Source organism: Prevotella sp. P6B1, assembly GCF_000702825.1.
Taxonomy (GTDB): Bacteria; Bacteroidota; Bacteroidia; order Bacteroidales; family Bacteroidaceae; genus Prevotella.
In genome coordinates this window covers 346,029-461,371 of record NZ_JNKF01000011.1, presented here as the reverse complement: position 1 = coordinate 461,371, position 115,343 = coordinate 346,029, and the positions used below count along the sequence as shown (strand labels likewise).

100 protein-coding genes, 1 tRNA gene and 1 pseudogene (2 of these 102 cut by a window edge) are annotated in these 115,343 nt (G+C 48.0%); 52 read left to right on the top strand and 50 right to left on the bottom strand.

Going from position 1 to position 115,343, the window contains the following annotated elements:
* A protein-coding gene (locus T495_RS0106075) for a carbohydrate-binding domain-containing protein (RefSeq protein ID WP_033147965.1) crosses the window boundary here: on the top strand, positions 1-1,025 show its 3' portion. It extends 913 nt beyond the left edge of the window; 1,025 of the gene's 1,938 nt are visible here — the last part of the coding sequence; its start codon lies off the left edge, out of view; the stop codon is at positions 1,023-1,025.
* Positions 1,026-1,310: 285 nt separating this feature from the next.
* On the opposite strand, the gene T495_RS0106065 is transcribed toward T495_RS0106075, so the two are convergent.
* Complete coding sequence (locus T495_RS0106065; protein WP_033147963.1) at positions 1,311-2,177, bottom strand: radical SAM mobile pair protein B; 867 nt, start codon at positions 2,175-2,177, stop codon at positions 1,311-1,313.
* Positions 2,178-2,331: 154 nt separating this feature from the next.
* Positions 2,332-3,099: an MBL fold metallo-hydrolase gene (locus T495_RS0106060; protein ID WP_024990707.1), complete on the bottom strand. Its 768-nt coding sequence runs from the start codon at positions 3,097-3,099 to the stop codon at positions 2,332-2,334.
* 142 nt (positions 3,100-3,241) lie between these two features.
* Here T495_RS0106060 and T495_RS0106055 point away from each other — a divergent pair, with 142 nt between their 5' ends.
* The 4 genes from T495_RS0106055 (at position 3,242) to T495_RS0106040 (ending at position 7,794) form a co-directional block, all read left to right on the top strand.
* Positions 3,242-4,135, top strand: coding sequence for an AraC family transcriptional regulator (locus T495_RS0106055; RefSeq protein WP_024990708.1), 894 nt, complete (start codon positions 3,242-3,244; stop codon positions 4,133-4,135).
* A gap of 360 nt (positions 4,136-4,495) precedes the next feature.
* Entirely contained in the window at positions 4,496-4,714 is a 219-nt protein-coding gene (locus T495_RS0106050; RefSeq protein ID WP_033147962.1) for a DUF3791 domain-containing protein, read from the top strand.
* Positions 4,715-4,993: 279 nt separating this feature from the next.
* Complete coding sequence (locus tag T495_RS0106045) at positions 4,994-5,311, top strand: heavy metal-binding domain-containing protein (RefSeq protein ID WP_028904296.1); 318 nt, start codon at positions 4,994-4,996, stop codon at positions 5,309-5,311.
* A gap of 92 nt (positions 5,312-5,403) precedes the next feature.
* Positions 5,404-7,794: a DUF3943 domain-containing protein gene (locus T495_RS0106040; RefSeq protein WP_033147961.1), complete on the top strand. Its 2,391-nt coding sequence runs from the start codon at positions 5,404-5,406 to the stop codon at positions 7,792-7,794.
* Between the two features lie 15 nt (positions 7,795-7,809).
* Here T495_RS0106040 and T495_RS0106035 read toward each other — a convergent pair whose 3' ends face one another.
* The 3 genes from T495_RS0106035 to T495_RS0106025 form a co-directional block, all read right to left on the bottom strand.
* Positions 7,810-8,784: a Gfo/Idh/MocA family protein gene (locus tag T495_RS0106035; RefSeq protein ID WP_033148102.1), complete on the bottom strand. Its 975-nt coding sequence runs from the start codon at positions 8,782-8,784 to the stop codon at positions 7,810-7,812.
* A gap of 164 nt (positions 8,785-8,948) precedes the next feature.
* Complete coding sequence (locus T495_RS15840) at positions 8,949-9,053, bottom strand: smalltalk protein (RefSeq protein WP_155950143.1); 105 nt, start codon at positions 9,051-9,053, stop codon at positions 8,949-8,951.
* A gap of 66 nt (positions 9,054-9,119) precedes the next feature.
* Positions 9,120-9,686 (bottom strand): DNA-binding protein, encoded by a 567-nt coding sequence (locus T495_RS0106025; RefSeq protein WP_033147959.1) that lies wholly within the window; start codon positions 9,684-9,686, stop codon positions 9,120-9,122.
* Between the two features lie 614 nt (positions 9,687-10,300).
* Here T495_RS0106025 and T495_RS0106020 point away from each other — a divergent pair.
* From T495_RS0106020 to T495_RS16345, 16 genes and pseudogenes are all read left to right on the top strand, one after another.
* Positions 10,301-11,830, top strand: a complete 1,530-nt coding sequence (locus tag T495_RS0106020; protein ID WP_033147958.1) for a type I restriction-modification system subunit M — start codon at positions 10,301-10,303, stop codon at positions 11,828-11,830.
* 36 nt (positions 11,831-11,866) lie between these two features.
* Positions 11,867-13,039 carry a PDDEXK nuclease domain-containing protein gene (locus T495_RS0106015; protein WP_051651877.1) on the top strand — a complete coding sequence of 391 codons (1,173 nt, stop codon included), beginning with the start codon at positions 11,867-11,869 and terminating at the stop codon, positions 13,037-13,039.
* Between the two features lie 15 nt (positions 13,040-13,054).
* The gene (locus T495_RS0106010; RefSeq protein WP_033147957.1) at positions 13,055-14,212 is read left to right on the top strand and encodes a restriction endonuclease subunit S; all 1,158 of its coding nucleotides are present in this window, start codon (positions 13,055-13,057) and stop codon (positions 14,210-14,212) included.
* A gap of 19 nt (positions 14,213-14,231) precedes the next feature.
* On the top strand, positions 14,232-16,211 hold the full coding sequence (locus T495_RS0106005; RefSeq protein WP_051651876.1) for a DEAD/DEAH box helicase family protein: 1,980 nt from the start codon (positions 14,232-14,234) through the stop codon (positions 16,209-16,211).
* 160 nt (positions 16,212-16,371) lie between these two features.
* Entirely contained in the window at positions 16,372-17,607 is a 1,236-nt protein-coding gene (locus T495_RS0106000; RefSeq protein WP_033147956.1) for a site-specific integrase, read from the top strand.
* Complete coding sequence (locus T495_RS0105995; protein WP_033147955.1) at positions 17,600-18,604, top strand: tyrosine-type recombinase/integrase; 1,005 nt, start codon at positions 17,600-17,602, stop codon at positions 18,602-18,604. Before T495_RS0106000 ends, T495_RS0105995 begins: the two co-directional genes overlap by 8 nt.
* Entirely contained in the window at positions 18,588-19,622 is a 1,035-nt protein-coding gene (locus tag T495_RS0105990) for a site-specific integrase (protein ID WP_033147954.1), read from the top strand. Before T495_RS0105995 ends, T495_RS0105990 begins: the two co-directional genes overlap by 17 nt.
* Positions 19,623-19,696: 74 nt before the next feature.
* The gene (locus T495_RS0105985) at positions 19,697-21,127 is read left to right on the top strand and encodes a type I restriction endonuclease subunit R (RefSeq protein ID WP_033147953.1); all 1,431 of its coding nucleotides are present in this window, start codon (positions 19,697-19,699) and stop codon (positions 21,125-21,127) included.
* A gap of 302 nt (positions 21,128-21,429) precedes the next feature.
* Positions 21,430-22,359, top strand: a complete 930-nt coding sequence (locus tag T495_RS15120) for a LexA family transcriptional regulator (protein ID WP_081832031.1) — start codon at positions 21,430-21,432, stop codon at positions 22,357-22,359.
* A gap of 263 nt (positions 22,360-22,622) precedes the next feature.
* Positions 22,623-23,342 (top strand): Rha family transcriptional regulator, encoded by a 720-nt coding sequence (locus T495_RS0105975; protein WP_081832030.1) that lies wholly within the window; start codon positions 22,623-22,625, stop codon positions 23,340-23,342.
* A 199-nt stretch (positions 23,343-23,541) separates the two neighbouring features.
* The gene (locus tag T495_RS0105970; RefSeq protein ID WP_231480229.1) at positions 23,542-23,808 is read left to right on the top strand and encodes a DUF3127 domain-containing protein; all 267 of its coding nucleotides are present in this window, start codon (positions 23,542-23,544) and stop codon (positions 23,806-23,808) included.
* Between the two features lie 4 nt (positions 23,809-23,812).
* Entirely contained in the window at positions 23,813-24,184 is a 372-nt protein-coding gene (locus T495_RS0105965; RefSeq protein ID WP_028903759.1) for a hypothetical protein, read from the top strand.
* The gene (locus tag T495_RS15115) at positions 24,181-26,493 is read left to right on the top strand and encodes a hypothetical protein (RefSeq protein WP_051651874.1); all 2,313 of its coding nucleotides are present in this window, start codon (positions 24,181-24,183) and stop codon (positions 26,491-26,493) included. The genes T495_RS0105965 and T495_RS15115 overlap by 4 nt, the downstream gene beginning before the upstream one ends.
* Positions 26,494-26,551: 58 nt before the next feature.
* Complete coding sequence (locus tag T495_RS15110) at positions 26,552-27,028, top strand: D-Ala-D-Ala carboxypeptidase family metallohydrolase (RefSeq protein WP_081832029.1); 477 nt, start codon at positions 26,552-26,554, stop codon at positions 27,026-27,028.
* Positions 27,029-27,135: 107 nt separating this feature from the next.
* Positions 27,136-28,239 (top strand): cation diffusion facilitator family transporter, encoded by a 1,104-nt coding sequence (locus T495_RS0105950; protein ID WP_028903758.1) that lies wholly within the window; start codon positions 27,136-27,138, stop codon positions 28,237-28,239.
* Positions 28,220-28,306: pseudogene (locus T495_RS16345) on the top strand (hypothetical protein); the annotation flags it as partial. The gene T495_RS0105950 and the pseudogene T495_RS16345, both read left to right, overlap by 20 nt.
* On the opposite strand, the gene T495_RS0105945 reads toward T495_RS16345, so the two are convergent.
* Positions 28,282-29,772: a glycoside hydrolase family 140 protein gene (locus tag T495_RS0105945; RefSeq protein ID WP_081773337.1), complete on the bottom strand. Its 1,491-nt coding sequence runs from the start codon at positions 29,770-29,772 to the stop codon at positions 28,282-28,284. The pseudogene T495_RS16345 and the gene T495_RS0105945 overlap by 25 nt on opposite strands.
* A gap of 227 nt (positions 29,773-29,999) precedes the next feature.
* Between T495_RS0105945 and T495_RS0105940 the strand changes: the two genes are divergently transcribed.
* The gene (locus T495_RS0105940; RefSeq protein ID WP_033147950.1) at positions 30,000-31,208 is read left to right on the top strand and encodes a hypothetical protein; all 1,209 of its coding nucleotides are present in this window, start codon (positions 30,000-30,002) and stop codon (positions 31,206-31,208) included.
* Between the two features lie 43 nt (positions 31,209-31,251).
* Here T495_RS0105940 and T495_RS0105935 read toward each other — a convergent pair whose 3' ends face one another.
* Together T495_RS0105935 and T495_RS0105930 are read right to left on the bottom strand one after the other, a co-directional pair.
* Positions 31,252-32,358: a radical SAM protein gene (locus T495_RS0105935; protein WP_033147949.1), complete on the bottom strand. Its 1,107-nt coding sequence runs from the start codon at positions 32,356-32,358 to the stop codon at positions 31,252-31,254.
* A gap of 24 nt (positions 32,359-32,382) precedes the next feature.
* Complete coding sequence (locus T495_RS0105930; protein ID WP_033147948.1) at positions 32,383-33,129, bottom strand: peptidylprolyl isomerase; 747 nt, start codon at positions 33,127-33,129, stop codon at positions 32,383-32,385.
* A gap of 150 nt (positions 33,130-33,279) precedes the next feature.
* On the opposite strand from T495_RS0105930, the gene T495_RS0105925 reads away from it, so the two are divergent.
* A complete protein-coding gene (locus T495_RS0105925; RefSeq protein ID WP_033148095.1) occupies positions 33,280-36,498 on the top strand; it encodes a S41 family peptidase in 3,219 nt (1,072 codons plus the stop codon).
* Here the strand turns inward: T495_RS0105925 and cobT are convergent.
* Genes cobT through T495_RS0105910 form a run of 3 tightly spaced genes read right to left on the bottom strand, consistent with a single transcriptional unit; the run spans position 36,495 to position 38,816 of the window.
* Entirely contained in the window at positions 36,495-37,541 is a 1,047-nt protein-coding gene (gene cobT, locus T495_RS0105920; RefSeq protein WP_033147947.1) for a nicotinate-nucleotide--dimethylbenzimidazole phosphoribosyltransferase, read from the bottom strand. The two genes, T495_RS0105925 and cobT, sit on opposite strands and share 4 nt — an antisense overlap.
* Position 37,542: 1 nt before the next feature.
* Complete coding sequence (locus T495_RS0105915) at positions 37,543-38,040, bottom strand: bifunctional adenosylcobinamide kinase/adenosylcobinamide-phosphate guanylyltransferase (protein ID WP_033147946.1); 498 nt, start codon at positions 38,038-38,040, stop codon at positions 37,543-37,545.
* The gene (locus T495_RS0105910) at positions 38,037-38,816 is read right to left on the bottom strand and encodes an adenosylcobinamide-GDP ribazoletransferase (protein ID WP_033147945.1); all 780 of its coding nucleotides are present in this window, start codon (positions 38,814-38,816) and stop codon (positions 38,037-38,039) included. The genes T495_RS0105915 and T495_RS0105910 overlap by 4 nt, the downstream gene beginning before the upstream one ends.
* Before the next feature lie 72 nt (positions 38,817-38,888).
* On the opposite strand from T495_RS0105910, the gene cbiB reads away from it, so the two are divergent.
* Positions 38,889-39,824, top strand: coding sequence for an adenosylcobinamide-phosphate synthase CbiB (gene cbiB, locus T495_RS0105905; RefSeq protein WP_033148094.1), 936 nt, complete (start codon positions 38,889-38,891; stop codon positions 39,822-39,824).
* On the opposite strand, the gene T495_RS0105900 is transcribed toward cbiB, so the two are convergent.
* Positions 39,793-42,261 (bottom strand): glycoside hydrolase family 2 TIM barrel-domain containing protein, encoded by a 2,469-nt coding sequence (locus T495_RS0105900; RefSeq protein ID WP_033147944.1) that lies wholly within the window; start codon positions 42,259-42,261, stop codon positions 39,793-39,795. The two genes, cbiB and T495_RS0105900, sit on opposite strands and share 32 nt — an antisense overlap.
* 127 nt (positions 42,262-42,388) lie before the next feature.
* Between T495_RS0105900 and ilvD the strand changes: the two genes are divergently transcribed.
* From ilvD to T495_RS0105865, 7 genes are read left to right on the top strand one after another with little or no spacing between them, the layout of a single operon-like run.
* Positions 42,389-44,191 carry a dihydroxy-acid dehydratase gene (gene ilvD, locus T495_RS0105895; protein WP_033147943.1) on the top strand — a complete coding sequence of 601 codons (1,803 nt, stop codon included), beginning with the start codon at positions 42,389-42,391 and terminating at the stop codon, positions 44,189-44,191.
* 35 nt (positions 44,192-44,226) lie between these two features.
* Positions 44,227-45,933 carry a biosynthetic-type acetolactate synthase large subunit gene (ilvB, locus tag T495_RS0105890; protein WP_369793233.1) on the top strand — a complete coding sequence of 569 codons (1,707 nt, stop codon included), beginning with the start codon at positions 44,227-44,229 and terminating at the stop codon, positions 45,931-45,933.
* 26 nt (positions 45,934-45,959) lie between these two features.
* Positions 45,960-46,502 (top strand): acetolactate synthase small subunit, encoded by a 543-nt coding sequence (ilvN, locus tag T495_RS0105885; RefSeq protein ID WP_028903746.1) that lies wholly within the window; start codon positions 45,960-45,962, stop codon positions 46,500-46,502.
* A complete protein-coding gene (locus T495_RS0105880) occupies positions 46,495-47,235 on the top strand; it encodes an acyl-[acyl-carrier-protein] thioesterase (RefSeq protein ID WP_033147941.1) in 741 nt (246 codons plus the stop codon). Before ilvN ends, T495_RS0105880 begins: the two co-directional genes overlap by 8 nt.
* A gap of 2 nt (positions 47,236-47,237) precedes the next feature.
* Positions 47,238-47,642 carry a PaaI family thioesterase gene (locus tag T495_RS0105875; protein ID WP_033147940.1) on the top strand — a complete coding sequence of 135 codons (405 nt, stop codon included), beginning with the start codon at positions 47,238-47,240 and terminating at the stop codon, positions 47,640-47,642.
* Between the two features lie 3 nt (positions 47,643-47,645).
* The gene (locus T495_RS0105870; RefSeq protein ID WP_033147939.1) at positions 47,646-48,245 is read left to right on the top strand and encodes a YqiA/YcfP family alpha/beta fold hydrolase; all 600 of its coding nucleotides are present in this window, start codon (positions 47,646-47,648) and stop codon (positions 48,243-48,245) included.
* Positions 48,242-48,934: a hypothetical protein gene (locus T495_RS0105865; RefSeq protein WP_033147938.1), complete on the top strand. Its 693-nt coding sequence runs from the start codon at positions 48,242-48,244 to the stop codon at positions 48,932-48,934. Before T495_RS0105870 ends, T495_RS0105865 begins: the two co-directional genes overlap by 4 nt.
* A 315-nt stretch (positions 48,935-49,249) precedes the next feature.
* Here the strand turns inward: T495_RS0105865 and T495_RS0105860 are convergent, their stop codons facing one another.
* From T495_RS0105860 to T495_RS0105820, 9 genes are all read right to left on the bottom strand, one after another.
* Positions 49,250-49,771 (bottom strand): HNH endonuclease, encoded by a 522-nt coding sequence (locus tag T495_RS0105860; protein WP_051651872.1) that lies wholly within the window; start codon positions 49,769-49,771, stop codon positions 49,250-49,252.
* 192 nt (positions 49,772-49,963) lie between these two features.
* Positions 49,964-51,808, bottom strand: coding sequence for a DEAD/DEAH box helicase family protein (locus T495_RS0105855; RefSeq protein WP_033148092.1), 1,845 nt, complete (start codon positions 51,806-51,808; stop codon positions 49,964-49,966).
* Between the two features lie 362 nt (positions 51,809-52,170).
* The gene (locus tag T495_RS15105; RefSeq protein WP_051651871.1) at positions 52,171-52,638 is read right to left on the bottom strand and encodes an HAD domain-containing protein; all 468 of its coding nucleotides are present in this window, start codon (positions 52,636-52,638) and stop codon (positions 52,171-52,173) included.
* A 6-nt stretch (positions 52,639-52,644) separates the two neighbouring features.
* Positions 52,645-53,127, bottom strand: a complete 483-nt coding sequence (locus T495_RS0105845) for a hypothetical protein (protein ID WP_033147937.1) — start codon at positions 53,125-53,127, stop codon at positions 52,645-52,647.
* Positions 53,128-53,521: 394 nt separating this feature from the next.
* Positions 53,522-54,145 carry a hypothetical protein gene (locus T495_RS0105840; RefSeq protein ID WP_033147936.1) on the bottom strand — a complete coding sequence of 208 codons (624 nt, stop codon included), beginning with the start codon at positions 54,143-54,145 and terminating at the stop codon, positions 53,522-53,524.
* A gap of 22 nt (positions 54,146-54,167) precedes the next feature.
* Entirely contained in the window at positions 54,168-54,779 is a 612-nt protein-coding gene (locus T495_RS0105835) for a hypothetical protein (protein WP_033147935.1), read from the bottom strand.
* Positions 54,780-54,787: 8 nt separating this feature from the next.
* Positions 54,788-55,327: a hypothetical protein gene (locus T495_RS0105830; protein WP_033147934.1), complete on the bottom strand. Its 540-nt coding sequence runs from the start codon at positions 55,325-55,327 to the stop codon at positions 54,788-54,790.
* Between the two features lie 433 nt (positions 55,328-55,760).
* Positions 55,761-56,120, bottom strand: coding sequence for a hypothetical protein (locus tag T495_RS0105825; RefSeq protein WP_033147933.1), 360 nt, complete (start codon positions 56,118-56,120; stop codon positions 55,761-55,763).
* Between the two features lie 59 nt (positions 56,121-56,179).
* Positions 56,180-57,118, bottom strand: coding sequence for a DUF3871 family protein (locus tag T495_RS0105820; RefSeq protein ID WP_231495062.1), 939 nt, complete (start codon positions 57,116-57,118; stop codon positions 56,180-56,182).
* Between the two features lie 609 nt (positions 57,119-57,727).
* Here T495_RS0105820 and T495_RS16275 point away from each other — a divergent pair.
* Both T495_RS16275 and T495_RS0105815 read left to right on the top strand, forming a co-directional pair.
* On the top strand, positions 57,728-57,856 hold the full coding sequence (locus tag T495_RS16275; RefSeq protein ID WP_255347591.1) for a hypothetical protein: 129 nt from the start codon (positions 57,728-57,730) through the stop codon (positions 57,854-57,856).
* A 55-nt stretch (positions 57,857-57,911) separates the two neighbouring features.
* On the top strand, positions 57,912-58,463 hold the full coding sequence (locus T495_RS0105815; protein WP_033147931.1) for a hypothetical protein: 552 nt from the start codon (positions 57,912-57,914) through the stop codon (positions 58,461-58,463).
* 47 nt (positions 58,464-58,510) lie between these two features.
* Here T495_RS0105815 and T495_RS0105810 read toward each other — a convergent pair whose 3' ends face one another.
* From T495_RS0105810 to T495_RS0105775, 8 genes are all read right to left on the bottom strand, one after another.
* Positions 58,511-59,779: a phage integrase SAM-like domain-containing protein gene (locus T495_RS0105810; protein ID WP_033148090.1), complete on the bottom strand. Its 1,269-nt coding sequence runs from the start codon at positions 59,777-59,779 to the stop codon at positions 58,511-58,513.
* Positions 59,780-59,977: 198 nt separating this feature from the next.
* Positions 59,978-60,051: transfer RNA gene (locus T495_RS0105805), tRNA-Arg, on the bottom strand.
* Between the two features lie 81 nt (positions 60,052-60,132).
* On the bottom strand, positions 60,133-60,945 hold the full coding sequence (locus T495_RS0105800) for a hypothetical protein (RefSeq protein ID WP_033147930.1): 813 nt from the start codon (positions 60,943-60,945) through the stop codon (positions 60,133-60,135).
* Positions 60,869-62,878 carry a YgiQ family radical SAM protein gene (locus T495_RS0105795; protein ID WP_033147929.1) on the bottom strand — a complete coding sequence of 670 codons (2,010 nt, stop codon included), beginning with the start codon at positions 62,876-62,878 and terminating at the stop codon, positions 60,869-60,871. Before T495_RS0105795 ends, T495_RS0105800 begins: the two co-directional genes overlap by 77 nt.
* Positions 62,879-62,902: 24 nt before the next feature.
* Entirely contained in the window at positions 62,903-63,247 is a 345-nt protein-coding gene (locus T495_RS0105790) for a hypothetical protein (RefSeq protein WP_033147928.1), read from the bottom strand.
* 19 nt (positions 63,248-63,266) lie between these two features.
* Complete coding sequence (locus tag T495_RS0105785; RefSeq protein WP_033147927.1) at positions 63,267-66,206, bottom strand: xanthan lyase; 2,940 nt, start codon at positions 66,204-66,206, stop codon at positions 63,267-63,269.
* Positions 66,206-66,763, bottom strand: coding sequence for a 1-acyl-sn-glycerol-3-phosphate acyltransferase (locus tag T495_RS0105780; RefSeq protein ID WP_033147926.1), 558 nt, complete (start codon positions 66,761-66,763; stop codon positions 66,206-66,208). The genes T495_RS0105785 and T495_RS0105780 overlap by 1 nt, the downstream gene beginning before the upstream one ends.
* 9 nt (positions 66,764-66,772) lie before the next feature.
* A complete protein-coding gene (locus T495_RS0105775) occupies positions 66,773-67,039 on the bottom strand; it encodes a hypothetical protein (protein WP_028903738.1) in 267 nt (88 codons plus the stop codon).
* Positions 67,040-67,241: 202 nt separating this feature from the next.
* On the opposite strand from T495_RS0105775, the gene T495_RS0105770 reads away from it, so the two are divergent.
* Positions 67,242-68,879 carry a diphosphate--fructose-6-phosphate 1-phosphotransferase gene (locus tag T495_RS0105770; protein WP_028903737.1) on the top strand — a complete coding sequence of 546 codons (1,638 nt, stop codon included), beginning with the start codon at positions 67,242-67,244 and terminating at the stop codon, positions 68,877-68,879.
* A 4-nt stretch (positions 68,880-68,883) separates the two neighbouring features.
* Positions 68,884-69,780 carry a glycoside hydrolase family 25 protein gene (locus T495_RS0105765; protein WP_028903736.1) on the top strand — a complete coding sequence of 299 codons (897 nt, stop codon included), beginning with the start codon at positions 68,884-68,886 and terminating at the stop codon, positions 69,778-69,780.
* Between the two features lie 4 nt (positions 69,781-69,784).
* Here the strand turns inward: T495_RS0105765 and T495_RS0105760 are convergent, their stop codons facing one another.
* Positions 69,785-71,041, bottom strand: a complete 1,257-nt coding sequence (locus T495_RS0105760; RefSeq protein WP_033147925.1) for a clostripain-related cysteine peptidase — start codon at positions 71,039-71,041, stop codon at positions 69,785-69,787.
* Positions 71,042-71,139: 98 nt separating this feature from the next.
* On the opposite strand from T495_RS0105760, the gene T495_RS0105755 reads away from it, so the two are divergent.
* Positions 71,140-72,033 (top strand): glycoside hydrolase family 25 protein, encoded by an 894-nt coding sequence (locus tag T495_RS0105755; protein WP_231495059.1) that lies wholly within the window; start codon positions 71,140-71,142, stop codon positions 72,031-72,033.
* Here the strand turns inward: T495_RS0105755 and T495_RS0105750 are convergent.
* From T495_RS0105750 to T495_RS0105735, 4 genes are read right to left on the bottom strand one after another with little or no spacing between them, the layout of a single operon-like run.
* On the bottom strand, positions 71,998-72,807 hold the full coding sequence (locus tag T495_RS0105750; RefSeq protein WP_033147924.1) for a hypothetical protein: 810 nt from the start codon (positions 72,805-72,807) through the stop codon (positions 71,998-72,000). The two genes, T495_RS0105755 and T495_RS0105750, sit on opposite strands and share 36 nt — an antisense overlap.
* Entirely contained in the window at positions 72,804-74,078 is a 1,275-nt protein-coding gene (locus T495_RS0105745) for a Na+/H+ antiporter NhaC family protein (protein WP_033147923.1), read from the bottom strand. Before T495_RS0105745 ends, T495_RS0105750 begins: the two co-directional genes overlap by 4 nt.
* A gap of 7 nt (positions 74,079-74,085) precedes the next feature.
* Positions 74,086-75,579: a UxaA family hydrolase gene (locus T495_RS0105740; protein ID WP_033147922.1), complete on the bottom strand. Its 1,494-nt coding sequence runs from the start codon at positions 75,577-75,579 to the stop codon at positions 74,086-74,088.
* A gap of 32 nt (positions 75,580-75,611) precedes the next feature.
* Complete coding sequence (locus tag T495_RS0105735; protein WP_028903730.1) at positions 75,612-76,679, bottom strand: LacI family DNA-binding transcriptional regulator; 1,068 nt, start codon at positions 76,677-76,679, stop codon at positions 75,612-75,614.
* A gap of 201 nt (positions 76,680-76,880) precedes the next feature.
* Here T495_RS0105735 and T495_RS0105730 point away from each other — a divergent pair, with 201 nt between their 5' ends.
* The 6 genes from T495_RS0105730 to T495_RS0105710 all read left to right on the top strand — a co-directional run bounded on the left by T495_RS0105730 (position 76,881) and on the right by T495_RS0105710 (position 83,277).
* Complete coding sequence (locus tag T495_RS0105730) at positions 76,881-77,903, top strand: sugar kinase (RefSeq protein ID WP_028903729.1); 1,023 nt, start codon at positions 76,881-76,883, stop codon at positions 77,901-77,903.
* Between the two features lie 8 nt (positions 77,904-77,911).
* A complete protein-coding gene (locus T495_RS15835) occupies positions 77,912-78,049 on the top strand; it encodes a DUF4177 domain-containing protein (RefSeq protein WP_155267501.1) in 138 nt (45 codons plus the stop codon).
* Positions 78,050-78,054: 5 nt separating this feature from the next.
* The gene (locus T495_RS0105725) at positions 78,055-78,723 is read left to right on the top strand and encodes a bifunctional 4-hydroxy-2-oxoglutarate aldolase/2-dehydro-3-deoxy-phosphogluconate aldolase (RefSeq protein ID WP_033147921.1); all 669 of its coding nucleotides are present in this window, start codon (positions 78,055-78,057) and stop codon (positions 78,721-78,723) included.
* 66 nt (positions 78,724-78,789) lie between these two features.
* The gene (locus T495_RS0105720; protein WP_033147920.1) at positions 78,790-81,999 is read left to right on the top strand and encodes a DUF5112 domain-containing protein; all 3,210 of its coding nucleotides are present in this window, start codon (positions 78,790-78,792) and stop codon (positions 81,997-81,999) included.
* On the top strand, positions 81,981-82,700 hold the full coding sequence (locus tag T495_RS0105715) for a DUF5932 domain-containing protein (RefSeq protein WP_033147919.1): 720 nt from the start codon (positions 81,981-81,983) through the stop codon (positions 82,698-82,700). The genes T495_RS0105720 and T495_RS0105715 overlap by 19 nt, the downstream gene beginning before the upstream one ends.
* Entirely contained in the window at positions 82,690-83,277 is a 588-nt protein-coding gene (locus tag T495_RS0105710; RefSeq protein WP_033147918.1) for an AbgT family transporter, read from the top strand. The genes T495_RS0105715 and T495_RS0105710 overlap by 11 nt, the downstream gene beginning before the upstream one ends.
* Before the next feature lie 9 nt (positions 83,278-83,286).
* Here T495_RS0105710 and T495_RS0105705 read toward each other — a convergent pair whose 3' ends face one another.
* From T495_RS0105705 to T495_RS0105680, 6 genes are all read right to left on the bottom strand, one after another.
* Positions 83,287-84,357, bottom strand: coding sequence for a glycoside hydrolase family 43 protein (locus T495_RS0105705; RefSeq protein ID WP_028903724.1), 1,071 nt, complete (start codon positions 84,355-84,357; stop codon positions 83,287-83,289).
* A 112-nt stretch (positions 84,358-84,469) separates the two neighbouring features.
* Positions 84,470-86,884 carry a ferrous iron transport protein B gene (feoB, locus tag T495_RS0105700; protein ID WP_033147917.1) on the bottom strand — a complete coding sequence of 805 codons (2,415 nt, stop codon included), beginning with the start codon at positions 86,882-86,884 and terminating at the stop codon, positions 84,470-84,472.
* 97 nt (positions 86,885-86,981) lie between these two features.
* Positions 86,982-87,683, bottom strand: a complete 702-nt coding sequence (locus tag T495_RS0105695) for an ABC transporter ATP-binding protein (RefSeq protein WP_033147916.1) — start codon at positions 87,681-87,683, stop codon at positions 86,982-86,984.
* Between the two features lie 42 nt (positions 87,684-87,725).
* The gene (gene secA, locus T495_RS0105690) at positions 87,726-91,118 is read right to left on the bottom strand and encodes a preprotein translocase subunit SecA (protein WP_033147915.1); all 3,393 of its coding nucleotides are present in this window, start codon (positions 91,116-91,118) and stop codon (positions 87,726-87,728) included.
* Between the two features lie 95 nt (positions 91,119-91,213).
* Entirely contained in the window at positions 91,214-92,401 is a 1,188-nt protein-coding gene (locus T495_RS0105685; RefSeq protein ID WP_033147914.1) for a hypothetical protein, read from the bottom strand.
* Positions 92,398-93,453: a DUF4105 domain-containing protein gene (locus T495_RS0105680; RefSeq protein ID WP_155993468.1), complete on the bottom strand. Its 1,056-nt coding sequence runs from the start codon at positions 93,451-93,453 to the stop codon at positions 92,398-92,400. The genes T495_RS0105685 and T495_RS0105680 overlap by 4 nt, the downstream gene beginning before the upstream one ends.
* Positions 93,454-93,700: 247 nt before the next feature.
* Between T495_RS0105680 and T495_RS0105675 the strand changes: the two genes are divergently transcribed.
* The 4 genes from T495_RS0105675 to T495_RS0105660 all read left to right on the top strand — a co-directional run bounded on the left by T495_RS0105675 (position 93,701) and on the right by T495_RS0105660 (position 99,144).
* Positions 93,701-94,987 (top strand): hypothetical protein, encoded by a 1,287-nt coding sequence (locus tag T495_RS0105675; protein WP_033147912.1) that lies wholly within the window; start codon positions 93,701-93,703, stop codon positions 94,985-94,987.
* A 23-nt stretch (positions 94,988-95,010) separates the two neighbouring features.
* Positions 95,011-95,643, top strand: coding sequence for an LPS export ABC transporter periplasmic protein LptC (lptC, locus tag T495_RS0105670; protein ID WP_033147911.1), 633 nt, complete (start codon positions 95,011-95,013; stop codon positions 95,641-95,643).
* Positions 95,640-96,917: a hemolysin family protein gene (locus tag T495_RS0105665; RefSeq protein ID WP_028903716.1), complete on the top strand. Its 1,278-nt coding sequence runs from the start codon at positions 95,640-95,642 to the stop codon at positions 96,915-96,917. Before lptC ends, T495_RS0105665 begins: the two co-directional genes overlap by 4 nt.
* 91 nt (positions 96,918-97,008) lie before the next feature.
* Positions 97,009-99,144: a SurA N-terminal domain-containing protein gene (locus tag T495_RS0105660; protein WP_028903715.1), complete on the top strand. Its 2,136-nt coding sequence runs from the start codon at positions 97,009-97,011 to the stop codon at positions 99,142-99,144.
* Between the two features lie 85 nt (positions 99,145-99,229).
* Here the strand turns inward: T495_RS0105660 and T495_RS0105655 are convergent, their stop codons facing one another.
* Positions 99,230-99,898, bottom strand: coding sequence for a hypothetical protein (locus T495_RS0105655; RefSeq protein ID WP_028903714.1), 669 nt, complete (start codon positions 99,896-99,898; stop codon positions 99,230-99,232).
* 167 nt (positions 99,899-100,065) lie between these two features.
* Positions 100,066-101,127 carry a serine hydrolase gene (locus T495_RS0105650; protein ID WP_051651870.1) on the bottom strand — a complete coding sequence of 354 codons (1,062 nt, stop codon included), beginning with the start codon at positions 101,125-101,127 and terminating at the stop codon, positions 100,066-100,068.
* Positions 101,128-101,374: 247 nt separating this feature from the next.
* On the opposite strand from T495_RS0105650, the gene T495_RS0105645 reads away from it, so the two are divergent.
* Positions 101,375-101,719, top strand: a complete 345-nt coding sequence (locus T495_RS0105645; RefSeq protein ID WP_033147910.1) for a type II toxin-antitoxin system HicB family antitoxin — start codon at positions 101,375-101,377, stop codon at positions 101,717-101,719.
* Between the two features lie 331 nt (positions 101,720-102,050).
* Here the strand turns inward: T495_RS0105645 and T495_RS15100 are convergent, their stop codons facing one another.
* Together T495_RS15100 and T495_RS15095 are read right to left on the bottom strand one after the other, a co-directional pair.
* Positions 102,051-103,091, bottom strand: coding sequence for a DUF6371 domain-containing protein (locus T495_RS15100; RefSeq protein WP_051523094.1), 1,041 nt, complete (start codon positions 103,089-103,091; stop codon positions 102,051-102,053).
* Complete coding sequence (locus T495_RS15095; protein ID WP_197018846.1) at positions 103,088-104,542, bottom strand: phage/plasmid primase, P4 family; 1,455 nt, start codon at positions 104,540-104,542, stop codon at positions 103,088-103,090. The genes T495_RS15100 and T495_RS15095 overlap by 4 nt, the downstream gene beginning before the upstream one ends.
* A gap of 273 nt (positions 104,543-104,815) precedes the next feature.
* Here T495_RS15095 and T495_RS0105630 point away from each other — a divergent pair, with 273 nt between their 5' ends.
* The 5 genes from T495_RS0105630 (at position 104,816) to T495_RS0105615 (ending at position 108,944) form a co-directional block, all read left to right on the top strand.
* A complete protein-coding gene (locus tag T495_RS0105630; protein ID WP_028903711.1) occupies positions 104,816-104,998 on the top strand; it encodes a hypothetical protein in 183 nt (60 codons plus the stop codon).
* A gap of 23 nt (positions 104,999-105,021) precedes the next feature.
* Positions 105,022-105,225: a hypothetical protein gene (locus T495_RS15830; protein ID WP_028903710.1), complete on the top strand. Its 204-nt coding sequence runs from the start codon at positions 105,022-105,024 to the stop codon at positions 105,223-105,225.
* Positions 105,226-105,228: 3 nt separating this feature from the next.
* Entirely contained in the window at positions 105,229-105,648 is a 420-nt protein-coding gene (locus tag T495_RS0105625) for a hypothetical protein (protein ID WP_028903709.1), read from the top strand.
* Positions 105,649-105,720: 72 nt separating this feature from the next.
* Positions 105,721-107,673 carry a HAMP domain-containing sensor histidine kinase gene (locus T495_RS15090; protein WP_197020348.1) on the top strand — a complete coding sequence of 651 codons (1,953 nt, stop codon included), beginning with the start codon at positions 105,721-105,723 and terminating at the stop codon, positions 107,671-107,673.
* Positions 107,670-108,944, top strand: a complete 1,275-nt coding sequence (locus T495_RS0105615; protein WP_033147909.1) for an NCS2 family permease — start codon at positions 107,670-107,672, stop codon at positions 108,942-108,944. The genes T495_RS15090 and T495_RS0105615 overlap by 4 nt, the downstream gene beginning before the upstream one ends.
* Positions 108,945-109,240: 296 nt before the next feature.
* Here the strand turns inward: T495_RS0105615 and galE are convergent, their stop codons facing one another.
* The 6 genes in view from galE to lon are tightly spaced (at most 44 nt apart) and all read right to left on the bottom strand, a layout consistent with a single transcriptional unit that may run on beyond the window.
* Positions 109,241-110,281, bottom strand: a complete 1,041-nt coding sequence (galE, locus tag T495_RS0105610) for a UDP-glucose 4-epimerase GalE (RefSeq protein WP_033147908.1) — start codon at positions 110,279-110,281, stop codon at positions 109,241-109,243.
* A gap of 11 nt (positions 110,282-110,292) precedes the next feature.
* The gene (gene ispE / locus T495_RS0105605) at positions 110,293-111,126 is read right to left on the bottom strand and encodes a 4-(cytidine 5'-diphospho)-2-C-methyl-D-erythritol kinase (RefSeq protein WP_028903705.1); all 834 of its coding nucleotides are present in this window, start codon (positions 111,124-111,126) and stop codon (positions 110,293-110,295) included.
* Positions 111,127-111,146: 20 nt separating this feature from the next.
* Positions 111,147-112,448, bottom strand: a complete 1,302-nt coding sequence (locus tag T495_RS0105600) for a DEAD/DEAH box helicase (RefSeq protein ID WP_033147907.1) — start codon at positions 112,446-112,448, stop codon at positions 111,147-111,149.
* Between the two features lie 44 nt (positions 112,449-112,492).
* Positions 112,493-113,665, bottom strand: a complete 1,173-nt coding sequence (locus T495_RS0105595) for an LptF/LptG family permease (RefSeq protein WP_033147906.1) — start codon at positions 113,663-113,665, stop codon at positions 112,493-112,495.
* Complete coding sequence (tgt, locus tag T495_RS0105590) at positions 113,662-114,804, bottom strand: tRNA guanosine(34) transglycosylase Tgt (RefSeq protein WP_028903702.1); 1,143 nt, start codon at positions 114,802-114,804, stop codon at positions 113,662-113,664. Before tgt ends, T495_RS0105595 begins: the two co-directional genes overlap by 4 nt.
* Positions 114,805-114,830: 26 nt before the next feature.
* A protein-coding gene (gene lon / locus T495_RS0105585) for an endopeptidase La (RefSeq protein WP_197020355.1) crosses the window boundary here: on the bottom strand, positions 114,831-115,343 show its 3' portion. The gene runs 1,911 nt beyond the window's last position; the window shows 513 of its 2,424 coding nt (coding positions 1,912-2,424); its start codon lies beyond the right edge, outside the window; its stop codon occupies positions 114,831-114,833.

Below are 115,343 nucleotides of genomic sequence, written 5' to 3'. Positions count from 1 at the left end.
CCTCGAAAGGTATCAAGGCTGATGGAAGCATGACCGTCAGTGATGGAACTTACACCATAAGCACCACAGGAAGTGCTGCGTGGGATAGCGACGATAGTGAGGTGAAGGCTTGTGCGGCGATGAGTGCCGATGGTAATATGACAATCAGCGGTGGCATACTGACGCTTACCAGTAGTGGCAGCGGTGGGAAGGCCATCAGTGTGAATGGTACGCTCACCATCAGTGGCGGCGAAACTTCGGCTATCACCACCGGACAGATAGCCTACTGTTCGAGCACCAGCAATACCACCATCCGCACTGCTACCAGCTCGAGCACCACCGAGAATCTGGCCGACGCGCTGAAGACATCACCGAAGGCTATCAAGGCCGACGGAGCGATGACTATCAGCGGCGGTACGACCTGTGCAAAGGCCAGCTACCACGAGGCAGTGGAGACAAAGAACACGCTCGACGTGACGGGCGGTGTAATCTATGCTTATTCATCAGACGATGCCATCAACTCGGCCAGCACGATGACGCTCTCGGGTGGCTATGTGGGGGCTTACTCTACCGGTAATGATGCCATCGACTCTAATGGAAACCTGTACATCAAGGGTGCTACGGTATTTGCCTATACCACCAAGAGCAGTCCCGAGGTGGCTATCGACGCTAACACCGAGGGCGGCTACAAACTCTATGTACAGAGCGGAACGCTATATGCCTATCCGTCGCTCGAAAGCGGATCATCGCTCACACAGTCGTGCTATACGGCATCGCTCAGCACCAGCAACTGGTATTCGTTCACCCAGAGCGGAATGGCCTTTGCCTTCAAGGTTCCTGCTGCAGGCACATGGATTGTATCGGGAGGCAGCTCGCTCTACAGTGTTTCGAAGAGTAATGGCACCACTATCTTTGATGGCTACGGAGCTACTGGCGCCACGGTAAGCAGTGGCTCGTCGGTCAGTCTCACGTCATACTCTGGCGGCGCTTCAGGCGGTGGTGGCGGTAACCAGCCTGGCGGTGGTGGTCCAGGCGGTTGGCATTGATTCTCACAGAAAATGAGAATAACCGTGCAATTAATGCGATTATGAGAGTGATGGAGTGCATAAACATACGTCCTGACCAGATAGGGACTGAGAAGAAGGAGAACTGCAAGTTTACAAACGTGCAGGTTCTGAATCTTCTGGTGCTGTTCCCGTTTTTTGTCGTCAGGAATGCATACCGATGGAGCGGGCATACGAGTTAGAGTAACGGCTTGTTAATGCTGCAAAATAAAACCGCATACGGCAGTATTGTACGTATGCGGCAATATAATTGAAATCGAAGTCATGCTATCGCGTCAGCCTGATTTCCTCGTGGTAGAAATAGTTGACCACGACGGGATGGCCATACTCTGAGCGACCATAGGGCAGGTCGTTGATGACGTAGGGCATCTGGTGCTCCTTCGTGTAGGCTTCCACCTGCAGGGCGAGCGTCTGCCAGTAGTCACGGCGCTTGCGCTTGTAGATGTCGTCGTAGAGCGGTAGCAGGTCGGGATGCTCTTCGCGGATGTACTGCATGATGGTGGGCTTGAACTGTCCGCGAAGGTTCAGGTTCTCCAGCCATACAAGGTCAGAATAATCCTTAACACGCTCGATGATGGCAAAGACATCGGTAATGCCTGGGAAGATGGGTGACACGAAGCAGACGGTGCGGATGCCCGACTCATAGACCTGCTTCATTGCAGCCAGTCGTCGCTCGATGCTGGGCGCATCGTCCATCGCTTCCTTGAACTGCTCGTCGAGGGTGTTTACAGACCACGATACCGTGACGCGCTTGAACGTTTTCAGCAGGTCGAGGTCACGCAACACGAGGTCGCTCTTCGTGGTGACGATAATCTCGCAGTCGGCACCCTGTAGCTGTTCCAGCAGTGCACGGGTACGCTTGTATTCAGCCTCCTGCTCGTTGTAGCCGTCTGTCACCGAACCGATGACGATGCGCTCGCCGTCGTACTTGTGCGGATTGGTTATGGCAGGCCAGTACTTCACGTCGAGGAAAGTCCCCCACGGCTCGGTATGACCTGTGAAGCGCTTCATAAAAGAGGCGTAACAGTACTTGCAGGCATGGGTACAGCCCACGTACGGATTGACGGAATAACCGCCCACAGGCAGCGATGACTTTGTCATCACCGACTGCACTTGTTTGTCATTTAAAATCATAACCCTGTTGTTTTAATACTTCCTTAAATTCCTGTGGCAACTCCTGTACCATATTTGCCTCCCCCATAATGGGAACGAGGTCTTCCTTCATGAAAACGGGAATGTTCAGCCGGTGTGCCTCAGGTCTTTGAAACAAACACTCATCGTCTCTCGTTTACTTGCTGACATTTACGCTCTCACCGTCCTCGGGAATGTGGACGCGCCCAGCCACTCCATGCTCCCTGGCAGCCTGAAGGAGTGCGGCACGGGTGACGTGATTGTGGTTCACGCCCTCCAGGTGGGTGGCCACGAAGGTGGCCTTCGGTGCGTAGTCCATCGTCTTCAGCACATCGGGAATGTGCATGATGACATGCCCTCCCACATGAAACTTGTTGCCGCCAGCATTGACTATCACCACATCGGGCTGCCAGCGGTCAAGGTTGCGACGCACACCACTATACCAGATGGTGTCGCCAGCCAGATAGGTCGTAGGCTCCGCAGGGTGCTGGAACACATAGCCGCAGGTGTGGCCGGCCTTCGGCAGCATCCACCAGTGGCCGTGATGGCTCTCAGCCTTCGACAGACGAACATCGCCCAGCTGCATCTCGCCCTCAATCACTTTCACCTGCTTGAACCCATGCGACACGACCACCTCACGGTCCAGCTCGTCCTGCACGACGATGAGCATTTCCTTCGGCAGCTGCTCATAAGCGGCATCGTCTATGTGGTCAGTGTGCAGATGGGTCAGCAACACGCAGTCCACATCCCTTAATAGTTCGTCCACCGTCATCGGCAGGTCGTGAATCGGGTTGCGCAATTCCTGATGGTGCGAGAACGGGAACGGAGGCATACAGCCCTTTTCGCCCAGCATGGGGTCTATCAGCATCACCTTACCGGCATACTCAATCTTAATCGTAGCGTTTCTAATCTGTTGAATCTTCATGTTCTTTTCTGTTTTTTTGATTTCTGGGTGCAAAGGTACGGCGAAATGTTAAAGATGTCTATACCAGAACAACATGTTGTTATGCCATTTTGATAAATCACGCTTTTTTCGTACCTTCGCAGCCGAAATCATATAAAGAGGTATGGCAAAAACAACATACAGGCTCGTAGAGGTGCCTTTCAGCAAGACGGAATGTGGTGTAGATTTCTTTATCAACACCGCCCATGGTAGTGAGCGGAGGGGCGTGCTGACGGAATACCCCGTGTTCAAGACCGATTTTTTCGAGATGTTCTTCTTCCGTAAGGCCAATGGCTATCTGTTGCTGGGCTACCAGAAGATAGAACTGCGCGATGGCATGGTGCTCATACTGAAGCCCCACCAGCAGCAGGAATGGCACATTGACGAAGATGCCCTCGACTACGATTTCCTTATCTTCCGCAACGACTTCATGCGTACGTTTATTGCCGACAAGTTCTTTGTCTATCGCCTGCAGTACTGCCAGCAGACCGACACGCCACCATACTTCATGGCAACAGCCGACGAACTGACGGAATACGAACGGCTGCTGAAGAAAATCCGCAGCGAACTGCGCCAGCCTGTAGCCGACAGCTACCATATCATCGTCAGCGTGCTCTACTATCTGCTGGCCGTCTTGAACCGACGCTATACCGAGACATATAGTCTGCCCTTTGAACTGCCGAAGAACCACTACGCTTTCCTGTTTGTGGAACTGATGGAGCAGCACATCCGCGACCTGCAGCGTGTGCAGGAATATGCCGACCTGATGCACGTCAGCCGGGTGACGCTTAACCAGAGCGTCATGGCGCAATATGGTGTTCCAGCCACCGTCCTGCTGAAGCAACGCCTGCTGGCCGAAATCAAGAACGGACTGTTGTTCAGCCACAAGACGGTCAGCGAGATTGCCTACGACTTCCACTTCTCAGAGCCTTCACATCTGATGCGGTTCTTCAAGAAAGCCACAGGCAAGACGTGTACACAATTCCAGCAAGAATACGAGAATGGAACGTTTGAATAACTGCCCACCACCGCAATGGTTGTAGGTCGGACAGGATATGTATAAATTAGTCGCTTGATGAATGAATATTCACTTGCGAAAGTTCAGTTAAATAAAAAAACGATGATTAGAAGGTAAGTTTAACGCAGAATATATGAAGTTTTTTGTTTAAATATTTGCGTAAGTTATAATATTGTTCTATATTTGCAGCAGAATTCGATAGTACTCACGCAAATATTTAATCATGAGTTATTAATAAAAACAGCGCAAAAAGCAAAAACATAACAGCGCAAAAAACCAAAATAAAATACCACAAAAATCCAAAATCGTTTGGATGTTTCGCTTATTTATCGTACATTTGCACACAAAAGACATCCATTTATGTTTAGTATCAAGGACATATCTGAGTACATCGTGCTGCTCATTGCAGCCTTCGCCAGTCACTATCATATGACCGACGTCGAGGCCTACCGCTATCTGAGCCGCTACGGAGCCATCAAGGTGGCTCACGACTTCTATGACGTGATGCATACCCAACCGATGGGTGACATGGTGCAGAGCATGGCTACGTACTGCCACAGGAAAGGAGGCCATCTATGATACAACTCTACCATGGTTCCACGGTCAATATCGAACACATCGACCTCCAGAAGTATTGTTATATTCTCCCATATATAATATAAATATAATGTACAATTGGAAAAAAAATTCGGGAGGCCGACGCTAATGATTCTATGACGGACTCCCGAAGTTTTGTTTGGCAATGGAAATATATGTATGTTTCTAAAGGCGCTTTTTGTTAGTTTAACGCAGAAAACGAACAATAATTGAAAATTAATGCTTATCTTTGTCGCTGTAAATTTTAAATAGAAAACGAATATGATACTTTCAACAACTCCAACAATCGAAGGTCACACTATCCGTGAGTACAAGGGTGTGGTGACAGGTGAGACAATCATCGGTGCAAACATGTTCAAGGATCTGTTTGCTGGTATCCGTGATATAGTAGGTGGTCGTGCCGGTAGCTACGAGAAGGTGCTGCGCCAGGCCAAGGACGAGGCTATGCAAGAGATGATGGAGCGTGCACATGCCTTAGGTGCCAACGCTATTGTAGGTATCGACCTGGATTACGAGACTATCGGTGCCAACGGCTCGATGCTGATGGTAGCCGCCAGCGGAACGGCTGTAGTCATCTGACATATCAGATATAGATAAAACGATGATTAGAAGAGCAGAAATAAAAGATATACCAGTAATCATTAAATCCCAAGGCAGAATTGCAATGCTTTATGAAACGATTTTTACTGAGTGGATTCATCCTGGTTCTAAGCACGCTGTTTTGCGTGGCCCAGCACCTGCATGGTATAACTATCGATGTGGGTAAGAACCATCAAGCCGATTCTACCCGTATCACTTATTTCAGTATCGGTTTGAGCAACCACACCGATTCACTGAAAGGCGTGCAACTGAATGCGATATCAAACTATGCGTATAATGCCAAAGGACTACAATTGACGGGGTTCTCAAACATTTCGTCATCGCCACTGAAGGGCATACAGTTAAGCGGCGTTACAAATATAGCGATGGGCGTGGATAAAGGCATGCAGCTATCGGGTATCCATAATATCTCGTCGGGCTATATGCGCGGTATGCAGTTGGGAGCATCAAACTATGCCGAGGAACTGGATGGTGTACAGATAGGGCTGCTGAATACTGCCCAGAAGCACACCAAAGGTTGGCAAGTGGGACTTGTCAACTATACAAAGGATACCGGCGGGCACAAGATAGGACTGGTAAATGTTAACCCGCAAACCACCATAGATTGGATGTTTTTTGGCGGTACCAGCTCGAAATTGAATGGTGCCATCAGATTTCGTAACAAAAGTACCTATAGTATATTAGGCGTAGGTACACACTATATGGGATTCGACGAGAAATTCTCGGGTGCCATCTTCTATCGTATCGGACAGTTCAAGCAGCTGTCGCCAAAACTGTCGCTCAGCGGCGATATAGGCTATTACCATATCGAAACATTTAAGAAACACAGTAACGACGGCCCCTCGCAATTGTTCTCGATACAGGCTCGCATCAATGCCGACTATCAGTTATCGCCCAGAACGGCACTTTTTGCCTCGGTGGGATATGGCGACACGCGCTATTACTATCACGAACTAAAATATCGCCATCGTATGCTGGCCGAAGCCGGACTAACCTTCCGTTATCCGCACAATGTACACCGCGAATCAGCGGTTAACAAGCGAACCGAAGACCGTACGCCTGCCGACTCAGTGATGGCAATAGGAGTGGGGAAGAAGCATCCCTGGTGGGCTCTGGGACAGGTGACAGGCGTGAATGCATTTGTACATCTGTTCGACCGTGTAATCACCAACCAGGACTTTGCGCAAACTACACTTCATACCTGGAGCCAGAACTTTAAGAACGGATTTGTGTGGGATAACGATGTGTTCTCAACCAATCTGTTTATGCATCCCTATCATGGCAATCTGTATTTCAATTCAGCCCGAGCCCAGGGGCTCAACTTCTGGGAGTCGGCTCCGTATGCGATGATTGGCTCACTGGAATGGGAGTTTTTAGGAGAGATTGAACCACCAGCGCTTAACGACTTGATAGCCACCACCTTTGGTGGTATCTGCATTGGCGAAATCACCAATCGTATCAGCAAGATTTTCTTAAATGATTCGAAACGTGGCTGGCCTCGATTCTGGCGTGAGTTAGGAGCTACCATCTTTAACCCTATGGGTGAATTGAAGCGATTTGCCACTGGTGATGCGTGGAAAGTGCGCAGCCGTAACTACAGATACCACGATTATAATCGTAATCCTATCGACGTGTCGATATCGTTGGGCGATCGTTATTTGGCCGACGATGGTGGTTTGTTCAAGGGCGAACACAATCCATACATCAATCTCTATCTGCAATATGGCGACCCAGTAAACGAGGGTGAGCACAATGCACCTTACGACTTTTTTGAGATGGAGTTTACAGGCGGAATCTCCAGCAATCAGCCCATACTCAATCAGATACATCTTCTGGGACGTTTGTGGAGCACACCGATGATAGAACGCAGGAACATCAAAGCCGAATTCGGTCTGTATCAGCATTTCGACTATTTCGACTCGAAACCTGTAAAAAACGGTTCCGACCTCACGCCTTATCGCATCAGCGAGGCAGCAGCCTTTGGTCCTGGTGCTATTATTCAGATGCCCGAGGTAGGCGCACTCTCACACCTTGAGCAACGAATCTTTGCCAATGTAATCTTATTGGGCGGAACCAAGAGCGACTACTACAATATCATCGACCGTGACTACAACATGGGTAGCGGCTTCAGCGTGAAGACAAAAACCCACATGGAGATGCGTAACTTCGGACGTTTTATTCTTAATGCCCATTACTATCGTATCTTCACCTGGAAGGGCTACGATCGTGATACGGATTTTGCTAACATGACACACGAAGATATGCTGCATCTTAATTCGCAAGGCGACAAAGGTAATGCGGCATTGCTTGTTATCAACCCGTTGACCGAATTCGACATTGCCCGCAACTGGAGTATTGTACTTTCCAGTTCATACTATGTTCGCAGAACACATTATAAATATGCTGATGATGTGAAAGCCAATACCTTCGAGATTCGCCTCGGTGCCACTGTACATCTGTAAGTTTGCCAAACAAATTCAAAATTCATCCATCGGATAGCTGACGCCCCATTTGCGGCGGAGGTCGTCCATCAGCTGCATGATGTAGAGCGTCTCGGCATGAGGCATCTCGCGAGGCTCTGTCAGTCCGTCGATAAGTGCCTGCCTACAAGCCAGGAACTGGTACTCATAGCCCGTTATCTGCTGTGGTACATGAATGGTCTCCACATACGTACGGTCGGGACCATTCAGGGTTATCGTCTGCGGATTGTTGATATTGTCGATAATGATATTTCCCTCTGTACCTGCGATGACGCCGATGTTGTCGCCCACACATTGTGCCGACGACTGGACGTTGGCAAGGATGCCGTCCTTCAGGATGATGGTGATGGCATTGGTCAGATCCATACCAGTGGCGCTCTTCACGCAATGCCCGTCGATGGTCTCAATATCGCTATCGCAGAACATACGTACGAAGTTCAGCGCATAGACACCGAGGTCGAGTAGGGCACCTCCGCAGAGGTCAGCGCGCATGATACGCTCCTTGTTACCCATCGAATAGCCAAGGGTGGCAGTTACCAGTCGCGGTTGCCCGATACGTCCGTCAGCGATAAGTCCTCTGACAATGCCCACGGCAGGTTGATAGCGCGTCCAGATGGCTTCGGCCAGGAACACATGCCGTTCGTGAGCCAGACTGATGATATCCTGCGCCTGCCTGGCGTTGGCCATAAACGCTTTCTCCACCAGACAGGGCTTACCAGCCAGGATAGCCTCGCGGGTCACGTCGTAATGGTGCGAGTGCGGCGTGCCGATATACACGAGGTCAACATCCTGGTCTGCGATAAGCTCGCTGTACGAGCCGTACGCCTTCCTGATGTTCCACTTGGCAGCAAAAGCCGCTGCCTTTTCCTGATTACGTGAACCCACGGCATAGGCCTCGCAACAGTCTAATCCGTTCAGGGTGATGGCCGCCTTCTCGGCAATCCAGCCCGTACCAATAATTCCCACTTTCATCATACGTCTTTGTATTGCTTAATGATTCATAATCTTGTGGCAAAAATAGTGAAAAGTCGGCATTTATTTGGTATTCCTGCCGCAGATTTAAGAAGATTTGTGAAAATACAAGAAACAAAAATATTTACCCTCAGGCTTCGTTTTTTGAAACCTGAGGGTGAATTTTACCAAGCGCCTACGCAGCTTGTAGCTCCCAGTGCAGTCAGGATGGCTGTTGCAATCGATGCAATCAGCTGCACGATAAACTTAATGCTTTCTTTCTTACTCATAACTTTGAACTTTGAACTTTTAGCTTTGAACTTTCTTTAAAGCGCTGGGGCTTTCGCCCCTAAGCGCTAATCTTCGGTGCTACCGTCGGGGTTAGGCTCACCGCCGCCGTTGCCGCCTGTGTTGCCGCCCTGGCCACCGTTGGTAGGCTCATTAGTGCCGCCGTTCTCGTTCTCTGGATTCTCGTTGTCCTCAACCGTACCAGGATCGGTGCTGGTCACGCGCTTCACCTCGTTGCCGTCGCGGTCGTAGCAGGTAATCTGGATGGTAGTGCCTGCCAGCGCCTGCTTCAGATCTACCGCTGGAGTGAAGATGATGCGGCGACTCGAAATCAGTCCGGTCTTTACCTCGTCCACCTTCTCCACGCTCTTGGCGCGCAAGCCGAATCGCATGGTTCCCAGACCTGGCAGCGCTACCGAGTGACCTTCAGTGGCCCACGCCTTGATTACCTCGCCGGCTGCATCCCAGCATACCTGCATCACACCCTTGCTCACGCCGCTGCGAAGGGCAGCTTCCTGGATCACCTTTTCCTGACTGAGTGAGGTGTACAACTCCGGCATCATGATGTAGCGATAAGTGCCCTCATACTTGCCAATCTTCTGCAACTTTTCCTGTGCTTTAACTTTAAGTGCCATAATTCTAATTTTGTTTTTGTGTTGTTGTTAAATTTTTTACCGTTTTACTTTTTTACTCTTTTATTGTCTCAACTTCGATGTTGGTTTGCGGCCACACGTGGGAGAATTTCTTAGTGCACGTGGGAGATTCTTTTTCCTCGCGCGGGAGCATCATCTCCATCTTCATCTTGACAATGCAAAGGTACGAAAATTTCGTTATATAATGAAATATTAATTGTTAATGAATTGTTAAAATTGGTAAGTCTACTCATATGAGCACAGAGCACAGAGCACAGTTTTCTCATGAGCACCCCAAAATATGCAAGTAATATTTTTACTATATATATAATATTTATATTATATATATAGTAATTATTATATAGAATAAAACTCACTAATCCATGTACCCTCTCGCAAATAAACTGTGCTCTGTGCTCTGTGCGCTTTTGTGATTATTTTCTCCCCACAAAATTTGACTGAATCAGGAAATTATGTTATATTTGCAATCAATTCTTATTTGACAAAAAGAAATTCTAATTACGAAAAATACTATGATTGCTGATAAAAAACAATGTTGAGTTTGTGTATTTCAGATATTTGTATTATCTTTGCAGGGTAATTAATAATTAGATAAGATGGCAAGTAACCAGAACCAGAATTCTTCGACTATAACCGGCGACGTAAAAAGCCGTATAGATAAAATTTGGGATACGCTATGGGCAGGTGGAATCACCGTGCCCGTCACTATCCTTGAACAACTTACATATCTGTTTTTTATTAAGTTGCTGGATGATAAGCAGCGACGTGAAGAGAGTAACGCTATCGAGTTTGGTTACGAACTCGAAGACCCCTTGTTTAAGAAGGGCCAGAAGTGGACTAATCCAGAAACCAATCAGGAGGTGCCTTACGAGGAACTGCGTTGGTCGGTATTCAAGAGCTTCTCGGCTCAGAATATGCTGCACCATGTGCGTAACAATGTGTTTGTGTTTATCAAGGGCATAGGCAAGGAGAGTGGTTCGGCCTATAGTCGCTATATGCAGGACGCAGTGTTTAGCATTCCTAAGGCTGATGTACTGCAGTCGGTGGTTGATGATATCGACTTGCTGGATATGGAAGATGCTGACACTATGGGCGATGTCTACGAGTATATGCTGGCGCGCATGTCGGAGAAAGGCCAGAACGGCCAGTTCCGTACGCCTCGCCATATCATCCGTATGATTATCACGATGGCTGAACCCAAGATTGATGATGTGATTTGCGACCCTGCTATGGGTAGTGCAGGATTCATTATGGAGGCTGCCCGCCAGATTTACGACCAGAATCGAGCTGTCATCCAGTCGGACGAAGATGTACGCAAGCGCTATTATTCTACCATGTTTAACGGTTTTGATACCGACCAGACTATGCTGCGTATCGGTGCGATGAACATGCTGCTGCATGGCATCCCTTCGCCCAATATCAAGTATCAGGACTCGCTGTCGGAGGATAATACCGATGAGAGCCGCTATACACTTTGTGTGGCTAATCCGCCATTCTCGGGCAAGGTGCTCAAAGGTACTATCAGCAAGAGTCTGCTCTCTATCGCCAATACCAACGCTACAGAGCTGTTGTTCCTGGCGCTGTTTGTACGCTCGCTGAAGTTGGGAGGCCGTTGCTTCTCAGTGGTTCCTGATGGTGTGCTGTTTGGTAACGACAATGCCCACATGGCCATACGTAAAGAGATTGTTGACAAGCAGTGCTTGCGTGCTGTAATCTCTATGCCTGCAGGCGTATTCCAACCTTATAGCGGCGTTTCTACAGCCATTCTGATATTCACCAAGACCGATGCAGGCGGTACGGATAAGGTGTGGTTCTACGAGATGCGTGGCGATGGCTTTACGCTGAACGCCAAGCGTACACCATGTAGCGACGACGATATTCCAGACCTGTTGCAGCGTTGGCAGAACCTGGAGGCTGAGACTTCTCGCACCCGCAAAGATCAGAGTTTCTTTGTGCCAGTAGACGAGATTCGCAAGAACGACTACGACCTGACCTTCAATAAATATAAGGAGGTGGTGCGCGAAAAGGTGGTCTATGATAATCCCAAGGATGTCTTTGCTCGCATTGAGGCTCTTGAGGCTCAGTTCGCTGCCAAGCAGCAGGAGTTTAAGGAGAAGTATTTGTAATTCTGAACGCAGTGCGTTCACAATTTAGAAAGAGCAATGAATAAGGAAATTCAAACATACGACGAAAAACTGCAACGAGCCATTGCAGTTATTAAAGAAGCCATTTTGCAAGGACAGTATGAGGCTTGCAAGGGTGTTAACCGCATCCAATTGGCTGTGTATTTTGGTATTGGAAAGTATATTTCTCAGCATACACGAAAAGGCGTTTGGGGTACAGGCGCCCTTGACATCATCAGCAATCAACTGCGTAGAGAATTGCCAGGATTAAGAGGATACTCGTCAACAGCTCTAAGAAATATGCGTAAGTTCTATGAGAATTGGGATATGCTTGATTCTAATTCAGCAAGTGCACTTGCTGAATTGCAAAACAAAGATAATCAGGCTGTTGTAATTTCAGCAAGCGCACTTGCTGAAATTGATATATACAACACTTTGCAGGTTCCATTGACAAAAGATTTCCCTATTGAGGATTTCTTTAGAGTGCCTTTTACTCATCATGTTAGAATAATAGAAGGAACAAAAGACATCAATGCACGATACTATTATATACATCGTACTGCAGAAGAGCATTTATCTGAAAAAGATGTTATTAAACTTGCGAAGAACGACGCCTATGGTCATCGTGAGCAAATGCCGAGCAATTTCACCAAAACCATCTCTAATGCTGCGATGATGCGCAAGGCGGTCATGATGTTCAAGGACTCTTACATGCTTGATTACATCAATGTCGAGGAGATTGGTGTGCGTGACAGTATTGATGTGGATGAGCGTGTCGTGGAGAAGGAAATCGTGAATAAGGTGAAGAATTTCATCATGACTATAGGGCGCGACTTTACGTTCATGGGTAACCAACAGCTGTTGGAGGTATATGGCGTAGAGCAGTTCCCCGACTTGTTGTTCTTCAATCGCGAACTGAATGCTATGGTGGTGATAGAGTTGAAGACTGGGGAATTTAAAACCAGTTATCTTGGTCAGTTGATGGGTTATCTGACGATTCTGGATGAAAAGATTCGCAAACCGCATGAGAATCCCAGCATAGGCATGGTGTTGTGCAAGTCTGCCAATCGTGAGTATGTTGAGTTTATGATTCGCGACTACTCGAAGCCAATGGGTGTAGCTACTTACAAAACGGCAGATGATATGCCAGAGAAGATTCGCAAAGCACTGCCTGATATTGATGCTCTCAAGAAATTGATAAGTGAAAAATAACAAGGAGGACGAGTAATGGATAAAAGTAAGTGGGAATATAAGAAGCTGGGAGAGGTCGCTACCTTTGAGAGAGGATTAACTTATTCAAAAAAGGATGAGTCTGATTCTTCTACAAAAGGCGTGCTTCGTTCAAATAATATCGACTTGGATTCTCATCAATTGGTTTTTGATGAGATAAAATGGCTTAATGAAACTTTTGAAATCCCCCAATCAAAGAAACTTGCTAAGGACTCAATCTTTATATGTATGTCGAATGGAAGTAAAACCCATTTGGGGAAAGTAGCTTTCATAGATAAAGATTATGACTATGCTTTTGGCGGTTTTATGGGAATGATAAAGCCTCTGAACATTTATCCCAAATACTTGTTCTATTATTTCTTGTCAAAGGAATATCGGGATGGCCTTGAACAGATAGGTAAAGGAGCAAATATTAATAATCTTCGTTTTGCTCAGTTGGCTAATTTTATGATTCCAAATCCTATTACGGAAGTCCAGCAGCGGATTGTGGCGGAGTTGGATTGCTTGAACGAAATGATTGCTTTAAAGCAAGAGCAACTGAAGGAGTTCGATAAACTCGCTCAGTCTATCTTCTATGATATGTTTGGGGATTCAGATGGTTATGAGAAAGTTAAGTTGGGTGATGTTGTTGAAGTTGTGTCTGGTTTGGTTGATCCAAATACCGAGCCATACTGTTCTCAATTACATGTAAGCCCTGCTAATATTGTTGGTGGAACTAATGAAATCGTTAATTGTGTACAGGCAAAGTCTGAAGGATTGATAAGCGATAAATATCCATTTAAAGCAGGGATGATATTATATTCGAAAATACGTCCAAACTTAAATAAAGTTGCTATCGCAAGATTCGATGGAATTTGTAGTGCAGATATGTACCCTCTTTCTGTTCTGCCAAAAGCAAACAATGTGTATATAACAAAATTATTGTCCTCAAAGCAATTCCTTGACTATGCAATAAAAAACTCAGGGCGTGCTCGTATGCCTAAATTGAATAGAGAAACATTATTCTCTTACAGTTTTAATCTTCCCCCTCTCGCCCTGCAGCAGCAATTTGCTGAAAAGATTCAGGCGATTGAGGCACAGAAGGAACTGGTGAAAAAGAGCATCGCTGAAACTCAGCAGTTGCTTGATAGTAGAATGGATTATTATTTTGATTAAGATCTAACCCAGCAATGATATGAAGAACTTCGACTACCTAAAAGAACTGCCGCTGTTTACGACGCTGTATACTCAGTGTGACAGAGCGGAGAGTTGTTGCAAGTCTGATCCAGACAAATCGGCAATGGCTTGCAGACGTTCGTTAGAGTGGACTGTCGACCTGATTTACAGGGTGCAGCACTGGGAAGTATCGCCCCGTGCCACGCTCTTTGAGAAGGTAAAAGATACGAAGTTCACAGAGTTTATCAACTCGCGCGATTTGATGCAGAAACTGCATTTTGTGCGCAGCGTGGGTAATCGTGCCGCTCACGCTGGAGGTGTGTCGAAAAAGGATAGTGAGTACGCCGTGATAGATATCTACTACTTTGTAGGCGACGTGCTGATGCTATTAGGCTACATTGAGCGTTATCCTAAGTTCGACAAAGCGCTGATTCCTGATAAGGGTACACCAGTAATGGTGATTAGTGCTACCAGCGAAGAAATAGCCAAACAGCAGGAAGAGGCTGCTAAAACAGTTAAACCCGTTACTACTCCTGCATCGCAGGTGGTGGTAGCGCATAATCCTGAGAACCTATCCGAAGCCGAAACACGCAAGTTGTATATCGACGAGATGCTACGCGAGGCAGGGTGGGAGATATCCGAAACCGATAACGCTATCGTGAGCGGAAAGGCTTGCGTAGAGATAGAAGTGCGCGGTATGCCAAACGCATCGGGCATAGGTTATGCCGACTATGTGCTGTTTGATACAGACGGTATGCCTTTGGCTGTAGTAGAGGCTAAGAAAACAACGGTAGATCCCATAGTGGGCAAAGCCCAAGCCGAACTCTATGCCAAGTGCCTGGAGGCAAAATATGGTGTAAAACCAGTAGTTTACTATACCAATGGATTCGAAACCAATATCATCGACGGACTGGGTTATCCAGCTCGCACTATCTACGGTTTCCATAGTCGACAGGATCTTCAGAAACTGATACAGAAGCGTGGCCGTCAGGATATCATCGACATGATGGCGAAGGAGGAGATTGTGAACCGTCCCTACCAGACCAGAGCCGTAAAACGTGTCTGTGAACATTTTAACCTGAAGCATCGCCGCGCCCTGCTGGTAATGGCTACGGGTACAGGTAAAACGCGCGTATCGATAGCAATGGTAGAGGTACTGCTGCGAAACAACTGGGTAAAGAATGTGCTGTTCTTGGCTGACCGTACAGCATTGGTAGAGCAGGCTTTTGGTAAGTTTAATACCTATCTGCCTGATGAGACCAAGTGTAATCTGTGCGACCCGCGACAGGCCCGTAACATTGATGCACGTATATTGTTCTCTACCTACCAGACGATGATCAACTTCATCGATATCGAAGAGAAGACGTTCAGTGTAGGTCGTTTCGATTTGATTATCATTGATGAGGCTCACCGCTCGGTATTTGGTAAGTATGGTGCTATATTCGACTATTTCGACTCGTTGCTGGTAGGTCTTACCGCCACGCCACGTGAAGAAATCGACCGCAGCACCTACCGCCTGTTGGAGCTGGAGGATGGTGTGCCTAACGATTATTATGAGTATAGCGAGGCCGTAAGAGATGAGCATCTGGTAGATTTCGAGGCGCTCCGCTACGATTCAGATATCCTGAAGCATGGTATCAGATACAACGACCGTACGGAAGAAGAGAAGAAACAATTAGATACCATCTTTGAGGAAGAGGGTACTGGCGAACGAGATATCGACAACAACGAGATATTCCGCTACGTTTATAATACCGACACAATCGACAAGGTGCTGCAGGAACTGATGGAGAAGGGCCTGCGGGTGGATAGCGGCGAGAATATCGGTAAGACGATTATATTTGCCTATAACCACAAGCATGCAGTAAAGATATCCGAGCGGTTTGCCGTGCTGTATCCGCAGTTAGGGCCCGACTATTGCGAGGTGATCGATTATCAGGAAACCCAGCGAAAACATCTGCTTAGCCAGTTTGAAGAACTTATGAGAAGCTACACATAATAAAATTTATGACAAGTTTATCGTTATGCAAAGTTGTCATACCCATGTTGATGCTAAATTGCTGATTGCTTGATAATTTTTCGAATTACTTAGCATAATTACTTCTCATAACATTATATTATAGGTAAGGCATAAGCCCCAACTTTTATTATTATTCGTTATGGAAGAAGTAAATATCTTAGAGCTGACGGAGCGATGCATCAAGTACTTCCAGAGGCAGTGTTACACAAGGAACAGAATTACAGTGTACAAGTCACTCTGGCGTAATGGCATCATCCGCTACATGTCCCAAAAGGACATTGAGAGTTATTCACCATCGGTGGGAGCCGAATTCGTTTCAACCTGCCATTTTCATGGCACAATACGTCCACAGGAACGTGAGAAGATAAGGAGCATTCAGGTGCTTGACGATATGCTGAAGCTCGGCTACATCCGCAAACGTTGCTTTACACCTGTGTTCCATGCCCTCGATGGGGAGGTTGGGGCAGAGATGGAGAAACTGATAACCCATCTGACAAACCTGCGCCGCAGCATGGTCACCATCAAGGACTATCGTCTGTATCTGAGTGAGTTCCTTATGCATCTGAACGAGCGTAACGTCAAGCATGTGCCTGCCATTACAGAGAAAGATATCCTGACCTTTGTCTCCTCGCATCCGACGAACAAGGTCAATATAGTGTCGGCTCTGCGTGTCCTTTTCCGTTTCTGGAGGGAAGAGCATATTGTCGACGACCGCTTTGAGGAACTGTTTGACACCTACAAGACACATAAGCCGGAGCGTATTCCGTCTTATTTCACAGCCAATGAAGTGATGAGAATCGAGCAGAGCGTTTCACGCAATAGTGCTAACGGGAAGCGTAACTATGCAATGCTGCTTCTGGCCTCACGTCTCGGCCTGAGGGCATCTGATATCGCCGACCTGCAATTCTCTGATATAGACTGGGACAAAAACATGATAACACTCACCATGCAGAAAACCAAGAAGGTTATAGAACTGCCTCTGCTTGCAGACGTGGGCAATGCTATTATCGACTATCTGCGTCATGGGCGTCCCAAGTCAGATTCTCAAAATGTATTCCTATCGGGCAATGCTCCCTATGTGACTGCGACGAAGAATATGGTATGTGCTGCCATCAACGGGATAATTCTAAGATCTGGCGTGGACACATCCGGGAAACATCACGGTCCCCACTCACTTCGCCACTCCCTTGCCAGTGCCATGCTCAATGGAGGCTCCATGATGCCTGTCATATCCGAGTCGCTTGGACACCGCAGCACCCAGACCACTTTGGCATACTTGAAAATAGACATCCGCTCATTACAGAAGTGTGCATTGCCTGTTCCTGAGATTGCTGACTGTTTTTATATGCAGAGAGGAGGTGCGTTCTATGGCTGAGCAGTTTAACTATAGCAGCGTGCTTGCACCATATATGAAGCATTTGCTTGAGGTCAAGTCGTCTCAAGGCATCAGTGCGCACAGGACGAAGTGGATACTGAAGGAGATTGATGACTTTGCCAATAATGAAGGACTCTCCGATGCACACATCACCGAGGCATTTATCCGGAAATGGCGGGCTACCCGTATCGCAGACAGCGACAGGACGCTCTATGCAAAATACTCCGTGTGGTCCCAGCTTACCAGGACAATGTCCCGCTGCGGATGTGAGTGTTTCATACCGCGACTGCCCAAACAGCCAAGGCCCGACTTTACACCGTATATCTTCACCCAGGAACAGATGTCTGGCATCTTTACTGCCACAGACAGTCTCCGGCTCTATGACATCCGCATGGGAACTGCGCTGATATCCATACCGGCCATCCTGCGTTTGCTCTATGGTACTGGCATGCGGGTATCCGAGGCTCTTTCCATAAAGAACAGAGACGTACATCTTGATGAACACTATATACATCTGCGTAAGACTAAGAACGGAAGTGAACGTATCGTGCCTGTGAGTGAATCATTGGAAGCAGTACTCATACAATATATGGGCTACCGTGACCGTATGCCAATCAAAGGCATATCATCTGATGACGGACTGCTTTTTGTGAAGTCCGATGGTACGAGCTTGAACCAGGGAGTCGTATATCAGAATTTCCGGAAAATACTCGATATGTGCGGGATACCCCATTTCGGTAATCATCATGGCCCACGGGTACACGACCTGAGACATACCTTTGCTGTACACTCCCTCGTGCAGATGGGACGCTCAGGCATGGATCTCTATACGTGCCTGCCGATACTCTCGACAGCTCTTGGGCATCACTCGCTGACTGCCACAGAACAGTATGTGCGCCTGACATGCTGCATGTACCCTGAACTGGAGGAACAGTGCTCAGAGATAAACGCTTTTGTATATCCGACAGTCTGTCCGGCCTATGACTACGACGACTGACTTTGCAAAGCATCTGAGCCGTTTCCTGTCTGAATATCTGCCGCATGAGAGAAACGTAAGTCACAACACCATCGCATCCTACAGGGATGCTTTCCTGCAATTCATCGACTACATGAAGAATGACAAAGGGATATCCATAGATCGACTTGGACTGAAACATCTCACACGCAGCAGTGTGCTCGGATATCTGAAGTGGATTCTCGAAGTAAGAAAATGCTCTCCTGCCACCCGCAACTACAGACTGGCAGCCATACACTCGTTTTGCTGGTATCTGCACTATGCTGTCATAGACATGATGGAACAATGGCAGAAGATACTCACCATAAAGGCGATGAGGACGGAAGGGACTACTCTCAACTATCTGTCTGCGGAAGGCGTCAAACTCCTGCTTGCACAGCCAGACACTACGACAAGAAACGGCAGAAGACATCTTGCAATCCTCTCGCTGATGTATGAAACAGGAGCTCGCGTACAGGAAATGGCAGACCTGACGGTAGACAGTGTGCGCATAAGCCATGAGCCGTATACCATACGCTTGTACGGCAAGGGAAGGAAGGCTCGCATTGTGCCTCTTCTGGCAAAGGAACAGGTTGAAATACTGCGTGGGTATATGGAAGAGTATCATCTTGATGAAAGTGGCAAGGGAGCCTCGCCGCTCTTTTTCAACAACAGGCATGAGAAGCTGACGCGTGAAGGCATTTCTTATATCCTGGCTACCTATGCGAATTTGGCAAGGAAAGTATCCCCTGATTTGATACCAGAGAGGATAAGCTGTCATTCGCTTCGGCACAGCAGGGCAATGCATCTTTTGCAGGCTGGAGTAAATCTCGTTTATATACGCGATCTTCTTGGTCATGTGTCGATACAGACAACTGATATCTACGCAAGGGCTGACTCTAGAGCCAAGCGTGAGGCACTGGAAAAAGCATATGCAGACCTCCTTCCTAACAGTGACTCTGATAGGGAATGGGAGAAGAGCAAAGACCTGCGAGACTGGCTCAGAGGCCTCGGACACTGACTATTATTATGTGAAGTAGAAGTGAGAAGTAATCTCACAAACATCTGATTATCAGGTATGCTTCTCACTTTACTTTGCATAACGATAAACTTGTCATAAAAAAGGTTGACCACGAGCCGCGCATAGCTGTAAGCGTGGATATGATGGATACGGGTATCGATGTGCCCGAGATACTGAATCTGGTATTCTTTAAACCAGTACATTCAAAGATAAAGTTTGAGCAGATGAAGGGACGTGGAACCCGACTGTGTGAGAACCTGTTAGGACCAGGTAAGCATAAGGAGAAATTCCTGATTTTCGACTTCTGTAACAACTTTGATTACTTCGACGAGAATCCGAATGGTGCCACAACTTCAAGGCCAGTATCGCTTACAGAGCGTATTTTCGGAATGAAGTCAGATATGACTTTGCTGTTGCAGCGCGAGGGTAATAAAGACTTTGAGCGCCAGCTGCATAGTGAGATGAAACACGAGTTATGGCAGCAGGTAGATGGGCTTGGATTTGAGCGAATCCTGGTGCGTAAGAATGGGGCAGAGATCGACCCGTTCCGAGCCGAAAAATATTGGGATGACCTGAAGGAAGCCGATATCGCTGTACTAAAGCATACCATCGGCCCATTGCTGGTAGCTTCGGGTGACGAAATGGCTATGATGCTGGATGTGATGATGTATGCCTGCGAACTGGCATATCTCAGAAAGGCAGCTATGCCATCGGCTGTTGTCGAGAAACTTAAGCAACTGTGTTACTTCTTGAAAGCTAAGAAGAGTAACATCCCACAAGTAAGAGAGCAAATGGCAACCTTAGATGAGGTGATGACCGACGAGTTCTGGCAGAAGGCTACGCTTGAGGATATGGAACGTGTGCGCAAGGTGCTGAGGGAACTGATGCGCTTTGCCATCGATAAAAACGATAACAAAACGTTTGATGTTGACATCAAGGATATCATAGATGCACCACGCGTAGATACGCCAAAACCACAGAATGTAACTTATAGTCAGAAAGTGTTCGTCTATCTGGCTGAGCATCGCAATGACGAGGTGTTCCAGAAGATATATAATATGGAGCAGTTGACTATTGCTGATGTACACGAGCTGGAGCGTATCATGTGGGAAGAGTTAGGTAGCAAGGAACAGTATGAAGAATACTGCAAACGAGAGCGCAAGATATATGGTGGCAATGTAGCTGCATTGATCCGTTCGCTGTGCGGTATCGACAGGGCAAAGGCTCATCAGAAGTTCTATGAGTTTATCCGTTCTGAGCAGCTAACAGCCATACAAGAGGAATATCTGGATAGTATACTGAACTATGTATGTGCCAATGGTGATATGGAGCGTCGCACACTGGGCCAGGATCCGTATCGTGAGTTTAACTGGCAACTGGCTTTTGGCGATAATCGCGCCAAAGTGGCCAACTACGTAGATTTTATGCACCATCTGATAGAGGGCGTGATACCATACCCCAAACTCGACGAAGAAACCTCTCTCCCCATGGCAGCTGAGGAGTAATAGACATGTAGATTATGAACAGACTACCATTTATACGGTTGATGCGGTCGATGACTTCATCAAGCTTTTTGGTAAGGTATAAATAAAAACGAGGAGCGAACATCACTGTTGGCTCCTCGTATAAATTACTTAAAAATAAATTTACCTTATCCTTTTAATCATTGAAAATCATTTTTCGGTGCAAATATAATACTTTTTTTGAACTGTTGGTAATAAATAGGAAAAAAGTTTTGTTTTTTCTATCAAAATGTTTATTTTTGCGGCTGACAATCAGGATATAATAACTAAAAAATGAAATTGAAATGACTGAAGAAATTAAAGGTCAACCGAATCGCCACCCGAAAAATCGGAGTGGCGAAGAAATGTTTGAGAAGTTGAAGGAAGATGGGTGGAACCCCCAAGTGTGTGATGCGGAATATAGCTATATGCCGCAGGATGACGAAGATGCGAGCGGCTATGTGGCGCGCGAAACTTTCGAGGAGCGGCTGATGCTGCCTTCTGAGGTGTTGCCATTATTCCCGATGACGGGTATATCGATGAATGATGACTCGATGACCGCCGCAGGTATTCATAAGGGCGACATACTTATTATGCTGTGTGACAACCAACCGGATGACGGCAAAATGGTATTGGCTTATATTGATGGTAAGTATCTGGTGAGATTTTATTTCGAGGATGATGAAGGCAACAAATGGCTGCTGTCGAAGAACGAAGATGTAGAGCCCATCTGTATAAACGATAAGAGTAACGCCATATTAGCCAGGATTATGCGCTATATCTGCAATGCTCCAACGATGAAGTATCACGAAGCTAAACAGCTTACGCGCGAAGCGAAGAACGCAGTGAAGAAACCTAAGGTGGCTTCGCTCGAACATGCCCAGTGGGTGATCAGACAGCTCGGTCCTGATGTGGAAGTGATGCGCGACTGGTTCTCGTTCTACCGCCCGCTTGTACAGTATCATGTGATAGACGATAAGGATTATCATGGCTTTTGCAAGCTGATAAAAGACGTCTTGCCCGATCATCAGCCACAACCCAAATACGACGAGATGCAGCGTTTGGACGATGGCTGTTTCAGAAAGCCTGTGGAAGAATGGACGCCTGTAAGTTCGCCCTTAAAGAGCTTTAACCGTTTTCGTGCCTATAGGACCAAGGCATTGCAAGTGATCACTTTTCTGGAACTTGGAGAATCTCACGAAGACCTCACGAGACCTCACGGAAAAACGGCTTAATCCGGGCTAAATCTCACGAGAATCATCAAACCTTTACGCGGTTCTCACGAAAGCTTTACAGCGATGGAATTTTACTTCCGTCGCTGTTTTTTTATGCCTAATTTTGCCAGCGTGATTCAGTTCACAAGCGATCTCCAACATGCTGGTACAAACATTCACCTTCCGAACGGCGGAGGGCGATTTAATGGCGTATATATACGCACATGTGCGCACAGAGGCGCACGTACATATTCAATCAATAACAATTTAAATTTTTAAAAATTATGAATACAATAACAATTTCAACTTCAAGTTTATCAACCCGCATGCATGCTCAGTATAACCAACAACCGGCGCATATGACGTCGCTCGAGATTGCTGAGATTTGCGGAAAACCCCACAACGACATACTGAAAGCCATCAGAAAGATGGAGCCTGCGTGGGAAAGGGTATCATTGGGAAAATTTTCCCAGTCATCCCGAAAAGTGATACAACCTAACGGTGGCGTTCGTGAATTCCCCTGTTATGAACTCACCAAAACCGAAACGCTGTACATTGCAACCAAGTTTCGCGACGAAGATCGTGCTAAGCTGGTGTTACGATGGGAACAGTTAGAAACGGAACGCTTGGCACTACACCCGCCAATGCGATTGCTGACAACGAAGCAGGAGGTGCTGCACGAGTCGGAAGAGATAGTTGGCGAGCAGCTGGATGCGGCGAACGAAGAGAGTGACGGCTGCCTGACCGTGACAGAGATTGCAGCCATCTACAACATGACAGCGCACGACCTGAACTCGTTCCTGGTTGACATGAAGATTCAACGGTGGCGATGCGGACAGTACCGACTGCTACCCAAATACGAAGGTTTAGGACTTACGGCCGACCGCCTGAACGTGAGTTACTCGCTGAAAGGCAAGCTGAAATACGAAACCTATCTGGTTTGGACGGAGAAAGGACGTGACTTTATTGTAAACCTGATAGAAAACGGTCATGGCTGGGATTAAACGAAAAGAATATCTGCTGTATCTTGCGGATGTGAGGGCCGAAGAGCAGCGAGCGTATGATCGAGGCTATCGGATTACACGAAAAAGCATCGAAGAGGTAAGGAAGGAATTCCAATCCAAATTCGGAAGCATTTATTGGGAAATGTAAAAAGGTAAAAATGTAAAAAGGTAAAAAAGTAAAAAAGTAATTATGAACACAATGATTTTAAGAGTAAAGAAGTGCGGAGCAATGACTACCGTGCAGAGTGAGAAAAGTGAGAACGGCGTGCTGAACAAGCGAACCTTGGTGCTGCAGGAACTTGGCGGTAAGTATGCTAACAGTTATGTGGTGACGGCACTGGGCAACCTGGCTACCATCGAGTTTGCTGAGAACGAACTGGTTGTTGCCGATCTGCGATTCCAGACCCGCGAGTACAACGGGCAGGTGTTTATGGACATAGTTGCAAACGAAATCGTAAAAATGTAGAAAGATGAAAAGAATCAACAAACTAAACAAGACAGTGACTGTTAACGGCATGATGGCCGTAACAAAGAGTGAGTTAGAAATGGATTATGTGCAGTTTCTGCCCGATAATCCGAGTGTAGGACAAATGGATGCATTCCGTGGTCGTGGCTTAGGACAGCTGTTGAGCAACGGGTCGTTTGAGTTTATACGGACCAAACGGCTGCGCCGCAAGCCTGAATTCCGAGGGTGTTATGCCAGTCTGTCGTTTGGCGGTGACGGCTTCGACCGTGTAACTTTTGTGGTGCCTAATGCGCTGCGCACCCAGCTGCCCACCATCCTGCGAAAAGGTATTTGTCAGATTATCAGCCACCTTGTAAAGAAGGGATGGAGTAAATGATTTACCGCATAGAAAACAAGGGTAAGAAGTTTGCCTATCTGGTAAAGAATCGCGAAGAGTTCCTGGCGCTGAGAAACGCCAAGGAGAATCTGGATAATCTGGCTAAAGCCCGCCAAGGCGACGAGAAGGCCAAGGCCCAGTTGGTGCAGTTTGCGTACAACATTGGTGTGCTGCAGCGTTCGGCTCTGGCTGGTTGCAAGAGCATCGGCAGCTACTTTTTCCACGATGTGGATTGCTACGATGCTGCCCAGAGTGCGGTAATGGCGCAGCAGATACTGGCCAAGAAAGATGAGATAGGCCTAATGATGCTGGAGAAGAGCGCGAGTGGGGGCTACCATCTGGTTTGTAAGCGCCAGCCGGGCACCACCATCTTAGAGAATCAGGTGCGCATTGCTACCATTCTGCAGATTGAGATGGATACCAATGTGAAGGATCTGCAAAGGGTGGTATTCTCGACAAGTGGCGATGAAAAAGATTTACTTTATCTTGACAACGAGCTGTTTGGAGAGCCCATGACGGCTGAGGAGTGCGAGGCGGAATATGCCCGGTTAAAAGAGCGTGAGCGCAAGGGCTTGGAACAGGTGCCGCCCAGTGCCAAGAAAGCGCGGAAGCACTATAAGCCGTGGTTGGAAGTTTTAGCAACGGACTACAGGACTAACAGGACTGATTCTGCTGTTGGTTGTGTCACGGCAATCGATGAGCGGGCGAGATTCGTGATGGAGGCTGTGCTGAAAGCTAAGAATCTGGATAAATCGGACTTTACGGATATCGGTGGCCGTCATAATGCAGTAAAGATTTTCCTGAGCGGCACCAACCAGTTGTTGAGCAAGGAGGAGGCCAACGGGGCGCTGGCCGAGCTGATGCCTGAACACTGGGCTGACGATAACATCCAGAAATGCCTGAACGATTTCTACGACAGGTATTACGACCCGGAGCGCAAACTGAACAAGGACGAAGAGACCATTTTTACGAAGAGCAGGAGAATAGCAAATGATAAGGAAGCGGATGTGATGGATCGTGCTGCTTCGATTCCACCGGAGATGCCGGCGAAGTTGCCTAAACTGATTAAACTCCTGACCAAGAACACCCCCAACCAATACAAGGCTGCTGTGGCGCATGCGGTGTTCCCCTCGCTGGGTACACACTTGAAAGAGGTGGAATTCGAGTACACCGATTACGTGAAGCATGAGGCCACGCTGATGAACTGCTTGATGGCACATACGGGCGCAGGAAAGGGTTGTATTGATGAACCCATCCGCCATATTATGGCCGATATCAAAGCGCGTGATGTCGAGAACACCCGCCGTGAGGCTGAGTGGAAAAAGGATTGCCAAAAGAAAGGTGCCAACAAAGACAAGCAGGTGCGCCCCGAAGGACTGGTGATACAAGAGATTGATCCCGATATGACCAAGCCTGCACTCGTTACCCGTATGGACGAAGCCGAGGGGCACTTTGTGTACGTGAAGCTGAACGAGATTGATCTGTTTGAGCAGTTGAAAGGTCAGACGGGCAAGCAGCATTTCCAGCTGATGTGCTTGGCTTTCGACCCTGGTGCCGAGTTCGGACAAACGCGTATCGGCACGCAGAGCGTAACCGCCCGACCTAAGTGCAGGTTTAACTGGAACGCCTGTACCACCGTGCAGAAGGGTAGGCGGTTCTTTAGCAGGGTGCTTACCGATGGGCCTATCAGTCGTATCAACTTCTGTACCATCCCCGAGATGGAGATCGGTGCCGAGCAGCCCATCTACGGCAAATACGACGAGGCGTTTGACGAAGAGTTGAAGATGTATATCAACAACCTGACATCGGCCCATGGCGTAGTGGATTGTCCGCAGGCATTCAGGCTGGCCAAAAAGTTGCAGGAGGAGTGCGCTGAAGTTGCCCGGTTGTCGCAGGATGAAACCTACTGGAATCTGTCGCATCGCGCCATTGTGATAGCCTGGTTAAAGGCTTGCGTGCTGTACGTGGCTAATGGCTGCCAGTGGGAGAAGACGATGGAGGCGTTTATCCGATGGAGTCTGCAGTACGATCTGTGGTGTAAGATGCAGTTCTTTGGCGACGACATTGAGAAGGCTGCCCGAGAAGGCGAGCGCACTGGCACCCGTGGGCCTCGAAATCTGCTGGAGCTGTTGCCCGATGAGTTTACATTAGAAGATGCTAAGCGCGTACGATTGCAACAGGGGCTGACTGCAGGTCATAAAGAAACTTCGCACATGGTTAGGACCTGGCGTATGCGTGGATACTGCGCACAGAGCACAGAGCACAGTTTTGTAAAGAGCGAAAAATACAAGGGAAAAGTAAAAAGGTAAAAAAGTAAAAAGGTAAAAAAGTAAAAAGGTAAAAAAGTAAAAAGGTAAAAAAGTAAAAATGGAACAGAAAGTACAATTGAATAGTAAAGCAAAACTCTCCCAACATTTCGTGTTGGGAGAGATGTGTAAGACCAGTGTGAAGACCGCAGATGGAAACATCCCTTCGCACGTACATATTGAGAACCTGAAGCGCCTCTGCAGCTGGTTGGAGATGCTGCGCAGTGAGTGGAACAGCCGCTATGGTGGGGGTAACGACCCGATTATCATCAACAGCGGCTATCGCTCGCCCCAGGTGAACAAAGCCGTGGGTGGTGTTGCCACCAGCAATCACCTCACAGGGTGTGCGGCTGATATCAAGGTGAAGGATATCTGTCAGCTCATCCGCTATGCCACCATCCTGCTCGACATTGCAGACGAGAGCCAGGAGGACTTCGACGAGCTGCTGATAGAGCGAAACGCCAGCGGCGCCATCTGGCTGCACTTCGCCGTCCGCCCATCAGGCAACAGGCGCAAGGTGAGGTTGATTCAGACGTAATCTATAAAGTAACAGTTAATATCCAAATTTTCCTAATTCCCAAGGCCGAATCATTGTGCTTTGGGATTTTTTACGTATATTCGCAGTCGGAATTTAGAAGAAGAAAAATGGATCGCAGTCAAGAAATCATCCGAACCAGTTGGATAGGCATCGCCGCTAATGTATTGTTGGCAGGCTTCAAGGCCGCAGTAGGCATTCTGGCCAGCAGTGTTGCCATCGTGATGGATGCCGTCAACAATCTGAGCGACGCGCTGTCGAGTGTCATCACCATCGTAGGTACCAAACTCTCGCAAAGGGCCCCCGACCGTAAACATCCCTTCGGTTTCGGGCGTATCGAGTATTTCAGCGCCATCATCATTGCTGTCATTGTATTGTCGGCAGGTATCACCTCGCTCATCGAGTCGGTCAAGAAAATCTTCGACCCCACGGAGCCTTCGTACACTACCACCACACTGGTGGTCATCGTGGTGGCCATCGAAGTAAAGCTCGTCCTTGGCCAGTACGTCAAGAAGAAGGGCGAGCAACTGAAGAGCGACGCGCTGATTGCCTCTGGCTCCGATGCGCTGTTCGATGCTGTCATCACGCTGGCAACGCTTATTTCGGCAGGCGTCATGTTGCTGTGGGGTGTGTCGCTCGATGGCATTCTGGGTGCACTGATTTCCGTCGTTATCATCAAGGCTGGTATCGAGATGTTAGCTTCGCCTGTCAACGAACTCTTGGGTACAAGCATTTCGGCTGACTTTGCCAAGCAGATTCAGAAGGAGGTATCAGATTTCGAGGGCGTACATGGTGTATTCGACCTGATACTACACAACTACGGTCCTGACGTAAAGATTGGTTCGTTGCACATCAACGTCTATGATACGATGACAGCCCACGAGATTCACGGACTGACACGACGGATTTCTACACAGATGTATGAGAAGCATGGTATTATCATGACCGTTGGCGTATATGCCATCGCTACGGGTGATAACAAGCGGGCTGAATTGCAAGCAACGGTGACGCAGACCCTTGCAGCCCACAAGGATATCGTTCAGGTGCACGGCTTCTACTATTCAGAGAAAAGGAAGTATCTGTCTGTAGATGTTGTGCCTGATATCTCCGTTCACGACGAGGCAGCCTTTATCAGTCAGCTTACCGCAGAACTTCAGCCGTTAGTTCCCGATCAGCAAGTGGTTGTCGTAGTGGATCATAACTACACAGATTAACAGCATAATAATCGCCAATGCTATCGTAGGCATCGACCTGGACTATGAGACCATCGGTGACAGTGGTTCGATGCTGATGGTAGCAGCCAGCGGCACAGCCGTAGTACTGTAACCGCCTGGTTCGAATCTATTGTCGAGCGTGAATGATAGTCGGGCATCGGTGGCTATGAGTACACCATCTTCTATACCGTTTCCAGACTTCTGGGGACGGTATTTTAGTATCTGGTTGTCGTATAGACCTATATAAGTAAGCTTACCTGTACTGGCATCCATCCACCAAACCTTCTTCTTGTCGCCAGATATCTTGCGAAGATCAATCTTCATGTCGCGGCTCGTGTAGTTGTAAACCAATAGATAATCGTTGCCACGGGTGCCCATTAAACGATTGTATCTGGTGCCGTTATCAAGGATGATACTCTGATCGGGCACACGCTCGAAATACGGAAAGGCGAGTATCAGACGTTTAAGATGTTTCATCTGGTTGAATCCAGGATCATTGAGTGCTTCGGTCCACACCTTTTTATTAAAATAGGCTGGGGGATAGCCTGGCTTGTAAAACTGCATGATGGCATTATGACCATAAGTGTGGCCGCAACTGCCTGCAAACACGCTCCAATAGGCATAACGGCGCACATCGCTGGCCTGCCACAAGCCTTCGTCGGGATAGTGCAGACCTTTGGGGATGGCCTCGTATATAGGCTCATCGTCGATGACTGGTTTGATGGGATTATGAGTCCAGGTTGAATCAACGTACATCCAGTTATCCTCTTCGGTATTGTCGGGGATAGGGTAGGTGGTGTCGTTCATGCGCTGACCGTATCTGCGATGCCCACTCTGGAAGGTGTGGAAATCAATCCACGAAGCCTTACTCCACCATTTGGCCGATGTATAGCGACCACGTGGATGATACGTCATGAGGTGATTATGATCGATAGCCTTGATGGTGGTGGCGAGTGTTTCCCAAACATCGGCCTTTACATCTCCTTGAATGTCGCCACCGATAATCCAGATGATGTTGGGACTATCCTTATAGCGGTTGGCCAGGAAACTGCCGTAGGTCTTAGCCTGCTCAACCGTAAGTTTGCCGGCCTTTACCACGCCGCCCCAGATGCACACCATACCAATGTAGATGCCGCGCTGTTCAGCCTGTTTGATCATGTAGTCCATGTGGTTCCAGTAGCCATAATCTGCCGTAGTTATCAGGTTACCTTGTTGGTCGTGCGAAGGTTGTCCGTAAACATTCGTCGAGGGCACATCATTAAGCACCTGTACCTGTGCCATATTATAACCCGCATCGCGTGCCTTATCCAGATAATACACCATCTCCTCACGATTCAATCGTTCGGGCATGAGCCAGGCCGTTTCGCCCATCAGGAAGAAGGGGGTACCATCGGCGTGTTGCAGGAAACGCTGATTAGTTGACACCTCTAATCGTCCGTGTTGCCACGGCTTCTGTTGCGCCATCATATGGTATGGCATGAGTTGCAGCAACAGCGCTGCCAAGAGTAGTTTTACTGTAGTTTGCATATTCATATTCATCAAAAACACTGCAAAGATAGGAATAATAATTTGTTTATTAACCAATTTATTACAAATAAATCATAAATCCCAAAGCATAATCAAATTGCTTTGGGATTTTCTTTGAATGACAATGTTCTATAAGTGATAAAATATGTCCGATAGGTTTCATCGATGATTTTATTTTCAAAACATTATTTATCTTTGCAGCCAAAAATTAAATAAGTAATCTTTTTATTATTATGATGAAACCATTTATCTATCTATCTCTTGTAGCCATACTGCTAACAGGAACAACCACCATGCAGGCTCAAACCAAAGTAAAAGCAAAAAGCCAGGCAAAAGCTAAGAGCCAAAAGACCACCGCGAAAACTACCCCAAAGGCCACTGCAAAGATACTCTACGTAGAGCCTGAAGACCGCAACTATGCCCAGAATCTGGGCGGACACATGTTCTGGGACTATACAGCCAGAGAACCGGATGGACTGCATGCAGAGTACGACATCAGCAAAGAGGAGAGAAAAGCGTTGGTAGATAAATACTCTTACAAGACTTACGAAGAGGCATTAGAGAATCTGCCCGTTTTGCCTGCCGCATCAGAGGTGGACACACGAGAGAAGATGGCTCGATACGCCGTTGAGCTTGGGGCACGTGGCGAGGCACTCGATAACTACGAGCCAGAACCAGAACTGAAAGCAGAAGCAGACAGAATTAGTAAGCTAAGAATGGAAATAGCCAAAAAGGCACGTAAAGGACTGCCCTTCGACACCATCCATATAGACAAGAAGAATGCTCAATATCTGAAGGTGCTGGAGAAACTGAAGACTATCTGCACACCGCTGTACAACAAGTATAATGACAATGTTTTATACAGTGATGCAGCTGATCACGACAGAGGATGCTGGTTACTGGAGAAACAGGGTGGTGCACCTCGTTTCTACTATAACATCTATTCGCCTGTGGTAAAGCAGATGATTAAGGAGTGGTTTGGCTCTGACGAGTGCAAGCGTGTGCAGCCCATAGAAGACGAGCTGCGTGCACGTGTAGCAGCAGAGAACCCAAAGAAGAAGACGCCCGACTGGTTTGTGGAAGGTCGTAAGCGCGAGGCCGAGATAGTAGCCCAATACAACCGTAAGATGATAGACCGCTGGAAACAGAAGTCGCCAACGACAGTCTTAGCGCAATGTAAAACGGCCATCACCAAACTGATAGCATGTAATAAAGAGTTGACTGCCATCCGTGGCAATGACCCCATCAGTTCAGAATACCTCTCAGCCCGCGTGTCAGCAAAAGGATGCATCAAAGATATGTTCAGTTACTATCTTTATCTGATGGATATTTCTGACATTCCTCTGGTGCGCACACCAAAGACTCAGGAAGGCGCCAAGAAGTTTAAACTGGAGGATTCGCCCTGGAAATTGTCATATCCTTATAATATAAGAAGAGAATAAGCATTGCAAGCATGTGGTATATCTGGACTTCCGTGAGCAATATTTATTTGTTCATCATCTGCTCTATTTCTTCGCGGTGCTCAAAAAGGGTGCAGCCGCCAGTGTGCTCCCAACCTAAGGCACGGGCAGCGCGGATTTTCTTGAACAATGGCGATTTAAGTGCCTGGCGCACACCAAGTTCCACCACATTGCTATCGCTGAATGGTGAGAACGGACAGGGCTCGGCCGAACCATCAGGACCGATATGGAAAAAGCCACGACCAGAGGCCAGACAACCACCTAAAGCCTTCTCATCGCCTGGGAACGACAGGAAGATGATATCCTGATAAGCCGTGCGGCGTTCTTCGAGTAACTGCTCCATCTGGGCCACATGAGCATCGCTAAACGCCAAATGCTCAGTGCCTGGTTCGGTGGGCACATACTCGATATAGAACACAATCTTACAACCATAACCGCGTAGCTGATTGATGAAATCGGCAGATGTTACCAGCTGCATGTTCTCGGTAGTAACGGTGATGCTGGTACCAAAGAACAGGTTCTCGGACTTCAGCATCTCCATCGACTGCATGGCACGCTTGAACACCCCCTGACCACGACGCTCGTCGGTACCGATGGCTGTTCCCTCGAGACTGATGATGGGCACCATGTTCAGATTCTTACGCAGAAACTCCAAGTACGATGGACCAATCAGCGTGCCATTGGTAAAGATAGGGAATATCATATCCTTGACCTCGGCCACCTGTTCCAGAATATCCTTGCGCATCATAGGCTCGCCACCTGCCAGCAGCGAGAAGTTGATTCCCATCTCGGCAGACTCTTCAAAAATGCGGCGCCACTGTTCGGGAGTCAGTGTGGCCTTGCGATCGGCCTCGTTATCCTCGGCTATTCCGTTTGAACGGGCGTAGCAGCCCTTGCAGTGCAGATTGCAGGTGGTTGAGATACTGCTGATCAAGAAGGGAGGCACATCCAGACCTTCGCTCTCTGCCATCTTCTTACGGCGTTTTTCCGATTTCTCAAACAGTCGCTGCATCTTGAAGGCAAACTTCGCTTCACGGGGATTGCTCAGCACATTCTTATAGGCTGTAGCCATAATGTTGCGAATGCTGCCATTCATGTATTCAGCCAAATCAATGGCACTCTGACTTTCCATATATTTTTTGTTTTTGTGATGTTATTATCTTCTTTTTTTAGGTGCTACTTTACGCTTGGGAATAGCTTTTGGAGCAGGTGGGGCAGGGAGGTCCTTAGTAACGGTGGCTTTCAGGATGCGGATATCCTCTAAGGGGCGATCGTTCTTATCTACTGCCACGCCTTGAATAGCCTCAACCACATCCATGCCTTCAACAATCTCTCCAAAAACGGTGTATTGGCCATCCAAATGGGGTGTACCACCAACAGTCTTGTAGGCCTCAATCATCTCGGGCGTCAGCTTCACCTCGCCATTGGTGGCCGAATCGAGCTTCTCCTGAATCCTGGCCAATCGGCGATCGTCGTACACCTTGCCCCACACCATGTAGAACTGGCTGGCACCTGAACGGCGCTCTGGATTCTTCTTGTCGCCCTCACGCGCAGCGGCTACCACACCACGACGATGAAAAATTTTAGGCAGGCGGAACTCTGCCTCGGTGGTATAGTCGTAATCACCTGAACCTAACAACTGTCCAGGTTTGGCTTTCTTACTGAAGATATCGCCCGTCTGGATCATAAAATCCTTTATCACGCGATGGAACAGCAGTGAATCATACGAGCCCATTTTTGTGAGTTTCAGGAAGTTGTCGCGGTGCTGTGGTGTTTCGTCATATAAAGCGATACGGATGTTACCCTTGGTGGTCTCGAAGAGCACTTCGGTGGTGGTGGTTTGTGCATTTAATTGCGAAGATGCCAGAAAAATGGCATAGACAAAAGTGAGTAATCGTTTCATATTGCATGTATTTGGGCTGTAAAAGTAACAAAAAGTAGCGAAAAATGCGAAAATTTAGCGTATTTTTTTGCATTATTCGCATAAATTCTTAACTTTGCACCCGATTTTGATTTGATTACAAACACAACAGATAAACTTAAAAATAACGTGATGAAAACTAGTAAATTGTTTCTGACTGCCGGGCTCCTGATGGCGGGGCTGAGTGCTCATGCCGAAGAGGGACCACTATGGATGCGGTACACTGCCATCTCGCCTGATGGCAAGACCATCGCCTTTTCGTATAAAGGCGACATTTATACAGTAGCTGCTACAGGAGGACAAGCTCGACAGCTTACCACCAATGCAGCCTACGATGCTTATCCGGTATGGAGTCCTGACGGCAGCAAACTGGCGTTCGCTTCAAGTCGCGAAGGCAGCATGGATGTATATGTGATGGCAGCTCAAGGCAGCGAGCCTGTTCGCCTGACAACCAACAGCACCAACGAGACGCCTATGGTTTGGCGTGATAACGAACACGTGCTGTTCTCGGCTTCGTGGATGCCATCGGCACAGTCCATTCTCTTTCCAGGCAGTAATCAGGTGTACGAGGTGAGCATCAAAGGCGGTCGTCCACGCATGTTCTCAACACTACCCATGGAGGATATCAGCTTTGCCAAGGATGGTCGTATACTGTATCACGACTATAAGGGCTACGAGGATCCTTTCCGCAAGCACCATCAGAGTCCTATCTGTCGCGACATCTGGATGATGCAGGATGGACACTATACCCGTTTGACCAACTTTAAAGGCGAGGATCGTACACCACGTTGGGCTGACGACAACTCGTATTATTACACCAGCGAGGAAGACGGCACATTCAACGTATATCGCCGGAATATCGACGGTACAGGCAAAAAGCAGCTCTCGCACCACACAATGAATCCCGTACGCTTTCTCACAGTGAGCAACGAGGGAACGCTCTGCTACAGCCAAAACGGCGAGATTTACACACTGAGGGAAGGTGCTGAACCACAGAAGGTGAAGGTGAATATTACTGCCGACCGACAGGACAAGGACCTGATCCGCCAGTTGCGTTCAAGCGGTGTGACTGAAATCAGTCTATCGCCTGATGCCAAGGAGGTGGCCTTCATCCTACGTGGCGACATCTTTGTAACTTCGGTAGAATACAAGACCACCAAGCAGATAACAAACACCCCACAGCAGGAGCGCAGCGTGAGCTTTGCGCCAAATGGACGCAGCTTGGTGTACTGTGCTGAGCGTGGTGGCGTATGGCAGATATATCAAACCAAGCTGAAGAACAAGAACGAGAAACTCTTTACCTATGCTACCGCCTTGCAGGAAGAGCGACTGACCAACAGCAACGAGACATCGCTGCAACCTCAGTACAGTCCCGACGGAAAAGAGGTGGCTTACTTCAAGAACCGTTCTGAGCTGTGTGTGATTAACCTGAAGACCGGACTGGAGCGCACTGTGCTTGATGGTAAGTACAACTTCTCGTACCGTGATGGCGACCTCTGGTTTGAGTGGAGTCCCGACAGCAAGTGGCTGTTGGCCAGCTATATCGGTACTGGTGGATGGAACAGCAGCGACATCGCTCTGGTAAACGCCAGTGGTAATGGCGAAGTACACAACCTGACCGAGAGTGGCTACAACGAGAGTTCTGCCCGTTGGGTGCTTGGTGGTAAGGCCATGTTGTTTGAAAGTGATCGCGCTGGCTATCGTAGTCATGGCAGCTGGGGTGCTGAGTCAGACTATTATGTGATGTTCTTCGACGTTGATGCTTACGACCGCTTTACCATGAGTAAGGAGGACAAGGAGATACTGGAAGAGGCTGAGAAGGAGGCCAAGAAAGAAGAAAAGAAGGACGATAAGGACACCAAGAAGAAGGACAGCAAGAAGAAGCAGACCGCTGAGAAGCCCAAAGCCGAGAAACTGCTGGCATTCGACCTGGAGAACTGCCGCGATCGCATTGTGCGCGTAACGGATAATTCAGCTCGTATGGGTGATGCCGTACTGAAGGGCGACACCCTCTACTATCAGGCTGCATTCGAAGGGGGTATGGACTTGTGGGTACACTACTTGCGTGACGACAAGACTGAACTGCTGATGAAGCGTGTTGGTAGCGGCAGAATGTATGCCGACAAGAAATACAACAACTTGTTCCTGGCTTCGAGAGGCGGCATCAAAAAACTGGAACTGGGTAAGAAATCAACCAAGAATATTGATTTCGAGACCGTATTCAACTATCGTCCCTACGAGGAGCGTGAATATCTGTTCGACCACATCTGGCGCCAGGTAAAGGATAAGTTCTATGTAGAGAACCTGCATCAGGTGGATTGGGAAGGCTATCGTGACAACTACCGCCGATTCCTGCCTTATATTAATAATGAATACGACTTCAGGGATATGCTGAGCGAGATGCTGGGCGAGTTGAATGCATCGCACACTGGTTCAAGGTACTATCCTAATGGGGCTACACTCAGTACTGCTACATTGGGCGTATTTATCGACCAGAACTATCAGGGGGATGGATTGCGCATCGAAGAGGTTATCAAGCGCTCACCATTGGCACAGAAGAAGACTGGTGTGGTAGCAGGATGCGTGATTGAGGCTATCGATGGCGTGACTATCAAGGCTAACGACGACTACTTCCCCTTGCTGGATGGTAAGGCTGGTAAACCTGTACGACTGACCATTCTGAACCCTGCTACAGGAAAACGTAACGATGTGACTATCAAGGCCATCAGCCGCAGCGCACAGACCGAATTACTGTATAAGCGCTGGGTTGACCGTCAGCGCGAGATGACCGACAGCCTGTCGGATGGTAAGCTGGCTTACGTGCATGTAAAGGCGATGGACAGCCCAAGCTTCCGCACTGTTTACCGTGAGCTGCTGAGCGACAAGAACCGCAATCGTGTGGCTGCTGTAGTTGACGAGCGCCATAACGGTGGTGGCTGGTTGCATGATGATTTGTGCACGCTGCTGAGCGGAAAGAAATATCAGGAGTTTGTGCCTCATGGCAAGTATGTAGGTTCCGACCCATACAACAAGTGGTTGAAGCCATCGTGCGTATTGATTTGCGAGGATGACTACAGTAACGGGCATGGTTTCCCATGGGTATATAAGGAGCTGAAGATTGGAAAGCTGATTGGTGCACCTGTAGCCGGTACCATGACTGCCGTATGGTGGGAGACCCTGCAGAACGGTATGATTTTCGGTATTCCTCAGGTGGGCTGCCGCGATATGCGTGGTGTGTTCGGCGAGAACACAACGCTGTATCCTGATGTAGAGGTATATAACACACCAGAGGATTATATCAACGGTCGCGACCGTCAGCTGGAGCGCGCCGTGCAGGAGATGCTCCGTTAAAAATACTTGGTGATGTGGGCGTTGTCGAAGTTGTTCATCTCGTTCATCATACGAACAGCCGAATCAACAATCGGGAATGCACAGAGTGCGCCAGTGCCTTCGCCTAATCGTAACCCCAGATGCAGCAAGGCTTTTGCACCCATCGCATCGAGCATGCGTTTGTGTCCGCTCTCATCACCACAATGTGTAAAGATCATATAGTCCTGTGCGGCAGGATATAGCTGAACAGCAGCCAGTGCACAGGCCGTCATAATAAAGCCGTCGATGAGTATCACCAGATGCTTTTCGGCGGCTTTTAGCATGGCACCGACGGCTGCTACCATCTCGAATCCTCCGAAATAACGGATGTGTGTGATGGGTGATGATTGGCGGATGTTCTCTTGATAGTTTGTGACTGCCTTTGAGAGTATCTCATATTTATGACGGATGCCTGGGGTATCGAGACCTGCACCAGCACCGATACAATCAGCTAAGGGTATACCAGAAAACAGGTGCATCCAAATGCTGGAGGGCGAGGTGTTTGCAATACCCATCTCGCCAATACTCAGTACACGACAGCCCTCGGTGATGCAGTCGTCTACCAGGTCGCAACCTATCTGGATGGCGAGATCGAACTCTACTTCGGTCATCGCCGACTCATAGAGAAAATTACGTGTACCACAAGCTATCTTGCGGTCGATAATACCATCGATACTCGTAAAATCATAATCTACGCCTACATCTACGATGCGCAACTTAAACCCATGCTGCCTGCAGAACATGTTGACACCACCGCCGCCATGAGTGAAGTTTATCATCTGCTGCCAGGTGACACAGCGAGGCGATACACTAACGCCCTCGCGCTCAATGCCGTGATCGCCACCAAAGAGCAAATGACAAGGGTGGGCGAGTGATGGTTCTAACGTATGTTGGACCAAACAGATTTGCCGGGCTATTTCTTCCAATCTACCTAACGAGCCCTTGGGCTTGTTTAGGTTGTCGATCTTGGCCTGGATATTCGGGGCAAGGGTCTTATCTGTTGGGGGAATATGAAATAGATACATCTTATTTGATTTTTACAGGGATGCCACTAACCATGAGAATCACCTCGTCGGCTTTTTGGGCGATATACTGGTTCATCCAACCTTGCAGGTCGGTAAACTTACGTTGCAGGGCATTGGTAGATGTGCCGCCACTTCCAATCTCGTTGGTTACAAAGATATAAGTGGCATCGGGCACAGTGAATTTATCAAATTCGGCTTTGGCTTTATCAAGGGGATTGTTGCTGGCTTGTAGCCAATTTGTGAGCCAAAGGGTTATGCAATCAATCACTGCCACACGACCTTCGAGGTTGTGCTTCGAGAGTTGGAGTTCTTCCTCGATATTGGTCCACTCAGGACCGCGACGCTCCTGATGCTTACGTACTCGTTCACGAAACTCATCGTCCCAAATGTGGGCTGTAGCCAAGTAAACGGGATTCGTACTCAGTTGCAGTGCTAATTCTTCGGCCTTGGTGCTCTTACCCGAGCGCTGACCGCCTGTTATCAGAATAATCCTTTTCATTGCGTACAAACTACCAAATAAACACTCAACTCAACCAGCAGGCAAACGGCTCCGCAGCAGTCGCCAGTATAGCCGTGAATCTTTCGCCAGATGAGCAGATATAGGAAATACATCACGAGGGCTGGGATAAAGATAATCAGATCCCAGCGTATGCCCGTGTACCAGATATAGGCGGCCATAGGTAGCAATCCTTGAACAGCTAACCCAACTCCTGCCTGCCAACTGATTTTGCGATAGACGGTTTTGTTCTTTGCATCTTCCTCGCGCCGTGCGTAGGGCATCATCGTGATGAGTTGCGATGTGACCATTTTTGAGTATGGGTCGGCAGCCAGGATGGTGAGTGCAGCCAACTGTGGTGTCATCGAAAGTAGCGAAGCAGCCAATAACAGTTCGTAACAAATCAGTCCTATCACGCCATAGGTGCCGATATGTGAATCTTTCATGATGGCGAGTATGCGCTCTCGACTGCTGCCGCCACCTCCGAAACCATCCAGAAAGTCAGCCAATCCATCCTCGTGCAGAGCACCCGTTACGAGCAGTCGAACCACTATCGCCAGCAGCACAGCCACCATATACGGCAGATACCAACTGCCGAAATACAGCGTGGCAGCCATTGCTCCACCGGTGATCCATCCTGCCAACGGCCAGTGTTCAACCACCGTAGCGTAACATTCCTTAGGTGGCTGGTGCAATCGCCAAAACGGCAATCGCGTAAAAAATATCAGCGCCGCCCAGATGCGGTCGTACCAATGCGTTCTATCTATATTTATCTGCATAATTTTCGATTTTGAGGGCAAAGATACTAATTATTTTTGTACTTTTGCAAACAGAAACAAATAAATTATAGCATCGTGTTCATAAACCCTGTATCACTGATTTTAGGTTGGCTGGCCGATTTGGTATTTGGCGACCCAGAGAAGTTGCCACATCCCATTGTATGGTTCGGACGGATAATTGCCTTTGGCGAGAAGCATCTTAACCATAGTGCCCACCGCAAACTAAAAGGTGCACTGTTGGCAGTAGGATTGATAGCAATGGTGTTTGGTGTCACTTGGGCTATACGCAAGCCGCTCGTCCAAGAATGGTCAATGATATTCGATGCTATTATTGTATTTTACTGTCTGGCAGGCACTACGCTGATACGTGAGGTGCGACAAGTATTTGTAGCGCTCGAGCGTTCGTTGGATGAGGGTAGGGCGCAGGTGGCACGAATTGTGGGGCGCGACACATCCGAACTCACAGCCCAAGAGGTACGAAAAGCTGCACTCGAAACACTGGCCGAGAACCTGTGTGATGGTGTGATTGCTCCGTTGTTCTGGCTTGCGCTACTGGGTACACCAGGTATGTTGGCCTATAAGATGGTGAACACACTCGACTCGATGATTGGCTATCGCACCGAACGCTATCTGCTGTTTGGCTGTTGGGCTGCCCATATCGATGATGTAGCTAACTATATCCCGGCTCGTTTAACAGCGGTGTTGATGGTTCTTGGCAGACCCAAGCACCTTAGTTTTGTGATGCGTAACGGGCGAAATCATGCATCACCTAATAGCGGCTACCCAGAGGCCGCATTGGCCAGTATACTGAATTGCCGTTTCGGCGGACCGCATAAGTATTTTGGCGAAGTATTCGACAAGCCTTATATTGGTGATAACGATAGAGAGTTGAACACGGCAGATATGAAAACAGCTGTCCGCGTGAATCGGACAGCTGAAATTCTAATGCTAATCATTGTTTTTGCAGAGAGTACAATCAGCCTACTTTTAGCTGTATCGACTTACTGATTCCCCGTTTCTTATCCATCACCTTCAAGGTAACTGTACCAGACTGTTTGGCAGCACGTACAACGACAACCAACTGACCGTTGAAGAGCTTCATTGTGGGCTGCTTAAACGATTCCAGACTGGTGGCATCACCATTGCAGACTGCCTCAAAAGTTCCCGCACCCGTAACCTGGAAAGTGAGTTGGTCGTCAGCCTGAGGAACTAATGTACCTCGACTATCAGTCAGTGATACGGTAACGAATGCCATATCCTCACCATCGGCATTGAGTTGGAAGCCCTCGTTGCTGGTTGCTTGATTGTGCTGAGTCCAGACATCAAGTTTCAGTACGGCAGGCTTATTTGCCGTACGGATAGTCTTCTCGCCAACACGTTTGCCATCAGCATCATAGACCACAACCTTCAATGAGCCTGGCTGATATCTGACATGATTCCAACGGAGACGGTAACGATCCAAGCGTGATGTTGGATCCTTCGTGATCTTACCTTGACTCTTGCCATTCACAAAGAGTTCTGCTGTAGGATAGTCAGTGTAGCAATACACGGGCGTTATTTGTCCGATACGTTCGCGCCCGAAGCTCCAATGGGGCAACAAATGGATGGTATGCTGTTTCTGGTTCCAGTGTGAACGGTACAGATAGTAGCGGTCCTTAGGCAGTCCTGCGAGGTCGCAGATACCGAAATAGCTACTACGAGCGGGCCAGTACTCATCGTAGGGTGAAGGCTCACCCAGATAGTCATATCCTGTCCAGACGAACTCACCAATCACCCAGGGATAATCATCCTGCATGGCCCAATCGTCATCAGGCAGATTGCTCCATGGGCAATACTCCAGATCGTAGCTCGAGCATTGTCCATCGGCCTTCTCGATTGCTTTTGGATCGTAACCTGGTGCCCATGAGGCGTAACGTGCATTATCGTCGGGTTCTACGGGAAACTTGTAGATGCCGCGACTGCTAACTGTCGAAGCTGTTTCGGAACCAAGTAAGAAACCTTGAGGCAATTGCTGGATGCTGTTCTTATATTTATGTACACGATAATTGAAACCGGGTATATCCATCAGCTTGGCCACGCCACTTTCTATTGATTTTTCAGCATGATCGAGTCCCTGTGTTACAGGACGTGTAGGGTCGAGGCTATGACAGATGTCCTGTAGATACTCCGAAATCTCCGCACCGTCCTCGCTTCCTTGTTCTGGAATCTCGTTTCCGATGCTCCACATCACGATGCTGGGGTGATTACGGTTGGCAAGTACCAAATTCTCTACATCACGATAGCACCATTCCTCGAAGAAACGTGCGTAGCCATTCTTACACTTGGGATAGATCCACATATCAAAACTCTCTGCCATCACCATCATGCCTAACGAATCGCAAATGTCCATCTGCATCTGTGAGGGCATATTGTGCGATGTACGGATGGCGTTGCATCCCATCTCCTTCATCGTCTTGATCTGTCGGATGAGCGCCGCCTTGTTTACTGCTGCTCCAAGCGGGCCAAGATCGTGATGCAGACACACACCCTTGATTTTGCGCGTCTGACCATTCAACTGAAAACCACCATCCTTCGATACCTTGACGGTACGAATGCCGAACTTCTGGGTGGTAGCATCTAATACCTGACCATTTTCAAGATATTTAATGCGCGCAGTGTATAAATAAGGTGTCTCAGGTGTCCATAGCTTTGCATTTTCCACAGTGATGCTCATATCTGCAGTTCCCATGCTGCCCACCTTGTTACTGATGCCTTTGGCAACCATATTTCCTTCGCGGTCATAAATCTCTACCTCAAATGAGAAATCTGTATCTGCTGGACTTCCTGTACCTACGGTGATATCGAGTTTAGCGTCACCAAAACGCAGGCTACGTGTACGGATAAAAGTCTTCCATGGGTCAATCCAATCTTCACCCGTGAGTACAAGTTTCACGGGACGGTAGATGCCTGCTCCAGGATACCAGCGACTACTCTCTTCGAGGTTCTGCAAATCAACCTCGAGTAAGTTATCGCCCGCTTTCATATAGGGGGTAATGTCAACGCGGAAGGTGTTATAGCCATAAGCCCAGAATGCAGCCTCCTTACCGTTGATATAAACATGCGGTTCTGCCATCGCACCATCGAAAACCAGTTCAGCATGTGGACAATCCTTGGGGATGGTGAAAGTGCGTTTATAATATCCTTTTCCTATCCAAGGCAATGCACCTGATCGACCGCTTTTCTCTGTAGCTTCGGTCTCACCGTTCTGTACAATAGCTACTGTTTGCAGATCCCATTTCTTATCGAACGGACCAGCAATAGCCCAATCGTGAGGTACGCTTACATTCTGCCACGACAATTTGTCGTGCGAGAATTGCCAATTGTCTGTCAGTGTCAACTCTTGTCGCTGCTGAGCACCTACAGCTAAAGGAACGGCCAAAAGCCATGATAATAGTTGTTGTTTCATTTCAATTTGTTATTAGTAATCATATTTTTGCTGCAAATTTACTAATAATTTTCCGAAATAGTTGGCTATTTGATAGTTTATTTGTACTTTTGCGGCTAAATTTTGGGATTTAAACAAATATTGAAATATGAAACACCAGTTGAGAAGTGCTGTATGCACCGAAGGTAGAAGAATGGCTGGCGCCCGCGCCTTGTGGGTAGCCACGGGTATGAAACACGAGCAGTTTGGTAAACCCATTATTGCCGTCGTCAACTCGTTTACCCAATTTGTACCCGGCCATACACATCTCCACGAGATAGGTCAGATAGTACGTGAGGAAATAGAGAAAATGGGCTGTTATGCTGCCGAATTCAATACTATCGCCATCGATGATGGTATTGCAATGGGACATGATGGTATGTTATACAGTCTGCCTTCGCGTGACATCATTGCCGACTCTGTGGAGTACATGGTAAATGCCCATAAAGCTGATGCTATGATTTGCATTTCGAACTGTGATAAGGTAACCCCAGGTATGCTGATGGCATCGATGCGACTGAATATCCCTACGGTGTTTTGTAGTGGCGGTCCTATGGAGGCTGGCAAATGGAGAGGCGAGAATGCCGACCTGATTACGGCCATGATTAAAGGTGCCGACCCAACGGTATCCGACGACGAAATGAAGGAGATAGAACAGTGTGCATGTCCTGGTTGCGGTAGCTGCTCAGGTATGTTTACTGCCAACTCGATGAACTCACTCACCGAAGCTATCGGTCTCTCACTGCCTGGCAATGGTACCATCTTGGCTACCCATACCAACCGTATCGAGCTGTTCAAGGCTGCTGCCCGTCAGGTTGTAAAGAATGCATTCGCATACTACGAGGATGGCGACGAGAGCGTATTGCCACGTAACATTGCTACCCGCAAGGCCTTTATGAATGCTATGGCGCTGGATATTGCCATGGGTGGTAGTACCAATACGGTACTGCACTTGCTGGCTGTAGCCCAGGAGGCTGGTGCCGACTTTACGATGAAGGATATTGATGCACTGAGCCGTAAGGTTCCTTGCTTGTGTAAACTGGCTCCTAACACCCAGAAGTACTCGGTACAGGAATGCGGACGTGCTGGTGGTATCCTTGGTATTTTGAACGAACTGAATAAAGGTGGGTTGATTGATGGCAGCGCCCCACGTGTTGATGGACTAACACTCAACGAGGCCATGCAAAAATATAGTATCGTGGATGGTGCTGTAGATGCTGAGGCTAATCGCATCTATCAAACGGCTCCAGGCAATCGTTTCTCAACAAAAATGGGATCGCAGAGCGAAGAGTGGGGCACACTTGATACCGACCGCGAGAACGGTTGTATTCGTGACTTAGCCCATGCTTACACCAAGGATGGTGGACTGGCAGTGCTGTTTGGTAACATTGCCCAGGACGGTTGCGTAGTAAAAACCGCTGGTGTAGATGAGAGTCTGTGGCACTTTGAAGGCCCTGCTGTTGTATTTGATTCACAAGAAGACGCATGCGAGGGAATTCTTGGTGGAAAGGTAAAGAGTGGCGACTGCGTGGTGATTACCCACGAGGGACCAAAGGGCGGTCCTGGCATGCAGGAAATGTTGTATCCTACCAGCTATATTAAGAGCATGCATCTGGGTAAGGAGTGCGCACTGATTACTGATGGCCGTTTCTCGGGTGGTACATCAGGTTTAAGTATCGGTCATATCTCGCCAGAGGCTGCCAATGGAGGTAACATCGGCAAGGTGAAGGATGGCGATATTATCGTGATTGATATCCCCAGTCGTTCTATCAGTATAAAACTGAGCGACGACGAACTGGCAGCACGCCCACAGCAACCTCTGAAGCGAAACCGTGTAGTTAGCAAGGCATTGCGCGCCTACGCCCAGAGCGTATCGAGTGCCGATAAAGGTGGTGTTAGAATAATCGACTAAAAGGTCAATGTTCAATGATCAATGTTCAATGAATTATGAGAGATAGAATTACAGGAGCAAAAGCGCTGATGAGAGCACTGAAGGCCGAGGGTGTGAAGACTATCTTTGGTTATCCCGGTGGATCGATCATGCCAACATACGATGCGCTCTATGATTATACACGAGGCGAAAAGAAATGTTTCGACCATATATTGGTGCGCCACGAACAGGGCGCTACCCATGCTGCTGAGGGTTATGCCCGCGTTAGTGGCGAAGTAGGTGTAGTTTTGGTAACCAGTGGTCCTGGCGTAACCAATACATTGACAGGTATTGCTGATGCCATGATGGATTCGACACCTATTGTGGTAATTGCCGGACAGGTGCCAACAGGCGCTCTGGGTACCGACTTTTTCCAGGAGGTCGACTTGGTAGGCGTTTCGCAGCCTATTTCTAAGTGGAGCTACCAGATCCGTCATGCCGAAGATGTGGCTTGGGCTGTGAGCCGTGCATTTTATATCGCTCGAACAGGTCGTCCTGGTCCTGTGGTGCTCGACTTTACCAAGAACGCGCAGGTAGAGGAAATCGACTGGGAGCCTATGAAATGTGACTTTATCCGTTCGTATGTGCCTTATCCAAAGTTGGATAACGAGGCTGTACGTAAAGCTGCCGAACTGATTAATAATGCCAAGAAACCTTTGGCTCTGGTTGGTCAGGGTGTAGAGCTGGGTAATGCTCAGAAAGAGCTGCAGGCATTCCTCGAAAAGGCAGATATCCCTGCTGGTCGAACCATGTTAGGTCTTTCGGCACTGCCTTCAAACCATCCACTTAATGTAGGTATGCTGGGTATGCACGGCAACTATGCCGTGAACCTGAAGGAGCAGGAGTGCGATGTGCTGATTGCTATCGGTATGCGTTTCAGCGATCGTGTAACTGGTAATCTGAAAACCTACGCCAAGCAGGCCAAGATTATTCACTTGGATATCGATCGTAGCGAGATAGACAAGAACGTAAAGACCGACGTGGCAGTAGTAGCTGATTGTAAGGAATCATTACCTGCTATCACCGCACTGATTAATGCGAATAACCATCAGAAATGGCGCGATTCATTCAAAGAGCTTGATGCCAAAGAACGCGAAAAGGTCATCGAACCAGCCATCCACCCAACCGAAGGCCCGCTAAAGATGGGCGAAGTAGTAAACGTGGTAGCTGAGATGTCGCCAGACGACACTGTCCTGGTTACGGATGTTGGTCAGAACCAGCTGTTTGCAACCCGCTACTTCAAGTATCACCACAAGCGCAGTTTGTGTACAAGCGGTGGTTTAGGTACCATGGGCTACGGTTTGCCCGCAGCCATCGGTGCCACCTTTGCCGACCCAAACCGTACGGTATGCTGCTTTATGGGCGATGGCGGATTCCAGATGAATATTCAGGAGTTGGGCACCATTATGGAACAGCAAAAACCTGTAAAGATGATTGTCATGAACAATCACTACCTGGGTAACGTGCGCCAGTGGCAGGATATGTTCTGGATGCGTCGTAAATCGTTCACCAAGATGATGAACCCGAACTACGAGCTCATTGCCAAAGGTTATGGTATTAACTATGCGGCTGCAGTTGATCGTAAGGATCTGCCCGGACTTGTAAAGAAGATGCTTACTACCGATGGACCATTCCTGTTGGAATGCGCCATTATGGAGGAAGATAATGTTCTACCAATGACACCTCCAGGTATGGACGTTGACAAAATGCAGCTTGAGATATAGTGAAGAGTGAATAGTGATTAGTGAAAATGGAAAATAGGAAGAAATTATATACATTGCTGGTTTACTCGGAGAACGTTGCAGGTATCCTTAATCAGATTACCGCTGTGTTCACCCGTCGCCAGGTAAATATCGAGAGCTTGAATGTATCGGCATCAAGTATTCCTGGCGTACACAAGTACACCATCACTGCTTGGAGCGACGAAGATCAGATAGTAAAGATTACCCGTCAGATTGAGAAGAAAATAGATGTGGTAAAAGCAAACTTCTTTACTGACGAACAGTTGTTTATCCGTGAGTCGGGACTTTACAAACTATCAACGCCAATGGTACTCGAAAATCCTGAGATATCGCGTACTATCCGCAGGTTCCAGGCCAGCATGATTGAGGTAAATCCTACCTATACCATTGTACAGATGCATGGTGTAACCGAGGATATTATTTCGTTGTTTCGTGCCCTCGATACGTTTGGTTGCGTGCTGCAGTACACCCGTAGCGGACGTATTGCTGTAACCCGTGGTATGCAAGAGCAGGTTAGTGAATTTTTAGAGTCGAGACAGGAGAATGGATAAAGTAGGAAAATATGAATTTCTATCAGAGCCCTTTCATTGCGACTTTTCGCATCGATTATTTATGGGCCATATGGGCAACCACATGCTGAATGCTGCCGATTATCACTCATCAGCACGTGGTTTTGGCATGAAATATCTCATGACCATCAAGCGTTCGTGGGTACTCTCACGACTGGCCATCGAGATGGACGAGATGCCACAGATGTACACGAAGTTTAATGTAGAGACATGGGTTGAGAGCGCGATGCGCTTCTTTACCAGTCGTAATTTCCGTGTAGTAGGCGAGGATGGCAAGGTGTATGGCTATGGACGTAGTATCTGGGCCATGATTGATACCGAAACACGTCAGCCAACCGATATCTTCGCGATTGATAATGGTGCCATCAACAACTGGATTGTTGCCGACAAAGAATGTCCCATTGATAAAGGCGGACGTGTAAAAATGGACGATAGCGCCCAGTTGGTTGGTACAGTAGAAACCAAATATAACGACGTAGATATCAATGGTCACATCAACTCGGTTAAGTACATCGAACATGTACTCGACTTGTGGAATCTTGACTGGTATCGTGAGCATCAGATTAAACGTTTCGAAATAGCTTACGTAGCCGAGGCCCATCAGGGCGATACGCTCTCGTTCTATCGTATACAGACAGGCGAGAACGAATATTGTATCCGTATTTGCAAAGATGGCGATGTAGAGTGTTGTCGAAGCAAAGTAGTGTTCAAATAAAAATGGACATCAAAGAAATACTGAATGAAACCGACCATTTTGCAGCTAATGCTGGCTGTAAGATTGTTGAAGTAGACAAGCATCACGCCGTAGTAGAGATGATTGTCACATCCGAACATCTTAATGGTGGTCATGTGTGCCAAGGAGGCGCTCTTTTTACTTTAGCCGACCTCGCTATCGCTGCGTTGTTGAACCAAAATGGAGAGCTTACCTTCGGCATTTCAAACAACATTATGTTTGTAACAAGTGCCAAAGAAGGTGACCATCTTTGCGCGGAAGCCATCTTCGTGGCTGAGCACCACAAGATCCCTTCTGTTGAAGTACGCGTCACAAATCAAGATAATACACTGATTTGTCACGTTACAGGTATGGGTTACCGTAAGTCAATGCCGCTTCCTAAAGAATAAGCAATGCATAAAATACTCTTCCTTCACGGCTTTTATGCCAGTGGCCAATGTGTACCCGCAAAAGCGTTAAAAGAAGCCTTTGATGGTAAAGCAGTTGTCTTGACACCTGATTTGCCCCTGCATCCAAAAGAAGCTTTGGCTTTTATTCGCGATCTTTGCAATCGTGAACAGCCAGACGTTATCGTTGGCAACAGTTGTGGCTCCTTCTATGCCCAGATGATTGCGCCAATCATAGGTATTCCCGCATTGCTTGGCAATCCTCATTTCAAGATGACTGATTTCCTGCAATCCAGAATCGGAGCCCAGAGGTATAAATCGCCACGTGCAGACGGCCATCAGGATTTCATTATTGATGAAACACTTATCAATGAATTTGCGGAGTTGGAAGTTCATCAGTTTAGCTGCTGCAATTCATTTGATCAAGAGCGTATCTGGGGACTGTTCGGCGAGCAGGACACTTTAGCCCATTTTGAGCCGCTATTCCTCGAGCACTATAAGTACTCGTTTCATTTCCCAGGTGCCCATACGCCTACTGAACAGGAAACCAGAATATGGTATGTACCACTGATTGAGAAACTCATAACTAACTTGGATTATAGATGAAACAAATAAAAGTATTTAAAGGTGCTTATAATATAGCTAATTTCAAACAGTCAAGGTTGATCGTTTTTATGCTCGCCATCATGATGTCTATTGTTTCATTTGCACAAAAGGAGAAAATAATAAAGAACTCCTGGCATGCAAAGGTTTGGTTGAAAGATGGAACTACCGATAGTGGATATATCAGGAATGGGCATAATACCGTATGTGTTTATGATGAAACAGTTGTGTTAAATAATCTGGATGGTTTATTCAGTAAAAACAGAAGTCATGCCACTAAAGACATAGATAGTATGTATATATGGTTTGATACTGAACCTGATGAGGTATTGGTTAGCCACGCTGTTCCAGTCTATTATTACTATGGCAACGAAACTCCTATGGAATACGGTTATCCCAGTATGTGCTATGTGCTTTATCAAAGCAAAAATGTCACTATCTATGATGCATGGGACTTATTTTCAGGTGATTTCTACTTATATAAGACACCCGATATGCAGTATGCTAAAGCATTATTTAGAAAAGGGAAAAAACTAACAGAAAAACGCAGAGCGACACTATGTGATGAGTTCGAGAGCTATTCTATCATCAAGAATTATGTCAGATCCATCCATAAGGACAAACTAAAAGATGATCCTTTTTCATTTTTCTTAGTCATAGACAAAGCTCTGGGATCAGGAAAGATAGATTGATAATATAGAAACAAAGAAAGCAGACCACTTGGCCTGCTTTTCTTGTGCTTTATCGTGATTCCGTTGGGGCTCGAACCCAAGACCTACTGCTTAGAAGGCTATATCCTTAATATATTGTTGTAGTCTCATTATCAGCATGTTATAGAACTCTCTTATAAGCTAAAGGTCAACTATAGGTAAACTATTAGTCAATTACTCTTGCTTTTCGGTTGTAAAATTAAACATTTTATTCGACTATTTAAGTATGCTCCACGTTAAAAAACAAAAAACGGAAGAAAAGAATTACCTTTCTCCCGTTTTGTAATAATCCATAATTTATGGCTGTTCTGAATATATGATTAGCAACTCTTTCTTAGTAGATGGTAATCCCATATTCTTGCACCATTTCCTAATAGTATTATCTGTAACACCATACATTCTACCAATTTCTGTAAAGGGCTTTGTTTTTATTAGTTCTAAAAGTTCTTTCTTGGTAGGTCTCTTGTCAATATCGACTTTGTAAACTCGATGATGCTTTGCTGCACATTTAGGACACCATGTAGAACCCAAAGCAATCTCTTTTCCACAATCAGCACAGTGATTATGTTTCTTTATATTTTTACTTCCATAGTTATCCGTCTGGCTATGACAATTCGGACATAGAATTTGTAGGTTTTCAATCCTGTTATCTCTGTGATTCCCGTTTATATGATGGACTTGTAATGTTAGTGGTTTGCCATTCCATTCATTACCGATACCACACTCTTCGCAACGATCCTCTTTTAGACCTGCTTCAATAAGCCTTTTCTTTAATTTGGAAGAATCGTAGTTACTGTCTTCTATAAGTATTTCTTCCAAAGGTAGTTTCTTAAATAATGTCTTTGTTGGAATGTATGAATAATCTATGCCATGTTGTTCAAGTTCTTCTTTTAATAATTCTATGTTTTCATTTGTGCCTTTCTTTCCTTGCTTAGATAGGATTTCAAAAAGGCTATTTGATTCGTTTACAAGTACCTATAAATCGTTCATGTTATCGTATATAAGAGGTTATTATGCTTCATCTTTGAAAATGTACTTTGCTCTGTAAATATCTACGCATTTAACGACCCTGCCACCAACACGCTTACTTTTAGGGTCTGAACACTCAAACCATTTATGCAAATCTTTGGCTTTGGCAGTGTGTCTAACGCCAGCTTTAGTATATGCGTCTGCTATTATCTGATTGGCTTTTGCTACTTTTATGGGATCGCCTGTAGGAATATTTTTTACTATGATTTGGGCTACTTTTTGTTCTGCATCCTCTGTGCTTCCTATGCTGATTAAAGCGTCCTGAATGGCTTTCTTTGTGTATCGTAATGACTTCACTTTGTCTGCTCCAAGTTTTATGTATGCTTCCCGTAATAGTGGCTCGTTCTTTTCCATTGTCATAATGGATGGTGAATAGGGGTGGTTTTCCATTAAGTCTACATATTTAAGAAACAACTCTTTGAACGATGGCTTCTTAGCTGAAAATTCCAGATTCTCTGTGACTTTTTGATAATTATATTTGGTTGTTTCTATGCCATTTCCTTCATAGCCTTTTGCAACGCTGAGTCCGTTTTTGTATATTTCCATATTGACCATATAATTGTAGAGTTCTAATTTGGGTAATCGGTCATTCAGTTCAAATCGGTCGTTCGCCTTGTCGTAACTCATATATAGGCTGTTGAGGTCGTGTCTAATGTTATCCCTCAAATGGTCTTTTACATTGGCTGGCGCATCGTTGAAATAATCTATTGTATCTCTGGCTTTTGATAGCGATTGCTCTGTAATCTCTTTCATTTCTTCAAATGACACATCAAGATTCAGTTTCCTGTGATTGGTGTTGAAAATATGAATCAACTTATTTCGGAATGGATTGGATTTTGTGCGTATGCGACCAGCGATTTGTGGAATATCTGTGTCAATACTTGCCAACGTGTGTTTATTTGAAGCACTGCTGACCACAAAACATAATCCCGTATCGCTATAATAGTCTGCGCCCTCAAAAGACTTTGACGTAATGAAGTTGAATCGTTTGCTATCGGACAAACTGCTGCTTATCTTGTAGCCTTTGAGTTTCTTCTCATTTTCTTCATTGTTTGCGCATATAATACGCACGTCATCATTACTAAGGTGGCAGTGCTCTAAAATAGCCACAATGTCAGTCACACTATTTATAAAGAAATAGGCTTCGTGGCTTTTAATGCCATCTACAGTGACATATCCATTTAGAAGATACTTGTTTATGATATTCGCCGCCATTGTATAAGGTTTGTTGGTCTGTAATAACTTCACCCTCATCTTCTCTTTGTCCTGCCATTCTGCTTCAACATATTCAACATCTTCAAGGCATGAAGGCTTGAACAACGGTTGTATCGGTGTAGCTGACATAAAACAGAATGATCTGAAGCGCCTGAAATAATCCAATACTCCATCTATAGCGCGTTCACGGTACGAATAATCCTTCAATAGTCTGTGATACTCGTCAACCAACAATCTGTATCGTTTTGGATTTATAAGTTCGCATAGTTTTGGTAACTTGTCGTATGTGCATATTATCTTCTTCGGGTCGCTATTGGCAACATATTCCATCAAATCTCTTTCAATGCCAATGCTATATCTTCCATGTAATCCAAAGACTTGTCTGCTTGTTCCATCATGGAATTTCACTGTTCCAATGCCAGCGTCGGGTCTGCCAATCTTGTTAATGATGAGTTCCGTTGTAGGAACTGCAATAATGTAATCTTCGTCATTCTGTAATGTAACGGTTGTGCCTCCGCATCCCGTTACAACCTTGTTAAAAATGCAGTTATGGGGTAAGTCATTCATGTGTAAGTACCCATCTGCTGAATTAATTATAATTCCTCTTTTCATATCCAATAAATAAGAGGTGAAACGTGTCTTATCTCGGCAAATACTGATAATCTTGGAATTACAGAATCGAGGTTATGTAACTGACATTTAGATTCTTATGATAAAGAGTATAATTTGCTGAATATGGTTACATTTGAATCCAAAAAGAAAGGACACATCAATCTGCATCCTTTACTTGTCTTCCCTTGCCCTTTCTCGGACTTAGAAAGTATATGTTGATTCACCTCTTATATACTGTACTTATCTCAAAACTTCTGATACGAATTTATGTGTTTATTTTGACGATTCAAAGGAAAACTGCACTTTCTCTGAGAACATGTATAAGAATGTCCTAAAGTCCATTTTCTCGTTTAACGTGCCGCCTATAAGCCATTAAGTATTCTTATTGCTCTTTCAGCTGTATATTCGTCAAGTCCAAAGAGCGGATTAACTATCAGAAATCTCGGGATTTGGTGCTCATTAAAGTTATAGGCTTCTAAATCATCGATGATTATATAATTACACTCTGTAGGACATTCTTTAAGCCATGCGTCAATCTCATCACCACGATTGTGTTGTGCTGTAGTTGGTGTTACATCTGTCACAAAACCAGGCAGCCCTCTGTATTTCCATATGTCTAGGATTTCCTTATAACTCATATCGTCCTTCCATGTTGATGAAATGACAATATCAGCGCCTGTATTATCAATGATATATTTGAGATTCTTTACACACTCTGGATCAAAAAGCAAGCCATATTCATCAGCTATAGGCTTACCTGCTTCACTGAGTATGTGGTCGTAATATTCCGTATCCAACACACCATCAAAGTCGAGAAAGATAATCTTCATTTGTTTTCAACTCGCATCTTCATAATCGTGCTCAACCGATAACAACACCTGTTCTATCAGGCTTTCCATCTTCTGAATGAGCCATTGTTGGTCAGAGATAATTTGGTTTAGTTTCCCTGATACATATTCCTCTATATTTGGGATGTTTGGTAGCAGTTGGAATGATATACTACTATGGAGTCGTAGCAGATTGTCATCTTTATGTGTTGTATAGAAGAACTTAGACTTACAAACATAATTTAGGTCATTAACAAGATTCTTCACATATTCGCAAGTTTCGTCATCACCCAAATCTATGCTATACCAGTTGGGGTACCATATAACAACGTCATTGCTATCGTTTGTTACGTTAGCCATGAAATTGCATTCTGAGTATTTGAATTTTATGTCATACTCAGTGCTAACCTCACTCCTTATTAGATATTCGCCTCCCAACTTAACCAAAGTTTCGATAAACAAATCTCTTGTATGAAAATTATCTTTTCTCATAATCGTATTTCTCCCTATTTAATTCTAATCATAGATACAATCTGGATTAACCTCAGAAGGAGCATACCATGTGATACCGTACACATCGTTCCTGCCCCTTGTTATAGGTCATGTCTGTTCCTCTATAGTCCCCATTCTTCAAGGGCAGGATCTTTCCAAATCCTAACTTTTTCCTCTTCCTCTACTTCTGATTTGTCTCTATTATGATACTGACAACTACTGTCCGCATCCGTTACACCTCCCCAGAAACGGCACCAATACTGACCATATTGTTTATAGCAATTAGAGCAATTACAGCACATAGAATACATATCGCTAAACATAAAACCCAATTTAAAAGTTATTTCTTTTCTATATATATGCAGTACTTTGTCAACACTGACGAAGAAAGACTTTATTTCTCTGTTTTTATTCTAAACGGGAAGCACTTCTTAATCTGTGTATCAAATCCTTCTTTTAAACGTTCAAACATATCTGAAGAAGCATTTTCTTCTTTAAGTAAATCAACAACGTCTTGATAGTCTTTGATATATTGTGAAATCGTATCAGATAGTTCAAAATACTTATCTGTTGTCACTTCATAAGTAGGAACATAAAAACCATCAATAATATTCCTGAATTTGGTGGAATGGTTTTGTTCTGTGAACTTCAATAGTTCCAAAAGTGTTTCCCTTATCATAACTTCTGGTTGCCTGTTATACCACATCTGTTTTGTTGCACTTTCTTTATTTCTATATGCACAACCAAACTTGTCTATGATATTATAGTAAGACCATTGTCCATACCAATTGCCAGGAAAACTAAGGAAATCTAATTTCCATCCATTAAGGTAAACATCACCACAAACTTCAGCCATAACGTCCGCTCTATATCCATCATTACCATTTTGGCTAGCAGATAGGCAATCTTTAAGGACAAAATTATATTTTGACATGTCGCCAAACGGACTTGTAGCTTCTACAGCGAAAAAGTTATTAATTCGCTTTACTCCGTACAACTTAGGTGTGAACTCGTTCATGTTTTAACAACTTAGTTGTTCTTTAGTTTGGATTATATTTTCCATAATACTCGTCAGCAATACCCAAATCTATTGCATAACCTACACCATCAAAGAATATATTGTATATCCTTGGGTATTTTTTATAAGGCATAATCCATATAGTTGCAGGCTTTGTAACCTTTTTATATCCAATAGGATTGAAATAGCCGTTTTTCCGTATATTTTTAGCTTTAACTAATGCTAATTTTTCTTGATAGGAAGACCACTGTGTATCTTCTTTATATAAGGGTCTGCCAAGCTCTCTTAAACAATCCTCGAATGTAGGGTACACATCACATACATAATACTCCACATATCCGTCATAAATCCATTTCGTATTAGTCTTATAATGAGTTTTTATATCTTTCTTCTCTGGAACTGTATAATCAGTAATCCAAAAACGAAAGAAAAAGTCAGCAGAACGTTCCCCATGTTTATATACGCGGAATCCATGCCTAGATCCATACAAATCATACTCATTCCATTGAGTTCCATCCCAACCGTTCCAAACGCCATCATAGTAATAGCTGACTCCAATATATTGGGAAAATGCTACATTAGGAATTAATAAAAATATCCCCAATAGACATTTCTTTATTACACTGCTAATCATATTTTCACTTATTTAATAACATACATTTCATTTCCTGTATCAAGAAGGAAATTGCCTAAATCCATTAAGTCCAAAATCATACTCTTTTCAGATTCGCTCTTAGCATTGTTATACATGTTTTGAAGAGACATAATAGGCTTGCTGCAAGGTCTCCAATTTTGGCCATTCTTAATACCCATGCATGTTATATCAATTCGTCCATTTTTTCTTGTTATTACATTCGCTCTAATTAGTGTCGATTGGTTAGTGCCAAGTTTGATGCCTTGGAATAGCTGAACTTCTTGTGAAACTATTTTGTTGGCTTCTTGAATGGCTCTTTCTTCTGCCGCCCATTTGTTTTCAATACTTTGCATCATTTCCCTGTTTTGACGGTTAATCTCGTAAAGATCAGGAACGGAACTATTTGTATTGGGAGATGTGGTAGGGGTATAACCTACGCCATACTGAGTATAATCAGGCTCTTTCTTAATTGTAATGTCATAAGTGTACTGAGCATAAGTAGATATGCTTAGCATTGTAGCCGTCACTAATAAGAACAATTTCTTCATGTGATAATGTTTTAGGCTATCAGTTCCCAAGATGTATAGCGGATTATTTTAAAGAAACGTGGGACTATTGAATACTATCAGACCGAGGTTCTGGACTACCTACCAATGGATAATAAACAACAGTGCCCACGACCTGATATATTATGCCCATAAGGGTACAATAATCAATGCGTGAGCCTATTGCTACTTTCCCCATTGGTCGAAATTGTCCAGATTCCGGTACTGGGATAAGCATCAATCGCTCTTTTTTACTAAGTTGAGTCCTTTATAACATGCTCTGCACACAGAAACACTTGAAACTCATTGGCAAAGATAGAGATTTTTTTTCATATGACAAGGGCTTTTCCTCAAAAAACACATTTTTGTGCATCAATTTTATTATTTTACCTTGCCTACATACATAAAAAAGGATAGAGTACGAATCTATCCCCATCTATGGAGGCCAAATGAATGGTGCTTCACGTAATAGGTCTAATTTGTCGCCTATAGCAAAGAATCCTTCACCATGTCTATATTCCAAGAACTCTATTTTCCACGGATTTTGCTTAACTTCATATCGAATAAATCTTAATCCCTTATAGCATCCTTTGTCAATTGTTTGGTCTTCTATAACATCAATTGCATTAATGTCGATGTAGCACCGTCTTGTGAAGACGTTTAATAATCTGATTCTATACCATGCTTCACGTTTTATTCCCTTCTTCTTATTTGATAAATAACAAGCGGCTGCCAATGCTGCATGAATTTGATGTATTAGGCTGTCAGAAGGGTATAGCTTTACATACTTTTCCATTTTTCTAGTAATTTAAGGGGAACACTCCGTTTTAATTTGGAATGTTCCCCGATGAGTTATTATTCTATGAACCATTTATATTTGTCATCAGTACCAATCAGTGCAGCATTGATTCCAAGTGCAATTTCTGTTGCATTAACTGTTCTATCCAAGAAAGAATCAATGTATGATGACTTAGTTGAGCCATTAAGAAGGTTGTAGAATTTCCAAAGATCAATGTCATTGCCATAACTGCCGAAATCTTCATCATTAATATAGGATTTCGCAACGTTGTTGAGTTGGGTATCAGTTATAAGCAATTGAGGAATGTTTCTTTGCAGTCTTAATGGTAGAAGCTGCCAAAGTCTAGCTTTGCCTATTATTTGACAGAATTGATGTTCAGATAGATAGGAATTGCAGAGTTGTTGCATCAAATGAATTTGTTTTGCAGGATTGAAGCCGTGGTAAAGGTCAAGAATCTGCTTATATAGTTCATTTGTGTTGCTTGCTCTTAGTTCTGCTTTGTAGCCATCTGTGAAAATGCATAAATTGCAGCATACGGTATTCTTAAATCCTATTGCAAGTTGGAAAATGTCAGGCACTTTCTTAGAGAATAGATTTTGTCTGTTGTATGCTCTTACGCCAACGATAGAGAGGTAAAGCCTGTTGCCGTTGATGTCCTGATATATTGTAGGAACATCAATAGAGAATGCGCAACGCTCAAAGTACTGTGTTTTGTCGCTTTCAAGCAATTGGTTTGCAGGCTTGTGAATAACAGAAGGAATACGTCCCTTAATAATGTGTGAACAGCGGATAATAGGACTTTCCACCTGTTCACCTCTAAAGAAGTCTTTTGTGGCTTCTCCTACTGTTTCAATAAAAAGCGGGTGACTCAGTGTAAGTTCATTGTCCTTTGCAAATACGGGTGTAATGCAGTCGTTCTTTAGTTGGTCTAAAGTTACCTCAACTGTGTTAGCTTCAATGAAATGCTTTGTTAACTTGACGTTGTTTACTCGCATCTCATCCACCGGCTCGATAATCTCAGCATCTGAGAAATCGAATCTTTTACCGTTTGCAACGGTTGGAAATAGGATTTTCTCCATAATAAATGAAATTTAATTGTGAATAATAAATGAAAAAAGGGGATTGCCTAATATTTTTATATTAAGCATTCTTTTTCTTTAGGCATCGGTGGAGGGACTGAAGAGGTAGTGTTCATTCGCGCACATGTCTTTCTTAAATCATTTCAGGAGCATGAGGGAGGGGGGCGTGAATGGTTGAGGCTATATAATTATATATAAGGTGTCTATAGGTGATTTTTAGTGTTACTGTTTGGCAAAGAATCATGTGCCAGCATCTGATATTGTGTGTTTCTGGTAATTCCATATTGAAATTGTAAGTGCTATAATATGTATTTAGGTCTGTCATACTGGCAGTGACATGCACATGGTAATTATTTTATGCCAGGACGTATGCACTTTTGTGTATAATAACATTGAGAACATGGTGATAATTTATAAAATGATGCACAAAACAATGTTTCGTGGTGTTTTACAGAGAGAAAACGATGTCTTTCATGTCATTTTGACGTAAAATATTAGTTTGGTATGCATTTTGCAAATAGGTTAATGCCAGACGATAGGGTTAGCCTGTCGGGAGGCATGGCTGAGGCTCTGACTTCACACCCTTTGAAGTCATCCAAGATTCAGATGAGAGTTGTTGCCGAGGGTTTCGGGTGGCAGTTCAATAAGATTTAGATTAATGCAGTGTGTTAAGTCACAAGCAAATTTTTATTTTTTTAAAATTTAAATTATGCCAAAAGCATTAATTTTTTCAGAAGCTGTAAACAGCAATAATGAACTTGTTGAGGGAACAAGTCAAGTGGTGAATGAGAAACAAGGAAAGAAAGGCTCTCGAAAGAAAGACCCATATTTCTTAATTCTCGCAAACGCTCAAAGGTTATTTAATGAACAAATAGACACTTCGAGATGTGGTTTATATGGAGATTGTGTACGAATAGCCGTCGTTAGGTACAATGCAAAACAGGAAGAAAAAAACAATGGCTTTTCGGAAAGACAATTCAAATCAAGATTCACACAAATCGTTGCTGATATATTGGACAGAAAATCTTTCGAGAAACAATGCAATATTCGCAAAGTAGAACCTTTTGTAGCAGCCACGTATGTTGCAACTTTGAATGCCGAAAATCGGCAAAAAGTTCTGAAAGGTTCATGGGGCGATATACCACAAAGATTCTTGGATTGTGGAGTTACTATCTTTGATTTTGAGGAATTGGTGGAATTTGATACAAACGGAATCTTAAAGGATTATCTCCTTACAAGAAATGCTGCTGACAGCAAATAAAAACGATAAGTTCTCCCCTGCTCATCATCTGGCAGGGGAGTTTTGTGTTATTTTCCAAAAACGTACTTAATTACCTTTGCATTGGCCTTGTTTTCATTCACGAAGTCCCTTTCTATGTATATGTCGGTCACTCGCATGGATTCGTCTATATGGTTTAAGGCTTCATGTACTACGTATTTATTGATACCACATTTATTGAGGGCAATAGTTGCCCAAGAGTGACGGGCTGCATAATACTCAAAGTCTTCGATATTTAAAATTTCCCCGATTTCTTTTAGTCCAGAATTGATAGCCTTATTAAATGCTCTGGAGTCACTGTATATTTTATAGAATTTGAATAATCGTTTTCCTGATGGATCTCGATACTTCTCAATAATTGGCAGGATTATATCTGGAACTACAACTTCCATCCTAGCTTTATCTAGTCTTCGATCTTTGGTCTTTGTTCGGTAGTAAACAAGTCTGTTGCCTCTTAATTCAGTTGCATTATAAAGATCGACAGAATTAATTCCGATAAGACAAAAAGACATGATAAAGCAATCTTTGGCAAGGTCAAAACGGCATGTCCCTTTATATCCCTTATGATAATTCTGATAGGGTAGATCCCAAATGTTTTTTATTTGCTGAGGTAAAATAGCTCTCTTTCGTGTTGCTTCTTCCTTAGGAATCCTAAAATACTCAAATGGTGAATGTGGTATTCGTATTAATCCTTTATCGGGTTTGTTATAGTATCTCTGTGCTTCATTATATAGGTGACGCAAATTGGTAAGATAGAGCGAGACGCATCGATTTGAAGGTATGCGTTTGCCTGCTTCTTCTAGTTTCTTTACTTTATGTGCGCGTACATTATTAATATGGTCACGATATTGCTCCAATAGTTCAACAGTTAATTCCTTAATCTCCAACTCTTCTTTGCCAAGAAATTTAATAAAGGATTTTAGGCTATTTGAGTAAATGTCTTTACTCTTGATAGGAGTGTTGCAAATCCATTCTCGACAGAATGCGATGAAATCAATAGGTTTGTCAACTTCATCTTTATTAATGAGTCGGTTTACAATCTCGTTGACATCACAATTTTCAGAATCAATATGCAGGGAATTATATGACGTCCTGTAATGTAATACTAGACGGTCTGCTTCCTGCTTTGTTGTTGATCCTTCTTTCAGTTTTAAGTCTGCTGTAAGGTCTCCATTTGAAGCAAAAATGTTTGTTGAGATTCGCTTCACCTTTTTGTTTTTGATAAAACGCACTTTAACATTATACGTTCCATCTGCTCTTTTCTTGTCCTTTTGGACTTCTGCTTTAATTGTCAGCATAGCAATTTTTGTTTTGAGGTCAACCTCGGGTAAACCTGAGGTCAACTTTTGGTTAAAAAATGCGCTGATTTTGAGAATATACAATTATAAGAAAAATGAGAATTGGTAAAATTTTGAACTTCTTTGATTCCCTGAAATCCTTAAAAATCAGTAGTTTGCAAACAAAAAAGGCTAGCATTACGCTAACCTTCATTTTTGTGATTCCGTTGGGGCTCGAACCCAAGACCTACTGCTTAGAAGGCAGTTGCTCTATCCAGCTGAGCTACGGAACCAGCCTTTTGAAACCTCCTTGTGGAGAAATCGGCTGCAAAGGTAGGTATTTTTTTCGAACTTACCAAATTTTTACTTGATTTTTATACTTGAAATCGGATATATGAGCGATCGTCGAAAGAGTTATAGCCTTGTACGAACGCTTTTGTTGCCTTAAAGTCGCCGATATTCAACGGGTCGTTCTCACGTTGCTGAGCAAGTAGTACCTCCGATTCTTCAAGCGTGGCGGCGAGTTTGGGATAGCCATCGCTGGCCAATACAATCTCCCATGGACGGAAGTCGAGCGAAATCACGCGAACCTTATTTTGAGGGATTGGAAAACCATCAATAACGGCATAAGTCACATTCTGGTTCTTCATCACTTCAAGCATGGTGGGAATCATTACCTCTCGAGCCGGATCGTGCTGCTGCAACAAATCGTTTTGAGGTACGCCTTCAGCTAACAGCTCACGTACTTTCCGAGCACGCATCTCTGCTAAAGGCTGCTCGTAGGGTTTAGGATTATCAAAGTATTCGCCTCCAATCAGACATTGGCAGTCGCCAACCATCCAGACTTCACGACGTAACCTGCTGAAGATGACTGCCGAAGCACAGAGTCGTTCTTCCGGATGCTCCTGCATTCGCTTTACAGGGAAACGCCACATATAATGTCGTCTCAATGACTGGGTGGCTCCTGCACAGAACTGCTGGCACGACGTATTAGCTGGCATCTTCCGGATATAACGACTAATGAGTTGCATGGCATATCGTCCGTTGCTCATCAAAGGGCAATGGCGACGCAGAGTCTTCGATGTACTTCCGTCGATAACGGCGATAAAGTTATCGGTGACGACGATCCCGTCCTCGCTTTTCTTCGCGGGGTTTTTCGCTATGCTGCTTTGTTCGATGATTTTCATTCTTGAAGTTCGGATTATATGATTTAGGCTTCTGTCCATTGCCTGTTCGGTAATCGCCTGATGGACGTTGTCCATTTGACACTGGACGATAGCCTCCCTGTGGTAGCATGCCGTTATACAACTTTGCAATGAGATCAGGACGACCAATACGACGCAAGGATTGTTCGATGCCGCGACGCTCCTCGGGCTTGTACCAGAAAAAGTACTGGCGCTGGGCCAACTTTTCTTTTGGCGTTTTGGCACTGAACACAGGCTCGAGCGTATAGGGGTCGTAACCTGTGTACCAAGTCTCGGTTGCATTAGTAAGCGGGGTAGGAGTAAAGTCCTGTACTTGTTCCAGATGGAAATCGAGATTCTTGGTAATCACGGCTAACTCTGCCATATCTTCCTCCTGGCAGCCGGGGTGACTGGATATGAAGTAGGGGATGATTTGTTGACGCAGACCTTCCTCACGATTGATACGATCGAAGATACGTTTGAACTCGTAGAACTGCGAGAACGACGGTTTGCGCATCAAGTACAATACACGGTCGCTGGTATGCTCAGGTGCTACTTTCAGACGCCCACTAACATGCCGCGTGATAAGTTCACGTGTGTACTGTATAGCAGCCTGATTGCAGGCTTCATCCTTGCTGCGATGTAACAACAGGTCGTAGCGCACGCCACTACCGATATAACTCCGCTTGATGCCCGGCAGGGCATCTACTGCATGATAGACGTCAAGCAGTTTCGAGTGATCGGTATTCAGGTTCGGACAGATTTGCGGATGGATACAACTTGGACGACGACACTTCTCGCAGGCGTTCTTATTCTTGCCGCTCATACCGTACATATTGGCCGACGGTCCACCCAAATCCGACAGATTGCCTTTGAAGTCGGGCATCTCTATTACTTGCTTCACTTCGCGAAGGATACTCTCCTTAGAACGACATGTAATAAACTTACCCTGATGAGCAGAGATTGTACAGAAGGCGCAACCACCGAAACAACCTCGATGGATGTTCACAGAGAACTTGATCATATCGTAGGCTGGAATACGCTTTCCCTTGTACTTAGGATGTGGCTGGCGAGTATAAGGCAGATCAAAAGAGGCATCGAGTTCCTCGGTGGTCATCGGAGGAAATGGTGGATTAACCACTACATATCTACCGTCGACCCCCTGAATAAGTCGTTGTGCATGCATCATGTTCGACTGCTCTTCAATATGACGGAAGTTCTCTGCTTCAGCTCGCTTATTACGCAGGCATTCCTCGTGACTATGCAGCACGATATCTTGATCCGTAATACCACCAGGTATCTGTTCCTTGTTAGCTAGATATACCGTCTGTGGCAAATCGCGTATATCACTGATTTTCTCACCGTTAGCCAATCGTTTCGCCAACTGGATAGTGGTCTTTTCACCCATGCCATAGGTAATCATATCAGCGGGCGAATAGCATAGCAGACACTTTTTGAGTTCATCGCTCCAATAATCGTAATGAGTCACGCGGCGCAATGAGGCCTCAATGCCACCCAGAATTACCGGCACATCAGGATATAGTTCCTTCAGTATCTTGGTGTAGACTATGGTGGGATATTCTGGGCGCATGTCATGACGACCATCGGGACTATAGGCATCTTCAGAACGAAGACGACGCGCTGCAGTATATTTATTCACCATCGAGTCCATACATCCTGGTGCAATGCCGAAGAACAGGCGCGGGCGCCCCAATTTCTTGAAATCGCGGTAGTCGCCATGCCAATCAGGTTGTGGAACAATGGCCACACGGAATCCTGCAGCCTCCAACGTACGACCAATAACCGCTGCACCAAACGACGGATGGTCAATATATGCATCACCCGAGAATAGGATTATGTCTACATAATCCCATCCTCGGAGCTCTAACTCCTTCTTTGTAGTAGGTAGAAAATCTGTTAATCTGTACTCTCTCAAACTAATTTCAAAATTAATAAATCATCAGTTGAACGGTGTTCCCTGCAGTGCCCTCATGGTCATGCCCAGTCCACAATTATCCTGATTCTTCCAGTTAATGTATAACAATACGAGTTGCTGCAGTCCAAAAGCCTTCATATTGGGGTGATAAATCACGTCCAGGCAGAGGTCGAGCAGCGACTTGTCCTTACCAGCGTCGCCTTCCAACAGCGCGCGAATATTCAGCTTCAGTTTATCGAGCACCTGCTCGTCAACATAGCCGTTTGAGTCAATCAGGTCCCTAAAGAGCTGATATTTCTCGATAGTTGTCAAATGAGCATCACTTACTTCGATGCTACGGGTTCCTGTTGAATTAGATTGAATTTTCATAATTGGTTGTTTTTTGGTGTTATTGTGATTTTAATAAAAACTGTAGTAATCCTCTCATGATGCTGTTGCGTTTGGATTCGTCCTTGATACACTCAAGTGGGAATCCCATGGTCACAGCTTTATAGTCTGTTCCGTCGTAAGCCACACAGGCACTGAAGTCGTCAGCGTATTTCATGGCTGAGAATGCCGGATAGACAGGCTCAAGTATCTCAGGATGATGCGCCGCATAGTGGTGCTCATTGAGATGACGGTAAAACGTAAAGGCGATACCGAGTCCGTTGATAGAGTCGCGCTGAAGACTATCCAGATCGCGCCCCCCATATTTCAATTTCAGAATGTCCTCGAGATATTTTCTGTCGATTGGATCCTGCATGTCGGTGCCCAGATATGCACCGCTCACCAGCAGGGAGCCTCCTTTTTTGGTCATCATGTAGATATGTTCGCGCAGGATGGGCGACATGATACGACAAGGCACAGTTGAGTAGCCGTCTTGTCGCTGCAGGCCCAATATCACGTCAAGCATTTCAAACTTCTCAGGTATCACGTCATCGTTATCGATAGCCTGCGAAGAGCAACTCACCACGCGGTATTTTCTGGCAGTGGCAATAGCAAGCGTATGTGTACGGATATAGTCAAAGTCGTTGCCTGCAATAAATTGCCCCATCAGTGAATCGTTGGTGTAGCCCAATCCGTCGCGACGCTCACTACCTATTTTCGATTTTTCCCAACCCGTCTGATATCCCAACCAGCCAGCCGTACGACCATAGGTCACACCTGCATCCTCTTCAAGGTCGAAACCCTGTGAGAAGGAGTTGTCAACTACTGTCGGTGAAGCTAAACGATCAAAGCCATTGACCACGAGAATCGTCTTCTGTGCCTCAGGCACATCGAATACCGAAACAACCTCGCTTGGAAAACTCTCGCCGCCTTCGTTAACGGCTGATACACGGAACGAGTATACTTGTTCTGGTTCAACGGGTACCACAAGCGATGTCTCACTACCGCCTTTCACATATGTTCCATTGTCGAAGCCATTGTTACCAACGGCTGTATAAACGACATACCCCGTTGGCTTGGCAGTTGCCTCGTATTCATCGTACACTGGACGCCAACTGATTTTGGCAGTACCCTTGCCAGTGAGCGTAGCACTCAAGCGGTTAGGAGTGAGTGGCTGAACCACATATTTCTTATGGTGCATGGTGCAGACATAGCGTAAAAGCGCCTTATAGATGCTGCGAGCTAAATCGAAACGGAAGTGTGGATCCTGTCCCAGACGCATGTCGGCAAAGTTTTGATGTGACATGGTTTCAAGGATGGCGCTAGGTACCATTGGGCATCTGCTTTCCGAGTAGTTACGGTCGTAGAGTTCACGCGTCACCCAGTTGCCGTATTTCTTGTTGATGTCAGCAGGTATGCTGTAAAGCAGTTCATCGGCAAGGTCGCGCGAGGCAAGTCTTGTCATTCCAGACTTCAGGATGCTATCGTTAAGTGTCGTGGTGCAGACCGTCAGTGTACCTATATGGCTTTTACCATCTTTTGCGTAACCAGCATCGGAGTGAATAGCAAGCGAGAGTTCGATGGGAACATTAAGTCCCGTAGTGTCGGGCACAAATACAGAACCGCCTGCCAAATGATTGGTCATATAGCTACGCACGTTGATGTCGTCGCCATAATCGTCCTGACCTTCTTTGGTGCTGTACACCTCATATGGCATTCCTGCCCATTGTGCATAATAGCGGGCACCTTCCAGACAACGAGGCAGCCCACTAATACCCTTGCCACGATCAACGTTTCCCATACCGCCACCAAAGCGTACAGCATCTGCCGTAACTACGCCGTGATGATGGCGACTCACATTCGAGAGTGTCACACAATTACGAGTGCTCTGTCCTTGATCGAAGTAGAAGGTACCTAAATAAACCCATGTCTTCTGTCCCATCTGCTGGTTTACAGAGAATCTGGTGGGTACGCCTTGGTGCCATACCGTATAATGGGCATCGTCGATACTCTTCTCTACAGTATGATAGCTTACGTAAACCGCATAGTTTCCAGCTTCGGTGATAGCAGGTTGCCAAACAATCTGGCTTTTGTGTTTGGAATCAGCAGTGCTCGCCATACGAGCAGTACCTGCGTTGAAGGGATTTTCGGAATCTACGTAAGTCCCTGGATGGAAGGCAAAACCTGTCGAGTCAGCATTATGCCAGGCCTGCAGACCATTAGTCTCACTGTAGCCGGTCTCAGGTGTATCGTTGTCAACGATGTACTCATTGCGCTGCCAATCACGCTCACGAGGTGTAAACACTACAGCTCCTGCATTCTGAAGCATCGGGATGAGATATGGTGTCACGATAGTTGGTGTGAAGAGGTCTTCACGCGTACCGAATAGCGGCGGTCGCTGCCATTTCCATACGCTGTCTTTTACATTGAAATAGCGACCGTGACTGGCCCAAATAGAGAGATGTCGATCCTGCAGGCCTTCGGTAATCTGGTAGGGTAGTGAGACGTTTCGCACCCAGGGGCGACCATGATAGTCGGTATGCCCCCATGTACGGTTCTTGTCTTTGATATCGCGTAACCGATTGGGCACCAGTTGTCGCAGGTCCCATCCGTTAGTTTTGATAGTCAGTTGATAATCCTGGCATGAGTCTGGCAGAAGCTTGTGCACACCCTGATAAATAGCCTCTGCCATCGAACTGGTAAAGAGCTGTTCACCCAAATTGTTATTTGCGCACACTTCAATGGTGCGCGTTGTATCATTAACCACCAGTGTCTTCAGGTGGAAGGTGGCTCTGATGCGCTGCTCGTCGGGTTTGAAGCTGACGAAGTATCTGTCAATTTTTTCTTTGAGTGTTTTATAAGGGTCTGGCGGTGTTTTCACCTTCACCTTTCGAGCAGCGTCGACCGGTGTTGCAGTCAGCAGGGCAGTCAGGGCCAGAATTATAAACTTAGAATGACTCATTAATCAATATCTCCAATCGTAAAGTTCTCAGGTTTCTTGCCTTTGAAATCCTTAAAATACAGTTTAATTTCCCTCATATCGTCCTCCAGATTACCGCTCGGTATGATAGTCTTGGTACACTGTATCAATCGGCGTTCATAGTCTACACCATATAATAAAATAGGTATATTAGCTTTGAGGGCAATGAAATAGAAACCCTTTTTCCATTCCTCTACGCGCGAACGTGTACCTTCGGGTGTGATACAGAGTTTAAACTGATTCATCTTCTTGGCCGTCTCTGCCATAGCATCGGTCATGCTCATCTTTTTCTGCCTGAACACCGGAATACCGCCCATCCCGCGGAAGATTGGCCCTAAAGGCCAGAAGAACCATTCCTTTTTCATCAGGAAGTTAATCTTCATACCTTCAGCGCGACTATAAAGCTGTCCAAGAAGAAAGTCCCAATTGCTGGTATGAGGGGCGAGACATATAATGAATTTTTCGGGGTGGACTTCGGATATTTCCTTTTTCCACCCCATACGTTTATAAAGAAGCCAGTTACAAAAACCTCTAATCATGGGCAAAAACTAAGCATTAATCTGATCCATGATCTCTGTAGCTCTTTCTACAAAGCTATCGCGCAGGTTCTTATAAAAATCTTGTTTCTTCATGCCAGGCTCAGGGTGAGAGATGCGACTTACATAGTCTGCGCGCAACGCTATGATAGAACGGATCATAGCCTCATCATTCTCGCGATTCCTGTTGTTCCCATACAATGAGACAGCTACTGCCTCAGCGAAAATCTCATCACAAATAGCATTAATACTTTTCTTGAGTGATCTCTTATTCATCATAATCATTAATATCCCTTCCTTTAAGGGTGTTTTGTTATATTCAGTAAGCAAAGTTAGAAAAAAAATCTGAGATACCAAGCGTTTCACCCCAAAAAAATATTAAAATGGTAAAAATAGCCGTTTTTCTTTCGTATTTCTTACAAAAAATGCCTAATTTTGCGGCTCAGAAAACAATTACTCATAAAATTTATAGTTAGACATTATGGAAAAAAGTGCATTACAGTTGGCGAGAGCCGCTTATCAGCCTAAGCTGCCTAAGGCGCTTCAGGGTGCAGTAAAAGTGAAGGAAGGAGCCGCTACACAGAGTGTTGGCGACCAGGAGGAAATCAAGAAGCTCTTCCCTAACACCTACGGTATGCCTATCGTAGAGTTTGAGCCTGCTACCGAGGCTAACAACACCAAGATGAACGTTGGTATCATCCTTTCAGGCGGTCAGGCTCCTGGCGGTCACAATGTAATCACCGGTCTGTTTGACCAGATAAAGAAGCTCAACCCTGAGAACCGTCTGTTCGGCTTCATCCTGGGTCCTGGTGGTCTGGTTGACCACAATTATATGGAGCTCACAGCCGATATCATCGATGAGTATCGTAACACCGGTGGTTTCGATATGATCGGTTCTGGTCGTACCAAGCTTGAGAAGGTAGATCAGTTCGAGAAGGGTTTGGAGATCATCCGCGAGCTCAACATTAAGGCTATTGTAATTATCGGTGGTGATGACTCTAATACCAACGCCTGTGTACTTGCAGAGTACTATGCTGCCAAGAACTATGGTGTGCAGGTAATCGGTTGTCCAAAGACTATCGACGGTGACCTGAAGAACGACCAGATCGAGACTTCATTCGGTTTCGATACCGCTTGTAAGACATACTCTGAACTGATTGGTAACATCGAGCGCGACTGTAACTCAGCACGTAAGTACTGGCACTTCATCAAGGTAATGGGTCGCTCAGCATCTCACATTGCCCTGGAGTGCGCTCTGCAGACTCAGCCCAACATCTGCCTCGTATCAGAGGAGATTGAGCAGAAGGGTATGAGCCTCGACGATATTGTTACATACATCGCTAACGCTGTATGCCAGCGTGCTGCCGATGGTAACAACTTCGGTACAGTTATCATCCCTGAGGGTGTTATCGAGTTCATTCCAGCTATCAAGAAGCTCATTGCTCAGCTCAACGACGTTCTGGCTATGCCAGAGGCCAAGGAGCTCGACCGCCACGAGTCAATCGACTTCGTAAAGGCTCACCTCACCGACGAGAACCTCGCTGTATTCAACAGCCTGCCTACAGGTGTTGCTCGTCAGCTGGCTCTCGACCGCGACCCACACGGAAACGTACAGGTATCACTCATCGAGACCGAGAAGCTACTCTCTACCATGGTAGCCCAGAAGCTCGAGAAAATGAAGAAGGAGGGCAAGTACACTGGTAAGTTCTCAGCTCAGCACCACTTCTTCGGTTACGAGGGACGTTGCGCAGCTCCTTCTAACTTCGATGCCGACTACTGCTATGCTCTCGGTACTTCAGCTGCTCAGCTCATTGCTAACGGCAAGACCGGTTACATGGCTATCGTTAAAAACACAACCGCTCCTGCAGAGCAGTGGATTGCAGGTGGTGTGCCCATCACTATGATGATGAACATGGAGAAGCGTGCTGGTGAGATGAAGCCAGTTATCCGCAAGGCTCTCGTTGAGCTCGACGGTGCTCCATTCAAGGCATTTGCTTCACAGCGTGATCGCTGGGCACGTGAGACCGCATACGTTTATCCTGGCCCAATCCAGTACTGGGGACCCACAGAGGTTTGCGATCAGCCAACCCGTACCCTCGCTCTTGAGCAGGCTAAGTAATTAGATGGTCAAACGACGTGTAGTTCGCCGAAAAGGAATCGGCACCACTCATACATACCACGGCCCCGGGCGTAGAAAACGTCCCGGAGTCGTGGTTCGTTTGTTGCGCCATATGCCCGGTTGGGCTTATTGGCTTGGTGGTGCAGCCGTAGTGGCGGTCTACGTCTATTTCTTCTATTATTTCTTTGTAGGCCCGTTCGGTTTCCGTTGGCGTGCTCTCTATGGCGATGTCAGCTATCCCGAAGGCTACGAGATCCACGGTATCGACATCTCGCACCATCAGGGACGTATCAACTGGGATGAGCTCAAAGATAACGGAACTATAAACCATTGTCCTATCCGCTTTGTAATGATCAAGGCAACTGAAGGAGCCACACAAACAGATCGCAATTTCCGCGATAACTTCTATCAGGCACGTGAGAACGGTTTCACCCGTGGCGCCTACCACTTCTACAGTGTACATACACCTGCCGAGCAGCAGGCATATCATTTCATCAAGACTGTCGACCTTGAAAACGGCGATCTGCCTCCTGTTTTGGATGTAGAGCATAAACCCAAGAATCAGACCGACCAGGAGTTTAAGAAATCCGTACTCAAATGGCTGAACATCGTCGAGAAACACTATCAGGTAAAACCGATTATTTATACCTATTTTAAGTTCAAGACGCGCTATCTTTCAGATTCCGTATTCGACGACTATCCTTATTGGATAGCTCACTACTATGTCGACTCGCTCGAGTATCAAGGTCCCTGGAAGTTCTGGCAGCACACCGATGTTGGTCGTTTGCCGGGCATTAAGGGCAATGTCGATTTCAATATCTATAATGGTTCTTACTACGACCTTCGTCAGATGACCATCGGCTCGCAGGAAACCATCGGCGAAAAAGCCTACCGAGAATAAAAAACTACCAACCGTAGGCAGACCAGTTGACGGCGTAGTACCACTGCAGATTGCGGATATGCTCGTTGTAGCGGTAATTACTGCTGGCATAGTCGTTCCGAGGAATGAACATGCTAACACATCCGTACATATCATCGGCATATTCGAAAGAATCGAAGTCTCTATAGATATTCGAGCTAATGGTCATCCAGTGCTGTGAATAGCGGACATAAGGCACAGCCTTATTATAAACAGAGAGCCATGCTGCATAATCGCTGGCCGCTGCATGGCGTTTGATGACGGCTTGCATATCATACATCACTTTTTTGCCAGAATAATAATAGTAAGTAATACCATCCAGATTAATTTCATCTGGCTTATATGGCATAAAAGTGGAAAGCACTGTCTTGGTAGCATCTGCCAGCTGTTGCATCTTGCTCAGATCGACAACCGACAGCGGCACACTATAACCAATAAGATAATTGTATTTCTTTGTATAATCCGGATCTTCCTGATAGGCTTTCTGATAGTAGTTATAATAACATTCAGCCATATCCTTATAAAAGGTTGACGACTGCGAGAACATACAGGTTACCAGTTCATCATAAGGCGCACCTGAACCTGGGATTTCGGCAGGTGAGCCGATAAGGTAGTCAGCGGTATTACGCAACTCATAGGCACTCTCTATACACTGGAAATTGCAGCAGTCGGCCAAGATAAAGCGCAACTTGGGAAGTCCTTCAAGCGCACGGGCCATCTGCGTAACATTCATCCATTTGCCATAGTCTGAGGCCGTGTTATTGCCGCTATCGATACCATAACTACGCGTCGAAGCAACTGAATCGGTTGAGATTAGCCACCCTGTAGCGTGGCCCCAAAGCACCAAACCATAGTCGTCTGATGGGTATTTAGCTCTAACATAGTCAATAACCTCACGGAACTTAGCAGGATCGGAGGCATAGAAATCCTCATTATAGCTATAGATAGTACGTCTTGTACCGCCTGCGATCTCAACAATGCTTGGGTACTCGTTCGGATTGGGACTATCGATAAAAGCGATGAGATGCTGGTTATCGGCAAGTTTCTTAGAGCCTTCTACAAGCTCCTCAAGGTCGCACTCCATATAGGATGGGAACCCATCACTATCATCACCGAGACTGTTCTCACCCGACATATAGATCAGCACCGTATGTTGCTGAACAGGAGGGACATCGAGATCGTCGTTATGACTACAACTGCATACGAGTACAAGTGAGAATATTATTAAGAGAAATCTGTTCATATATCAAAATTTTGGGGCAAAGTTACAAAGAATTAAGCAAACACGTCCATATTTTGTCGTTTTTTTGTATCTTTGCGGCTCAAAATACAGTGAAGCTGATGAAGAGACTATATATACTGCTGACTTTGATACTACTGATGGTCGGCGCAAACAGCGGATGGGCACAACGCTCAAAATACAATCGTAACCACTCGAAACACCGCACTACACGTGTGGTGAAAAAGCATAAGAAAAGTAAGAAAACAAGGAAACGTTCGGTAGCTAACTACCGCCCTGACCCACGATTGCTTGATCCTGACTACGATCCTTTTCTGCAATGCGAGGATACGTGCAGCCATGTACACGGCATAGACCTGTCGCACTATCAGGGCGAGGTGTTCTGGGAAACGGTGGGTGAGAATACCAAGATGGCTTACGTTTATCTGAAAGCCACTGAAGGCGGCGATCGCATCGACGCCCAGTACGAGCGTAACATCGACCTGGCACATCGCTATGGGCTGAAGGTGGGATCATACCATTTCTTCCGGCCTAAAACACCTGTTATGACACAATTGGAGAATTTTATGACTCAGTGCCGACCAGGCGAGCAGGACCTGATACCAATGATTGACGTGGAAACAACCGGTGGTATGAGCAACGAGGAATTCAGCGACTCACTGCATGCTTTCCTCGACCTCGTAGAGCAGGCCTACCACCAACAGCCGTTGATTTATACCTTCCGCAACTTCTACAACCGCCATCTGGTCGGGCAAATTAACGACTATAAACTCATGATTGCCATGTACACCGATGAGGAACCGGTTCTGATCGATGGGCGCGACATCACTATGTGGCAATACACTAGTCATGGCCGCATAGTAGGCATACGCGGCAGTGTGGACAAAAGCCGATTCTTAGGCCATCACGGACTGAGAGACATCAAATTCAACCACGTTAGGCGGTTGGAGAAGCATGTCTCATTCTTCGATGTGCGTCAGCGAATGGGCAAATGATGCAAAGAAATTAGTAAAGGCTTCACTTGGAATGAAGCGCATGTAGCGGGCTGATCGCCTGATATGGCTAAACAGCGCCGAACCGTTGTTGGTGTGTACGAAGATACTATCAGACCCTTGTGAGAAATAGAAATCCTGATGGATGGCCGTATATTCAGCCAACTCCTGGGCCACTTGTGCGGTCTTTCGATTGATGTCGGTATCAACAAAGGGGATGTCCTTAGGTTCAAAGCCGAGCAAATCTATGAGCAGGGCGGCCTCGAGCTGGGCCATCTGCTGGAAGCGCAACTTACGGAGCCACTCTGCCAATTCTGTATAATCTGCTTTTGGTCCTTGTTCACGCAGCGACACGCCTAATTCTACCAATCGCCGTAATGGCAAACCCTCGTTCAGAATACGACGTGCAATACTGATGATTTGTATGAGTACCCGACGAGTCTGCAGATCGGACGTCTCGTCGTCGAGAATGTTCTGCAACTGGCGGTTGAGTATCGGATTGGTTAGTTTATCAGGGCGCAGCAGTTCGTCGTCGTCCAGATCCTCCAAACGGGCGTGGGTCAGCTCCCACTGCCCCCACTGACCATCGGTCATGTGGAGCGTAAACTGATTCTTACACTTGAGCAAACCCTGATAAGCATAAGGCTGCACATCAAGCAGAACTGCCAACTGATGAAGTTTGTCCCACTTGCACACCGACATGGGTTCCAGCGTTTCAGTGGTCTGGAATACGCCACATCGCAATAATCGGAACAGGTTGCGCTGAATGATATTCATGAGTAACGTTTAGGATAACGAAACAGAATAGACAAAATGGCGGCAATACCGAGTGCGAACGGATAGTAGAGATAGGGCACAATGGCAACGGGATTGACTGAAGCCAGACCAGCAGCTATCAGCAATTGGGCACCATATGGAATGAGTCCCTGAACAGTACACGAGAACGTATCGAGAATCGATGCACATTTCTTATTATCAACACCATAACGGTCGCCAATGCGCTTGGCGATATCACCCACAGTGAGAATAGCCACCGTATTGTTGGCAGTACATATATCGACCAGCGATACCAGTGTAGCGATACTAAGTTCGGCACCACGCTTACTGTTAACACGACGCGTGAGCTGCTGGATGATAAAGTCGATACCGCCCTGCTGACGGATGAGTTCAAGCATACCGCCAGCCATCATGGTGACGATAATCAGCTCGCCCATCGACAGGATACCATCACCCATCGCTCCAAACCAACCGTAGAGATTGAATGAGCCCGTTAACAGACCGATGGCACCACATAGCACGATACCCAACGTGAGCACAGCCATCACGTTCATTCCGTAGATGGCGGTAGCGAGCACAGTGAGGTAGGGGATGACCTTCACCCACTGTACCACTTCTATTTGCTGGGGCGCAGCTGTGTGCTGACCTAAGAATACATATACAATCAGGATGACCACAGCAGCAGGCACCACAATAAAGGCATTTACACGGAACTTATCGCTAAGGCGGCAGCCCTGCGTCTGCGTGGCCATAATGGTGGTGTCGGAAATAAACGACAGGTTGTCACCAAAGAACGAACCGCCCACTATGATGGCTGTCATCATAGCTAAACTAACATCAGTTTCCTGCGCAAGTCCCACGGCTATCGGTGTAAGCGCAGCAATAGTACCTACACTGGTTCCAATACTAAGCGAGATAAAACAGGCGGCTAAGAACAGGCCTGCAAAAATCATAGAAGGCGGTAACAGACTGAGCGCCAGATTAACAGTCGCATCGATGCTACCCATGGCTTTGGCCGAATGGGCAAATGCGCCTGCAAGAACGAATATCCAGATCATCAGCATCATCTGTTCGGTGGCGGCACCACGGCTGTAGCTGTTGATACGGTGCATAAGCGGTCGGTCGCCAAACACACAAATGGAATAGATACTCGACACCATAAAGGCTACAGTAATGGGAATCTTGTAAAAGTCACCAGCGATGATGCTGGTGACCAGATAAAATAAGATAAACACCACGATGGGTGATAATGCGATAAATCCTTTCTTCACGTTTTTATTACAATGTTACACCATTCTTGAAAATGGATATTTCACGATAATCGTTGGCCTCGTTCATAGCTTTCTCGCCGCTTGCCACAGCCAATACTTTGTCGATAAACTCAGGTACAAGCTCGGGCATGGTGCGACCTTCGATAAGCTGACCGGCCGAGAAATCGATCCAGTTCTGCTTGCGACGGGCCAAATCGGGGTTGGTGGCAACCTTCATGGTGGGCACAAAGGTACCGAAAGGTGTGCCACGACCAGTGGTGAACAGCACCAGGTGGCAACCACAAGAGGCGAGGGCAGTAGCGGCCACAAGGTCGTTGCCAGGAGCCGACAGCAGGTTTAATCCAGGATTCTGCAGGCGATCGCCATATTCCATCACACCGCTCACAGGAGCCTTACCACACTTCTGGGTGCAGCCAAGCGCCTTATCCTCAAGGGTTGAGATACCACCGGCCTTATTACCAGGACTGGGGTTCTCGCCTACGGGCTCGCCGTGCGACAGGAAGTAATTCTTAAAGTTATTGATCATCGAGACGGTCTGATTGAACAGATTCTCGGTGGTACAACGGTTCATGAGGATGGTCTCGGCACCAAACATCTCGGGCACCTCAGTGAGTACAGAGGTTCCGCCCTGGGCCACGAGCCAGTCGCTGAATTCACCTACAAGCGGATTGGCCGTAATGCCAGAGAAGCCATCAGAGCCACCGCACTTCAGACCGACGCGCAACTTGCTGACAGGCACCTCGGTGCGTACATCCTGACGGGCAAGGTCGTAAAGCTCGCGCAGCATCTCCATTCCAGTTTCCATCTCATCATCAACACGCTGTGTGACGAGCAACTTGATGCGCTCATGATCGTAATCGCCCAGCATCTTCATAAAGTCCTCAGGCTGGTTGTTCTCGCAACCCAAACTCAGCACCAGTACGGCTCCGGCATTGGGGTGCAGACAGATGTCGCGCAGCACTTTGCGGGTATTCTCATGGTCCTCAGAGAGCTGAGAGCAGCCATAATTATGATGCCAGGCATAAATAGCATCAACGCCTTGTTCACCTGTCTCAGCACGCAATTCCTTGACCAGGCGCTCTGCTATACCATTGACACAGCCCACAGTGGGCACAACCCAGATCTCGTTGCGGATACCCACTTCGCCATTCTTACGTACATAACCCTTAAAGGTCCGGTTTTCAGAATTATACTTAAGTGGCTCGCTTACAGGATTATATGTATACTCGAGCGTACCTGACAGATTGGTCTTCAGGTTATTCTCGTTTACCCAGTCACCAGCCTTCAGGTCGGTCATTGCGTGACCGATAGGGTAGCCATACTTAATGATGTCAGTGCCCTGGGCAACATCGTTAATAAGCACTTTGTGACCAGCAGGAGTGTCCTGATTTACAACAATCTGTTTGCCGTCGATGTCGATGATATCGCCCTTTTTCTTGGGCTGCAGACATACCACCACCGAGTCGGCGGGATTAATCTTTAAAAATGTAGCTTGTTCCATTTTTTACGTTATACTTTATTATTTGTTTTAGTTTAAATTGCCGTTCTGCGATAGAAATCAACATTCTCTTTGGTCAGAATCTCAATGGGCATATAGTTTACTGGATTGACAGCACGCTTCATGACGATGGCATTGAACAGCGCATCGACGCTGGCATAGCCCTGCTGGTAGGCATGCTGCGCAATCAGGAACGAGATGCTGCCCTTGCGTACGCACTCCTCGTTCTTGGCCACCATATCGTAGCCCATGATCTGTACATTCCGACGGTTACTCTTCTGCAGGAACTCACCCACAATATGCGCCTTCGAGTTGAAGGTTATACAATGATGTACGTGCGGGTGCGTAGAGAAGAATTTCTCGAGGATGCCGTCATATTCCATGTGGTCCTCGTCGAGTGGCAGGTCCACTTCGGTAATCTTGATCTTCGGGAAGTGGTCGACCATGTAGTGACGGAATCCCGTCTCACGGTTGGCCTGCTGTTTAGAGCCCACAATACCATCGCGTGTCTGTTTCATCAGCGCAATCTCTTTCTCCTTGTTAGCAATGAGCATCAGCATCTTGGCGGCGAAATAGCCACTGGCGAAAGAGTCCTGTCCGAAGAACGACAGGGGCTTCAAGTCGGGCATATATGAGTCGAGTAGCACATAAGGGATATTGCGCTCGGTAAGTTTCTCGGTGAATCGGGCCGTCTGCTCCAAGGTTGCCGGCACAATGATGACACCATCAATCTTAGCGGTGAACAACTCGCGTACCATTTTGGTGAATGCAGGCGGATTGAAACGCTCGTAATAAATAAACTTGAGTTTGATGCCGAAATCGCGACGGAACTCGGTGCATGCAGCTGCGCCTTCTTCGATTTCGTCCCAATAAGCTTCCTGTTCGTGTTTTGGTAGTACGCAATAAAAGGTGTATTCCTTATTATAGGCAAGCGCCGAAGCATACATATTGGGGCGGTAGTCCATTTCCTCAAGGGCCTTGTTCACCTTCTCCAACGCTGTTTTCGATACGTTGGGGCGATTGTGAAGCACACGGTCGACCGTTCCTGTAGATACACCTGCTCTGGCAGCGATATCCTTAATCGTAATATTTTCCTTTGCCATAAGTTTCAGATATTTTGTGCAAAGGTACACAATTTTTCCGATTCTCCAAATATCTGAGCAAAATATTTAGTTCGAAATCGTTTCCGTAAGTTTTTTGAAACAAAAGCACCGAAATATTTGCGTGGCTCGAAAATTCTTCATATCTTTGCCGCACAAACGAAAAAAAAGATTGAAAATAATTCAAAAAAATCAAACAAAGCAATGGCAAAAATTGTAACTTTGGGCGAGATTATGCTCCGCCTTTCGCCTCAGGGCAACGACCGTTTCATTCAGAGTGAATCTTTCCGCATCATCCCTGGTGGTGGTGAGGCTAACGTAGCTATCTCAGTGGCTAACTATGGTCACGAGGCTTACTTTGTATCTAAGTTGCCTAAGCACGAAATCGGACAGATTGCAGTCAACGCACTGCGCCGTTATGGTGTTAACACCCAGTTCGTAGCTCGTGGTGGCGATCGCGTTGGTTTGTATTATGCTGAGACCGGTGCCTCAATGCGCCCATCAAAAGTTATTTATGATCGCGCTCATTCTTCAATTGCAGAGGCCGATCCTTCTGATTTCGATTTCGATGCTATCATGGAGGGTGCTGCCTGGTTCCACTGGAGCGGTATCACACCTGCTATCAGCGATAAGGCTGCCGAACTGACCAAGCTGGCTTGTGAGGCTGCTAAGCGTCATGGTGTAACCGTATCAGTAGATCTGAACTTCCGCAAGAAGCTCTGGACCAGCGAGAAGGCTATTTCAATCATGCGCCCGCTGATGAAGTATGTTGATGTATGTATCGGTAACGAGGAGGATGCAGAGCTCTGCCTCGGTTTCAAGCCTGATGCTGACGTAGAGGGCGGTCAGACCGATGCTGCCGGCTACGAGGGTATCTTCAAGCAGATGATGAAGGAATTCGGCTTCAAGTATGTGGTTTCTACACTCCGTGAGAGCTACAGCGCTACCTTCAACGGCTGGAAGGCACTCATCTACGACGGTAAGGAGTTCTATCAGTCAAAGCGCTACGAGATCAATCCAATTATCGACCGCGTAGGTGGTGGCGACTCTTTCTCTGGTGGTTTGATTCACGGTCTGCTCACCAAGAAGACACAGGGCGAGGCTCTCGAGTTCGCTGTTGCAGCTTCGGCTCTGAAGCACACCATCAATGGTGACTTCAACTTGGTAAGCGTTGACGAAGTAGAATCACTCGCAGGCGGTAACGCAAACGGTCGAGTTCAGAGATAAATAAGACTATGAAACAGTTTGAATATAAGGTAATCAACTGCGTGATCGGTGTTGAGAAAAAACTCAATCAGTTAGGTTTCGAAGGTTGGGAACTGGTATCTGCCGAGTGTGGTAAGTACATTTTCAAACGTGAATATAAAGAATAAATAGTATGGCTAAATTTGATAAAATAGCAGTCCTGAAGAAGATCGGAGATACCGGTATGGTACCCGTTTTCTATCATAAGGACCTTGAGACCTGCAAAAATGTTGTGAAGGCTTGCTACGAAGGTGGCGTTCGTGCTTTCGAGTTTACAAATCGTGGCGACTTTGCGCAGGAGATTTTCGGCGAGCTGGTAAAGTGGGCCGACAAGGAGTGCCCTGAGCTGGCACTGGGTATCGGTTCTATCGTCGATGCACCTACAGCAGCCATGTACATCCAGCTGGGTGCCTGCTTCGTAGTAGGTCCGTTGCTGAATCCTGACATTGCACCTGTGTGCAACCGTCGTCTCGTACCTTACTGCCCTGGTTGTATGACCGTTTCTGAGATCGGTAAGGCTCAGGAGCTGGGTTGCGACCTGACCAAGGTATTCCCTGGCGATGTGGTTGGTCCTAACATGGTGAAAGGTCTGAAGGCACCAATGCCTTGGTCGAAGATCATGGTGACCGGTGGTGTGGCTCCTGAGGAGGAGAACCTCACCAAGTGGTTCAAGGCAGGTGTATTCTGCGTTGGTATGGGCTCGAAGCTCTTCCCAAGCGACAAGGTAAAGGCTGGCGACTGGCAGTATGTTACCGATAAGTGCAAGGAAGCACTCGGCTACGTAGCCAAAGCTCGCTCATAACATTATATAGGTATCCCTCTCGCTACTGATGGAGTTGGCGGGAGGGACTTTTGCTTTCTAACTAACATGAAACTGTGGCTATTAGTCATCTCAACCTTACTCATATCAGCCTGTTCGCGCCCTGATAGGCAAGCGGTGGACAAGCTGAACGACCGTTCTTATGCCTATCACTACCGACAGATTGATTCTACCGAAGCTCTCGCACGACGCTCGTACGAGTTGGCCGCCAACTATCCGGCCGGTCGCGCAGAGGCTCTTAACAATATGGCATTCGTCAATATCGTACGTATGCGATACGACGAAGCCGAAAAGCAACTGAACGAGGCTATCGAGACGACCGACAACCAGTTGCAACAACTCATCGCTTACGTACAGCAGATGCGCTTGTGCCAGCGTCGCTCCCGCAATCGTGAGTTCCACGAATACCGTGAGAAGGCGAATCGTACACTGATGCGTATCGACGAGGAGCGCGACCAGCTGAACGAAAGCGATATGCGGCAGTTGCTCTATGCCGAGACTGAGTATGCCATTGTCAACTCTACCTACTATTATTATGTAGGACTGGAACAACAGTCGATTGATGCGCTGGAAGCCATCAATCCAGAAGAGGTTCAGCGCGATACGGCGCAGTACTTAAACTATCTCTATAACATCGGTGCGGGCGGTATCATCACGCAAGGCTCGCAACAGGAAATCAATCAGGAGGAGTTCGACAAGCTGATGCGCTGTTTCCTGACGGCTCGCAAGGGCAACTACCCATATTTTGCCGCCAATGCGCTCGAGGCATTGTCGGAGCACCTGATGGATCCAGAGAGCCGTCGCCAGCTAATGATCGACAATCTGCCAGCCATGAAGTTCATCAACCCTGTGGGCATCGACGAGGAGATGCTGGCAGGATTCCTTGCCGAGAATGCGCTGACCATCTTTGAGCGCTATGGCGATGTGTATCAGATTGCGGGTGCCTACCGTACCTTGGCATCGTGCTATCGACAGATAGGCGACTATCAGTCGGCCCTCTATAACCTGGAGCAGGCGCTATCCGACAGCATCATCAACCAGGCCCCCGACCTGGTGGCCTCAATCCGTGAACAGCTCAGTGTGGCTTATGCCGCTATCGACGATAAACAGCAGAGCGACGAGAACCGTAATCTCTATCTCGACTTGCAGGAAACTACCCGCCAGGACCGCCAGCTCGAGGCGCGTGCCTCGCAGTACGAGCACCAGTTGTCGCAGCTCAATCTGATGCTGATAGCTGTTGTGGCAGCCATTGTGTTGCTGCTCTTCTCGCTCTGGCTGTTCAACTACCTGAACAAGAAACAGCCCAAGCCTGAGGACGAGGACAGCATGATGGAACAGAAGAGCGAGGAACTGGCAGCCAAACTGCTACAGGTAGAGAACAATGAACGTCGCAATCTGGAGCAGCGTGCCAAGGTGTCGCTCATCTGTAACATCACACCATTCATCGACCGTATGCTCCACGAGATAGCACGTATGCAGTCGGATTGTGCTGACCGCGAGGAGCGCCTAACATATGTACGCGAACTCATCGCCCAAATCAACGACTATAACGATGTACTGACGTACTGGATACAGTTGCGTCAAGGCGAGTTGTCGCTACACATCGAGAGCTTCCCCTTGCAGCAGCTGTTCGATGTGCTGCATAAGGGACACACCTCGTTCCAGATGAAGGGCGTTGAACTACAGGTAGAGCCCACCGAGGCTGTGGTTAAGGCCGACCGCGTGCTGACCCTGTTCATGCTGAACACGCTGGCCGACAATGCACGAAAGTTTACCGAAAAGGATGGCAAGGTAAGCGTGAAGGCCATCCAGACCGACAGCTATGTGGAAATATCAGTCGAGGATACGGGTATGGGTATGGACGAGGAACAGCTGGCACATCTGTTTGACCATAAGATTGTAGAAGGTCATGGTTTCGGTTTGTTGAACTGCAAGGGTATCATCGAGAAATACCGAAAGATCAGTCAAATATTCTCCGTCTGCCAAATTGGAGCCACCAGCGCGCTGGGTATAGGCTCGCGCCTGTGGTTCCGGCTGCCGAAGGGTATCGCCCGCATACTGATATTATTAGGACTGCTACAGATGTCAGCAGGCACGTTGCAAGCACAGCCTGACACGCCAGTGAACTTGCCACAGGAGCAGGAAATCGATGCCCTTGGTATGGCAAGTATCTATTCCGACTCGGCCTACTTCAGCAATATCAACGGCAACTACGAACGTACGTTGAAGTTTGCCGACACATGCCGCTACTACCTGAATCGACACTATCTTCAGCAGGTGCCTCACGGCCGCTATCTGATGCGACCAATGGGCAATCAGTCGCTGCTGCCACCTGAAATCAAGTGGTTCCACGATAATCTCAACACCAACTACCACATCATTCTCGACATCCGTAACGAGAGCGCAGTAGCAGCATTGGCATTGCACGAATGGCAGCTTTACAGCTACAATAACCGCATCTATACGCAGTTGTTCAAGGAGATGTCGGCCGACGATACTTTGGGCGAATACTGCAGCACCATGCAGCAGTCGCAGACCAACAAGACCATCGCCATCATCCTGCTGGTACTATTGCTGATAGCCATTGTGCCGGCATACTATCTGCTGTACTACCGTCATCGACTGTATGAGCGTTTCGTACGTGAGCAGCAGCGTAAGACCGATCTGGAGCTGTTGAACGACGAACTGCGCAAGGCGGAGCTCGACGATAGTAATCTGCACGTGTCGAATGCAGTACTCGACAACTGTCTCTCAGCACTGAAACACGAGACGATGTATTACCCCTCGCGCATCCAGCAGTTGCTCGACACGGGTGATATGGAGTCGCTGAGCGAGGTAGCCAACTACTATCGCGAGCTCTATGGCGTGCTGAGTCAGCAGGCGCAACGACAGGCCGACCGTGTGCATCTGCACCTGAAGCCCTTGCACAATGATATCCTCGGCGACGAAACCTTGGTACGCTATCTGTTCGACATCCTGCGAAAGATTGCCGGAAAGAAACTGGCGCCCGAATATACCAGGCGCGAGGGCTATATCGAGGTGCGGGTACCCATGCCGGCACTACAGCTCTCGGAGGCCGAGGCTGCATCGCTTTTCACGCCCTCGAAGGACCATCTGCCATATCTGCTCTGCCGACAGATAGTGCGCGACTTAGGCGAGGCCACCAACCGTCGCGGTTGTGGTATCTATGCAACTATTCATGACAATACAACATATATGATCATAACATTACCAAGCGTATGGAAAATTTCAAAGTAATCATAGTAGAGGATGTGCCCCTGGAACTGAAGGGCACATTAGGCATCGTGAAAACCGACATCCCTGAGGCCGAGGTCATCGGTACTGCAGAGAACGAGCAGGCCTACTGGCGCCTGTTGAAACAGGAGAAGCCTGACCTGGTACTGCTCGACTTGGGACTGGGCGGTTCAACCACCGTGGGTGTCGAGATATGCCGTCACACCAAGGAGATGCATCCCGATGTAAAAGTACTGATCTTCACGGGTGAGATTCTGAACGAGAAACTTTGGGTTGATGTGCTCGACGCTGGCGCCGATGGCATCATCCTGAAGACAGGCGAACTGCTGACACGCCGCGATGTATCGGCCGTGATGGACGGCAAACAGCTGGTGTTCAACGAGCCGATTCTCGAGAAGATCGTAGAGCGATTCAAGCGCGCCGTGAGTGGCGAACTGGTAAAGCAGGAGGCCTTGGTTAACTATGAGATTGACGAGTACGACGAGCGTTTCCTGCGCCATCTGGCACTGGGCTACACCAAGGAGCAGATCACTAATCTGCGCGGCATGCCATTCGGTGTAAAGAGCCTGGAGAAACGTCAGAACGAACTCATCCAGAAACTCTTCCCAGAGGGTGCTGGCGGTATCAATGCCACCCGTCTGGTGGTTCGTGCCCTCGAGCTCCGTATTCTCGACATCGATAATTTAGAGGCTGATGAAGAGTAGTCGTGTGTGCGTGGTGCTGATGATAGCCGAGTGCGTGCTGATCATCGTGTCGTGGTTGCTATCGGCAGCCCGATTGGAAGGCGTGCGCTCCATGCTCTCGTCGGAGGGCATCCGCTGGTTCATCGGCAATTTCTCCACAATCATGGCAAGTCCCTTGCTGGCTTGGCTGTTGCTGGCACTCATTGCCGGCGGCAGTCTGCAGCAGAGTGGGGTGGTAGAACACTTCATGACCAAGGGCGAGGCCTCGTTCCGCAATCGCTTGGCACTGCGCGTATCGGCAGTGTTCCTGGCGCTCTACACCATCGTTATCTGTATGCTCACACTGCTGCCGCACGCCATCCTGCTATCGGTCAAGGGCGGACTATTTCCGTCGGCATTCAGCCGCAGTATCGTGCCCATCGTATGTTTCGGCATCACCCTGTTCTCGGTGGTCTATGGCGTGATGTCAGGACGCCATCAAAAAGGAGAAGATGTACTCAACATCCTCTCCTATGGACTACGTCAGGGAGCCTCCCTGATCGTGATTTACATCTTTGCTATCCAGCTCTACGCCTCGTTACGATTCGTGTTCGGATAGCTGTTTAATTCACTTCTTCAACAGTTTCTCCAAGCGCTTATACTCCTTCTTGGTGAGGCGCATAAACGAGCCGTGCTGTGGAGCTTTCACACCCTCTATATTGCGGGGTGAGTGGAAGTTACGCATATATTCATCGGCCAGACACAGACGGTAGTTCTTGGGATTCGACGAATACTCGATATAGGCAATGACCCAGGTCTTCTGACCAGGCAACTGGAAAGCGCTTACACCTTCGCAGTTCTTATTACCCTCGAAGTTCACGTAGTCGTCCTCAACAGGTTCACCCCAAGGACCGGTGAGTGCAGGAGCCGTAGCTGTAAACAGTCCTGGCTTACCACCTTCCTTCTTAATCATCATGTGCCACTTCTGGTCGGCCTCAACCCAGTTGATGTCGGCATCAATGGTAGCATAGCCCCAATCGAACAGCAACTTAGGCTGCGTCAGCGTGGTAAAAGTTTCATCGGCATGCGAGTAATACATACGGTCGTAGTGGTCCTCGCCACGGTTACGCATCGAGTAATAAACCATGTAGCCGCCCTTTTTGCCGTTAGGCCATACAAAATCCTCATCCCACACAATCTGTGGAGCCCACACGCGATTGATGGTGCTCCAGTTCTTATATACGCTGGGATCGTCAGGATTTGAGAAAATGGATGGACCCTTGCGATAGTCGAACGTCACCGATTCCCAGTGAATCAGGTCGTCGCTGTGCAGCAGGTCGATTCCATAGTTATCCCAGGTTTCCACCTTACCTAAGCGTTTTCGGGCGCCCACGTTCATATCGGTACAAACCATCAGATAGCCCTTGCCGTCATGCTTACGACAGATGTAGGCATCGCGTGTAGCGCCCTCGATACGGGCGTGTTCGGCATCGCTGAAGATAGAGTCGCCGTTCAGCAGATCCTGATAGTGGAAGCCGTCGCGACTCAGCGCATAAGCGGTCCATGCACGACCGTGTTCATTCATGTGACAATACAGAAAACCGTAGTCGCCCTTCTGCAGATTGCCTTTCTGGGCAAAACTCATACATGGTACACCCAACATCAATACCACGATCATCCCTAAAATTCTCTTTCTCATAAATGTACTTGTCTTAGTTATTATTATTCATTTTTTTACCCTAATACTAAAGCTGCCATACCCTGACACTAACCCTGCGATACCCTAATACTATCGCAGGGTTAGTGTGATACTAAAGGGCCAGCAGGTTTCCTATCTGGAACACCAGCATACTGCATACCCAGGCCACTACCGTGGTATAGATGGCGGCAAAGCCTGCCCAGCGCCAGGAACCCGTCTCGTGCTTGATGGCTGCAATGGTGGCGATACATGGGAAGTAGAGCAGGATGAAGATGAGATAGGCGTAGGCAGCTGTAGGCGTGATACCTTCCTGCAGCATTGCCTGGCGCAGATGCGTATATTTCTCGTTATCATCGCTGAAAGTGTCATCATCGCCAAACGAATCGTCGCCACTATACAGTACGCCGATGGTTGAAGCCACGATCTCCTTGGCACCTACACCGGCCAACAGCGATACATCGAGCTTCCAGTTGAAGCCCTGAGGAGCAAAAACGGGCTCGATGGTCTTACCCATACGGCCGATGTAGCTCTGCTCTTGCTGCTGCTCGCGAGTAAGTTCCTCGTTGTGCGGGAAATAGCCTAATGCCCAGACGATGACGCTGGCCACGAGGATAATGCCTCCCATCTTCTTCAGATACTCCTTACCTTTCTCCCACGTGTGGCGCCAGATGGCTTTTGGTGTTGGCCAGCGATAAGGCGGCAGTTCCATCACAAACGGTGTGTCCTCGCCCTTGATAACAAGCGATGAGAAGATTTTGCTGACAAATACCGACACCACGATGCCGATGGCGTAGAGCGACAACAGCACCCACGAGCGATACTGCAACGAGAAGAACGTGCCGGCTATCATGATATAGATTGGCAGGCGGGCCGAGCACGACATAAACGGCAGAATCATCATCGTGATGATACGCGAACGACGGCTCTCGATGGTACGGGTAGCCATCACAGCAGGCACGTTACATCCGAAGCCCATAATGAGCGGTATAAACGACTTGCCGTGCAGTCCCATCTTGTGCATCAGCTTATCCATGATAAAGGCAGCACGCGCCATATAGCCCGAATCCTCCATCAGCGAGATAAAGAAGTAAAGAATCAGAATCTGAGGCAGGAATACAATCACACTGCCCACACCACCAATCACACCATCTACAAGCATCGCCTTCAGCGGACCATCGTTCATGCCCTCGCTAATCTTCTCGCCCAGCCAGGCTACACCTTCCTCAATCCAGTCCATTGGGTACTGCCCCAACGTAAAGGTGGTCTGGAACATCACGTAGAGCAACAGGAAGAAGATGGGGAATCCCAGGTACTTGTGCGACAGCAAGCCGTCGATACGATGGGTCATCTTATACGTGTCTTTCTTGTGCCCGGTCTTGTAGTCAGCCTCCTTCAGTGCACCATTGATAAAGCCGTACTTGGCATCCATGATAGCTGTCTCAGAGTCGCTGCCAGTCTCTTCCTTCACGCGTGCCGAAGCTTTATCACGCTCGGTAGCCAGATGCTGGAAGTCGTGCATGCGCTGTTCACCAGCCATGTGCGTGCCTAAGTAGTCGAGCACCTGACTATCGTGCTCCAACAGCTTCAGCGCCAGATAGCGGGTAGAGTAGTGCTGGGTGATATGTTCATCAGCCTTCAGATACTTCTGGATGTGCGAGATGCCATCCTCAATCTCATGACCGTAGTTGATGTGCAAATGGCGTGAGAACTTACTGGTTCCCTCGTAAACCTGAATAACGGCACGAAACAACTCCTTAACGCCCATGCCGTTCTTAAACGATGTAGGCACCATTGGTGTACCAAACAGCGTACTCAGCGTATCGAGGTCGACATGATCGCCACGACGCTCAAATTCGTCGTACATATTGAGTGCGCACACCATGCGGATATTCATATCAACCAGCTGGGTGGTGAGATAGAGGTTGCGCTCTAAGTTTGACGAGTCGATAACATTGATTACCACATCAGGCATCCTCTCAGTAAGATGTTCGCGCACATAGAGTTCCTCAGGCGAATAGCACGAGAGTGAATAAGTACCAGGCAGGTCGGTAAGATTAAACTCGTAGCCGAACATCGAAGCATGAGCTTCAGTAGCATCAACAGTCACACCAGAATAGTTACCCACATGACCATGAGCACCAGAGGCGTAGTTAAACAACGATGTCTTACCGCAGTTAGGATTGCCCACCAGCGCTACATTGATGGTACGACGCTCTTTCATGGCCTCATGGCGGATGTAATCGTCTTCATGTCGATGACTATCGGTAGCAAGATGGCTGAACGTCGTCTCTTCCAATGGTGTATCGGCCGACACCACCTCTATGTTGTCAGCCTCCTGGTGGCGCAGGCTCACTTCGTAGCCCATCAGTTTATATTTCACAGGATCCTGTAAGGGTGCGTTCAGCAGCACTTCAACCTCCTGACCGCGAATAAACCCCATCTCGATGATGCGCTTACGGAATCCACCGTGCCCCAGCACCTTGACGATAATACCCTTTTCTCCTGTCTTCAGTTCCGATAATTTCATAACTCATTCATTTTGAGTGCAAAGGTACGAAAAAAAACTTGCAACTCGATTGCAAAGAGTCGCAAGTTTTTTAAAATACCTAAAAATAATGATGGTTTTATTCTGTTTCGAAATAGTTCTCGAGCTCTGCTCGTGCACTTCCTTCGGCATTAGCCAGATCACGAACGATATGACCTTTCTCCAGCAACGCTATTCTTGAAGATATATCGATGGTGTGTGCCAGGTTGTGACTCGACACCAGGATAGTAGCGCCTGTCTGCTTGTTGTAATCGGTGAGCACATGCTTCAGCACATTCTGGCTCGATGGATCGAGGAAGTTGAAGGGCTCATCAAGAATCACCAGCTTAGGGCGATTGAAGAGGGCAGAGATGATACCAACCTTCTGCTTGTTACCAGCAGAGAGGTTGCGGATCAGTTTCTTCTGTCCGAAGATCTCGCCTGCAGCCAGACGTTCAAAATCCTTCAGACGCTCATCGACCTGTGCCTGCGTCATATTGGTAATCTTGCCGATAAAGGCGAAATACTCCTCAGGCGTCAGGAAATCGATCAGGAATCCCTCGTCGATGTACGAACCGGTAGCCACTTTCCATTCCTCGCTTTCAGCGGGATTGATGCCATCGAGGGCTACTTCGCCTTCATCAGGCTTCAGCAGATCGAGCAGCATGCGGAAGAGCGTAGTCTTTCCGGCTCCGTTATTACCCACAAGACCGAGGATGTCGCCATCATTCACCTGGAACCGTTCGATATCACAGGCAACGGTCTTGCCAAACGCTTTCTTCAAATGGTTGATTGTAATCATATCATTACGTTTTACTATTCGTTATTTTCTAATCACTATTCACTATACAATGCCTTTTCCGTGGCAGTTCTTGAACTTCTTACCTGAGCCACAGGGACATGGATCATTGCGTCCGGGCAACTTATCCTTGACGATAGGCTCGTGGCTCTGCTGAGCGCGAGTATCGTGCTGAGCGGCTGTCTGCTGGTTACGGTCAACCAACTGCTCCTCAGCTACATTCTGCTTGCTCTCGGTGTACTGCTGGCGCTGGGTGTGCTGCTCGGGAGCTGCCTCCTGAACCTGCTGCTGCATCTCAGGAATCTGACCACGAGTCAGGATTGAACAGATACGGTTGTACATCTCATTGATCATCTCATCCCATACCTTAGCCGATTCGAGCTTGAAGATCAGCAGAGGATCCTTCTGCTCGTAGCTGGCGTTCTGTACAGAGTGCTTCAGTTCGTCGAGCTGACGGAGATTCTCCTTCCAGCTCTCGTCGATAACGTGCAACAGGATGCTCTTCTCAAACTCCTTCACAATGCTCTTACCCTCAGTCTCGTAAGCCTCCTTCAGGTTACATGGGATGTTATAGATCTTACGGCCATCGGTGATAGGCACCATGATACGCTGATAAATCTGCCCCTGATTCTCGTAAACCTGCGTGATGATAGGCATAGCAACGGTCTGGATACGCTCAGTCTTGCGGTTGAAGTTGCCGATAGCTGCCTGGAACGCATTCTCGGTCAGAATCTCACGAGGCTGGTTCAGATATTCCTCGCTACTGAAAAGAACCTCCATTGACAGTACGTGCAGGAACTCCTCCTTACAGCTCTGATAGTCGGCAGAGTTCTCGATGATATTCACCACACGGTCCCAGATGATGTTAGCGATATCCATACCGATACGCTCACCCATCAGGGCGTGACGACGCTTCTCATAGATAACAGTACGCTGCTTGTTCATCACATCATCGTACTCAATCAAGCGCTTACGGATGCCGAAGTTGTTCTCCTCAACCTTCTTCTGGGCGCGCTCAATACTCTTGGAGATCATGGGGCTCTCAATCATCTCACCCTCCTTGAAGCCCAGGCGGTCCATCACAGAGGCGATACGCTCAGAGGCGAACAAACGCATCAGCTTATCCTCGAGTGATACATAGAAGACAGATGAACCTGGGTCACCTTGACGACCGGCACGACCACGCAACTGACGGTCAACACGACGGCTCTCGTGGCGCTCGGTACCGATGATAGCCAAACCACCGGCAGCCTTCACCTCAGGCGAGAGCTTAATATCGGTACCACGGCCAGCCATGTTGGTGGCGATGGTAACGGCACCCTTACCATTGGTGCTCTGACCGGCCAATGCCACGATATCAGCCTCCTTCTGGTGCAGCTTAGCATTCAGCACCTGGTGGGGGATTCCCTCGCGCTTACCAGTCTCTGGATTCACGTACATATCGAGCATACGGCTCAGCAACTCTGAAATCTCTACCGAGGTAGTACCAATCAAGGTTGGACGGCCTTCGTTACGCATCTTCACAACTTCCTCGATCACAGCCTTATACTTCTCACGAGCGGTCTTATATACACGGTCATCCTGATCATTACGGAGAACAGGACGATTGGTAGGAATTTCAACCACATCGAGCTTGTAGATATCCCAGAACTCACCAGCCTCGGTCGAAGCTGTACCGGTCATACCAGCCAGTTTGTGGTACATACGGAAGTAGTTCTGCAGGGTGATGGTAGCGAAAGTCTGGGTAGCAGCTTCTACCTTCACGTGCTCCTTAGCCTCAACAGCCTGGTGCAGTCCGTCGCTCCAGCGGCGACCTTCCATGATACGGCCGGTCTGCTCGTCAACAATCTTCACCTCACCATCAATCACCACGTATTCATCGTCCTTATTGAACATGCAGTAAGCCTTCAGCAACTGCTGCAGGGTGTGTACACGCTCACTCTGAACGGCATAGTGGTTCAACAGCTCGTCTTTCTTGTCCAGACGCTCCTGATCGGTCAGACCTGCCTCAGCCTCAAGAGCAGAGAGTTCTGAGGTGATATCGGGCAACACGAACAGTTCGTTATCGTTCACCTGATTAGCCAACCAGGCAGTACCCTTATCAGTCAGGTCGCATGAGTTCAGCTTCTCATCAACCACGAAGTACAGAGGCTCAACGCACTCTGGCATACGACGGTTGTTGTTCTCCATATAGATATTCTCGGTATTCTGCATACCGGCCTTGATACCTTCCTCTGAGAGGAACTTGATCAGCGGCTTGTTCTTAGGCATGGCCTTGTGCGAACGATAGAGCGACAGGAAACCTTCGTCAAGTTTCTCCTGACCATCTTTCTTATTTCCGGCCTCAATCAGTTTATTACCCTCGGTAATCAGGGTCTTGGCATCGGCCAGATACTGGGTAGCCAGCTGACGCTGAACACCTACCAGTTTCTCTACCAGTGGCTGATATTCCTCAAACATCTGATCGTCGCCTTTGGGGATAGGACCAGAGATAATCAGAGGTGTACGGGCATCGTCAATCAATACTGAGTCGACCTCGTCGACGATGGCGTAGTTATGTGCGCGCTGTACCAGGTCGGCAGGCGAGATAGCCATATTGTCACGCAGATAGTCGAAACCGAACTCGTTGTTGGTACCGAATGTGATATCAGCCTGATAAGCCTTACGACGGGCCTCAGAGTTAGGCTGATGCTTGTCGATACAGTCCACGCTCAGACCATGGAACATATAGAGCGGACCCATCCATTCCGAGTCACGTTTAGCCAGATAGTCGTTCACTGTTACCACGTGAACACCGTTGCCTGTCAGGGCGTTGAGAAACACGGGCAGGGTAGCAACGAGGGTTTTACCTTCACCCGTAGCCATCTCGGCAATCTTACCCTGATGCAGAACTACACCACCGAACAACTGCACGTCGTAGTGTACCATTTCCCACTTCAGGTCGTTACCACCGGCAGTCCAGTGGTTGTGATATATAGCCTTGTCACCATCGATAGTGATGAAGTCCTTCTTAGGGTCACCCGCCAGCTCACGGTCGAAGTCGGTAGCAGTTACTACAGTCTCCTCGTTCTCAGCGAAACGACGGGCAGTTTCCTTCACAATAGCGAATACCTCGGCCATCACTTCGTTCAGGGCCTGCTCGTAAATCTCCAGTACCTCTTTCTCAAGCTTATCGATCTGAGCGAAGATATCGGCACGCTCGTCGATAGGCGTGCTCTCGATAGTGGCCTTTAACTGCTCGATACGGGCCTTCTGCTCGTTGGCAGAGTCCTGTACCTGCTTCTGTAATGTCTTAGTGCGCTGGCGCAAAGCATCGTTATCCAGCTTCTGTACCTCGGGGTAGACAGCTTTCACCTGCTCTACGAGTGGCTGGATAAGTTTCATGTCGCGGCTGGATTTGTCACCGAACAGCGACTTTAATAATTTGTTGAAATTCATATCTAATTTTACTTTTTTACTTATTGTTTATGTATGACTGACTCTAAAACGGCGGCAAAATTACAAAAAATATTTGTAACAACCAACCTTTTTAATTAAAAAATAGGTGTAGCCACACATGCATTCGGCGCACGGATGCGAATTGCCTTAGCAATAGTAGGGGCAATACGCTCAATGCTGACAGGTGTCTGAACCCTTTCGGCAGGGATATTGGCACCATAGAATATGATTGGGAAATAAGCTAATGATTTCTTGACAGGCGTCTGTTCGTGGGTGTCGTCGTTCTGCATCTGCCACCCAGGGTTCAATTCAACCACCAGATCGCCGATATGAGGTTCAAACAGGTGGATATCAACACGCTTCACACCCGACATCTGCAGGAGGAATTCCTTCGATTTCACCGTAGCATCGGTGAGACTGATACGTTTCTGTTCAAACAGGCGGCGGTTCAGGTACAGCTGGTTACGATAGCTGCCCTCTATGTATTGTCCCTGTCCCCACAGCGCACCAAGATACATGTTAAGCAGGTTGGCTGTGCGATTGGTATAAAACACGCCAGTAGGGATATTGTATTTGGCGCATTCATCGGTATTTTCCTCGGTATAACCAGTTGAGGTCAACACGTATAAGGTACGACGGAATCCTACCAGACGTTCAATCTCGCAAACAAGCTTGATAAGTGCTTGATTCAAAGAAGGATCGTCCGACTTATTCGAGTCTTTTGCACCATAAGTCAAGTACAACAGATCGGGAATGGTATCACGCCCGAGTTTTTCTTGAATTAACAGCCGTAAAGCCCTGTCGGTAAGATTGATAGCATTCCAGTCCTTCTTACCATCCTCATTCCAGGCAACGCAGTCCATCTGATGACCAGCAGCCAGTTCAGCGGTAACCTGATCGGCTGCCACAGAACCAACTTTACCAACACCTTTGGTAGCGAGTTTCAGTTCATCGCTCAGGGTCGATACGGCAATATCGTTAGCCGTAGCCGCTACGGTCTGCAGCGTGTTGCGATCCAACCACTTGTCGGCAGTAATGGTGTGATAAAAAGGCGAGGTTCCTGTCATGACTGACGAAATGGCAGATGACAGATCAATCTGACGATAGGGATAGAATCCCTGTTCGCATACATATCCATCGTCGAACAGAGCCGGATAGCCGTTACGTAGCTGATCGATAGTGATATTCACTACCAATCTGGGCTTAGCGCCCGTCTGATTCTGCGCCTGCGTACTCAGCGCCAATAAGGCGAGCAGGGTGACATATAGATATCTATTCTTCATTTCTTACGTCTTAACAGCAAACATAGTGCCACAATCGTGATTCCTTCGGCATAGCACTGAAAAAGTGCGCCCAAATAGAATAATGCCAGCATGACTAACTGCACATTCTGCCACAGACGTCGCTTTCCCTTAATCACTGATGGGATGAAGAACAGCGGTAGCGGATTGAACAGCAGCAGGTTGAGATTGAGCGATGTAGTGGGGTGCTGCGAGAAAACCATGATCGTGAGCAGGATACCCACCAGGCCTTGTACGGTCATCAGGAGCACGTCCCACCATTTAGCTATCTTCTTGGTTCTCCACTCAACGAAGATGATGAATAGCGAGAACACCAGCAGAGCGATGGCTATCTGTGTGGGCGACAGGATGAAGTCGGGCTCTATACGCTGTACGCCAGGCGATACTAAGAGGCGTTCCTCCTTAACCAGCGGGCGGTAGGTGCCGTTGGTGTAAATCTGCGCCCGGGCAAAGTCGATCATCAGGTTTGCCGGCAGGAACTCCTGTTGCTCGCGGGTAGTTGGCTGGTCGGCCTTCAAACCCAATAACATATTGTTGCCGAACTTAGACCACACGTGATTGCGGTTACACTCATCAGCCATTTGGCGGAAAGTGGGCTGATAGTCAGCTCTTTCGGCGTATTCCACCTTGCCGTTGATACAACGCTCAATCATGTCGCGCGGCTTGGTAGAGCAGTTATTGTAGAAGAAATTATAGCGGTACACGCGGTTCTCCGGTCGCAGGTTATCCGCCAGGAGTTTCTGCAGCTCGCGTTTCTCATCGTTAGTCAGGTTCAGCACCTGCTCTGTAATACTGCTGCCCCATTTCTGGTAGTAGGGCCAGAAGGATTCGTAAGGGTAGGCAGCCAGTTCGTAGTCGGTAAGACCGAACATGAAGCGCAGGGCGAAATAAGGCTTGCTGAAGCTGAACATACCCCAGTTGAACACCAGATCCTGCTGTGGACCGCTATGCCAACGGATGGCAGAATGACCATAGAGGCTATAGATCTCCTCGTGGGGCGAGCAGGTGAGCAAACTGACTTCGACCGAGTCCATAGGGTCGAATTCGTGCCTGATAGAGTCAGACGTGTAATTTACCAGTTTTGCGTCGTTTTGAGCAAAAACAGGCGTTATATAGCTGACAGTCAGCAAGATAACTGCAGCAAAAAGGCTCTTAATTTTCTTTTCTAAATGTTTCACGATGCAAAAATAACTTATATTTTCGAGGAAAAAGCCATTTCTTCGTTTTTTTTTGATAATTTTGCACGCTGAAATGTTTTTCAACTGAATTAAAAGTATAAATATGAATAAGATTCTCGCCAGTTTTGTCTTGGCAACCTTGACAACATCGGCTTTTGCTCAGAGCAGCACAAACTCTCCTTACAGCCAGTTCGGCTTAGGCGACCTCACAGATCAGAGTGTAGGATTTAATAAAGGTATGAACGGCGTTGGCCTTGCCATGCGCCGTGGCAACGAAGTCAACCCTATGAACCCCGCCTCTTATTCATCGATCGACTCGCTTACCATGCTTTTCGACGCAGGTCTGTCGGGCCAGATCACCAATTTCAATGAGAACGGCACGAAGATGAACGGCAAGAGTGGCGGTTTCGACTATGTGATTGGTTCGTTCCGTGCCTGGAAGAATGTCGGTATATCTTTTGGTGTACTGCCATATTCAAATATCGGTTACAATTATTCGCAGACCGAGACCCTGAACGACCAGGATAAGACCAAGATGAAGACCACCTACGAAGGCGACGGCGGTATGCACCAGCTGTTTGTAGGTACTGGTATCAAGCTGTTCAAGCCTCTGAGCATCGGTGCCAACCTGTCGTACTTCTGGGGCACCTATAACCGCACCATGAGCAGCAGTAGCAGTGCTTCGAACGTGAGCACGATGCAGATGACCTATGGTGCCGACGTGAACAACTACAAGCTCGACCTGGGCATGCAGTTAGAGCTGCCACTGAGCAAGCAGGACCTGCTTACCCTGGGTGCTACCTGGAGCATCGGTCATTCGCTCAAGAGCGATGCCGAGCTGTCGATCATCAACAGCAACTCGAGTATCAGCAAGGCCGATACCACCACCTACAGTGTTGGCAATGCGCTGAGCCTGCCTACAGCCTATGGCGTGGGTATAGCTTACAGCCACAGCAACAACCTGCGTATAGGTGCCGATCTGACCATGCAGAAGTGGGGCAAAATAGACACTCCCGTATTCGATACCAAGACCAATACATACGCCCTGAAGTCGGGTCAGCTGAAGGACAGCTACCGCCTCAATATCGGTGGTGAGTGGACGCCACGCCCCATGGGTCGTAAGTTCCTGGATCGCGTACGCTATCGTGCGGGTGTAGGTATGGCCACACCTTATTATTATATTAACGGTCAGGAGGGTCCCAAGGAGCTGTCGGCCAGCATTGGTTTCGGCATACCCATCATGAACGGCTACAACAACCGTTCGATCCTGAACATCAGCGGTCAGTTTGTACGTCGCTCGGCCGATAATATGATCAAGGAGAGCATGTTCCGCCTGAACATCGGTCTGACATTCAATGAGAGATGGTTCGCCAAGTGGAAGGTAGAATAATCGCCATCGCGGCGTTTGCAGCGATGATATTAGTTGGCTGTACCGAGGTGCAGGAGCACACGGCACCAGCCATTCGCGACCGCGATTCGGTGTCGGTCATGACCTCGTATGGCGTGAATACGCTGATCAGCGACAGCGGCGTAATCAAGTATAAGATAGTGACCGAGCGCTGGGATGTGAACACGGTTAAGAACCCCTCGTACTGGTATTTCGAGCGGGGAGTGTTCTTCGAGCAGTTCGACGAGAAATTCCACGTAGAGGCGTATATCCAGGCCGATACGGCATGGTATTACGACCAGCAGAAGCTGTGGCACCTGCGTGGACGCGTACGTATCCGTAATATCAACGGACTGATATTCCAGAGCGAGGAGCTGTTCTGGGACGGTGTGCGCCACGAAATCTACTCGAACGTGTATTCCAAGGTAACCACGCCCGAACGCAGCATGGAGGGCACGTATTTCCTTTCCGACGAGCACATGTCGCACTATACGGTGAGCAACTCGAAGGGTTCGTTTACCCGCGAGGACATGACTGGCGAGAAACCGGAGAGCGAGGAGCCAAAGGACGGCAAGAAAGCCGATGCCAAGCCCGATACCACACAGGCCTTACAGCCGATGCGACAGCAGTTGCAGAAACACAGGAGGAGCGGACAATGACAATACTGATCATCTGGCTATTGGTTTCGATGCTATTCTCGGCCTTCTTCTCAGGCATGGAGATAGCCTTTGTATCGTCTAATCGCCTGCGTGCCGAGATGGACCGCGAGAAGAACCGTTTCTCGCAGCGTATCATCAAGACCTTCTACCAGCATCCCAATAACTTTGTATCGACCATGCTGGTGGGCAATAACATCTCGCTGGTCATCTATGGTATCCTGTTTGCCCGATTGTTCGACGACACGCTGTTTGCGCCGCTGAGCGACGGTATGCGCGTAACGGCCGACACCCTGTTATCGACCTTTGTGGTGCTGTTTACCGGCGAATTCCTACCCAAATCCATCTTCAAGAATAATCCGAATACCCTGCTCACGGTGTTTGCCGTGCCGGCATGGATCTGCTACGTGGTGCTGTACCCCATCTCGCGCTTTGCCACACTGCTGTCGAAGGGTCTGCTCCGACTGGTGGGCATCCGCATGAAGAACAGCGGCGAGGAGAAGGAGTTTACCAAGGTGGATCTTGACTACCTGGTGCAATCGAGTATCGACAGTGCCGATAATGACGATGAAATCGAGGAGGAAGTAAAGATTTTCCAGAATGCGCTCGACTTCTCGGAGACGAAGATCCGCGACTGTATGGTGCCCCGTACGGAGATCGATGCGGTAGAGGACACCGCCACCATCGAGCAGCTGAAACAGGTGTTTATAGAGAGCGGCCATTCGAAGATCCTGGTGTATCACGAGGATATCGACCACGTGATAGGCTATGTACACTCATCCGACATGTTCCGTCTGGGCAAGAACAACAACCAGCAGAGGGTGATAGACTGTGAGGTGATACGCGAGATATCGTTCGTACCCGAGACGATGCTGGCCTCGAAACTGATGGCGCAGCTGATGCAGCAGAAACGCTCGCTGGCAGTGGTTATCGACGAGTTCGGCGGCACCAGCGGCCTGGTATCGCTCGAGGACATCATGGAGGAGATTACGGGCGAGATTGAGGACGAGCACGACAACACCAACCACGTGGCCAAGCAGTTGGGCGACCATGAGTATATGCTGTCGGCCCGACTGGAGATAGCGAAGGTGAACGAGTTGTTCGATCTCGACCTTCCTGAGAGCGATGAATATATGACGCTGGGCGGCCTGATTCTGCACGAGTACCAGTCGTTCCCGAAGCTGAACGAGGTGGTGAAGATAGGGCGCTACGAGTTTAAAATCATTAAGAATACAGCCACAAAAATCGAGTTGGTGCGCTTAAACATCACGGAATAGCAAATTTTCTACATAAAAATTTCGTTGTTTCGAACAAATTTATTAATTTTGCACCCGTTTTATGAATAATAATTAAAAATTTAAATACATTATGGCAGCATTAGGAAAAATCCGTAAAAGAGGCGTAGCCCTCGTTTGCATTATCGGCTTAGGCCTTTTCGCCTTTATAGCTGAGGAAGCTGTTCGTTCTTGCGAAGCAACGAAGAACCAGCAGCGCCAGCAGATAGGCGAAGTGTTAGGAAACAAAATCAACGTTCAGGAGTTCCAGGCTCTGGTAGATGAGTATCAGGACGTCCTGAAGATCACCCAGAACCGCGACAACTTCTCGGAGGATGAGCTGAACCAGATCAAGGATCAGGTATGGAGTCAGTACGTTAATGAGCAGATCATCAACAACGAGGCTGAGAAGCTCGGTCTCACCGTTACCGATGAGGAGCTTCAGAACATCATGAAGGAGGGTACCAACCCCATGCTGATGCAGAGCCCATTCGTTAACCAGCAGACTGGTCGTTTCGACGTGACCATGCTCACCAAGTTCCTCGACGATTATAAGAAGGCAGGTCAGAACCCTCAGCTGGCTGAGCAGTACCAGGCTATCTACAAGTACTGGCAGTTCATCGAGAAGAACCTGCGCACTCAGACTCTGGCTCAGAAATATCAGACTCTGCTCACCAGCTGTCTGATCTCTAACCCCATCTCAGCCAAGATGGCTTTCGAGGGTCAGAACACCGAGAGCGACATCCAGCTGGCTTCGATTGCTTACTCAAGCATCAACGACAACGATGTAAAGGTTGACGACAAGGATATCAAGGACAAGTACAACGAGAAGAAGGAGATGTTCAAGCAGGACGTAGAGAGCCGCGACATCAAGTATGTTGACTTCCAGGTTGTAGCTTCAGCCGCCGACCGCAAGGAGCTGATGAAGACCATGACCGACGCAGCTACCAAGCTGCAGAGCGGTGCTACTCCAGCCGAGGTGGTTCGCAAGGCTCAGTCGCAGTTCCCCTACAGTGGCTTCGCAGCTACCAAGCGCGCTTATCCTGCTGATATCGCCGCTAAGCTCGACTCAATGGCTGTAGGTCAGACTTCAGCTGTATTCGAGACCGCTTACGATAATACACTCAACGTGGTTAAGCTCATCTCTAAGAGCCAGCAGCCCGACTCTATCGAGTATCGCCAGATTCAGGTGGGCGGTGCTACCGCCGAGGCTGCCAAGAAGACTGCCGACAGCATCTTCACAGCTCTGAAGGGTGGTGCCGACTTCGAGCAGATGGCTCAGAAGTATGGTCAGACCGGTACTAAGCAGTGGCTCACCTCTGCTATGTACGAGGGCAGCAACACCATCGACGAGGATTCAAAGAAGTATCTGAACACTATCAATACACTGGGTGTTAACGATGTGACCAACCTGGAGTTCGCTCAGGGCAACATCATCATCCAGGTAACAAACCGCAAGGCCATGGTCGACAAGTACGATGCCGCTGTGATCAAGCACACCATCGACTTCTCAAAGCAGACTTACTCTGATGCCTACAACAAGTTCAGCCAGTTTGTAAGCGAGAACAAGACCATCGAGGACATGGAGAAGAACGCCGGCAAGTTCGGTTACAAGGTTACTCCACGCCAGGATGTATTCAACTACGAGCACAACGTAGCTGGTCTGCGCAGCACTCGTGAGACCATGAAGTGGCTCTTCGCAGCCAAGGCCGGTGAGGTTAGTCCTCTGTACGAGTGTGGTAACAACGACCACCTGCTGGTAGTAGCGCTGACCAAGGTTAACCCCGTGGGCTATCGCGACATCAACAGCCTGAAGGACATGCTGAAGGCCGAGGTTATCCGTGACAAGAAGTTCGAGCAGATCAAGGCTAAGCTGGCCGGTGTTAACGACCTGGCAGCAGCCAAGGCCAAGGGTGCCCGTATCGACTCAGTGAATCAGATCACCTTCACAGCTCCTGTATTCGTACAGGCCACAGGTGCCTCAGAGCCCGCTCTGGCTGGTGCTGTAGCTGCTACCAAGGCTGGTGCCTTCAGCAAGGCTGTGGTTAAGGGTAACGGTGGAGCTTACCTGTTCAAGGTGCTCAAGAAGAGCAACCGCGAGGGTGCTAAGTTCGATGCTAACCAGTCGGAGCAGATGCTGCAGATGCAGGCCACTCAGGCCGCTCGCATGTTCATGCAGGAGCTCTATCAGAAGGCTGGTGTGGTTGACAACCGTTATCTGTTCTTCTAATAAGAAAACGTGTAGTTAAGAACAACAAAATAGTTTTAGTTCGGGGAAGGTCTCCTGTGAAGGACGCCTTCCCCATTTTTTGTGCTCAATCCTCGGTGCTGCCATCGGGGTTGGGTTCGCCGCCACCGGTGTTGCCGCCTGTCTGCGAGCTGTTATCGCCGCCTGCAGGGGCGCCAGGGTTGGCGTTAGAGCCCTCGCCACCGCCGGTGCTGCCATCGGCCAGCTGAGCGGCTCTCCACTCGGCTACGGCGGTCTGGATGGGCTTCAGTGTCTGCACCTTGCGGTGCTTGCCGTTCACGATTACCTCCTGTGTGTCGATGATGTTGCGGAACTCGAGCGAGCAGTGCTCCTCCTTGAACCGGCGCGAGGTGAGGTTGTCGTTCTCCACGCCGTAGGGCAGGAAACGGATGTGTACGCCTTTCACCACGTCGTTGGGGTCGGCCCCGTCCATGGCCTCGATGTTGATCACGGGCTTGTTCACGTGGCAGGTTGGCATGAAGGTGCCCAGCGGGTCGAGCCTTACAGGCACGCCCTGGCTGATGAGCTCGGGCAGGCACTGGGTGATCTTCTTGAGCACGCCTTCGATGAGCTCCTGACCGTAGATACAGCCGTGGTCGCTCATGTGCTTGGCAAAGCCTCGCAGCGAGAGGGTGGTCTGGGTGTCAACTTCGGGGTAGTACTTGCCGTACCCCGCGTTTTTGGAATTCTTGTTCTTGCGCAAGTTGATTCCGAGTTTAATGTCGTTTGTAGTCATTTTTAGTGTGTTTGTAATAGTATCCGACTACTGTGTACTGCTAACTGCCTCGGGTAGCAGTTTCCCGCCTGGAACTGCATGCATGTGTTCACTATGCAAAGATACGAAAATAAAACGGAAATGCCAAACATTTCCGCAATTATTTTCGCTAATAATCCTTAATTCTGTCAGAGCACAGGCAGGATGTGTTTCCACACGAGGTTGAGCTCGCCCTGCAGGTCTTCCACGTCGGATGTGATGGCTATTACGGCCTGCTTTTCGGGCACTACGATGATGAACTGTCCGCGTGCGCCGTCGGCACGGAAGCAGCCTGGTCGGCAGCGCCACATCTGGTAGCCGTAGCCCTGCATCCAGTCGCTGGTCTCGGTGGTGAGTCCGCGCTCCTCGGCCTGCTCCAGGCGGGTGCCGGGGTTAATGCTCTCCACCTGCTTCTTCGACATCTCGCTGATCCAGTCGGCCGATACCAGCTGCCGGCCGTTCCACAGGCCTTTCTGCAGTATCAGCTGTCCCATCTTGGCCAAGTCCTCGGTCTTCAGGTACAGGCCCCAGCCGCCGGTGTTGATGCCCTGCGGACTCTCGTCCCAGCGTGGCTTGTCGATGTGCAGGGGCTCAAAGAGCCTTGGGGTGAGGTAGTCGACCACCTTCTCGCCGGTCACCTTCTGCACGATGGCCGAGAGCATGTAGGTGCCCATGCTGTTGTAGAGGTAGTATGTGCCTGGCTTGTGGACTACGGGGTGGGCGAGGAATGCCGTCACCCAGTCCTGATCGGCTGTACGGGCGGCGCGTGGCTCCTCGTCGTGGCCGCAGGTCATGGTCAGCAGGTCGCGCACGGTCATGGCCTTGAGGTTGTCGCTCACTTCGGCAGGCAGCTTGTCGGGGAAGAAGTCGATCACCTTGTCGGTGAGTGCCATCTTGCCGTCGGCGATGGCCATTCCCACGGCAGTGGCGGTGAATGTCTTGCTGACCGAGTTGAGGATGTGGGGCACAGTATCGACGCCCTGGCTCTGCCAGCGGCTGTAGATGACGCTGCCCTCCTTGACCACCATCACGCTGTGGATGTCGAGCGAGTCGGCAGCTGCTTCGGTGAGGAAGCCGTCCATGGCCTTAGCCACGCTGCCGGGGGTTTGTGTACGTGGCAGGTCGATGACTTCTGCCGGTTGATTCACTTGTTTGCATGCCGACAATGCTATGAGCATCATCGCAGCTACCATTGCTTTCTTTGTTTTCATATTGGTGCTGATAATAAAAAGATTGTTGTTAATATAGTTTCATAAACTGTCGGTGCAAATATACGACAAAATTTCGAATCGCGCCCTAAAAAATATGCTAAAAATCAACAATTTATCGCAATAAAATTTGGAGTGTAACTAAAATTTAGTTACATTTGCAGCCGTTCATGAAAGAGTATGCCATGAAACAGGTGCTGGAGGATTTACGAGAAGCAGGTTTTATCAAATAACTATAGGAGGAAATGATATGAATACAATGACGTACAAAGGCTATTTAGGATCAGTAGCCTATAGCGAGAAGGACCAGGTGTTCTTCGGAAAGATTGAGGGTATCAACGGCTTGGTGAATTTTGAGGGCGAGAGCGTGAAGGAGCTGACAGAGGCCTTCCACGAGGCTGTGGATGATTATCTGGCTTATTGCGAGGACGAAGGTATCGAGCCCGACAAGAGCTATACCGGCGTGCTGAATGTACGACTAACGCCAGCCATCCATCGCCAGATAGCCATGTTGGCCCTGCAGGCTGGCCTCTCTATCAATGCATATATCAAGGATGCCCTGGAAGAGAAAGTAGAAATGGCATCAGCCAAATAGCACCGACAGCTCCGCACCCAGGCACTAACCCCGCTTTAGTATGATACTATCGCGGGGTTAGTATTAGGGTAGAGGGGCGGTAGCTTTCTTTGAGTTTTCGACGGGGCGCAGAACAATCGTAAACATCTATTAATCAAGTACTTAAATATACGCTTTTGAGTTTTTGGGTATCTTACACTATAAAATTATTTTTTCAGTTATAAAAAAATAGAGGTTTTTAGCCTTAAAACCTCCAAAAACTCAAATCAACCGTCGGAAAAGCCGTCTGTACGGGCTTTTCAGCTCATCAGACGGCTTGACAAAAACTCAAAATCCACTCAAATCATTCGGGTTATGGCGGCACATGCCGCTGCTGCTGCAGATAATCGGCGATATCGAACTTCAACGCTCCCTCGGGCGCTTTCTGCTCACAGATATCGAAGACGGTGAAGTTAGCCAGATCGGCCATCTGGCAGATCTTTGCCCGCCACTCGCTGATGGCATCACGGTCGGGGATGACAATCACATTGCGACCACGCAATGGCTGGAGCACATCGCGACGCAGCATCGCCTTGTTGCCCGTGGCTATCCATGTGAACCGAGGAAAGGCCAGTGCACCGAATAAGGCATTCTTAGGACTCTCAACAAGCGCCACTACACTCTCAGGATATCGGTTGAGCAGATGTTCACCAAACATGCAGGTTGAACTCAAACGGGCCTCCTTAGGCAGACGCCCCTCACGCATCCAGATACTGCCCAGCCAGAAACACGAATGCGGCGTGCAATGGGCAAAACGCGGCGACTGCGGGTCGGTATCGTAGTGCTGCACCTTCAGGTTGCATACACGGCCATGCTTGTCGATACTTGGGAACACCGTACAATTGTCGTGGCCATTCATCGTATAGCAGCCGATACGATACTCTTCCGTGATCCAGCCCACGGCTTCAGGCCGGAACATCTGCATCAGGCACTGGCACAGCGAATTCTCTGCCGACACCAGCTCATCTACCATCTGAGTGGGGATGTAGGTGAAGCCCGACGCAACAGCCCTCTCCACAGGCTTAGGCTTGGGTCGCAGCCAGTAACCACGCGCCGATGTGGTACTGATACCATACTCGTTCGACAGCCACTGGCATGCTTCGACAAACGTCCATCCCTCGTGCTGCATCACAAAGCTGATCACACTACCGCTCTTGCCGCAGGCATAACAGTGGCAGTGGTTCTCGTTAGTGCGATGATAGAGCACCAACGAGGGATTCGAATCGTCGTGCCACGGACAGAGTGTAAGATACAGACTACCCGTTTTTCTGACACTACCCAGGCGTTTGGCAACATCCACGATTGAGATGTTATTGATTCTTTCCAAATCAAAATGTTGATGCTGCTGATTCATTGCTGTGTGAGTTTAAGTTTGAAACGTACGATATTGCCATAGTCTTCACGCACGAAGATACCAGAGAGTCGCTCATAGAACTTCTGCTTGCCAGTGGGCTTGAGCGCCGAACCGGCACAGTAATTGCGATAGGCGGTGTAGATTTCCTGCCCATTAGTAGCATATTCACACGACTCACATATCTCGCTTGCAAACAGTAGCACGTTGTCTGAAAGCAGGCGATAGCGCTCAAGTGCCTTCTCGCAGTTCTCGCTTCGGGTGAACTCACTACGGGCCATCAATCCTGGCAGCGCCCGTAGCACCCAGTTCAGGATACCCGGCAGTTCGCCTTTCAGTTTGTCGGCCAGATGGCGATCCACTTCCTCCTTCGGAATCGTCACCTCATAGCTCAGAATCAGTAATCGGCGGAAATAGCCGAAGGTATTCTCAGCTCGTGGCAGGTCGTTGAAAGCCGCCAGAACCTTACCGTAGTCATTGGTTTCACGCGGATCGACATACAAACGCTTCATCGTCACTCGCTCACCACTCGTCAACTGTTTCAGTACATTCGGGTTAACATCGCGTCCGCTCTCAGTCGAGATGTTAAGCATCTTACCCTCAAAACCAGCCCGTTTCACATCATCGTTTGTCAGGTCGGATAGCGACAGGTAGCTAACGTTCATCGAGCCCAGCAGCGCCTCGATCACCTCGAGCGTCACACTCTTGCCATTCTGCCCCGAACCAAACAGCCATAGCATCTTTTCGAACCGGTGGTGCTTCATCAGGCAGTAGCCTATAAACTCGGAAAGTATCAGCTGAGCCTCAGCTTCGGGCAGTACACGATCCAGGAACTGCTGCCACAGAGGGCACTCAGCCTGCCTGTCGTAAACATAAGGCAGGGTATGTGTGAACAGGTCCTCCTTGCGATGTTCGCGCAGTTTGACTATACCATCGCTATTCACAACCAGCGTACCATTGCGGACATTTGCCCACGCCTCGCCATCGGGAACCGCCATGCAGCGATACTTCGACAGGTTATAGCCCAGACCCTCGATGAGCGACTTCATGAATACATGATTTACCAGCAGCGACTCGGGCACACCACAGCGACTGGCACATAAACTGACAAAGTCTATCCACTGTTGCGCTGGCACAGACTGCCAATGGCTAACCGTATAGACGAGTATGTGCTGACTACTCCTGGCCTTCTCGTCATACTCACGGCACCACAAACGGTCATCGGCAACACGACGTATCTCATTGATAACCAACTCACGAAGCGCTGGTTGCCACTGTTTACCCGACATCAGCTGAATGATGCCTTGTTCGTTCGAAACTACACCGGCAGCAATCGTGGACAATGTGATACTTACTAACTGGGATTCGCGCGCCTGGCGCTGAGTTTCCAACTCGTCAGCCTTTGCTGACATTTCCTGCTCAAAAGAGCTCAATTCATTTTTAGTTTCTTCCATGATTGTATTTTTTAGGAAGGTTAATGGTCTAACACGCCGCCTCATAGACCAACTTTCAGAGGGGCAGTGGTCTGTGCTTAGGTTATTAATTCCACGTGGGGCAAATTTAAGAACTTTATCACAAAAGGTAAAATAATATAACGCAAATCAATTGTTAAACAAGTTTAATAGCAAATCTAAGTTAAAATCTGAAATATAATCAATTATATTTTGCAACATATTTGGAAATATCGGCTTCACCATTAAAGAATATTTAACTATATATATTTGGAAATGTATAACAATTTTCGTATCTTTGTACATGAAATAACACGTGGCCCAAACCACCTGATTAACCCTATTTATTCACTTTTTAAACACATCAAGATTATGAACAAAACAACGAAAACGATCCTGCAGATCCTGAGCTATGTCATCACACTGTTGCTGGGCGGAGCCGGCGGAGCTGCTATCTGATTAACCACTACATCCTCTACAACATGGAACACACAGCTTTCAGAATCTCTCAGTACGCTTGTGCCGTGCTGCTCATCGTGAGCAGCATAGCACTCGTAAGCTACCAGGTAGTGGAAATCAACGACGTGGCAGGCGGACTGCTTTACTACGTCGCACAGTCCTTCCTACTGGCAGCATCCATCTTCGGACTCAACCACTATGTCAACCTCATCAGGAAAACACACTGAATCATGAACACACCAAGAGGCATACGCAACTGCAACCCCCTGAACATACGCCGCAGCACCAACCACTGGCAAGGCATGCGACAGGAGCAGAACGACCCGCAGTTCTGCCAGTTCGACACCATGGAGTGGGGATGGCGCGCAGCCTTCCGACTGCTCACCCATACCTATTATATCAAGTACCAGCTCGGCACCATCGCCGCCATCGTGCGCAAATGGGCACCAGCCACCGAGAACAACACCCAGGCTTACATAGCCAGTGTGGCCCGACTCACCGGCATCGGTCCCAACGAACCCTTAGGCAGCCCCGCTGCCGAACCCGCCCGATGGATGATGCTGGCCATGGCCATGGCCGTACACGAGTGCGGAACAAACACCATCGACGCGCTCCCCATGCTGCGCGGATGGGCACTGAATAACCCCTGAAAAAAAAATTGCATGTTTTGGTATATCCATACATTTTTTTTTGTATCTTTGTACCCACAAAGAGAGAGAGAAATGAATCGATTACTTAAATCCATATTATCAACAGCCAGGATACCTTTAGGTATGCTATTGATTATCACGTCGTTAGCAGCGTGCCAAGTCGGCTACAGACAGCAGGCTGCCAAGCAAGAAGGCCCTGTGTACGACAAGCTCAGAGTACGAATGAAAACACTCGAATACTTCTACAACAACGATCAGAACGACTCGCTCGAGGCCGCCGTACCCGAATATATGGAAAACTGCAAGAACCACAGGCAGTGGCGACTATACTACCTGGCATGGAACCTGCTGGGACAATCCTACGCCTTCGCAGCCGAGTACGACCAGGCCAACCACATAGCACACGCCATGCAAACCGACGGCCAGAAACGCGGCATCGCGCTCGGACAGGTAAAGGGACTGGCACTGCTGGCCATGATAGCCAGCCTGCAGAACAACTACGAGGAAGCAGAACGCTACTGGCACGAGGCCATCGACACCTACGACCCCGAATACGGCGACAGATCAACCCGCATGAACCTGTACTACCGGCTCACCGAGACACAACTGCTGAAGGAGGCACCCGTTGAGCAGGTGGACTCGGCACTCAAACAGTGGAAGACCGTACTCGACGAGGAAGACCCCGACAAGGAGATCGACATCTGGCAATTCAACTACTATAACACCCTGGTCGACTATCTCATCGCCAACCATCAGTTCGACGATGCCATAGCAGCCATCGACTCGGCCGAGCTCTATCCGGCTGCCAACCTGCCATCCAACAAGATGAACCTGATCATCGACCGCAGCACCGTGCACACCCATCTGCACCACAACAGCGAGGCCATGACCTGTCTCGACAAGCATCAGCACATCATCGACAGCATGAAGCAGGCCGGCAAACAAGTGAGCAACCAGCACCAGATCAATCACGACGGCGTGCTACACGCCCTGCTCGCACAGATGGGCCGCTACCAGGAAGCCTACGCCATCAAACTGCGCTACGACAGCCTCGAAAAAGTGATGGCCGACATAGCCACCCGACAGCAACAGATGGAGCTCAACAAGCACTACGACGTTGACGAGATGCGCCGCCAGAACCAGCAGCTGCAGCAGCGCTCACGGTTCACCACCGGCGGTGTGGCCATGGTGCTCGGCATCATCGCCATGCTCGTATTCCTCACCACCAGCAACCGCTGGCGACACACACTCGAGGTAAAGAACCGGCAGCTGGAGCGCGAACGCAACGTGGTGGTGGCACAGAACCGACAGCTGGCCGTGGAGCGCGACCGCGCCGAGACAGCATCGCGCGCCAAGACCGCCTTCCTGCAGAGCATGACACACGAGATACGTACACCGCTCAACGCCATCAGCGGCTTTACACAGGTGCTCGCCATGACCGGGCTCAACCTGCCCGAAAACGAACGTCAGGACTTCAGCAACCGTATCCAGGACAACACCCGGCTGCTCACCAACATACTCGACGACATGATCCTGATATCCAACATGGAGGGTAACAACGCACTGCCTCAAGCCGAACCTTGCGTACCACTGATGATGATAACAGGCGCTACCGAGGCCATCGCACAGCAAGTGGCCAAAGGCGTTACCATCGACAGCCAGTGCAACATACCCGCCGAGGAGACACTGATGTCCCACCCACGACTGATAGGCATCATCATCTCGAAACTGCTCGACAATGCAGCCAAGTTCACCAAGCAGGGCCACATCACGCTGAGCCTGAACCGCGAGGCCGACAAGCTACACTTTGCAGTGACCGATACCGGCTGCGGCATACCAGCCGACAAGAGCGAAGCCATATTCGAACGCTTCACCAAGCTCGACAGCTTTACCCAGGGCACCGGACTCGGACTATCCGTAGCCCGCATGGTAGCCGAACACATGGGCGGCACACTTACACTCGACACCAATTACACCGGAGGCGCTAAATTCGACCTCATCATACCCTATACCGCAAACGCATGAAAGAAAGATTCCTTGCAATGTTAGGCTTCTCGCTGCAGCGCGACAGCCTGAAGACCGAGATCATATCGGGCATAACCACCTTTATCACCATGGTGTATATCCTCGCGCTCATGCCCGTCATCTTCGGACCGCTGGCCGATCTGGGATTCCCCATCGACTCGCTGTTCACTGCCACTGCCATCTCGGCCATCGTAGGCACACTGTTCATGGCGTTCATCGCACGCCGTCCATTCGGACTGGCACCCGGACTGGCACTCAACACCTTCTTCGTTGAGACCGTATGCCTCGCACTGGGCTACCCCTGGCAGTTCGCACTCACAGCCGTACTCGTTGAGGGACTGCTCTTCGTGCTCATCTGCGTGAGCAACCTCCGACAGATCATCTTCGAGATGGTGCCCACATCGCTCAAGTACGCCTTCGCTGCCGGCATAGGCTTCTTCGTGGCCATGATCGGATTCAAGAATAGCGGCATCCTGGCCGAAGGAACCATCTTCAACCACATGGAGACCCTCATCACGCCATCGTCGCTGCTCTTCCTCTTAGGACTGATACTCACAGGACTGTTCACCGCGTTCCACGTCAAAGGCGGACTGCTGATGGGCATCTGCATCATCACCGTGCTGGGTGTGCCCTTCGGTGTCACCGTCATCCCTCACGAGGTGTTCTCGCTGCCACCATCGCCAGCACCGCTGTTCTGTCAGTTCTCACTCCACTACCTGATGATGCCCGACTTCTGGGTATGCGTCATGACGATGCTCTTCTTCGACGTGTTCGACACCCTGGGAACCGTGGTAGGTGTGATGGCCAGCTCGGGCATCATCCGTAAGAGCGGACGAATACCCCACATGCGCAGCATCATGCTGAGCGACGCCCTTGCCACCGTTACAGGTGCATGCTTCGGCTGCAGCACCATCACCACCTATGTAGAGAGTGCCACCGGCTTTGCCGAAGGCGGACGTACAGGTGTTTCGGCCTTTGTAACAGCCATCTGTTTTGCCCTCAGCCTGTTTCTCGCCCCCGTGTTCTTAGCCATCCCTGCAGCTGCCACATCGCCAGTGATGGTTGTAGCAGGATTCTTCCTCTTCGGCGTGGTGCGCCACATCAAGCTCACCTTCAACCTCGAGGCCATGCCCGCCTTCCTCACCATCCTCCTCATGCCCATCACCGGCAGCATCTCGGATGGTATCCTGACGGGGTTGATATCGTATATCATCCTATCGTACACCTACGATATCATGGGCCGCATCAAGAAATCCAAAAGACAATCCTGAGTCTTCAGGATTCTCCCAAGGCCTTCCCTTCACAATCAGGGCATCAAAGCCCTGGCGTGGGTTTTCTTAATGGGGGCAAGCCCCCAAACCCCGCGCACTTCGTGCGCCATTAACCGCACTTCGTACTACATGTTTCTCGTGATAAATCACTCGAAAACATTCCGCACGAGGAGGTCTTTATGTGTACCGGCCTCCGAGCTCAGGACGTTTTCGCACCTTTCTTTGTTTCGTTTCTTTCAGTGATGAAAGAAATGAAAATAAAAAAGCTCCCTGAAATCAGGGAGCCTTAGTAGATATTACTGAATACCACGTTCACGAAGTTTCTCCTGCCAGCGCCAGGCTGTACGCAGAATCTCATCAGTTGGCGTCTCTGCCTTCCAGCCAAGCACCTTGTTGGCCTTATCGACATTACCCCATACCTGCTCGATATCGCCCTCACGACGTGGAGCGTAGGTCCAGTTAACCTTCACGCCGGTAGCCTTCTCGAAGCCCTCTACAACCTCGAGTGTTGACAGCCCCTTACCGGTACCGATATTGAACACCTCAACAGCCTCGCACTCAGGCTTGTCGAGCACACGCTCCATAGCCTTCACGTGAGCCTTAGCCAGATCCACTACATAGATATAGTCGCGGATACAGGTCTTATCAGGTGTGTTGTAGTCGTTACCGAAGATCTTCAGCTGCTCACGGATACCCATAGCAGTCTGGGTAACGAATGGGATAAGGTTCATGGGCACACCGTTAGGCAACTCACCGATGAGTGCTGATGGATGTGCACCGATGGGGTTGAAGTAACGCAGGATGATACTCTTGATAGGCGCACCCGAGTGGATATAATCCTGGATGATCTCCTCGTTCACCTGCTTGGTGTTGCCATAAGGACTCATGGCCTTCTGGATGGGTGCATTCTCTGTAACAGGCAGATTCTCGGCAGCGGGCTGACCGTAAACGGTGCAGCTTGAAGAGAAGATGATACCCTTCACGTCGTACTTTGGCATGAGCTCCAGCAGATTGATGAGCGATGTCAGGTTGTTGCGATAGTAGAGCAGGGGCTTCTCTACGCTCTCACCTACAGCCTTTGATGCGGCAAAGTGGATGATACCCTCAATCTTGGGGTACTTCTTGAATACGCCCTCAACCGCCTCGAAATCGCAGCAGTCAACCTGCTCGAAAGCTGGACGGATGCCAGTAATCTTCTCGATACCGTCGACAACATTGGCATTAGAGTTTGACAGATTGTCGATGATGACTACTTCGTAGCCTGCTTCCTGCAGTTCTACGGTGGTGTGACTACCGATAAAACCGGTTCCACCAGTTACAAGGATTGTTTGTTTCATAATGCTTTAAATTATATTGACATAGTTGTTCTAAATGTTCCTTTTTGATCGAATTCATCGAGTGGGAGAGGCGCTTTCGACAGCGCAAACAGAGTTGACCCAGAGCCCGACATGGCAGCGTAGGTGGCTCCCAACGCATACAGGCGCTCCTTCACGGCACCTAACTCGGGATGGATAGCAAACACGCTCTCCTCGAAATCATTGGTCAGGCGACCGCGCCACGCTTCTACAGGCATCTGAACCACCTCGCGACAGTTCTCAGCTGGATAATGCGGCTTGATGAGCGAGAAAGCCTCCTTGGTAGATACCGGAATATCTGGTCGAACCAACGATAGATACCACCCTGACAATGAAAGACTTATGGGCTGCAGTTTCTCACCTATACCCTCAGCATAGCAAGGCTTGTTGACGATAAAGAACGCGCAGTCGGCACCTAAGCGGGCAGCATAGTCTATCATCTGCTGTTCGGTGAGTCCTAACTGGCAGAGCTCGTTGAGCAGGGTGATCATAAACCCGCAGTCGCTCGAGCCACCACCCATACCGGCCTGTGTGGGGATACCTTTATATAAATGCGCGTGTACGCGAGGCATCTGGGGGAAATCGGCCTTCAACAGGTTGTAGGCACGCACCACCAGGTTGCGCTGCTCATCGCCGTCGATCTGGATGTTCGACACCTTCAGATCGCAATCAAACTGCGACGGAAATGCCGGATCCATCGGATAAACCTCGAGTGCATCCTGTATGGGCACAGGGAAGAACACCGTCTGCAGGTTATGATAACCATCAGGACGCTTCTCTACCACATTCAGTCCGAGATTGATCTTTGCTATGGGAAATGTTATCATTAAAGATTAACCATTAAAGATTAAACATTATTCTTGGGGGCTTTGGGCTTACCTTGGGGCTTGCCTTTACCTTGGCCGTTTCCGTGGCCTTTACCCTTGCCATTGCCATGACCGTGACCTTTGGAGTGCCAACGACCATTACGACGGCTGGTAGGCTTTTTCTCACGCTTCTTGTATTCTGGAGCATCGCCTAAGCCCTCGGGCAGAGGCATCTTCTCAACCTCCTTACCCAGGAAGTGCTCGATGCTCTGGAAACGGTATATATCAGTATCGCTGACAAACGTGATGGCCTCGCCATCGCGATCGGCACGGGCCGTACGACCGATACGGTGTACATAGTCCTCAGAGTCGCTGGGCACATCGTAGTTGATGACCAGACGGATATCGTCGATGTCGATACCACGCGCCACGATGTCGGTGGCTACCAGCACGTCGGTCTGTCCGGCCTTGAAGCGGTACATGGCCTCATCGCGCTCCTGCTGCGAGAGGTCGCTGTGCATCTGGTCGCAGTTCACGTGCATCGACTTGAGCTTACGGGTTACCTCCTTCACACGCTCCTTCTTGCCCGAGAAGATGATGACGCGCTTCAGGTCGCCCTTCTTGAAGATATCCTGGATAATCTTCAGCTTCTGTGGCTCGTAGCACACATAGGCCATCTGATGAATCTTCTCGGCAGGCTTCGATACGGCTATCTTCACCTCAACAGGGTCGTTGAGCAACTGTACGGCCAACTCACGGATCTTCTTCGGCATAGTGGCCGAGAACATGATGCGCTGACAGTCATTGGGCAGCTCCTTCACAATCTTCATGATGTCGTCGATGAAACCCATATCGAGCATGCGGTCGGCCTCATCGAGCACAAAGAACGAGCAGCGCGACAAGTCGAGATTACCCACCTTCAGATGGCTCAGTAATCTACCTGGAGTGGCTATCATCACATCGGCACCCATACGCATGGAGCGTAGCTCCTGGTCGTAGCGGTTACCATCGTTACCACCATAAACAGCCACACTGCTCACATCGTCGAGATAATAACCGAAGCCCTGCATGGCCTGGTCAATCTGCTGTGCCAGCTCGCGTGTAGGCGACATAATCACAGCGTTGACGGCATCCTTAGGGAAGTTACCATCATCGAGTTCAGAGAGTATCGGCAACAGATAGGCTGCCGTCTTTCCTGTTCCTGTCTGAGCAATACCCAGCACATCGTAACCATCCAGAATCTCAGGAATGCATCGCTCCTGGATAGGTGTCATTTCATCGAAGTGCATGTCGTAAAGCGCATCGAGGATATTATCGTTCAAATATGTTTCTTCAAATTTCATTAATCACTATTCACTTTTCACTATTCACTAATCACTATTCACTCTTAATTCGGTGCTTGCCTGAAGCAGAAGTATGCAATAAAGCAATATAATATATTAGGTATCCACGCTGCCAGCATAGCCGGTGTATCGGCATTGATGGCAAAGGTGGCACTGATGGTCTGCAACAGGATGTAACCAAACGAGAGCGCCAGTCCGATACCCAGATAGAGACCCATACCGCCCTTACGCTTACGACTGGAGAGCGACACACCTATCAGCGTCAGGATAAACGAGGCAAACGAGGTTGCTATGCGTTTGTGGTATTCCACCTCGTACTGCACCACATTCTGCGAACCACGCTCCACCTGCTTGCCGATATAGTTACGCAGCTCGGTGATGGTGAGCGTCTCCTGCTGACCCTTCGAGAAAACCAAATCCATCGGTTCCATCTGGATCAATGTGTCGATGACAGCACCCGACTGAATCTCCTCGCGCAGGCCTTTCAATGTACGTATCTTATACGACTGCGCCTTCCAGTGGTAGCGCGAGTCGCTGATACTGTCGTAACGGATCACAGAGGCTGTCATATGGCTCACCAGCTTCTTGTTCTCAAACTTATCGAGCGAGAAGCCATAGCCCGTATGCGTCTGGTCGTCGTACTGCTGGATATAGGCTATCACACCAGGCGACACCATCAGCTGTACATTGCTGGCAGAGAGCGAACGCTTCTTGTTCTTGTACTTCGACTCGAACTCCATCTTGATCTGGTTGCCCTTCGGAATCACATAGCCGCCAAGATAGAAGTTAACCGCAGCTATGAGTGCCGCAGACACCATATACGGGCGCAACAGGCGCTTAAAACTAACGCCAGCTGCCAACATAGCGATGACCTCGGAATTGCCCGCCAGCTTCGATGTAAAGAAGATGACGGCAATAAAAACGAACAACGGCGAGAACAGATTGGCGAAGTAGGGGATGAAGTTGGCATAATAGTCGAACACAATCGCCTTGAGTGGAGCGTTGTAGGTCGTAAACTTGGCAAGGTTCTCGTTGACATCAAACACAATCGAGATCGAGATGATCAGAATGATCGAGAAAATGTAGGTACCGATAAACTTGGCGATGATATAGCGGTCCAGCCGTTTCAGCAACCGAAACGGATTCAGGTACTTCAGGCATCGCAGACACTTCAGCCATCGCAGCCAGGTTCCTATCTTACGCAAACCTTCTTTCATCGTCTACGTCCTAATTGATCGATTACACTACGTTTCCACTGTACGAAGTCGCCGGCAATAATGTGCTGGCGGGCATCGCCTACCAGGCGCAGATAGAACGCAAGGTTGTGAATCGAGGCAATCTGCATGGCCAGCAACTCCTGAGCCTTGAACAGATGGTGCAGGTAGGCCTTACTATGGATACGGTCAATCTCACAGCCATCGGGATCGATAGGTGAGAAGTCGTTCTCCCACTTCTTGTTACGCATGTTCATTGTGCCCTCATAGGTGAAGAGCATGGCGTTACGACCATTACGGGTTGGCATCACGCAGTCGAACATATCGACACCGCGCTCAATACCTTCGAGGATGTTCTGAGGCGTTCCTACACCCATCAGATAACGAGGACGGTCCTTTGGCAGGATGTCGTTCACCACCTCGATCATCTCGTACATCACCTCGGTAGGCTCGCCTACAGCCAGTCCGCCGATAGAGGCACCACCACCGTCGTTCAGACGGCTCAGCACATCGCAAACGTGCTTGGCAGCGTCCTGGCGAAGGTCCTTATAGGTACAGCCCTGTACGATAGGGAACAGGGTCTGCTTGTAGCCATACAAGGGCTCGGTCTCATTGAATCGCTTCACGCAGCGTTCTAACCAGCGCTGAGTCAGGCGCAGACTGTTCTCGGCATATTTGTAGTCGCTCTGGCCTGGTGGGCACTCATCGAATGCCATCATGATATCAGCACCTATCACACGCTCGGTATCCATCACATTCTCCGGTGTAAAGATGTGCTTCGAGCCATCGATATGACTACGGAACTCACAACCCTCCTCACGGAGCTTACGGATACCTGTCAACGAGAATACCTGGAAACCGCCCGAATCGGTCAGGATAGGACGATCCCATGTATTGAACTTGTGTAAACCGCCTGCCTGTCGGAGGATATCCAGACCGGGACGGAGATACAGGTGATAGGTATTACCTAAGATAATCTGTGCCTTGACCTGCTCACGCAGCTCACTGAAGTGAACACCCTTCACACTACCCACCGTACCAACTGGCATGAAGATAGGTGTCTGGATCTGTCCGTGATCGGTTGTAATCAATCCTGCTCGGGCGTCACTGGCTGTATCTGTATGTTGTACTTCAAATTTCATCTATTTGTATCTCTGTATGGAGATTATTATTTCTTTTTGTCGTTTTCTTCGGGAATAGTAAAATCAAGGGGAGCCTTCACAATCTCATCTGTCAGGGCAAAATCCCATACGTCCTGAACATTCTCCACATAGTGGAAGTTAACACCCTTCAGATAGATATCGGGAATCTCAAGGATATCCTTCTCGTTCTCCTGGCACATCACGATATCAGTGATACCAGCACGCTTGGCGGCCAGAATCTTCTCCTTGATACCGCCTACGGGCAGCACCTTACCACGCAAGGTGATCTCGCCTGTCATCGCTGTATTCTTGCGCACCTTACGCTGGGTGAGGGCAGAGGCAATCGATGTAGCAATAGTGATACCGGCCGAAGGACCATCCTTAGGCGTAGCACCCTCTGGCACGTGGATATGGATGTTCCAGTTGTCAAAGATGCGATAGTCGATGTGCAGAGTCTCGGCATGTGCTTTCACATACTCGAGGGCCAGAATAGCCGATTCCTTCATGACATCACCCAGATTACCGGTCAGCGTAAGCTT

Coding starts and splice junctions, on each gene's coding strand:
- T495_RS0106065 (WP_033147963.1), bottom strand. CDS start 2,177: ATGATTTTAAATGACAAACAAGTGCAGTCGGTGATGACAAAGTCATCG.
- T495_RS0106060 (WP_024990707.1), bottom strand. CDS start 3,099: ATGAAGATTCAACAGATTAGAAACGCTACGATTAAGATTGAGTATGCC.
- T495_RS0106055 (WP_024990708.1), top strand. CDS start 3,242: ATGGCAAAAACAACATACAGGCTCGTAGAGGTGCCTTTCAGCAAGACG.
- T495_RS0106050 (WP_033147962.1), top strand. CDS start 4,496: ATGTTTAGTATCAAGGACATATCTGAGTACATCGTGCTGCTCATTGCA.
- T495_RS0106045 (WP_028904296.1), top strand. CDS start 4,994: ATGATACTTTCAACAACTCCAACAATCGAAGGTCACACTATCCGTGAG.
- T495_RS0106040 (WP_033147961.1), top strand. CDS start 5,404: ATGAAACGATTTTTACTGAGTGGATTCATCCTGGTTCTAAGCACGCTG.
- T495_RS0106035 (WP_033148102.1), bottom strand. CDS start 8,784: ATGAAAGTGGGAATTATTGGTACGGGCTGGATTGCCGAGAAGGCGGCC.
- T495_RS15840 (WP_155950143.1), bottom strand. CDS start 9,053: ATGAGTAAGAAAGAAAGCATTAAGTTTATCGTGCAGCTGATTGCATCG.
- T495_RS0106025 (WP_033147959.1), bottom strand. CDS start 9,686: ATGGCACTTAAAGTTAAAGCACAGGAAAAGTTGCAGAAGATTGGCAAG.
- T495_RS0106020 (WP_033147958.1), top strand. CDS start 10,301: ATGGCAAGTAACCAGAACCAGAATTCTTCGACTATAACCGGCGACGTA.
- T495_RS0106015 (WP_051651877.1), top strand. CDS start 11,867: ATGAATAAGGAAATTCAAACATACGACGAAAAACTGCAACGAGCCATT.
- T495_RS0106010 (WP_033147957.1), top strand. CDS start 13,055: ATGGATAAAAGTAAGTGGGAATATAAGAAGCTGGGAGAGGTCGCTACC.
- T495_RS0106005 (WP_051651876.1), top strand. CDS start 14,232: ATGAAGAACTTCGACTACCTAAAAGAACTGCCGCTGTTTACGACGCTG.
- T495_RS0106000 (WP_033147956.1), top strand. CDS start 16,372: ATGGAAGAAGTAAATATCTTAGAGCTGACGGAGCGATGCATCAAGTAC.
- T495_RS0105995 (WP_033147955.1), top strand. CDS start 17,600: ATGGCTGAGCAGTTTAACTATAGCAGCGTGCTTGCACCATATATGAAG.
- T495_RS0105990 (WP_033147954.1), top strand. CDS start 18,588: ATGACTACGACGACTGACTTTGCAAAGCATCTGAGCCGTTTCCTGTCT.
- T495_RS15120 (WP_081832031.1), top strand. CDS start 21,430: ATGACTGAAGAAATTAAAGGTCAACCGAATCGCCACCCGAAAAATCGG.
- T495_RS0105975 (WP_081832030.1), top strand. CDS start 22,623: ATGAATACAATAACAATTTCAACTTCAAGTTTATCAACCCGCATGCAT.
- T495_RS0105970 (WP_231480229.1), top strand. CDS start 23,542: ATGATTTTAAGAGTAAAGAAGTGCGGAGCAATGACTACCGTGCAGAGT.
- T495_RS0105965 (WP_028903759.1), top strand. CDS start 23,813: ATGAAAAGAATCAACAAACTAAACAAGACAGTGACTGTTAACGGCATG.
- T495_RS15115 (WP_051651874.1), top strand. CDS start 24,181: ATGATTTACCGCATAGAAAACAAGGGTAAGAAGTTTGCCTATCTGGTA.
- T495_RS15110 (WP_081832029.1), top strand. CDS start 26,552: ATGGAACAGAAAGTACAATTGAATAGTAAAGCAAAACTCTCCCAACAT.
- T495_RS0105950 (WP_028903758.1), top strand. CDS start 27,136: ATGGATCGCAGTCAAGAAATCATCCGAACCAGTTGGATAGGCATCGCC.
- T495_RS0105945 (WP_081773337.1), bottom strand. CDS start 29,772: ATGAATATGCAAACTACAGTAAAACTACTCTTGGCAGCGCTGTTGCTG.
- T495_RS0105940 (WP_033147950.1), top strand. CDS start 30,000: ATGATGAAACCATTTATCTATCTATCTCTTGTAGCCATACTGCTAACA.
- T495_RS0105935 (WP_033147949.1), bottom strand. CDS start 32,358: ATGGAAAGTCAGAGTGCCATTGATTTGGCTGAATACATGAATGGCAGC.
- T495_RS0105930 (WP_033147948.1), bottom strand. CDS start 33,129: ATGAAACGATTACTCACTTTTGTCTATGCCATTTTTCTGGCATCTTCG.
- T495_RS0105925 (WP_033148095.1), top strand. CDS start 33,280: ATGAAAACTAGTAAATTGTTTCTGACTGCCGGGCTCCTGATGGCGGGG.
- cobT (WP_033147947.1), bottom strand. CDS start 37,541: ATGTATCTATTTCATATTCCCCCAACAGATAAGACCCTTGCCCCGAAT.
- T495_RS0105915 (WP_033147946.1), bottom strand. CDS start 38,040: ATGAAAAGGATTATTCTGATAACAGGCGGTCAGCGCTCGGGTAAGAGC.
- T495_RS0105910 (WP_033147945.1), bottom strand. CDS start 38,816: ATGCAGATAAATATAGATAGAACGCATTGGTACGACCGCATCTGGGCG.
- T495_RS0105900 (WP_033147944.1), bottom strand. CDS start 42,261: ATGAAACAACAACTATTATCATGGCTTTTGGCCGTTCCTTTAGCTGTA.
- ilvD (WP_033147943.1), top strand. CDS start 42,389: ATGAAACACCAGTTGAGAAGTGCTGTATGCACCGAAGGTAGAAGAATG.
- ilvB (WP_369793233.1), top strand. CDS start 44,227: ATGAGAGATAGAATTACAGGAGCAAAAGCGCTGATGAGAGCACTGAAG.
- ilvN (WP_028903746.1), top strand. CDS start 45,960: ATGGAAAATAGGAAGAAATTATATACATTGCTGGTTTACTCGGAGAAC.
- T495_RS0105880 (WP_033147941.1), top strand. CDS start 46,495: ATGGATAAAGTAGGAAAATATGAATTTCTATCAGAGCCCTTTCATTGC.
- T495_RS0105875 (WP_033147940.1), top strand. CDS start 47,238: ATGGACATCAAAGAAATACTGAATGAAACCGACCATTTTGCAGCTAAT.
- T495_RS0105870 (WP_033147939.1), top strand. CDS start 47,646: ATGCATAAAATACTCTTCCTTCACGGCTTTTATGCCAGTGGCCAATGT.
- T495_RS0105865 (WP_033147938.1), top strand. CDS start 48,242: ATGAAACAAATAAAAGTATTTAAAGGTGCTTATAATATAGCTAATTTC.
- T495_RS0105855 (WP_033148092.1), bottom strand. CDS start 51,808: ATGAAAAGAGGAATTATAATTAATTCAGCAGATGGGTACTTACACATG.
- T495_RS15105 (WP_051651871.1), bottom strand. CDS start 52,638: ATGAAGATTATCTTTCTCGACTTTGATGGTGTGTTGGATACGGAATAT.
- T495_RS0105845 (WP_033147937.1), bottom strand. CDS start 53,127: ATGAGAAAAGATAATTTTCATACAAGAGATTTGTTTATCGAAACTTTG.
- T495_RS0105840 (WP_033147936.1), bottom strand. CDS start 54,145: ATGAACGAGTTCACACCTAAGTTGTACGGAGTAAAGCGAATTAATAAC.
- T495_RS0105835 (WP_033147935.1), bottom strand. CDS start 54,779: ATGATTAGCAGTGTAATAAAGAAATGTCTATTGGGGATATTTTTATTA.
- T495_RS0105830 (WP_033147934.1), bottom strand. CDS start 55,327: ATGAAGAAATTGTTCTTATTAGTGACGGCTACAATGCTAAGCATATCT.
- T495_RS0105825 (WP_033147933.1), bottom strand. CDS start 56,120: ATGGAAAAGTATGTAAAGCTATACCCTTCTGACAGCCTAATACATCAA.
- T495_RS0105820 (WP_231495062.1), bottom strand. CDS start 57,118: ATGCGAGTAAACAACGTCAAGTTAACAAAGCATTTCATTGAAGCTAAC.
- T495_RS16275 (WP_255347591.1), top strand. CDS start 57,728: ATGCCAGACGATAGGGTTAGCCTGTCGGGAGGCATGGCTGAGGCTCTG.
- T495_RS0105815 (WP_033147931.1), top strand. CDS start 57,912: ATGCCAAAAGCATTAATTTTTTCAGAAGCTGTAAACAGCAATAATGAA.
- T495_RS0105810 (WP_033148090.1), bottom strand. CDS start 59,779: ATGCTGACAATTAAAGCAGAAGTCCAAAAGGACAAGAAAAGAGCAGAT.
- T495_RS0105800 (WP_033147930.1), bottom strand. CDS start 60,945: ATGAAAATCATCGAACAAAGCAGCATAGCGAAAAACCCCGCGAAGAAA.
- T495_RS0105790 (WP_033147928.1), bottom strand. CDS start 63,247: ATGAAAATTCAATCTAATTCAACAGGAACCCGTAGCATCGAAGTAAGT.
- T495_RS0105785 (WP_033147927.1), bottom strand. CDS start 66,206: ATGAGTCATTCTAAGTTTATAATTCTGGCCCTGACTGCCCTGCTGACT.
- T495_RS0105780 (WP_033147926.1), bottom strand. CDS start 66,763: ATGATTAGAGGTTTTTGTAACTGGCTTCTTTATAAACGTATGGGGTGG.
- T495_RS0105775 (WP_028903738.1), bottom strand. CDS start 67,039: ATGATGAATAAGAGATCACTCAAGAAAAGTATTAATGCTATTTGTGAT.
- T495_RS0105770 (WP_028903737.1), top strand. CDS start 67,242: ATGGAAAAAAGTGCATTACAGTTGGCGAGAGCCGCTTATCAGCCTAAG.
- T495_RS0105765 (WP_028903736.1), top strand. CDS start 68,884: ATGGTCAAACGACGTGTAGTTCGCCGAAAAGGAATCGGCACCACTCAT.
- T495_RS0105760 (WP_033147925.1), bottom strand. CDS start 71,041: ATGAACAGATTTCTCTTAATAATATTCTCACTTGTACTCGTATGCAGT.
- T495_RS0105755 (WP_231495059.1), top strand. CDS start 71,140: ATGAAGAGACTATATATACTGCTGACTTTGATACTACTGATGGTCGGC.
- T495_RS0105750 (WP_033147924.1), bottom strand. CDS start 72,807: ATGAATATCATTCAGCGCAACCTGTTCCGATTATTGCGATGTGGCGTA.
- T495_RS0105740 (WP_033147922.1), bottom strand. CDS start 75,579: ATGGAACAAGCTACATTTTTAAAGATTAATCCCGCCGACTCGGTGGTG.
- T495_RS0105735 (WP_028903730.1), bottom strand. CDS start 76,679: ATGGCAAAGGAAAATATTACGATTAAGGATATCGCTGCCAGAGCAGGT.
- T495_RS0105730 (WP_028903729.1), top strand. CDS start 76,881: ATGGCAAAAATTGTAACTTTGGGCGAGATTATGCTCCGCCTTTCGCCT.
- T495_RS15835 (WP_155267501.1), top strand. CDS start 77,912: ATGAAACAGTTTGAATATAAGGTAATCAACTGCGTGATCGGTGTTGAG.
- T495_RS0105725 (WP_033147921.1), top strand. CDS start 78,055: ATGGCTAAATTTGATAAAATAGCAGTCCTGAAGAAGATCGGAGATACC.
- T495_RS0105720 (WP_033147920.1), top strand. CDS start 78,790: ATGAAACTGTGGCTATTAGTCATCTCAACCTTACTCATATCAGCCTGT.
- T495_RS0105715 (WP_033147919.1), top strand. CDS start 81,981: ATGGAAAATTTCAAAGTAATCATAGTAGAGGATGTGCCCCTGGAACTG.
- T495_RS0105710 (WP_033147918.1), top strand. CDS start 82,690: ATGAAGAGTAGTCGTGTGTGCGTGGTGCTGATGATAGCCGAGTGCGTG.
- T495_RS0105705 (WP_028903724.1), bottom strand. CDS start 84,357: ATGAGAAAGAGAATTTTAGGGATGATCGTGGTATTGATGTTGGGTGTA.
- feoB (WP_033147917.1), bottom strand. CDS start 86,884: ATGAAATTATCGGAACTGAAGACAGGAGAAAAGGGTATTATCGTCAAG.
- T495_RS0105695 (WP_033147916.1), bottom strand. CDS start 87,683: ATGATTACAATCAACCATTTGAAGAAAGCGTTTGGCAAGACCGTTGCC.
- secA (WP_033147915.1), bottom strand. CDS start 91,118: ATGAATTTCAACAAATTATTAAAGTCGCTGTTCGGTGACAAATCCAGC.
- T495_RS0105685 (WP_033147914.1), bottom strand. CDS start 92,401: ATGAAGAATAGATATCTATATGTCACCCTGCTCGCCTTATTGGCGCTG.
- T495_RS0105680 (WP_155993468.1), bottom strand. CDS start 93,453: ATGGACTCGGTCGAAGTCAGTTTGCTCACCTGCTCGCCCCACGAGGAG.
- T495_RS0105675 (WP_033147912.1), top strand. CDS start 93,701: ATGAATAAGATTCTCGCCAGTTTTGTCTTGGCAACCTTGACAACATCG.
- lptC (WP_033147911.1), top strand. CDS start 95,011: ATGATATTAGTTGGCTGTACCGAGGTGCAGGAGCACACGGCACCAGCC.
- T495_RS0105665 (WP_028903716.1), top strand. CDS start 95,640: ATGACAATACTGATCATCTGGCTATTGGTTTCGATGCTATTCTCGGCC.
- T495_RS0105660 (WP_028903715.1), top strand. CDS start 97,009: ATGGCAGCATTAGGAAAAATCCGTAAAAGAGGCGTAGCCCTCGTTTGC.
- T495_RS0105655 (WP_028903714.1), bottom strand. CDS start 99,898: ATGACTACAAACGACATTAAACTCGGAATCAACTTGCGCAAGAACAAG.
- T495_RS0105650 (WP_051651870.1), bottom strand. CDS start 101,127: ATGAAAACAAAGAAAGCAATGGTAGCTGCGATGATGCTCATAGCATTG.
- T495_RS0105645 (WP_033147910.1), top strand. CDS start 101,375: ATGAATACAATGACGTACAAAGGCTATTTAGGATCAGTAGCCTATAGC.
- T495_RS15100 (WP_051523094.1), bottom strand. CDS start 103,091: ATGAATCAGCAGCATCAACATTTTGATTTGGAAAGAATCAATAACATC.
- T495_RS15095 (WP_197018846.1), bottom strand. CDS start 104,542: ATGGAAGAAACTAAAAATGAATTGAGCTCTTTTGAGCAGGAAATGTCA.
- T495_RS0105630 (WP_028903711.1), top strand. CDS start 104,816: ATGTATAACAATTTTCGTATCTTTGTACATGAAATAACACGTGGCCCA.
- T495_RS15830 (WP_028903710.1), top strand. CDS start 105,022: ATGGAACACACAGCTTTCAGAATCTCTCAGTACGCTTGTGCCGTGCTG.
- T495_RS0105625 (WP_028903709.1), top strand. CDS start 105,229: ATGAACACACCAAGAGGCATACGCAACTGCAACCCCCTGAACATACGC.
- T495_RS15090 (WP_197020348.1), top strand. CDS start 105,721: ATGAATCGATTACTTAAATCCATATTATCAACAGCCAGGATACCTTTA.
- T495_RS0105615 (WP_033147909.1), top strand. CDS start 107,670: ATGAAAGAAAGATTCCTTGCAATGTTAGGCTTCTCGCTGCAGCGCGAC.
- galE (WP_033147908.1), bottom strand. CDS start 110,281: ATGAAACAAACAATCCTTGTAACTGGTGGAACCGGTTTTATCGGTAGT.
- ispE (WP_028903705.1), bottom strand. CDS start 111,126: ATGATAACATTTCCCATAGCAAAGATCAATCTCGGACTGAATGTGGTA.
- T495_RS0105600 (WP_033147907.1), bottom strand. CDS start 112,448: ATGAAATTTGAAGAAACATATTTGAACGATAATATCCTCGATGCGCTT.
- T495_RS0105595 (WP_033147906.1), bottom strand. CDS start 113,665: ATGAAAGAAGGTTTGCGTAAGATAGGAACCTGGCTGCGATGGCTGAAG.
- tgt (WP_028903702.1), bottom strand. CDS start 114,804: ATGAAATTTGAAGTACAACATACAGATACAGCCAGTGACGCCCGAGCA.